General features: G+C 50.8%; 123 protein-coding genes, 2 tRNA genes and 4 rRNA genes (2 of these 129 running past the window's edge). 81 read left to right on the plus strand and 48 right to left on the minus strand.

The window, feature by feature from the left end; translation table 11 throughout:
- The 5 genes in view from ACK8NJ_RS01760 to ACK8NJ_RS01780 are tightly spaced (at most 11 nt apart) and all read left to right on the plus strand, a layout consistent with a single transcriptional unit that may run on beyond the window.
- Positions 1–1206: the 3' portion of a phosphopentomutase gene (locus ACK8NJ_RS01760; RefSeq protein WP_411962073.1), read on the plus strand. It extends 21 nt beyond the left edge of the window; 1206 of the gene's 1227 nt are visible here — the last part of the coding sequence; its start codon lies beyond the left edge, outside the window; it ends in the stop codon at positions 1204–1206.
- Positions 1203–2081 (plus strand): phosphotriesterase-related protein, encoded by an 879-nt coding sequence (locus tag ACK8NJ_RS01765; RefSeq protein WP_411962074.1) that lies wholly within the window; start codon positions 1203–1205, stop codon positions 2079–2081. The genes ACK8NJ_RS01760 and ACK8NJ_RS01765 overlap by 4 nt, the downstream gene beginning before the upstream one ends.
- Before the next feature lie 10 nt (positions 2082–2091).
- The gene (locus ACK8NJ_RS01770; RefSeq protein WP_000719728.1) at positions 2092–2445 is read left to right on the plus strand and encodes a DUF2620 domain-containing protein; all 354 of its coding nucleotides are present in this window, start codon (positions 2092–2094) and stop codon (positions 2443–2445) included.
- Positions 2446–2456: 11 nt separating this feature from the next.
- Complete coding sequence (locus ACK8NJ_RS01775) at positions 2457–3761, plus strand: YhfT family protein (protein ID WP_000366862.1); 1305 nt, start codon at positions 2457–2459, stop codon at positions 3759–3761.
- Positions 3762–3772: 11 nt separating this feature from the next.
- A complete protein-coding gene (locus tag ACK8NJ_RS01780; protein ID WP_000847122.1) occupies positions 3773–4858 on the plus strand; it encodes an aminotransferase class I/II-fold pyridoxal phosphate-dependent enzyme in 1086 nt (361 codons plus the stop codon).
- 106 nt (positions 4859–4964) lie between these two features.
- On the opposite strand, the gene ACK8NJ_RS01785 is transcribed toward ACK8NJ_RS01780, so the two are convergent.
- From ACK8NJ_RS01785 to tsgA, 6 genes are all read right to left on the minus strand, one after another.
- The gene (locus ACK8NJ_RS01785) at positions 4965–5132 is read right to left on the minus strand and encodes a YhfL family protein (RefSeq protein WP_001031834.1); all 168 of its coding nucleotides are present in this window, start codon (positions 5130–5132) and stop codon (positions 4965–4967) included.
- Between the two features lie 251 nt (positions 5133–5383).
- Positions 5384–6757, minus strand: coding sequence for a siroheme synthase CysG (gene cysG, locus ACK8NJ_RS01790; RefSeq protein ID WP_000349855.1), 1374 nt, complete (start codon positions 6755–6757; stop codon positions 5384–5386).
- Between the two features lie 18 nt (positions 6758–6775).
- Positions 6776–7582: a nitrite transporter NirC gene (gene nirC / locus ACK8NJ_RS01795; protein ID WP_097494150.1), complete on the minus strand. Its 807-nt coding sequence runs from the start codon at positions 7580–7582 to the stop codon at positions 6776–6778.
- 125 nt (positions 7583–7707) lie between these two features.
- A complete protein-coding gene (gene nirD / locus ACK8NJ_RS01800) occupies positions 7708–8034 on the minus strand; it encodes a nitrite reductase small subunit NirD (RefSeq protein WP_000084762.1) in 327 nt (108 codons plus the stop codon).
- Positions 8031–10574 carry an NADPH-nitrite reductase large subunit gene (nirB, locus tag ACK8NJ_RS01805; RefSeq protein WP_411962075.1) on the minus strand — a complete coding sequence of 848 codons (2544 nt, stop codon included), beginning with the start codon at positions 10572–10574 and terminating at the stop codon, positions 8031–8033. The genes nirD and nirB overlap by 4 nt, the downstream gene beginning before the upstream one ends.
- A gap of 261 nt (positions 10575–10835) precedes the next feature.
- Positions 10836–12017: an MFS transporter TsgA gene (gene tsgA / locus ACK8NJ_RS01810; RefSeq protein ID WP_097439521.1), complete on the minus strand. Its 1182-nt coding sequence runs from the start codon at positions 12015–12017 to the stop codon at positions 10836–10838.
- A gap of 270 nt (positions 12018–12287) precedes the next feature.
- On the opposite strand from tsgA, the gene ppiA reads away from it, so the two are divergent.
- The 5 genes from ppiA (at position 12288) to argD (ending at position 15625) form a co-directional block, all read left to right on the plus strand.
- On the plus strand, positions 12288–12860 hold the full coding sequence (gene ppiA / locus ACK8NJ_RS01815; RefSeq protein WP_000477225.1) for a peptidylprolyl isomerase A: 573 nt from the start codon (positions 12288–12290) through the stop codon (positions 12858–12860).
- Positions 12861–12964: 104 nt separating this feature from the next.
- Positions 12965–13132, plus strand: a complete 168-nt coding sequence (locus ACK8NJ_RS01820) for a YhfG family protein (RefSeq protein WP_000736860.1) — start codon at positions 12965–12967, stop codon at positions 13130–13132.
- On the plus strand, positions 13122–13724 hold the full coding sequence (locus ACK8NJ_RS01825; RefSeq protein ID WP_001280645.1) for a putative adenosine monophosphate-protein transferase Fic: 603 nt from the start codon (positions 13122–13124) through the stop codon (positions 13722–13724). The genes ACK8NJ_RS01820 and ACK8NJ_RS01825 overlap by 11 nt, the downstream gene beginning before the upstream one ends.
- Positions 13725–13755: 31 nt before the next feature.
- The gene (pabA, locus tag ACK8NJ_RS01830) at positions 13756–14319 is read left to right on the plus strand and encodes an aminodeoxychorismate synthase component 2 (RefSeq protein ID WP_001551743.1); all 564 of its coding nucleotides are present in this window, start codon (positions 13756–13758) and stop codon (positions 14317–14319) included.
- Positions 14320–14404: 85 nt separating this feature from the next.
- Positions 14405–15625 carry a bifunctional acetylornithine/succinyldiaminopimelate transaminase gene (gene argD / locus ACK8NJ_RS01835; RefSeq protein ID WP_033870494.1) on the plus strand — a complete coding sequence of 407 codons (1221 nt, stop codon included), beginning with the start codon at positions 14405–14407 and terminating at the stop codon, positions 15623–15625.
- A gap of 66 nt (positions 15626–15691) precedes the next feature.
- On the opposite strand, the gene ACK8NJ_RS01840 is transcribed toward argD, so the two are convergent.
- Both ACK8NJ_RS01840 and crp read right to left on the minus strand, forming a co-directional pair.
- Positions 15692–17782 (minus strand): YccS/YhfK family putative transporter, encoded by a 2091-nt coding sequence (locus tag ACK8NJ_RS01840; protein ID WP_001295162.1) that lies wholly within the window; start codon positions 17780–17782, stop codon positions 15692–15694.
- Between the two features lie 50 nt (positions 17783–17832).
- Entirely contained in the window at positions 17833–18465 is a 633-nt protein-coding gene (gene crp, locus ACK8NJ_RS01845; protein ID WP_000242755.1) for a cAMP-activated global transcriptional regulator CRP, read from the minus strand.
- A gap of 301 nt (positions 18466–18766) precedes the next feature.
- Between crp and ACK8NJ_RS01850 the strand changes: the two genes are divergently transcribed.
- A complete protein-coding gene (locus tag ACK8NJ_RS01850) occupies positions 18767–19171 on the plus strand; it encodes an OsmC family protein (RefSeq protein ID WP_001148908.1) in 405 nt (134 codons plus the stop codon).
- A 54-nt stretch (positions 19172–19225) separates the two neighbouring features.
- Here ACK8NJ_RS01850 and ACK8NJ_RS01855 read toward each other — a convergent pair whose 3' ends face one another.
- From ACK8NJ_RS01855 to ACK8NJ_RS01870, 4 genes are read right to left on the minus strand one after another with little or no spacing between them, the layout of a single operon-like run.
- Positions 19226–20095 carry a phosphoribulokinase gene (locus ACK8NJ_RS01855; RefSeq protein ID WP_001274680.1) on the minus strand — a complete coding sequence of 290 codons (870 nt, stop codon included), beginning with the start codon at positions 20093–20095 and terminating at the stop codon, positions 19226–19228.
- Positions 20096–20148: 53 nt separating this feature from the next.
- The gene (locus tag ACK8NJ_RS01860; protein ID WP_000907085.1) at positions 20149–20367 is read right to left on the minus strand and encodes a YheU family protein; all 219 of its coding nucleotides are present in this window, start codon (positions 20365–20367) and stop codon (positions 20149–20151) included.
- A complete protein-coding gene (locus ACK8NJ_RS01865; RefSeq protein WP_000057394.1) occupies positions 20361–21383 on the minus strand; it encodes a hydrolase in 1023 nt (340 codons plus the stop codon). The genes ACK8NJ_RS01860 and ACK8NJ_RS01865 overlap by 7 nt, the downstream gene beginning before the upstream one ends.
- Positions 21383–23296: an ABC transporter ATP-binding protein gene (locus ACK8NJ_RS01870; RefSeq protein ID WP_042002854.1), complete on the minus strand. Its 1914-nt coding sequence runs from the start codon at positions 23294–23296 to the stop codon at positions 21383–21385. The genes ACK8NJ_RS01865 and ACK8NJ_RS01870 overlap by 1 nt, the downstream gene beginning before the upstream one ends.
- A 130-nt stretch (positions 23297–23426) precedes the next feature.
- Here ACK8NJ_RS01870 and kefG point away from each other — a divergent pair, with 130 nt between their 5' ends.
- The 4 genes from kefG (at position 23427) to slyD (ending at position 26678) form a co-directional block, all read left to right on the plus strand.
- A complete protein-coding gene (kefG, locus tag ACK8NJ_RS01875; protein ID WP_001297514.1) occupies positions 23427–23978 on the plus strand; it encodes a glutathione-regulated potassium-efflux system ancillary protein KefG in 552 nt (183 codons plus the stop codon).
- Positions 23978–25783 (plus strand): glutathione-regulated potassium-efflux system protein KefB, encoded by a 1806-nt coding sequence (gene kefB / locus ACK8NJ_RS01880; protein WP_000399111.1) that lies wholly within the window; start codon positions 23978–23980, stop codon positions 25781–25783. Before kefG ends, kefB begins: the two co-directional genes overlap by 1 nt.
- A 9-nt stretch (positions 25784–25792) precedes the next feature.
- Positions 25793–25993, plus strand: coding sequence for a YheV family putative zinc ribbon protein (locus ACK8NJ_RS01885; RefSeq protein WP_001007730.1), 201 nt, complete (start codon positions 25793–25795; stop codon positions 25991–25993).
- Between the two features lie 94 nt (positions 25994–26087).
- Positions 26088–26678: a peptidylprolyl isomerase gene (gene slyD / locus ACK8NJ_RS01890; protein ID WP_000861334.1), complete on the plus strand. Its 591-nt coding sequence runs from the start codon at positions 26088–26090 to the stop codon at positions 26676–26678.
- Between the two features lie 48 nt (positions 26679–26726).
- Here slyD and ACK8NJ_RS01895 read toward each other — a convergent pair whose 3' ends face one another.
- On the minus strand, positions 26727–26945 hold the full coding sequence (locus tag ACK8NJ_RS01895) for a protein SlyX (protein WP_001153615.1): 219 nt from the start codon (positions 26943–26945) through the stop codon (positions 26727–26729).
- A 220-nt stretch (positions 26946–27165) separates the two neighbouring features.
- Here ACK8NJ_RS01895 and fkpA point away from each other — a divergent pair, with 220 nt between their 5' ends.
- The 12 genes from fkpA (at position 27166) to bfr (ending at position 38345) form a co-directional block, all read left to right on the plus strand.
- Entirely contained in the window at positions 27166–27978 is an 813-nt protein-coding gene (fkpA, locus tag ACK8NJ_RS01900) for an FKBP-type peptidyl-prolyl cis-trans isomerase (RefSeq protein WP_000838261.1), read from the plus strand.
- Positions 27979–28144: 166 nt separating this feature from the next.
- Positions 28145–28867 (plus strand): helix-turn-helix transcriptional regulator, encoded by a 723-nt coding sequence (locus ACK8NJ_RS01905; protein WP_000091466.1) that lies wholly within the window; start codon positions 28145–28147, stop codon positions 28865–28867.
- Positions 28867–29253, plus strand: a complete 387-nt coding sequence (gene tusD / locus ACK8NJ_RS01910; RefSeq protein ID WP_001209716.1) for a sulfurtransferase complex subunit TusD — start codon at positions 28867–28869, stop codon at positions 29251–29253. Before ACK8NJ_RS01905 ends, tusD begins: the two co-directional genes overlap by 1 nt.
- Positions 29253–29612: a sulfurtransferase complex subunit TusC gene (tusC, locus tag ACK8NJ_RS01915; protein WP_000820714.1), complete on the plus strand. Its 360-nt coding sequence runs from the start codon at positions 29253–29255 to the stop codon at positions 29610–29612. The genes tusD and tusC overlap by 1 nt, the downstream gene beginning before the upstream one ends.
- Before the next feature lie 7 nt (positions 29613–29619).
- Positions 29620–29907: a sulfurtransferase complex subunit TusB gene (gene tusB / locus ACK8NJ_RS01920; protein ID WP_000903375.1), complete on the plus strand. Its 288-nt coding sequence runs from the start codon at positions 29620–29622 to the stop codon at positions 29905–29907.
- A gap of 125 nt (positions 29908–30032) precedes the next feature.
- Positions 30033–30407: a 30S ribosomal protein S12 gene (gene rpsL / locus ACK8NJ_RS01925; RefSeq protein WP_000246815.1), complete on the plus strand. Its 375-nt coding sequence runs from the start codon at positions 30033–30035 to the stop codon at positions 30405–30407.
- 96 nt (positions 30408–30503) lie between these two features.
- Positions 30504–30974 (plus strand): 30S ribosomal protein S7, encoded by a 471-nt coding sequence (gene rpsG, locus ACK8NJ_RS01930; RefSeq protein WP_001138043.1) that lies wholly within the window; start codon positions 30504–30506, stop codon positions 30972–30974.
- Positions 30975–31070: 96 nt separating this feature from the next.
- Complete coding sequence (gene fusA, locus ACK8NJ_RS01935) at positions 31071–33185, plus strand: elongation factor G (RefSeq protein ID WP_000124703.1); 2115 nt, start codon at positions 31071–31073, stop codon at positions 33183–33185.
- Positions 33186–33255: 70 nt separating this feature from the next.
- Positions 33256–34440 (plus strand): elongation factor Tu, encoded by a 1185-nt coding sequence (gene tuf, locus ACK8NJ_RS01940; protein ID WP_000031783.1) that lies wholly within the window; start codon positions 33256–33258, stop codon positions 34438–34440.
- Positions 34441–34731: 291 nt separating this feature from the next.
- Positions 34732–37434 carry a carbohydrate-binding protein gene (gene chiA / locus ACK8NJ_RS01945; RefSeq protein WP_213707238.1) on the plus strand — a complete coding sequence of 901 codons (2703 nt, stop codon included), beginning with the start codon at positions 34732–34734 and terminating at the stop codon, positions 37432–37434.
- 168 nt (positions 37435–37602) lie between these two features.
- Complete coding sequence (bfd, locus tag ACK8NJ_RS01950; RefSeq protein WP_000289085.1) at positions 37603–37797, plus strand: bacterioferritin-associated ferredoxin; 195 nt, start codon at positions 37603–37605, stop codon at positions 37795–37797.
- A 71-nt stretch (positions 37798–37868) separates the two neighbouring features.
- Positions 37869–38345 carry a bacterioferritin gene (gene bfr, locus ACK8NJ_RS01955; RefSeq protein WP_000675504.1) on the plus strand — a complete coding sequence of 159 codons (477 nt, stop codon included), beginning with the start codon at positions 37869–37871 and terminating at the stop codon, positions 38343–38345.
- Positions 38346–38373: 28 nt separating this feature from the next.
- On the opposite strand, the gene gspO is transcribed toward bfr, so the two are convergent.
- From gspO to gspC, 12 genes are read right to left on the minus strand one after another with little or no spacing between them, the layout of a single operon-like run.
- Positions 38374–39051, minus strand: coding sequence for a prepilin peptidase GspO (gspO, locus tag ACK8NJ_RS01960; protein WP_001241109.1), 678 nt, complete (start codon positions 39049–39051; stop codon positions 38374–38376).
- Positions 39051–39512, minus strand: coding sequence for a type II secretion system protein GspM (gspM, locus tag ACK8NJ_RS01965; RefSeq protein ID WP_001389811.1), 462 nt, complete (start codon positions 39510–39512; stop codon positions 39051–39053). The genes gspO and gspM overlap by 1 nt, the downstream gene beginning before the upstream one ends.
- A complete protein-coding gene (gene gspL / locus ACK8NJ_RS01970; protein WP_001115243.1) occupies positions 39509–40672 on the minus strand; it encodes a type II secretion system protein GspL in 1164 nt (387 codons plus the stop codon). The genes gspM and gspL overlap by 4 nt, the downstream gene beginning before the upstream one ends.
- 14 nt (positions 40673–40686) lie before the next feature.
- Positions 40687–41670 (minus strand): type II secretion system minor pseudopilin GspK, encoded by a 984-nt coding sequence (gene gspK / locus ACK8NJ_RS01975; RefSeq protein ID WP_001058525.1) that lies wholly within the window; start codon positions 41668–41670, stop codon positions 40687–40689.
- Positions 41663–42250, minus strand: coding sequence for a type II secretion system minor pseudopilin GspJ (gene gspJ / locus ACK8NJ_RS01980; protein WP_000610626.1), 588 nt, complete (start codon positions 42248–42250; stop codon positions 41663–41665). Before gspJ ends, gspK begins: the two co-directional genes overlap by 8 nt.
- Positions 42243–42620: a type II secretion system minor pseudopilin GspI gene (gspI, locus tag ACK8NJ_RS01985; RefSeq protein WP_001041737.1), complete on the minus strand. Its 378-nt coding sequence runs from the start codon at positions 42618–42620 to the stop codon at positions 42243–42245. Before gspI ends, gspJ begins: the two co-directional genes overlap by 8 nt.
- Positions 42617–43126, minus strand: a complete 510-nt coding sequence (gspH, locus tag ACK8NJ_RS01990; RefSeq protein WP_034173972.1) for a type II secretion system minor pseudopilin GspH — start codon at positions 43124–43126, stop codon at positions 42617–42619. Before gspH ends, gspI begins: the two co-directional genes overlap by 4 nt.
- Before the next feature lie 7 nt (positions 43127–43133).
- Positions 43134–43571 carry a type II secretion system major pseudopilin GspG gene (gspG, locus tag ACK8NJ_RS01995; RefSeq protein WP_001202877.1) on the minus strand — a complete coding sequence of 146 codons (438 nt, stop codon included), beginning with the start codon at positions 43569–43571 and terminating at the stop codon, positions 43134–43136.
- A gap of 9 nt (positions 43572–43580) precedes the next feature.
- Positions 43581–44777: a type II secretion system inner membrane protein GspF gene (gene gspF / locus ACK8NJ_RS02000; RefSeq protein WP_001109560.1), complete on the minus strand. Its 1197-nt coding sequence runs from the start codon at positions 44775–44777 to the stop codon at positions 43581–43583.
- Positions 44774–46255: a type II secretion system ATPase GspE gene (gene gspE, locus ACK8NJ_RS02005; protein ID WP_001219893.1), complete on the minus strand. Its 1482-nt coding sequence runs from the start codon at positions 46253–46255 to the stop codon at positions 44774–44776. Before gspE ends, gspF begins: the two co-directional genes overlap by 4 nt.
- Positions 46256–46264: 9 nt before the next feature.
- Complete coding sequence (gene gspD / locus ACK8NJ_RS02010; protein ID WP_001560013.1) at positions 46265–48217, minus strand: type II secretion system secretin GspD; 1953 nt, start codon at positions 48215–48217, stop codon at positions 46265–46267.
- The gene (gene gspC / locus ACK8NJ_RS02015) at positions 48201–49016 is read right to left on the minus strand and encodes a type II secretion system protein GspC (RefSeq protein WP_001142700.1); all 816 of its coding nucleotides are present in this window, start codon (positions 49014–49016) and stop codon (positions 48201–48203) included. The genes gspD and gspC overlap by 17 nt, the downstream gene beginning before the upstream one ends.
- Before the next feature lie 179 nt (positions 49017–49195).
- On the opposite strand from gspC, the gene gspA reads away from it, so the two are divergent.
- The 33 genes from gspA to arfA all read left to right on the plus strand — a co-directional run bounded on the left by gspA (position 49196) and on the right by arfA (position 66163).
- The gene (gene gspA, locus ACK8NJ_RS02020) at positions 49196–50665 is read left to right on the plus strand and encodes a type II secretion system protein GspA (RefSeq protein WP_000107584.1); all 1470 of its coding nucleotides are present in this window, start codon (positions 49196–49198) and stop codon (positions 50663–50665) included.
- Position 50666: 1 nt separating this feature from the next.
- A complete protein-coding gene (gene gspB / locus ACK8NJ_RS02025) occupies positions 50667–51086 on the plus strand; it encodes a putative general secretion pathway protein GspB (RefSeq protein WP_000461437.1) in 420 nt (139 codons plus the stop codon).
- Between the two features lie 237 nt (positions 51087–51323).
- Positions 51324–51635, plus strand: a complete 312-nt coding sequence (gene rpsJ / locus ACK8NJ_RS02030; RefSeq protein WP_001181004.1) for a 30S ribosomal protein S10 — start codon at positions 51324–51326, stop codon at positions 51633–51635.
- A 32-nt stretch (positions 51636–51667) separates the two neighbouring features.
- Positions 51668–52297 (plus strand): 50S ribosomal protein L3, encoded by a 630-nt coding sequence (rplC, locus tag ACK8NJ_RS02035; protein WP_000579833.1) that lies wholly within the window; start codon positions 51668–51670, stop codon positions 52295–52297.
- Between the two features lie 10 nt (positions 52298–52307).
- On the plus strand, positions 52308–52913 hold the full coding sequence (gene rplD / locus ACK8NJ_RS02040) for a 50S ribosomal protein L4 (protein ID WP_000424395.1): 606 nt from the start codon (positions 52308–52310) through the stop codon (positions 52911–52913).
- A complete protein-coding gene (gene rplW / locus ACK8NJ_RS02045; protein ID WP_000617544.1) occupies positions 52910–53212 on the plus strand; it encodes a 50S ribosomal protein L23 in 303 nt (100 codons plus the stop codon). Before rplD ends, rplW begins: the two co-directional genes overlap by 4 nt.
- A gap of 17 nt (positions 53213–53229) precedes the next feature.
- Positions 53230–54051 (plus strand): 50S ribosomal protein L2, encoded by an 822-nt coding sequence (rplB, locus tag ACK8NJ_RS02050; protein ID WP_000301864.1) that lies wholly within the window; start codon positions 53230–53232, stop codon positions 54049–54051.
- 16 nt (positions 54052–54067) lie between these two features.
- A complete protein-coding gene (gene rpsS, locus ACK8NJ_RS02055; protein WP_001138117.1) occupies positions 54068–54346 on the plus strand; it encodes a 30S ribosomal protein S19 in 279 nt (92 codons plus the stop codon).
- Between the two features lie 14 nt (positions 54347–54360).
- Positions 54361–54693: a 50S ribosomal protein L22 gene (gene rplV / locus ACK8NJ_RS02060; RefSeq protein WP_000447529.1), complete on the plus strand. Its 333-nt coding sequence runs from the start codon at positions 54361–54363 to the stop codon at positions 54691–54693.
- Between the two features lie 17 nt (positions 54694–54710).
- A complete protein-coding gene (rpsC, locus tag ACK8NJ_RS02065; protein WP_000529945.1) occupies positions 54711–55412 on the plus strand; it encodes a 30S ribosomal protein S3 in 702 nt (233 codons plus the stop codon).
- A 12-nt stretch (positions 55413–55424) separates the two neighbouring features.
- Positions 55425–55835 (plus strand): 50S ribosomal protein L16, encoded by a 411-nt coding sequence (rplP, locus tag ACK8NJ_RS02070; RefSeq protein WP_000941212.1) that lies wholly within the window; start codon positions 55425–55427, stop codon positions 55833–55835.
- On the plus strand, positions 55835–56026 hold the full coding sequence (rpmC, locus tag ACK8NJ_RS02075) for a 50S ribosomal protein L29 (RefSeq protein WP_000644741.1): 192 nt from the start codon (positions 55835–55837) through the stop codon (positions 56024–56026). Before rplP ends, rpmC begins: the two co-directional genes overlap by 1 nt.
- Positions 56026–56280 carry a 30S ribosomal protein S17 gene (rpsQ, locus tag ACK8NJ_RS02080; RefSeq protein WP_000130100.1) on the plus strand — a complete coding sequence of 85 codons (255 nt, stop codon included), beginning with the start codon at positions 56026–56028 and terminating at the stop codon, positions 56278–56280. Before rpmC ends, rpsQ begins: the two co-directional genes overlap by 1 nt.
- 164 nt (positions 56281–56444) lie before the next feature.
- Positions 56445–56816 carry a 50S ribosomal protein L14 gene (gene rplN, locus ACK8NJ_RS02085; protein WP_000613955.1) on the plus strand — a complete coding sequence of 124 codons (372 nt, stop codon included), beginning with the start codon at positions 56445–56447 and terminating at the stop codon, positions 56814–56816.
- A 10-nt stretch (positions 56817–56826) separates the two neighbouring features.
- On the plus strand, positions 56827–57141 hold the full coding sequence (gene rplX, locus ACK8NJ_RS02090; RefSeq protein WP_000729185.1) for a 50S ribosomal protein L24: 315 nt from the start codon (positions 56827–56829) through the stop codon (positions 57139–57141).
- 14 nt (positions 57142–57155) lie between these two features.
- Positions 57156–57695 (plus strand): 50S ribosomal protein L5, encoded by a 540-nt coding sequence (gene rplE / locus ACK8NJ_RS02095; protein WP_001096200.1) that lies wholly within the window; start codon positions 57156–57158, stop codon positions 57693–57695.
- A 14-nt stretch (positions 57696–57709) separates the two neighbouring features.
- Complete coding sequence (gene rpsN / locus ACK8NJ_RS02100; RefSeq protein WP_001118930.1) at positions 57710–58015, plus strand: 30S ribosomal protein S14; 306 nt, start codon at positions 57710–57712, stop codon at positions 58013–58015.
- Between the two features lie 33 nt (positions 58016–58048).
- Complete coding sequence (gene rpsH / locus ACK8NJ_RS02105) at positions 58049–58441, plus strand: 30S ribosomal protein S8 (RefSeq protein ID WP_000062611.1); 393 nt, start codon at positions 58049–58051, stop codon at positions 58439–58441.
- Between the two features lie 12 nt (positions 58442–58453).
- Positions 58454–58987, plus strand: coding sequence for a 50S ribosomal protein L6 (gene rplF / locus ACK8NJ_RS02110; RefSeq protein WP_000091945.1), 534 nt, complete (start codon positions 58454–58456; stop codon positions 58985–58987).
- A 9-nt stretch (positions 58988–58996) separates the two neighbouring features.
- Complete coding sequence (gene rplR, locus ACK8NJ_RS02115) at positions 58997–59350, plus strand: 50S ribosomal protein L18 (protein WP_000358960.1); 354 nt, start codon at positions 58997–58999, stop codon at positions 59348–59350.
- Positions 59351–59364: 14 nt separating this feature from the next.
- Positions 59365–59868 carry a 30S ribosomal protein S5 gene (rpsE, locus tag ACK8NJ_RS02120; protein WP_000940121.1) on the plus strand — a complete coding sequence of 168 codons (504 nt, stop codon included), beginning with the start codon at positions 59365–59367 and terminating at the stop codon, positions 59866–59868.
- Positions 59869–59871: 3 nt separating this feature from the next.
- On the plus strand, positions 59872–60051 hold the full coding sequence (rpmD, locus tag ACK8NJ_RS02125; protein ID WP_001140433.1) for a 50S ribosomal protein L30: 180 nt from the start codon (positions 59872–59874) through the stop codon (positions 60049–60051).
- A 3-nt stretch (positions 60052–60054) separates the two neighbouring features.
- On the plus strand, positions 60055–60489 hold the full coding sequence (gene rplO / locus ACK8NJ_RS02130) for a 50S ribosomal protein L15 (RefSeq protein WP_001238917.1): 435 nt from the start codon (positions 60055–60057) through the stop codon (positions 60487–60489).
- Positions 60490–60496: 7 nt separating this feature from the next.
- Positions 60497–61828, plus strand: a complete 1332-nt coding sequence (gene secY / locus ACK8NJ_RS02135) for a preprotein translocase subunit SecY (protein ID WP_001118861.1) — start codon at positions 60497–60499, stop codon at positions 61826–61828.
- Between the two features lie 31 nt (positions 61829–61859).
- Positions 61860–61976, plus strand: a complete 117-nt coding sequence (gene rpmJ / locus ACK8NJ_RS02140; protein WP_000868187.1) for a 50S ribosomal protein L36 — start codon at positions 61860–61862, stop codon at positions 61974–61976.
- A 146-nt stretch (positions 61977–62122) separates the two neighbouring features.
- Complete coding sequence (rpsM, locus tag ACK8NJ_RS02145) at positions 62123–62479, plus strand: 30S ribosomal protein S13 (RefSeq protein WP_000090775.1); 357 nt, start codon at positions 62123–62125, stop codon at positions 62477–62479.
- 16 nt (positions 62480–62495) lie between these two features.
- Positions 62496–62885 carry a 30S ribosomal protein S11 gene (gene rpsK, locus ACK8NJ_RS02150; protein ID WP_001029684.1) on the plus strand — a complete coding sequence of 130 codons (390 nt, stop codon included), beginning with the start codon at positions 62496–62498 and terminating at the stop codon, positions 62883–62885.
- A 33-nt stretch (positions 62886–62918) separates the two neighbouring features.
- Positions 62919–63539, plus strand: a complete 621-nt coding sequence (rpsD, locus tag ACK8NJ_RS02155; RefSeq protein ID WP_000135224.1) for a 30S ribosomal protein S4 — start codon at positions 62919–62921, stop codon at positions 63537–63539.
- Positions 63540–63564: 25 nt separating this feature from the next.
- Positions 63565–64554 carry a DNA-directed RNA polymerase subunit alpha gene (locus ACK8NJ_RS02160; RefSeq protein ID WP_001162094.1) on the plus strand — a complete coding sequence of 330 codons (990 nt, stop codon included), beginning with the start codon at positions 63565–63567 and terminating at the stop codon, positions 64552–64554.
- Between the two features lie 40 nt (positions 64555–64594).
- Positions 64595–64978 (plus strand): 50S ribosomal protein L17, encoded by a 384-nt coding sequence (gene rplQ, locus ACK8NJ_RS02165; protein ID WP_001216368.1) that lies wholly within the window; start codon positions 64595–64597, stop codon positions 64976–64978.
- Positions 64979–65084: 106 nt separating this feature from the next.
- Positions 65085–65453: a DUF1992 domain-containing protein gene (locus tag ACK8NJ_RS02170; protein WP_000266531.1), complete on the plus strand. Its 369-nt coding sequence runs from the start codon at positions 65085–65087 to the stop codon at positions 65451–65453.
- 10 nt (positions 65454–65463) lie between these two features.
- The gene (gene zntR / locus ACK8NJ_RS02175) at positions 65464–65889 is read left to right on the plus strand and encodes a Zn(2+)-responsive transcriptional regulator (RefSeq protein ID WP_000285597.1); all 426 of its coding nucleotides are present in this window, start codon (positions 65464–65466) and stop codon (positions 65887–65889) included.
- A gap of 55 nt (positions 65890–65944) precedes the next feature.
- On the plus strand, positions 65945–66163 hold the full coding sequence (gene arfA, locus ACK8NJ_RS02180; RefSeq protein WP_000092696.1) for an alternative ribosome-rescue factor ArfA: 219 nt from the start codon (positions 65945–65947) through the stop codon (positions 66161–66163).
- Here arfA and mscL read toward each other — a convergent pair.
- The 5 genes from mscL to def form a co-directional block, all read right to left on the minus strand.
- Positions 66160–66570, minus strand: a complete 411-nt coding sequence (gene mscL, locus ACK8NJ_RS02185; RefSeq protein ID WP_000022442.1) for a large-conductance mechanosensitive channel protein MscL — start codon at positions 66568–66570, stop codon at positions 66160–66162. The two genes, arfA and mscL, sit on opposite strands and share 4 nt — an antisense overlap.
- A gap of 129 nt (positions 66571–66699) precedes the next feature.
- Positions 66700–68076 (minus strand): Trk system potassium transporter TrkA, encoded by a 1377-nt coding sequence (gene trkA / locus ACK8NJ_RS02190; protein ID WP_411962076.1) that lies wholly within the window; start codon positions 68074–68076, stop codon positions 66700–66702.
- A gap of 21 nt (positions 68077–68097) precedes the next feature.
- Positions 68098–69387, minus strand: coding sequence for a 16S rRNA (cytosine(967)-C(5))-methyltransferase RsmB (gene rsmB / locus ACK8NJ_RS02195; protein WP_411962077.1), 1290 nt, complete (start codon positions 69385–69387; stop codon positions 68098–68100).
- 45 nt (positions 69388–69432) lie between these two features.
- On the minus strand, positions 69433–70380 hold the full coding sequence (fmt, locus tag ACK8NJ_RS02200; RefSeq protein ID WP_000004439.1) for a methionyl-tRNA formyltransferase: 948 nt from the start codon (positions 70378–70380) through the stop codon (positions 69433–69435).
- Between the two features lie 14 nt (positions 70381–70394).
- Positions 70395–70904: a peptide deformylase gene (gene def / locus ACK8NJ_RS02205; RefSeq protein WP_000114986.1), complete on the minus strand. Its 510-nt coding sequence runs from the start codon at positions 70902–70904 to the stop codon at positions 70395–70397.
- A 129-nt stretch (positions 70905–71033) separates the two neighbouring features.
- Here def and dprA point away from each other — a divergent pair, with 129 nt between their 5' ends.
- Genes dprA through ACK8NJ_RS02235 form a run of 6 tightly spaced genes read left to right on the plus strand, consistent with a single transcriptional unit; the run spans position 71034 to position 74828 of the window.
- Complete coding sequence (gene dprA / locus ACK8NJ_RS02210) at positions 71034–72158, plus strand: DNA-protecting protein DprA (protein ID WP_000228570.1); 1125 nt, start codon at positions 71034–71036, stop codon at positions 72156–72158.
- Positions 72130–72603 (plus strand): DUF494 family protein Smg, encoded by a 474-nt coding sequence (smg, locus tag ACK8NJ_RS02215; RefSeq protein WP_000460672.1) that lies wholly within the window; start codon positions 72130–72132, stop codon positions 72601–72603. Before dprA ends, smg begins: the two co-directional genes overlap by 29 nt.
- A gap of 28 nt (positions 72604–72631) precedes the next feature.
- Positions 72632–73174, plus strand: a complete 543-nt coding sequence (locus tag ACK8NJ_RS02220) for a DNA topoisomerase family protein (RefSeq protein WP_001129723.1) — start codon at positions 72632–72634, stop codon at positions 73172–73174.
- A gap of 4 nt (positions 73175–73178) precedes the next feature.
- Positions 73179–73751 (plus strand): L-threonylcarbamoyladenylate synthase type 1 TsaC, encoded by a 573-nt coding sequence (tsaC, locus tag ACK8NJ_RS02225; RefSeq protein ID WP_001297709.1) that lies wholly within the window; start codon positions 73179–73181, stop codon positions 73749–73751.
- 4 nt (positions 73752–73755) lie between these two features.
- Positions 73756–74574 carry a shikimate dehydrogenase gene (aroE, locus tag ACK8NJ_RS02230; RefSeq protein ID WP_000451230.1) on the plus strand — a complete coding sequence of 273 codons (819 nt, stop codon included), beginning with the start codon at positions 73756–73758 and terminating at the stop codon, positions 74572–74574.
- A complete protein-coding gene (locus ACK8NJ_RS02235) occupies positions 74571–74828 on the plus strand; it encodes a DUF1488 domain-containing protein (protein WP_411962078.1) in 258 nt (85 codons plus the stop codon). Before aroE ends, ACK8NJ_RS02235 begins: the two co-directional genes overlap by 4 nt.
- On the opposite strand, the gene ACK8NJ_RS02240 is transcribed toward ACK8NJ_RS02235, so the two are convergent.
- Positions 74804–75358, minus strand: coding sequence for a gamma carbonic anhydrase family protein (locus ACK8NJ_RS02240; protein WP_001286216.1), 555 nt, complete (start codon positions 75356–75358; stop codon positions 74804–74806). The genes ACK8NJ_RS02235 and ACK8NJ_RS02240 overlap by 25 nt on opposite strands.
- A 472-nt stretch (positions 75359–75830) precedes the next feature.
- Between ACK8NJ_RS02240 and ACK8NJ_RS02245 the strand changes: the two genes are divergently transcribed.
- The 6 genes from ACK8NJ_RS02245 to rrf (ACK8NJ_RS02270) all read left to right on the plus strand — a co-directional run bounded on the left by ACK8NJ_RS02245 (position 75831) and on the right by rrf (ACK8NJ_RS02270) (position 81087).
- Positions 75831–77372: ribosomal RNA gene (locus ACK8NJ_RS02245) — 16S ribosomal RNA — on the plus strand.
- Between the two features lie 85 nt (positions 77373–77457).
- Positions 77458–77533: transfer RNA gene (locus ACK8NJ_RS02250), tRNA-Glu, on the plus strand.
- Positions 77534–77728: 195 nt separating this feature from the next.
- Positions 77729–80630 (plus strand): 23S ribosomal RNA (locus ACK8NJ_RS02255).
- Between the two features lie 96 nt (positions 80631–80726).
- Positions 80727–80842, plus strand: a 5S ribosomal RNA gene (rrf, locus tag ACK8NJ_RS02260).
- Between the two features lie 14 nt (positions 80843–80856).
- Positions 80857–80932: transfer RNA gene (locus ACK8NJ_RS02265), tRNA-Thr, on the plus strand.
- Between the two features lie 39 nt (positions 80933–80971).
- Positions 80972–81087 (plus strand): 5S ribosomal RNA (gene rrf / locus ACK8NJ_RS02270).
- The 16S, 23S and 5S rRNA genes sit together here with 2 tRNA genes alongside, the layout of an rRNA operon.
- A 230-nt stretch (positions 81088–81317) precedes the next feature.
- Here the strand turns inward: rrf (ACK8NJ_RS02270) and ACK8NJ_RS02275 are convergent.
- The 7 genes from ACK8NJ_RS02275 to acrE form a co-directional block, all read right to left on the minus strand.
- Positions 81318–82076, minus strand: a complete 759-nt coding sequence (locus ACK8NJ_RS02275) for an amino acid ABC transporter ATP-binding protein (protein ID WP_000078348.1) — start codon at positions 82074–82076, stop codon at positions 81318–81320.
- A gap of 7 nt (positions 82077–82083) precedes the next feature.
- Entirely contained in the window at positions 82084–83187 is a 1104-nt protein-coding gene (locus ACK8NJ_RS02280; RefSeq protein ID WP_001308990.1) for an amino acid ABC transporter permease, read from the minus strand.
- 9 nt (positions 83188–83196) lie between these two features.
- On the minus strand, positions 83197–84378 hold the full coding sequence (locus ACK8NJ_RS02285; RefSeq protein ID WP_001389430.1) for an amino acid ABC transporter permease: 1182 nt from the start codon (positions 84376–84378) through the stop codon (positions 83197–83199).
- A 67-nt stretch (positions 84379–84445) separates the two neighbouring features.
- Positions 84446–85471, minus strand: a complete 1026-nt coding sequence (locus ACK8NJ_RS02290; RefSeq protein ID WP_000738584.1) for an amino acid ABC transporter substrate-binding protein — start codon at positions 85469–85471, stop codon at positions 84446–84448.
- Between the two features lie 430 nt (positions 85472–85901).
- Positions 85902–86123 carry a membrane protein gene (locus tag ACK8NJ_RS02295; protein WP_000825639.1) on the minus strand — a complete coding sequence of 74 codons (222 nt, stop codon included), beginning with the start codon at positions 86121–86123 and terminating at the stop codon, positions 85902–85904.
- A 252-nt stretch (positions 86124–86375) separates the two neighbouring features.
- Complete coding sequence (acrF, locus tag ACK8NJ_RS02300; RefSeq protein WP_001273305.1) at positions 86376–89480, minus strand: multidrug efflux RND transporter permease subunit AcrF; 3105 nt, start codon at positions 89478–89480, stop codon at positions 86376–86378.
- A gap of 11 nt (positions 89481–89491) precedes the next feature.
- Positions 89492–90649, minus strand: coding sequence for a multidrug efflux RND transporter periplasmic adaptor subunit AcrE (acrE, locus tag ACK8NJ_RS02305; protein WP_220418463.1), 1158 nt, complete (start codon positions 90647–90649; stop codon positions 89492–89494).
- A 398-nt stretch (positions 90650–91047) separates the two neighbouring features.
- Here acrE and acrS point away from each other — a divergent pair, with 398 nt between their 5' ends.
- On the plus strand, positions 91048–91710 hold the full coding sequence (gene acrS / locus ACK8NJ_RS02310; RefSeq protein ID WP_411962079.1) for a multidrug efflux transporter transcriptional repressor AcrS: 663 nt from the start codon (positions 91048–91050) through the stop codon (positions 91708–91710).
- Positions 91711–91712: 2 nt separating this feature from the next.
- Here the strand turns inward: acrS and ACK8NJ_RS02315 are convergent, their stop codons facing one another.
- From ACK8NJ_RS02315 to ACK8NJ_RS02360, 10 genes are all read right to left on the minus strand, one after another.
- Entirely contained in the window at positions 91713–91892 is a 180-nt protein-coding gene (locus tag ACK8NJ_RS02315; RefSeq protein WP_001295275.1) for a DUF2556 family protein, read from the minus strand.
- A gap of 83 nt (positions 91893–91975) precedes the next feature.
- Entirely contained in the window at positions 91976–92860 is an 885-nt protein-coding gene (gene yhdJ / locus ACK8NJ_RS02320) for an adenine-specific DNA-methyltransferase (RefSeq protein WP_001258942.1), read from the minus strand.
- A gap of 85 nt (positions 92861–92945) precedes the next feature.
- A complete protein-coding gene (fis, locus tag ACK8NJ_RS02325; RefSeq protein WP_000462905.1) occupies positions 92946–93242 on the minus strand; it encodes a DNA-binding transcriptional regulator Fis in 297 nt (98 codons plus the stop codon).
- 25 nt (positions 93243–93267) lie between these two features.
- Complete coding sequence (dusB, locus tag ACK8NJ_RS02330; protein WP_001219652.1) at positions 93268–94233, minus strand: tRNA dihydrouridine synthase DusB; 966 nt, start codon at positions 94231–94233, stop codon at positions 93268–93270.
- Between the two features lie 328 nt (positions 94234–94561).
- Positions 94562–95443, minus strand: coding sequence for a 50S ribosomal protein L11 methyltransferase (gene prmA, locus ACK8NJ_RS02335; RefSeq protein WP_001145817.1), 882 nt, complete (start codon positions 95441–95443; stop codon positions 94562–94564).
- Positions 95444–95454: 11 nt separating this feature from the next.
- On the minus strand, positions 95455–96906 hold the full coding sequence (panF, locus tag ACK8NJ_RS02340) for a sodium/pantothenate symporter (protein ID WP_001175706.1): 1452 nt from the start codon (positions 96904–96906) through the stop codon (positions 95455–95457).
- Entirely contained in the window at positions 96896–97138 is a 243-nt protein-coding gene (locus ACK8NJ_RS02345) for a YhdT family protein (RefSeq protein WP_000381170.1), read from the minus strand. The genes panF and ACK8NJ_RS02345 overlap by 11 nt, the downstream gene beginning before the upstream one ends.
- Before the next feature lie 108 nt (positions 97139–97246).
- A complete protein-coding gene (accC, locus tag ACK8NJ_RS02350) occupies positions 97247–98596 on the minus strand; it encodes an acetyl-CoA carboxylase biotin carboxylase subunit (RefSeq protein WP_000884639.1) in 1350 nt (449 codons plus the stop codon).
- Between the two features lie 10 nt (positions 98597–98606).
- Positions 98607–99077: an acetyl-CoA carboxylase biotin carboxyl carrier protein gene (accB, locus tag ACK8NJ_RS02355; RefSeq protein ID WP_000354622.1), complete on the minus strand. Its 471-nt coding sequence runs from the start codon at positions 99075–99077 to the stop codon at positions 98607–98609.
- Positions 99078–100054: 977 nt separating this feature from the next.
- Positions 100055–101029 (minus strand): MDR family oxidoreductase, encoded by a 975-nt coding sequence (locus tag ACK8NJ_RS02360; protein WP_001148479.1) that lies wholly within the window; start codon positions 101027–101029, stop codon positions 100055–100057.
- A 151-nt stretch (positions 101030–101180) separates the two neighbouring features.
- Here ACK8NJ_RS02360 and csrD point away from each other — a divergent pair, with 151 nt between their 5' ends.
- From csrD to tldD, 8 genes are all read left to right on the plus strand, one after another.
- Positions 101181–103121, plus strand: coding sequence for an RNase E specificity factor CsrD (csrD, locus tag ACK8NJ_RS02365; protein WP_001241403.1), 1941 nt, complete (start codon positions 101181–101183; stop codon positions 103119–103121).
- Positions 103122–103425: 304 nt separating this feature from the next.
- The gene (gene mreB / locus ACK8NJ_RS02370; protein ID WP_000913396.1) at positions 103426–104469 is read left to right on the plus strand and encodes a rod shape-determining protein MreB; all 1044 of its coding nucleotides are present in this window, start codon (positions 103426–103428) and stop codon (positions 104467–104469) included.
- A gap of 65 nt (positions 104470–104534) precedes the next feature.
- Entirely contained in the window at positions 104535–105638 is a 1104-nt protein-coding gene (gene mreC, locus ACK8NJ_RS02375; protein WP_000802511.1) for a rod shape-determining protein MreC, read from the plus strand.
- The gene (gene mreD, locus ACK8NJ_RS02380; RefSeq protein WP_000179409.1) at positions 105638–106126 is read left to right on the plus strand and encodes a rod shape-determining protein MreD; all 489 of its coding nucleotides are present in this window, start codon (positions 105638–105640) and stop codon (positions 106124–106126) included. Before mreC ends, mreD begins: the two co-directional genes overlap by 1 nt.
- Positions 106127–106134: 8 nt before the next feature.
- A complete protein-coding gene (gene yhdE, locus ACK8NJ_RS02385) occupies positions 106135–106728 on the plus strand; it encodes a nucleoside triphosphate pyrophosphatase YhdE (RefSeq protein ID WP_000203096.1) in 594 nt (197 codons plus the stop codon).
- Complete coding sequence (rng, locus tag ACK8NJ_RS02390; protein ID WP_000123197.1) at positions 106718–108187, plus strand: ribonuclease G; 1470 nt, start codon at positions 106718–106720, stop codon at positions 108185–108187. The genes yhdE and rng overlap by 11 nt, the downstream gene beginning before the upstream one ends.
- Before the next feature lie 67 nt (positions 108188–108254).
- The gene (gene yhdP, locus ACK8NJ_RS02395; RefSeq protein ID WP_001253547.1) at positions 108255–112055 is read left to right on the plus strand and encodes an AsmA2 domain-containing protein YhdP; all 3801 of its coding nucleotides are present in this window, start codon (positions 108255–108257) and stop codon (positions 112053–112055) included.
- A gap of 155 nt (positions 112056–112210) precedes the next feature.
- Positions 112211–112768, plus strand: partial view of a metalloprotease TldD gene (tldD, locus tag ACK8NJ_RS02400; protein ID WP_000055898.1) — the start only. 888 nt of this gene lie beyond the right edge of the window; the window shows 558 of its 1446 coding nt (coding positions 1–558); its start codon is at positions 112211–112213; its stop codon lies beyond the right edge, outside the window.

Consider the following 112768-nt stretch of genomic DNA (forward strand, 5'->3'; position numbering starts at 1 on the left):
GTGATTGATAGCTTTGGCGTAGGGGCAATGAAAGATGTCACGTTGGTGCGTCCGCAGGATGCCGGGGCGAATACCTGTGGTCACATCCTGAGCCAGTTGCCGCATTTGCAGCTACCAGCGCTGGAGAAGCTGGGGCTAATCAACGCATTGGGTTATGCGCCAGGTGATATGCAGCCATCAGACTCCGCAACCTGGGGTGTGGCAGAGCTGCAACATGAAGGTGGCGATACCTTTATGGGGCATCAGGAAATTTTAGGCACGCGCCCGTTACCGCCGCTGCGGATGCCTTTTCGCGATGTGATTGACCGTGTTGAGCAGGCATTAGTTTCCGCTGGCTGGCAGGTTGAGCGTCGTGGCGATGATCTGCAATTTCTGTGGGTCAATCAGGCGGTTGCGATTGGCGATAATCTCGAGGCGGATTTAGGTCAGGTCTATAACATCACCGCCAATCTCTCTGTGATCTCTTTTGACGACGCAATCAAAATTGGTTGTATCGTGCGTGAGCAGGTACAGGTCGGTCGGGTCATTACATTTGGTGGCCTGTTAACCGACAGCCAGCGCATCCTCGATGCCGCAGAAAGCAAAGAAGGGCGCTTTATTGGCATCAATGCGCCGCGTTCTGGCGCTTATGACAACGGCTTCCAGGTCGTGCATATGGGCTACGGCGTCGATGAAAAAGTGCAGGTGCCACAAAAATTGTATGAAGCGGGCGTGCCAACCGTGCTGGTGGGTAAGGTGGCGGATATCGTCAGCAATCCTTATGGCGTGAGCTGGCAAAACCTGGTGGATAGCCAGCGGATTATGGATATCACCCTCAACGAATTTAACACCCATCCGACGGCGTTTATTTGTACCAATATCCAGGAAACCGACCTCGCTGGTCATGCAGAAGACGTCGCACGTTATGCGGAACGTTTGCAGGTCGTTGACCGTAACCTTGCCCGGCTTATTGAGGCGATGCAGCCAGATGATTGCCTGGTCGTGATGGCGGATCACGGTAACGATCCGACCATTGGTCACAGCCACCATACCCGCGAAGTGGTGCCAGTGCTGGTTTATCAGCAAGGGATGGTCGCTACGCAGCTTGGTGTGCGCACCACGCTTTCTGATGTGGGGGCTACCGTATGTGAATTTTTCCGTGCGCCACCGCCACAAAATGGTCGCTCTTTTCTTTCCTCCCTCCGGTTTGCAGGAGACACCCTATGAGTTTTGATCCGACGGGCTACACCCTCGCCCATGAGCATCTGCATATTGATCTCTCCGGCTTTAAAAACAACGTGGACTGCCGCCTTGATCAGTATGCGTTCATTTGCCAGGAAATGAACGACCTGATGGCCCAGGGCGTGCGTAATGTGATTGAGATGACCAACCGTTATATGGGGCGCAATGCGCAATTTATGCTCGATGTAATGCGCGAAACCGGCATCAACGTGGTGGCCTGTACCGGTTATTACCAGGATGCGTTTTTCCCGCAACATGTGGCGACCCGCAGCGCGCAGGAACTGGCGCAAGAGATGGTCGATGAAATTGAACAGGGTATCGATGGCACGGAGCTGAAAGCCGGGATCATCGCGGAGATCGGCTCCAGCGAAGGGAAGATTACGCCGCTGGAAGAGAAGGTATTTATTGCCGCCGCGCTGGCGCATAACCAGACCGGACGCCCGATCTCCACGCATACCTCTTTTAGCACCATGGGGCTGGAACAACTGGCGCTACTGCAAGCCCACGGAGTTGATCTTTCGCGCGTCACTGTTGGCCACTGCGATCTGAAAGACAACCTCGACAACATTTTGAAGATGATCGATCTCGGCGCGTATGTGCAGTTCGACACCATCGGCAAGAACAGTTACTACCCGGACGAAAAGCGCATTGCGATGCTTCACGCGCTACGTGACCGTGGTTTGCTGAACCGCGTCATGCTGTCGATGGATATTACGCGCCGCTCCCATTTAAAAGCCAACGGTGGTTATGGCTATGACTATTTATTGACCACCTTTATTCCGCAATTGCGCCAGTCAGGATTCAGTCAGGCCGATGTGGATGTGATGTTACGTGAAACTCCCTCTCAATTTTTCCAATAAGGACAGACTCATGAAAAAGATTGGCGTTGCAGGCTTACAGCGTGAGCAGATTAAAAAAACCATTGAAGCGACGGCTCCTGGCTGTTTTGAAGTTTTCATTCACAACGACATGGAAGCGGCAATGAAAGTGAAATCCGGGCAACTGGATTACTACATCGGCGCGTGTAATACCGGTGCGGGCGCGGCATTGTCGATTGCCATCGCGGTGATTGGCTATAACAAAAGTTGCACCATTGCCAAACCAGGCATTAAAGCGAAAGACGAACATATCGCCAAAATGATCGCCGAAGGGAAAGTGGCGTTTGGGCTTTCCGTTGAGCATGTCGAACACGCGATTCCGATGCTGATTAACCATCTGAAATAAAAGGCACGACTATGGATCTGTATATTCAGATTATCGTGGTGGCGTGCCTGACGGGTATGACATCGCTTCTGGCGCATCGCTCGGCAGCCGTTTTTCATGACGGTATCCGCCCGATCCTGCCGCAACTGATTGAAGGCTATATGAACCGTCGCGAGGCGGGGAGTATCGCTTTTGGTCTGAGCATTGGTTTTGTGGCCTCGGTGGGGATCTCTTTTACCCTGAAAACCGGGCTGCTCAACGCATGGTTACTCTTTCTTCCTACCGATATCCTCGGCGTACTGGCGATAAACAGCCTGATGGCGTTTGGTCTTGGCGCTATCTGGGGCGTGTTGATCCTTACTTGCCTGTTGCCGGTAAACCAGCTGCTGACCGCGCTACCGGTGGATGTATTAGGTAGCCTGGGGGAATTAAGCTCGCCGGTGGTTTCAGCTTTTGCACTATTCCCGTTGGTGGCGATTTTCTACCAGTTTGGCTGGAAGCAAAGTCTGATCGCCGCCGTGGTGGTACTGATGACCCGTGTGGTGGTAGTGCGCTATTTCCCGCATCTCAATCCGGAATCCATCGAAATCTTTATTGGCATGGTGATGCTGCTGGGGATCGCGATAACTCACGACCTGCGTCATCGTGATGAAAATGATATTGATGCCAGCGGGCTTTCGGTGTTTGAAGAACGCACGTCGCGGATTATCAAAAACTTACCGTATATCGCCATCGTGGGAGCATTGATTGCCGCCGTTGCCAGCATGAAGATTTTCGCCGGTAGTGAAGTGTCGATCTTCACTCTGGAGAAAGCGTACTCCGCAGGCGTAACGCCGGAACAATCGCAAACGCTGATCAACCAGGCGGCACTGGCAGAATTTATGCGCGGGCTGGGTTTTGTACCGTTGATTGCCACCACCGCCTTAGCAACGGGTGTGTATGCAGTTGCGGGCTTTACCTTTGTTTATGCGGTGGGCTATCTCTCGCCGAATCCGATGGTTGCAGCGGTATTAGGCGCAGTGGTTATTTCGGCGGAAGTCTTGCTGCTTCGTTCGATCGGCAAATGGCTGGGACGCTACCCGTCGGTACGTAATGCGTCGGATAACATCCGTAACGCCATGAATATGCTGATGGAAGTGGCTCTTCTGGTCGGTTCGATTTTCGCAGCAATTAAGATGGCGGGTTATACCGGATTCTCTATCGCGGTTGCCATTTACTTCCTCAACGAATCCCTGGGCCGTCCGGTACAGAAAATGGCGGCACCGGTCGTGGCCGTAATGATCACCGGTATTCTGCTGAATGTTCTTTACTGGCTTGGCCTGTTCGTTCCGGCTTAAGGAAGGCACCTATGAAGACGTTTCCTCTGCAAAGCCTGACGATTATTGAGGCGCAGCAAAAGCAGTTTGCGCTGGTGGATAGCATTTGTCGCCATTTTCCTGGTAGCGAATTTCTTACCTGCGGTGATTTGGGCTTAACGCCGGGACTGAATCAACCGCGCATTACCCAGCGTGTGGAACAGGTGCTGGCTGATGCATTTCACGCACAGGCTGCGGCGCTGGTGCAGGGCGCGGGTACTGGCGCGATTCGTGCGGCGTTGGCGGCTTTGCTCAAACCGGGGCAGCGTCTTCTGGTGCATGACGCGCCGGTTTACCCGACGACTCAGGTCATTATTGCGCAGATGGGGCTGACGCTTATTACTGCTGATTTCAATGACCTGTCGGCACTTAAGCAGGTCGTCGACGAGCAACAACCAGATGCCGCGCTGGTGCAGCATACGCGCCAGCAGCCGCAGGACAGCTATGTGCTGGCAGATGTGCTGGCAACGTTGCGCGCGGCAAGTGTTCCAGCCTTAACCGATGACAACTATGCGGTGATGAAGGTGGCACGCATTGGCTGTGAATGCGGGGCGAATGTCTCGACATTTTCCTGCTTCAAGCTATTTGGGCCAGAGGGTGTTGGTGCGGTGGTAGGCGATGCTGATGTTATTAACCGTATTCGCGCCACGCTCTACTCCGGCGGCAGCCAGATTCAGGGCGCTCAGGCGTTGGAAGTCTTGCGTGGGCTGGTGTTTGCGCCAGTGATGCACGCGGTGCAGGCGGGGGTATCTGAACGGTTGCTGGCTTTACTTAACGGTGGCGCAGTGGCGGAAGTGAAAAGCGCGGTGATTGCCAATGCGCAGTCGAAAGTGTTGATTGTGGAATTTCATCAGCCGATTGCCGCCAGGGTGCTGGAAGAGGCGCAAAAGCGCGGTGCCTTGCCTTACCCGGTTGGTGCAGAGTCGAAATATGAAATTCCGCCGCTTTTTTATCGACTTTCCGGAACGTTTCGCCAGGCGAATCCGCAACTCGAACATTACGCGATTCGCATTAACCCAAATCGCAGCGGTGAAGAGACGGTGCTGCGGATTTTGCGTGAGAGTATTGCCAGTATTTAATCTTGTGCATGATGTTTTCGAAAAGAATGCAGAAATAAATACGCCCTCGGGTAACCCCGAGGGCGTCAGGCAATTAAACCGGTGTTAGCCGATTTCTGTCAGAGACTTACTGTGCAGTAGGACCGCAACCGCCAATGATTTTAGAAATAGAAATTGCCGGGTGCAGCAGGTAGTCGTAAGAGCAGTTCTTATCACGGTTTTCAATATGACCAGTACATGCAGTTAACGTAGCCAGTACTGCGCCTACCAGTGCAACTTTAATAAATTTGTTCATTTACATTCCCTATGTATTATATATTAATTAATATTCATTGATTATATGAATATAAGCAGACTGCTCATTAAGAACGATACAGGAATATTCAATTAGCGTCAGTGAGCGATTGATTTAATTTTGTAAGTCGCTGTAACGGTGAATATAACCCATTAGCAGACAATATTTATTAAGGGGGTATGTTTTTATCTGCTGAATATATAAAGAGAGTTGTAAACGAAAAAGGCCAGACTTCTCTGGCCCTGGTTAAATTAATGGTTAGAGAACCAGTTCAATTTATCGCGCAGGCCAACAACCCGACCAATAATAATTAGCGATGGACTGTTCATTTGCTGCGCCAGTTCGCCCAGCTGCGTGAGCGTACCGTCAATCACGCGCTGCGTGACTGCCGTTCCGTTTTCGACAATTGCCACCGGCATTTCGCCAGGCATACCGTGTTCAATCAGCTTTTGCTGAATAGTCGCAGCCTGATTCAGCCCCATATAAAACACCAGCGTCTGTTTTTCTGCCGCCAGGTTTTCCCAGTCCAGTTCGCCACCGGTTTTTAAGTGTCCGGTAATTAAGCGTACGCTCTGGGCATAATCGCGATGCGTGAGCGGAATACCCGAATAGGCAGAGCAACCAGAAGCTGCGGTAATACCCGGAACCACCGAGAACGGAATACCCGCGTTACACAGTGTTTCCAGCTCTTCGCCACCACGGCCAAAAATAAACGGATCGCCGCCTTTCAGCCGCACCACGCGTTTGCCTTTTTGCGCTTCCCGCAGCAGGATCTGGTTTATCTCTTCCTGCGGTACGCAGTGGTATCCCGCGCGTTTGCCGACGAAAACGCGATCAGCATCGCGGCGTACCAGATTCATAATATCGTCAGAAACCAGACGGTCGTAGACCACCACATCTGCCTGCTGAATTTGTTGCAGACCCTTCAGTGTCAGCAGCCCGGCATCGCCCGGACCTGCGCCAACCAGCACCACTTCACCGCGATGGTCGAGCGGTTCGTTGATTAACTGTTCGGTCGTTTCAGTAATGGCTTTCTGATCGTTGTTTGCCAGCGACTGCGCCAGGCGGTCATTAACGAACAGTTTTTCCCAGAAACGGCGACGTTCACCCATTGTGGCGAACTGTTGTTTCACTCGCCCGCGTAATTGCCCGGCGTATTTCGCCACCTGGCCCAGATGCAACGGCAGCAGTGATTCAAGTTTTTCGCGTAACAGGCGCGCCAGAACCGGAGAGGTGCCGCCAGAGGAGACCGCGACCATTAGCGGTGAGCGGTCAATAATCGACGGCATAATAAAGCTGGCGGCTTTCGGCGCATCGACCACGTTACAGAAGATGCGACGAGCTTCAGCGGCTTCACTGACGCGCTGGTTAAGCGCGTCATCATCCGTCGCAGCAATCGCCAGCCAGCAGGTGTCGAGAAGGCTTTCATCAAATGGCCCTTCGACGAGGGTTAACATGCCTGCATCTGCCCATGCGGTGAACTGTGGAATAAACGCTAATGCATTCACCGTTAAGCGAGCGCCTGCGTCTAACAGCAACCTTGCTTTGCGTTCCGCGACATCACCACCGCCGACAATCAGACAGTCGCGATCGCGTAATTGGCAAAATATAGGCAAATGATCCACGTAAAAACCCCTTAGTAATTAACCGGCAGCTGTTTCAGTTTGATTAAATTTGTCCGCAACCGGACGATTCGCTTTCGGCGTAGCATACCAATAACCCAATCCCATGAATACGGCACCTGATAAAGTATTACCCAGCGTCACCCACAGCAGGTTATGACCAATACCCGCCAGCGTGTAGGCTTCGCTGTGGTTGCCAAACCAGGAGAGAGCGAACAGCGTCATGTTAGCGATGGAGTGCTCGTAGCCGGACGCGATAAATGCCAGCAGACACCACCAGATAGCGATAAATTTCGCCGCCCCTTCAGTGCGCAGCGCCATCCAGATTGCCAGGCAAACCAGCCAGTTACACAATGCACCTTTGAAGAACAGTACCATTGCCGGTGCAGTGGTTTTTGCCAGCGCGACGGAGTGAACGATGCTGGTATCTACCGGCAGCAGGCTACCGCCACCCCAGCTATAGAGCATGGCGACAAAGACGGAACCGACCAGGTTACCCAGCCAGGTTTGCGGCAGGATTGCCCACATTTGCCCGTGGCTGATAGTGCCCGCTTTCACTCCAAAGGTGAGGAACATGGTGTGTCCAGTGAACAGTTCAGAACCGGCGATAATCACCAGCGTTAAGGCGATACCAAAGGTCGCGCCCATCACCAGCGGACGTACGGACGGGGCGAGCAAATTACCGAGCGTGAAAATCAGGATGATCCCAAGACCCACATACGCCCCCGCCATTGCGGAGCTGACCCAGAAGCCGAGCGGGTTATTTGCCGACAGGCGTGCAATGCGCGCAGCGTTAGCTGCACACTTATTAATAGTGTCTGTAAACATTTGATTATCCTTTAAAAAATAAAAGCAAAAAATAAAACAAAAAGTTTAAAAAATGTCCTGCAATATATCGAAGGTTATTACAGGACCATGCAAAAAGGGGAGGCATTGCGCCTCCCGTTAAAACATTAACCGCGTAGCTGCACCACGCCGTCTTTCACTCGCGCGTCGTAATGCTTGACGGAAAACTGTTCGTCTTCCATGCACAAGCCGTCGCTTAAGCGAAAACGCTGTTTTTTCAGCGGGCTGGCGACCCACAGCTCGCCCTGGTGTTCCGCAATCAGCCCGCGTGACAGCACGCTGGACTCGAAGAACGGGTCGATGTTGCTGATCGCAAACACCTGGTCGCTGTGATACGGGCGGAAAATTGCTACCTGCTCGTCACCTAACAGCGCGCAGACGCCGGTTTCAGGCAGGATGTCATCGATTTTGCAGATGTCTTTCCACTGGCTCATGCGTTGTCCTCCACCAGAGTTACCGGGATACGTTCATACGGCGTTGCCGGACGGTGCTGTTCGCGCTCTGGCACCATCTGCACGTTCGGGTCACGCTTGTCGCTGTTGATGAAGTGTTTGAAGCGAGTCTGCGCGGACGGCGTATTGACCGTTTCAGTCCACTCACATACTACCGCTTCACGCAGGCGCGCCATCTCTTCTTCCAGATGTGCGTTCAGCCCCAGTTTGTCGTCAATGATCACCGCTTTCAGGTAATCGATGCCGCCTTCAAGGTTTTCTAACCACGGCGCGGTACGCGTCAGTTTGTCGGCGGTACGGATGTAGAACATCATGAAGCGGTCGAGATATTTGATCAGCGTTTCGCGATCGATATCCGCTACCAGCAGATCCGCATGACGCGGTTTCATGCCGCCGTTACCGCAAACATACAGGTTCCAGCCTTTTTCAGTGGCGATAATACCCACGTCCTTACCCTGAGCTTCTGAACATTCACGGGTACAGCCGGAGACACCGAACTTCATTTTGTGCGGAGTCCGGATGCCTTTGTAGCGGTTTTCCAGTTCCACGCCGAGGCCGACGCTGTCGCCCACGCCGTAGCGGCACCAGGTGCTACCCACGCAGGTTTTCGCCATACGCAGTGCTTTCGCATAGGCATGACCGGTTTCGAAGCCGGCTTCAATCAGCTGACGCCAGATCTCCGGCAGATCGTCTTTCTGTGCGCCAAACATCGCCAGGCGCTGGGAGCCGGTGATTTTGGTGTAGAGATTAAATTCACGCGCGATACGACCTACTGCCATCAGCCCTTCCGGGGTGATTTCACCGCCCGGAGAACGCGGGATCACCGAGTAGGTGCCGTCTTTCTGGATGTTAGCGAGGAAGTTGTCGTTAGAATCCTGCAGCGGAGTATGTTCCGGTTTCAGAATGTATTCGTTCCAGCAGGAGGCCAGCAGCGAACCGACGGTCGGTTTACAAACTTCACAACCGTAGCCTTTGCCGTGTTTCGCCAGCAGTTCTTCGAAGGTTTTAATGCCTTCAACGCGGATTAAATGGAACAGTTCCTGACGCGAATAAGCAAAGTGTTCGCACAGGTTGTTGTTAACTTCGATGCCCTGTTTCGCCAGTTCCGCGTTCAGTACCTGAGTGACCAGCGGGATACAGCCACCGCAGCCAGTACCCGCTTTGGTTTCAGCTTTCAGCGCCGCAACGGTGTGGCAGCCTTTGTTGATGGCAGCAATCAGATCACCTTTGGTGACGTCGAAGCAGGAGCAGATTTGCGCGCTGTCCGGCAGTTTATCAACACCGATAGACGGCTTACCGCTACCAGAGTGCGCCGGCAGAATCAGAGAATCCGGGTTTTCCGGCAGCTCGATAGCATTCAGCACCAGTTGCAGCAGGTTGCCGTAGTCGCTGGTATCGCCCACCAGTACCGCACCGAGCAGGGTTTTGTTGTCTTCGCTGACAATAAGGCGTTTGTAGATCTCTTTGCTTTCGTCGAGGTAAACGTAGCTACGTGCGCCAGGTGTGCGACCGTGCGCATCACCAATACCGCCTACGTCTACGCCCAGCAGTTTCAGCTTGGCGCTAAGGTCAGCACCTTCAAAGGCGTTTTCGCTACCGAGAATATGGTCAACGGCGACCTGCGCCATTTTGTAGCCTGGTGCTACCAGACCAAATACACGGTTGTTCCAGCTTGCGCATTCACCGATGGCGTAGATATCCGGATCGGAAGTCTGGCAGGAATCATTTATGACGATACCCCCACGCGGAGCAACGTCCAGACCACACTGGGTTGCCAGCTTATCGCGCGGACGGATACCAGTAGAGAAGACGATAAAGTCGACTTCCAGTTCGCTGCCGTCGGCAAAACGCATGGTTTTACGCGCTTCGACACCTTCCTGCACAATCTCAAGGGTGTTTTTGCTGGTGTGAACGCGCACGCCCATACTTTCGATTTTGCGACGCAGCTGCTCGCCACCCATCTGATCAAGCTGTTCCGCCATCAGCATAGGGGCAAATTCGATAACGTGGGTTTCAATACCTAAGTTTTTCAGCGCGCCAGCGGCTTCCAGACCTAACAGGCCGCCACCAACAACGGCACCGCGTTTGCTGCGACGGGCACAGGATTCAATGGCGTTGAGGTCTTCAATGGTGCGATAGACAAAGCAGTCCTGAGTATCAGAACCTTTGATTGGTGGGATCCACGGGTAGGAACCGGTCGCCATGATCAGCTTGTCATAAAAAACGGTGCGCCCGGCGCTGGAGTGAATCACCTTCTCCTGACGGTTGATGGTGATAGCGCGTTCGCCGACCAGAACTTTGATGCCGTGTTTCTCGTAGAAGCCTTCGCGCACCAGCGACAGCTCTTCGGCGGTGTGGTGAGAGAAGTAAGACGAGAGGTGTACGCGGTCATAAGCGATGCGCGGTTCTTCACAGAAAACGGTAATATCAAAGTTGGCCGCATCAGATTTATCAAGAAGATCTTCGATAAAGCGATGGCCGACCATACCGTTACCGATAATTGCGAGTCTGACTTTGCTCATTTTTGCCTCGATTTCTTTTCTATTACCGCCTACCTTAACGATTCAGCAACCCCGCTTATTGATGTAAATCAAATTCACCTTTATATACTCCTTAAGGGGTATATTGCTGATTTGTATAAATTTTCTTAAGTCACGGAATTGTCTGACATTTCATGTTTGTGCAAAAAACAGACAAAATGAACGGATTTATAGAAATAGATGTACGTAGCAGGGTAAGAGAGGAAAAGACCGGACGACGATAGCGCCGCCCGGCATGAGCAATTAATGAGAGGTCAGGGTGTTATGCTGACGGTGACGGCTGACGAAACCTAACAGGAAGCACATCACAAAGACGACAGCGTACAGACCGTTTGCTGTAAGCAGTGCCGCCTGTGGACCGCTATGTTCAACAATCGGCCCGGTAACCACAAAGGTCAACATAGTACCGATGGTCCCGCAGGTCAGGACAAAGTTAACCAGTTTTGGCGACGGTACTTTGGTCTGCTGTGAACCCAGGGTGATGATGGTGGTATAGATCGCGCTGGAGAAGAAGCCCAGGGCGAGAATTGACCACGCCATATGTGTCGGTGTTCCGGTGTTAAAGACGTACATCAGAATCGCAGCCAGACCAGCCAGTACGGTCAGGATACGTTGCAAATCAAAGAAGCGAAGAATAAAGCTGAACGCCCACATGCCGACCATATATGACATCCAGAAGTTACTCACCAGCGTGCCAGCGTCGTTCAGGCTCATGCCCAGGCCTTTGGCATACTCCGGCACCCAGGAGATAAAACCTAACTGACCGAGGATGTAGCACAGCGCCGCAACAGAGAGAAACAGCACGCCGATCCCCCACTTTTCTTTCTCTACCGGAGCATCCGTTTTTGGTGCATGTTTGCCCAGTGCCGGGAACTCACAACCGAAGGTCAGAATAAAAATAGCGACATACACCAGCCCGATGCAGGCATAAACCCAGTACCACTCAATGCTGCGCGCCAGTAGAAACGCGGCGATCATTGGGAAAATCATCCCGGCCATACTGAAGAAGGAGTCGGTAAATAACAGGCGGGAACCGCGCTGACGCCCTTCATACATTTGTGTTATCAGGAATGTACCAATCGACATGGTGATGCCGCTGACCACCCCGAGAATGAACATCGCCGCCGAGAACAGCGCCAGGCTGTGGCTGAACATCAAACCGGCAACCGCCAGCACCATCAGGAGAAAGCCAAAACGTAACTGCGTTTTCAACGGGACGATTTCCATCAGCCAGGCGTTGAGGAAGATAGAGATTAAAATGCCGGCGTTGAGGAAGGTGAAGGTGTTACTCATACTGGAAACAGGCAGATTGAAATAATCGGCGATATTTCCCATCACCATCCCGGTGACAATAACCAACGCACCAGTCAGTGCGTAGGAGAGAAAGCTAATCCATGTGAGCTTGATGCGATTGCTGTTAGTCATGATTGGCCTGCGTTCAAAAATAAAATGGCATAGCGGGCTATGCCGCGAGCGGGCGATTTTAGGTGATTTTGTGATCTGATTAAATGTTTTATTGCAATCGGTTGCTAAATTGCATCTTAAGAGGTGATTTTGATCACGGAATAAAAAGTAATCGTCAGGTTACATATATTTCAGATACGTAAAATTAGGTAAAGGGATGGCCTTGTTCTTGAAGGCTATTTAGAATCTCTTCACTTGCTTTTTTTCTGCTCTGTTTGTTAAGGAAATCTCATGTTCAAATCGACCCTGGCGGCGATGGCTGCTGTTTTCGCTCTTTCTGCTCTTTCTCCCGCAGCAATGGCAGCGAAAGGGGACCCGCACGTATTGTTGACAACCTCAGCTGGTAACATCGAACTGGAACTGGATAAACAAAAAGCGCCAGTGTCTGTGCAAAACTTTGTCGATTATGTGAACAGCGGTTTTTATAACAACACTACCTTTCACCGCGTCATTCCTGGCTTTATGATTCAGGGCGGCGGTTTCACCGAGCAGATGCAGCAGAAAAAACCAAACCCGCCAATCAAAAATGAAGCCGATAACGGCCTGCGCAACACGCGTGGCACCATCGCGATGGCGCGTACCGCTGACAAAGACAGCGCCACCAGCCAGTTCTTTATCAACGTTGCCGATAACGCCTTCCTTGACCACGGTCAGCGTGATTTCGGTTACGCGGTATTTGGTAAAGTGGTGAAAGGCATGGACGTTGCCGATAAGATTTCCCAGGTGCCGACTCATGACGTTGGTCCGTACCAGAATGTGCCGTCAAAACCGGTAGTTATCCTTTCCGCTAAAGTCCTGCCGTAATGATTTCTCGCGCGGGCAATCTTGCCCGCGCTTCTGCTCTCCCGGCGTAACCCGGATTTGCCGCTTATACTTGTGGCAAATGGACACGTTCAGGGAGGCATCAAGTGAAGAAACTCACCGATAAGCAAAAGTCCCGTCTCTGGGAGCTTCAGCGTAATCGTAATTTCCAGGCCAGTCGCCGTCTTGAAGGCGTCGAGATGCCTTTAGTCACTCTTACTGCCGCAGAGGCTTTAGCGCGCCTTGAAGAGCTGAGGAGGCACTATGAGCGATAAATTCGGCGAAGGGCGCGATCCGTATCTTTATCCTGGCCTTGATATCATGCGTAACCGGCTGAACATCCGCCAGCAGCAGCGGCTGGAACAGGCCGCTTACGAAATGACGGCGCTGCGTGCTGCGACCATTGAGCTTGGTCCGCTGGTGCGCGGTTTACCGCATTTGCGCACTATCCATCGCCAGCTGTATCAGGATATTTTCGACTGGGCGGGGCAATTGCGTGAAGTTGATATTTATCAGGGCGATACGCCGTTCTGCCACTTTGCCTATATCGAAAAAGAGGGCAATGCCCTGATGCAGGATCTGGAGGAAGAAGGTTATCTGGTTGGCCTGGAGAAAGAGAAGTTCGTCGAGCGGCTGGCACATTACTATTGTGAAATCAACGTGCTGCATCCCTTTCGTGTGGGAAGCGGACTGGCACAGCGGATCTTCTTCGAGCAACTGGCGATTCATGCGGGCTACCAACTGAGCTGGCAGGGTATCGAAAAAGAGGCCTGGAATCAGGCAAATCAGAGTGGGGCAATGGGGGATCTCACCGCACTGCAGATGATATTTAGCAAAGTGGTAAGCGAAGCCGGGGAATCTGAGTAAAATAGCGCGGTTCTTTCGTACCGGAGCCGCCATGATCCTGCTTATAGATAACTACGATTCTTTTACCTGGAACCTCTACCAGTACTTTTGTGAACTGGGGGCGGATGTGCTGGTTAAGCGCAACGATGCGTTGACGCTGGCGGATATCGACGCCCTTAAACCACAAAAAATTGTCATCTCACCCGGACCCTGTACGCCAGATGAAGCCGGGATCTCGCTTGACGTTATTCGCCACTATGCCGGGCGCTTGCCGATTCTTGGCGTCTGCCTCGGTCACCAGGCAATGGCGCAGGCATTTGGCGGCAAAGTTGTGCGCGCCGCAAAGGTCATGCACGGCAAAACCTCGCCGATTACACATAATGGTGTGGGCGTATTTAAGGGGCTGGCAAATCCACTTACCGTGACACGCTACCATTCGCTGGTGGTGGAACCTGACTCATTACCTGTGTGCTTTGAAGTGACGGCCTGGAGCGAAACCCGCGAGATTATGGGTATTCGCCATCGCCAGTGGGATCTGGAAGGTGTGCAATTCCATCCAGAAAGTATTCTTAGCGAACAAGGACATCAACTGCTGGCTAATTTCCTGCATCGCTGATTTCTGATTGCTATTAAGTGATTTTTTATGCATATTTTGTGATTATAATTTCACATTGGTTTATGCGTAACAGGGTGATCATGAGATGGCAATTGAACAAACAGCAATTACACGCGCGACTTTCGATGAAGTGATCCTGCCGATTTATGCTCCGGCAGAGTTTATTCCGGTAAAAGGTCAGGGCAGCCGAATCTGGGATCAGCAAGGCAAGGAGTATGTCGATTTCGCGGGTGGCATTGCAGTTACGGCGTTGGGCCATTGCCATCCTGCGCTGGTGAACGCGTTAAAAACCCAGGGCGAAACTCTGTGGCATATCAGTAACGTTTTCACCAATGAACCGGCGCTGCGTCTTGGGCGTAAACTGATTGAGGCAACGTTTGCCGAACGCGTGGTGTTTATGAACTCCGGCACGGAAGCTAACGAAACCGCCTTTAAACTGGCACGCCATTACGCCTGTGTGCGTCATAGCCCGTTCAAAACCAAAATTATTGCCTTCCATAACGCTTTTCATGGTCGCTCGCTGTTTACCGTCTCGGTGGGCGGGCAGCCAAAATATTCCGACGGCTTTGGGCCAAAACCGGCAGACATCATCCACGTTCCCTTTAACGATCTCCACGCAGTGAAAGCGGTGATGGATGATCACACCTGTGCGGTGGTGGTTGAACCGATCCAGGGCGAGGGCGGTGTGACGGCAGCGACGCCAGAGTTTTTGCAGGGCTTGCGCGAGCTGTGCGATCAACATCAGGCATTATTGGTGTTTGATGAAGTGCAGTGCGGGATGGGGCGGACCGGCGATTTGTTTGCTTACATGCACTACGGCGTGACGCCGGATATTCTGACCTCTGCGAAAGCGTTAGGTGGCGGATTCCCGATTAGCGCCATGCTGACCACGGCGGAAATTGCTTCTGCGTTTCATCCTGGTTCTCACGGTTCCACCTACGGCGGTAATCCTCTGGCCTGTGCAGTAGCGGGCGCGGCGTTTGATATCATCAATACCCCTGAAGTGCTGGAAGGTATTCAGGCGAAACGCCAGCGTTTTGTTGACCATTTGCAGAAGATCGATCAGCAGTACGATGTGTTTAGCGATATTCGCGGTATGGGTCTGTTAATTGGCGCGGAGCTGAAACCACAGTACAAAGGTCGGGCGCGTGATTTCCTGTATGCGGGCGCAGAGGCTGGCGTAATGGTGCTGAACGCCGGACCGGATGTGATGCGTTTTGCGCCGTCGCTGGTGGTGGAAGATGCGGATATCGATGAAGGGATGCAACGTTTCGCCTACGCGGTGGCGAAGGTGATTGGGGCGTAAATACGACGCATCAGGCAAAAGATGTCGGATGCGGCGCGAACGCTGTATCTGATGGTTTAGCCTGCATTACGCCTTCGAATCCCGCAACTTGCGACTCAGCCAAATCCCGTGATGCGGTCGCTGACGCCATGCCATCGACGAAATGGTGTGCATGGTGTTCAGATGACCAATAACCCGCTGTAGATGCTGCTCCAGCGTACCTGCCGCGCCTTCGTGCGGCTGCATCTCCGGCGCATCCATGATATTGGCATCGCCGGAACTACCCGGTTCGTCATACTCCAGCCGCTGCTGACAACGCTGAATGGCGATTTCACAAGACTGCAAATATTCTTGCGCCAGTTCAGGTGGCAATGCCCGGTGTTCCCGTGCCAGCGTGGTCATGGCATTGATATGCTCAACAATAAACTGACTGTGCGTTACCCACAGTTTCATATCTGCCAGATAATGGCTGTTGAATGCCGGTTCCTGCATCGCCTGATTCAATGAGTTATACAGAGTGTTATGCGCCTGATTCACCCGCATTCGCTGCCAGGCCAGTGGCGTAGGTTGCGGATCCTCGCTCAGAATCAAACGAATCGCTTCCTGATAGGCTTCTAAAGCGTCATGGGCGTTCTTACGCAATAACCCGCTCTGCCACTGCGGCCACAGCCAGACGGTACCACCGAAAGCAATTAAACAACCAATAATGGTATCGATAAGACGCGGAAGGATGTATTGCTCGCCGTTCAACCACAATAGTTGCAGGGTATACACTGCGGTAATGGTAAAGCCGACCGTCGCCCAGCCGTAGTTTTTGCGCAATATCAGGTAGCTGGCGAGGGTGGTAATCAGCATCAAGGTCAGGGTGTAACCTTCGGGAATTTTAAAGTGCAGCGCCACGCCCGCAATGATTAACCCGACAACGGTTCCCACGGAGCGATTCACAATCCTCAGACGGGTTGCGCCATAGCCATTTTGCGTCACCAGCAATACCGTCATCAGGATCCAGTACGACTTCGGCAGATGCAGCGCGGTGCCCATCAGGCTGGCAACGCTTAACATCACACTGAGTCGTCCGGCATTGCGTAGCGCCGGAGACTTTAGTGACAGATAACTTTTCAGCGCCGGAAGTAACGGCATTCGCCGCTGTTTATCGGCCAGTAAGTCACGGGCATAGAGCGGTTTTTGGGTGCGCAGCACGCGGGCGATGCGGCTGAAATGCCAATAGCAGAATTGCCCAACCGGATTATCCGGATGTTGGCGGGCGATTTTTTCCAGTGCGCCAATTTGCTTTTCCATCGTAAAACGCGTCGGCAGGCGATGGTAAAGAATGTCATCAGCCAGCACGCGCAGGCGAGCGGCGACGGTTTGCGCATTCCAGCGGATAACTTCTTCCGCATGGCTACGCTCGACCAGCTTTTGCACCTCTTCCGGCTGATGCAAACTGACCGAAATATGTTCCTGCAAATCCAGCGCCTCCTGGAAAATACGCAGCATCCGCTTGTAATCGGTATTATTTTGCGCGGAAAGCATATGCATTTGCTGATAGCACTGGGTAATTAGATCGACCGCTTTTTGCTGGCGCACCAGCAGCGGCGGCAGCGCTTTTTCAGGGTCGGTGTGCTGGGTAAGCAGGCTGTATTTGGCTTCACAATAATCTGCCAGTTCACGGTACAGCAGACTTAGTGACTCGCGCAGCGGTTGTTCGCGCCAGATCCAGAACCAAAACCAGTTAAACAATCCGTACCAGAGAGTGCCCAACGCATAGATGAGCAACGGTTCCCAGACCGGCATGTATCCCGCCAGACTGAGGGTAAAAATGGCTGCCAGCAGCGATGCAGGAAGCAATTTTGCGTGCAATGGCCCCAACTCAGCAGTGACGCCAAGTACCAGCGTTAATCCGGTCAGCAAAAAGGGCAGGGGAACATCTTTTGCCAGTAGCAGCTGTGTCAGTAAGCTACAGGTGGCAAACAGCGACGCACCAATGATTAAGCGTTTGAAAAAACGTTTATGAGGCGTATCAAGGCCCGCAATATTGCAACAGGCAGGAACGAGAGAGAAGAGCAGACCGAATCGTAATTCGCCAAGCATTAACCCAACGGCCACGGGCAAACATAGCACCAGCGTTTGTCGCAGTGCATAGTTAATATCGGGGTGATAAATCAGTCTGCGCCACATCGGGGGAAACAAAATGGCGCGCTACCAGGTAACGCGCCACTCCGACGGGATTAACGAGTGCCGTAAACGACGATGGTTTTACCGTGTGCGGAGATCAGGTTCTGATCTTCAAGCATCTTCAGAATGCGTCCCACGGTTTCACGAGAACAGCCGACAATCTGACCGATTTCCTGACGGGTAATTTTGATTTGCATACCGTCCGGGTGAGTCATAGCGTCTGGTTGTTTTGCCAGATTCAGCAGAGTCTGTGCAATGCGGCCCGTCACGTCGAGGAACGCCAGGTTGCCCACTTTCTCTGAAGTGACTTGCAGACGACGCGCCATCTGTGCAGACAGACGCATCAGAATGTCCGGGTTTACCTGAATCAATTGGCGAAATTTTTTGTACGAAATTTCAGCCACTTCACAGGCGGTTTTCGCACGTACCCATGCGCTACGTTCCTGGCCCTCTTCAAACAGGCCCAGTTCGCCAATAAAATCACCCTGATTCAGATAGGAGAGGATCATTTCTTTACCCTCTTCGTCTTTGATCAGCACTGCCACAGAGCCTTTAACGATGTAGTACAGCGTTTCCGCTTTTTCACCCTGGTGAATAAGCGTGCTCTTGGATGGGTACTTATGAATGTGGCAATGAGACAAGAACCATTCGAGAGTCGGGTCTGTTTGCGGTTTGCCAAGCACCATGCGCGGTTATCCTCTGTTATAAGCTTTCTCCAGAGCCAGATAACGCCGCTGTCTCTGGATTGCCGAAATATGCTTCCCGCTACCTGGGAAGGGGCTATCAACTGTACTGCACGGTAATGTGACGTCCTTTGCATACATGCAGTACATCAATGTATTACTGTAGCATCCTGACTGTTTTAGCATAGCTTTCGCTTTGTGTCTCCTGGTGTCTCGCTTCAGCATGACCCAGGTCGCCTTCCGTTGCGCGATTTGGTTAGTACGCGTACTCTGTCAGGAAAATTGACGCAGTGGAGTAGCAAAAATGCAAGCGCGAGTGAAGTGGGTCGAAGGGTTAACTTTTCTGGGCGAATCCGCCTCTGGTCATCAGATTTTAATGGACGGCAACTCAGGCGATAAAGCACCAAGTCCGATGGAAATGGTGTTGATGGCGGCGGGTGGTTGCAGTGCCATCGATGTGGTTTCGATCCTGCAAAAAGGGCGTCAGGATGTGGTCGATTGTGAAGTAAAATTGACCTCTGAACGCCGCGAAGAGGCACCACGCCTGTTTACGCACATTAATCTGCATTTTATCGTCACCGGTCGCGACCTGAAAGACGCAGCGGTTGCGCGTGCGGTTGATCTCTCTGCCGAGAAATATTGTTCAGTGGCGTTGATGCTGGAAAAAGCGGTGAATATTACTCACTCGTATGAAGTGGTTGCCGCGTGATTTAACTATCCCGTTGTGAAGCCGGATAGTATTTTATCCGGCATAATAGCAAAGTTACTCGATTTTCTTTCCTTCCATCAATCGTTGCACCAGCGGCAGCATAATTAATTCCATTGCCAGACCCATTTTGCCGCCGGGCACCACTAACGTATTGATGTGGGAAATGAATGAGCCTTGCAACATCGCCAGCAGCCAGGGGAAATCGATCCCTTCCAGATTACGAAAATGGATCACCACAAAGCTTTCATCCAGCGACGGGATACCTTTTGCCGCGAACGGGTTTGAAGTGTCGACGGTGGGAACGCGCTGGAAGTTAAGATGGGTGCGGGAAAACTGCGGTGTGATGTAGTTGATATAGTCTTCCATTGAACGCACTACTGAGTCCATCACTGCTTCTCGTGAGTGCCCGCGCTCGCTGGTGTCGCGGATCAGTTTTTGAATCCACTCAAGGTTAACGATAGGCACCACGCCGACCAGTAAATCTACATGCTGCGCAACGTTATGCTGTGGTGTGACGACACCGCCGTGTAAACCTTCATAAAACAGTACATCAGTGGGTTCCGGTAAAGGTTGCCATGGGGTGAATGTCCCCGGTACCTGATTCCACGGTACGGCTTCGTCGTAGGTATGCAGATATTTGCGAGATTTCCCTTTGCCGCTCTGACCATATTCAATGAAGGTTTGTTCCAGCAGGCCAAAGTCGTTCGCTTCGGGGCCGAAGTAGCTGATATGCCGCCCGGCGTCGCGCGCTTTGCGGATCGCCATGTCCATTTCCGGGCGGGTGTAACGGTGAAAACTGTCGCCTTCCACCTCGGCTGCATGCAGATTTAACTGCGCGAATATTTTACGAAACGCGAGGCTGGTGGTGGTGGTCCCCGCGCCGCTGGATCCTGTTACCGCAATGACCGGATGTTTGGCAGACATAGTAACTCCATGACTTAGCTATCATTATTATCTCGTCCGCCGACGGTTGCAGGTTATTCGCGAAACTGACTGCGCGGCATGATATTGACCGTTTCGTGCAGCTCTGACCATACCAGCACCGCTTCTCCGCACTGTAGCTGGCGTTTGACGTCGGCGACTTTCTGTTCAAGTGTACGCTCATGTTCACCATAATCGGTGCCTTCACGTAACACAAAGCTTTCAATTAAATTTTCCAGCGTTTCGGGGGAGAGGTCTTGCCACGGAATCAACATGATTTCGCCTCCAGATACGTTGTTAACCAGTCAGGAATGCGTGACTCCAGCCACATTTGCGGATGAAGTAATGTACCGCCAATAAAGCCAACATGACCGCCATGTTCAGTCAGTTGATACTCCACCTGCGGGGGGAGACTTTCCGGTTTCGGGATCACCTGATGATCCATAAACGGATCGTCTTTGGCGTGAATAATCAGCGTCGGTTTGGCGATCCGGTTCAGCATCGGCATGGCGCTACACTGACGATAATAGTCGATAGCGTCAGCGTAGCCGTGAATTCTGGCGGTGATGAGATCGTCAAATTCACGGATGCGACGTACCGATTTTAACTGCGCGAGATTAATCGGCAGCGTACCGGGGTAGGCCGCCAGCTTGCGCGCAGCATTGGCTTTTAACAGGTTCAGCAAGTAACGCTGATAAACGCGGGAAAAGCCCTTTTCCATATGGTAACTACAGGCCTCCAGCATAAACGGCGCAGAGACAATCACCGCGGCATCAACCGGGAGATCATTGCCTTCTTTTGCCAGCAAACAGGCCAGCATATTACCGCCGAGCGAATAGCCGACGGCAGCCGTTGGCGCATGACCAAATTCGCGTTGCAGCCAGCGTAAAAACCAACTTGCGTCTTCGGTTTCGCCCGAATGGTAAATGCGGTGCATACGGTTTGGTTCACCGCTGCATCCGCGAAAATGCATCACCACGCCCAGCCAGCCGCGCTTTTGCGCCGCCTCAACCAGACCGTGGGCGTAAGGGCTATTGAGACTGCCTTCCAGCCCGTGAAACACCACTAAACGCGGTTTATGTTTCGCCTGTGCGGGGTCTTCACTCCACGCGAGATCGACAAAATCGCCGTCGGGCAACTCCAGTCGCTGCCAGTGTGGGGTGAATTTCACCTGACGACGAAACAGACGCGGCAGCATGGTTTGTAGATGACAATTGCTAAAGCCGCGCATGGGGGTGAATTCAGCACTGCTGCTGAATTCATTGGCATCGGTCGTCGTTATCTGCGCCATCAGTTGCTTTGGCCTTCCAGCAGCATCTGCTCAAGCTGCTCCTGGGCTTCCAGCCACGCCATTTCGCACTCTTCCAGGCCGGATTTGGCGCTGGCTTGCTGTTGCAGGCAGGCGGTCAGTTCTGCTTTACGGCTTTGATCGTACAGTTCGCTGTCGCCGAGTTTCTCTTCCGCCTGCGCCAGCTGTGCGTTCAGCTTTTCCATCTCTTTTTCCAGACGGGCAATCTCTTTACGCAGTGGCTGGGTTTGCGCACGCAGCTCCGCTTCCCGACGCTTCTGATCTTTACGTGCCTGGGCGCTGTTCGCGTTCTCTTTTGGCGCGTCGTCGGCCTGGTTTTCCTGCTTTTGTACGTCGCTCAACCACTGTTGATAATCTTCCAGATCGCCGTCGAACGGTTCGACTTTACGATCGTGAACCAGGTAGAGATCGTCAGTGGTGGAACGCAGCAAATGACGGTCGTGCGAGACGACAACCAGCGCGCCTTCGAACTCGATTAATGCTTCGGTGAGTGCCTGACGCATGTCGAGGTCAAGGTGGTTGGTCGGTTCGTCGAGCAGCAGCAGATTCGGACGCTGCCAGACGATTAATGCCAGCACCAGGCGGGCTTTTTCCCCACCGGAAAAGCGGCGCGTTTCTTCCGTCACTTTATCGCCCTGGAAACCAAAGCCGCCGAGGTAGTCACGCAGTTTTTGTTCCAGCTCCTGCGGCGCTAAACGTGCCAGATGTTGAATAGGCGATTCGTCGGCGCGCAGGTATTCCAGTTGATGCTGGGCGAAGTAGCCGAGCTTGATCCCTTTCGCCAGACCAATTTCACCGCTGACTGGCGCAAGTTCGCCAGCTAACAGTTTGATTAATGTCGATTTACCCGCGCCGTTGCGGCCTAGCAAACCAATGCGCGAGCCGGGGACCAGATTCAGTTTAATCGAGTCGAGAATAATGCGATCACCATAGCCTGCGCTGACTTTTTCCATCTTTAATAACGGATTAGGCAGGCTTTCCGGCGCGCGGAAGCTAAAACGAAACGGGTTGTCAACGTGCGCCGGGGCAATCAGCTCCATACGCTCAAGCATCTTAATGCGGCTCTGGGCCTGCTTCGCTTTGGTGGCTTTGGCACGGAAACGGTCGATATAACTTTGCAGATGCGCCACGCGTTCCTGCTGGCTTTCGTACATCGCTTGTTGCTGCGCCAGACGGGTGGCGCGCTGTACTTCAAACGAACTGTAGTTGCCGGTGTACTCGAACATGCTTTGTTGTTCGATATGAATAATTTTATCAACGATCGGATCGAGGAAGTCGCGGTCGTGAGAGATCAGGATCAGCGTGCCCTGATAGCTCTTCAGCCATTTTTCCAGCCAGATAACGGCATCGAGATCGAGGTGGTTAGTCGGTTCGTCGAGCAGCAGCAAGTCTGAACGGCAAATCAGCGCCTGGGCAAGGTTAAGACGCATACGCCAGCCACCAGAGAAATCACTTACCGGGCGCTCCAGTTGTTCATTGCTGAAACCGAGGCCGTGCAGCAGGCTGGCGGCACGGGAGCGAATACTCCATGCGTCAATAGCATCCAGCTTGCCATGAATAGTGGCGATGGCGTGCCCGTCGTTACGTTCGTTGGCGTCGTGTAGCTGCGCTTCCAGTTGACGATATTCACGGTCGCCGTCAATGACATATTCCAGCGCCGCTTGCGGTAACGCCGGCGTTTCCTGATTCACCCACGCCAGTTGCCAGCTTCCCGGAAAGGTGTAGCTGCCGCCGTCGGCGCTGATTTCATTTTTCAGCAATGCCAGCAGGGTAGATTTACCACAGCCGTTTTTACCCACCAGGCCGACTTTCTGCCCGGGGTTGATGGTGGCGGTGGCATTATCCAGCAGGACGCGCACGCCGCGACGAATTTGTAACGAGGAGAAAACAATCATAAGGTGCCGTATGTTCAGACTATGTTAACTTATCATTATGATAATGTAATGTATGGGCGAGCTGCCGCACCGGGCGCAATGGTAGCCCAAAACAGCGACTATACACAAAAACCATACCGGGAGGGGGATGATGTCTCAGCCAGCGAAAGTTTTGCTGCTGTATGCCCATCCGGAATCTCAGGACTCGGTGGCAAACCGGGTACTGCTTAAACCGGCCACGCAGCTCAGCAATGTTACCGTGCACGACCTTTACGCGCACTATCCCGATTTTTTTATTGATATCCCCCGTGAGCAGGCATTACTGCGCGAGCACGAGGTGATTGTCTTTCAGCATCCTCTTTATACCTATAGCTGCCCGGCGCTACTGAAAGAGTGGCTGGACCGGGTATTAAGCCGTGGTTTTGCCAGCGGGCCGGGAGGAAACCAACTGGCGGGAAAGTACTGGCGTAGCGTGATTACCACCGGCGAGCCGGAAAGTGCTTACCGTTATGACGCCTTGAATCGCTACCCGATGAGCGATGTTCTGCGCCCCTTTGAACTAGCGGCGGGCATGTGCCGGATGCATTGGTTGAGTCCCATCATTATTTACTGGGCGAGACGGCAAAGCGCACAGGAGCTGGCGAGTCACGCCAGAGCCTACGGTGACTGGCTGGCAAATCCGCTGTCTCCAGGAGGCCGCTGATGGAAGGTTCCGATTTTTTACTCGCAGGAGTGTTGTTTCTCTTCGCGGCGGTGGCTGCGGTGCCGCTGGCATCGCGGCTGGGTATTGGCGCTGTGTTGGGATATTTGCTGGCAGGGATTGCAATTGGCCCGTGGGGGCTGGGTTTTATTAGCGACGTCGATGAGATCCTCCACTTTTCGGAGCTCGGCGTGGTGTTCCTGATGTTTATCATTGGCCTGGAGTTGAATCCCTCCAAGCTTTGGCAATTGCGGCGTTCGATTTTTGGCGTAGGTGCGGCACAGGTGCTGTTAAGCGCGGCGTTGCTGGCGGGATTATTGATGCTGACGGATTTCGCCTGGCAGGCGGCGGTGGTCGGTGGTATTGGCCTTGCGATGTCCTCAACCGCAATGGCGTTGCAACTGATGCGTGAGAAAGGGATGAATCGCAGCGAATCCGGGCAGCTAGGTTTTTCGGTTCTGCTGTTTCAGGATCTGGCGGTGATCCCGGCGCTGGCGTTAGTGCCGTTGTTGGCGGGGTCGGCAGACGAACATTTCGACTGGATGAAGATCGGCATGAAGGTGCTGGCGTTTGTCGGCATGCTGATTGGCGGGCGCTATTTACTGCGTCCGGTATTCCGTTTTATTGCAGCTTCTGGCGTGCGGGAAGTGTTCACCGCCGCGACGCTGCTGTTGGTGTTGGGTTCCGCATTGTTTATGGATGCGTTGGGGCTGTCGATGGCGCTCGGTACGTTTATTGCGGGCGTGCTGCTGGCGGAAAGTGAATATCGTCATGAACTGGAAACGGCTATCGATCCCTTCAAAGGCTTGCTGCTCGGTTTGTTCTTTATATCTGTCGGCATGTCGCTCAATCTCGGGGTGCTTTATACCCATCTGTTGTGGGTAGTGATAGCTGTGGTTGTGCTGGTGGCGGTGAAAATTCTCGTGCTGTATCTGCTGGCGCGATTGTATGGCGTGCGTAGCTCAGAGCGGATGCAGTTTGCCGGCGTGTTGAGTCAGGGCGGTGAGTTTGCCTTTGTGCTCTTTTCTACCGCTTCTTCACAACGCTTATTCCAGGGTGACCAGATGGCGCTGTTGCTGGTGACGGTGACGCTTTCCATGATGACCACGCCGCTGCTGATGAAGCTGGTAGATAAATGGCTATCCCGCCAGTTTAACGGACCGGAAGAAGAGGATGAAAAACCGTGGGTCAACGATGATAAACCGCAGGTCATTGTCGTGGGCTTCGGGCGTTTTGGTCAGGTGATTGGTCGTTTGCTGATGGCAAATAAAATGCGCATTACTGTGCTGGAGCGGGATATCAGCGCCGTTAACCTGATGCGCAAATATGGCTACAAAGTTTATTACGGTGATGCCACGCAGGTAGATCTTTTACGTTCTGCGGGTGCAGAGGCCGCTGAGTCTATCGTCATTACCTGTAACGAGCCGGAAGACACTATGAAGCTGGTGGAAATATGCCAGCAGCACTTTCCGCATTTGCATATTCTTGCGCGAGCGCGCGGACGTGTGGAGGCGCATGAGTTATTACAGGCAGGGGTGACGCAGTTTTCTCGTGAGACATTCTCAAGTGCGTTAGAGCTGGGGCGCAAGACGCTGGTCACGCTTGGCATGCATCCACATCAGGCACAGCGGGCGCAACTGCATTTTCGCCGCCTGGATATGCGGATGCTGCGAGAGCTTATCCCAATGCATACCGATACCGTACAAATTTCTCGCGCCAGGGAAGCCCGACGCGAACTGGAAGAGATTTTCCAGCGTGAAATGCAACAAGAACGACGCCAGCTGGACGGCTGGGATGAATTTGAGTAGAGGGTAAAGATGGCAATCCGAAAACGTTTTATTGCGGGCGCAAAATGCCCGGCCTGTCAGGCACAGGATTCAATGGCGATGTGGCGCGAAAATAATATTGATATTGTTGAATGTGTTAAGTGTGGACATCAGATGCGAGAAGCAGACAAAGAAGCCCGCGATCACGTTCGCAAAGATGAGCAAGTGATCGGGATTTTTCATCCGGACTAGCGATATGCGCCGAGTTTTTTTAAGCTAGTGAGTACACGGCTGCAGAATTCCGCTACAATCTGCGCCACTATTCTTCCCATGCTCAGGAGATATCATGAAAGTAGCAAAAGACCTGGTGGTCAGCCTGGCCTATCAGGTACGTACAGAAGACGGTGTGTTGGTTGATGAGTCTCCGGTGAGTGCGCCGCTGGACTACCTGCATGGTCACGGTTCCCTGATCTCTGGCCTGGAAACGGCGCTGGAAGGTCACGAAGTTGGCGACAAATTTGATGTCGCTGTTGGCGCGAACGACGCTTACGGTCAGTACGACGAAAACCTGGTGCAACGCGTTCCTAAAGACGTATTTATGGGCGTTGATGAACTGCAGGTAGGTATGCGTTTCCTGGCTGAAACCGACCAGGGTCCGGTACCGGTTGAAATCACTGCGGTTGAAGACGATCACGTCGTGGTTGATGGTAACCACATGCTGGCCGGTCAGAACCTGAAATTCAACGTTGAAGTTGTGGCGATTCGCGAAGCGACTGAAGAAGAACTGGCTCATGGCCACGTTCACGGTGCGCACGATCATCACCACGATCACGACCACGACGGTTGCTGCGGTGGTCATGGCCACGATCACGGTCATGAACACGGTGGCGAAGGCTGCTGCGGCGGTAAAGGTAACGGCGGTTGCGGTTGCCACTAATACCGAAAAAGTGACAAAAAAGCGGGGAATCCCCGCTTTTTTTACGCCTCAATAATGTGGCGGTGGCGTTTCTTCAGCCTGCGACGCGATGTTCGACGGCTGGCTGGCTTTTAGCTTCTCGGTCAGCAGACGCAGATGATCGCGCAGTTTCGCCATCTCCATTTCATGAGCGGTCACCGTGACGTTCAGTTCTTCAATGGTGATTTCCTGAAAAGCCAGTCGGCTCTCCAGCTCTGCCAGGCGTGCTTCCAATGATAAATCCTGCATGATTCACCTCTTTTGTCGAATGGTCGCCGCGGATTCTACTTAACTTTGCTGCCCGAGACAGCACTCATTTCGCGGTCATCGAAACTAATTTAAACAAAAAGAGTCTGAAAATAGATGATAATAGGGCGTGTCTGTATGTAGATTTGTTCGACAACGCTTTATAGTACCCTTCTGATAATAGTTAACCCTGGGGTGAGATGCCCCGATCCTGGAGATATGGATGAAATCACTGTTTAAAGTAACGCTGCTGGCGACCACAATGGCCGTTGCCCTGCATGCACCGATCACTTTTGCTGCTGAAGCTGCAAAACCTGCTACAACTGCTGACAGCAAAGCAGCGTTCAAAAATGACGATCAGAAATCAGCTTATGCACTGGGTGCTTCGCTGGGTCGTTACATGGAAAATTCTCTTAAAGAACAAGAAAAACTGGGCATCAAACTGGATAAAGATCAGCTGATCGCTGGTGTTCAGGATGCATTTGCTGATAAGAGCAAACTCTCCGACCAAGAGATCGAACAGACACTGCAAGCATTCGAAGCTCGCGTGAAGTCTTCTGCTCAGGCGAAGATGGAAAAAGACGCGGCAGATAACGAAGCGAAAGGTAAAGAGTACCGCGAGAAATTTGCCAAAGAGAAAGGTGTGAAAACCTCTTCAACTGGTCTGGTTTATCAGGTAGTCGAAGCCGGTAAAGGCGAAGCACCGAAAGACAGCGATACTGTTGTCGTGAACTACAAAGGTACGCTGATCGACGGTAAAGAGTTCGACAACTCTTACACCCGTGGTGAACCGCTCTCTTTCCGTCTGGACGGTGTTATTCCGGGTTGGACAGAAGGTCTGAAGAACATCAAGAAAGGCGGTAAGATCAAACTGGTTATTCCACCAGAACTGGCTTACGGCAAAGCGGGTGTTCCGGGGATCCCACCGAATTCTACCCTGGTGTTTGACGTAGAGCTGCTGGATGTGAAACCAGCGCCGAAGGCTGATGCAAAGCCGGAAGCTGATGCGAAAGCCGCAGATTCTGCTAAAAAATAAGCATTAAGAACCGCCGCCTGACCAGGCGGCGGTTTTTTTATTACAGGCCGGATATAATTAGTGCTGGAAAGCGGAACCTCCGCTGTATTAATTTAGTTACCCGCATCATTAATGAGCCTGCCCTGAAAAGTTAACGACAGGCTCCTGAAAAGGAGTGTTTTTTTTCATGTCCAGGTCGCTTTTAACCAACGAAACCAGTGAGTTGGATTTACTGGATCAACGTCCTTTCGACCAGACCGATTTTGATATTCTGAAATCCTACGAAGCGGTGGTGGACGGGTTAGCGATGCTTATTGGCTCCCACTGTGAAATCGTTTTGCACTCTTTGCAGGATCTAAAATGTTCAGCCATTCGCATTGCTAACGGTGAACATACAGGCCGGAAGATTGGTTCGCCAATTACCGACCTGGCGCTACGTATGCTGCACGATATGACGGGAGCGGATAGCAGCGTTTCTAAATGCTACTTTACTCGCGCCAAAAGCGGCGTATTAATGAAGTCCCTGACTATCGCGATTCGTAACCGCGAACAGCGTGTAATTGGTCTGCTGTGCATCAATATGAATCTTGATGTTCCCTTCTCGCAGATTATGAGCACTTTTGTGCCGCCAGAAACCCCGGATGTCGGTTCAAGCGTCAACTTTGCCTCTTCTGTTGAAGATCTGGTTACCCAAACGCTGGAGTTCACCATCGAAGAAGTGAATGCCGATCGCAATGTTTCTAATAACGCAAAAAATCGTCAGATCGTGCTAAATCTCTACGAGAAAGGGATCTTCGATATTAAAGATGCGATCAACCAGGTTGCTGACCGCCTGAACATCTCCAAACACACTGTCTATCTCTACATCCGCCAGTTCAAAAGCGGTGATTTCCAGGGGCAAGATAAGTAATGCGTTTTGCCATCGTGGTGACCGGGCCAGCATACGGTACGCAACAGGCGAGTAGTGCTTTTCAGTATGCGCAGGCGCTGATTGCAGAAGGCCATGAGTTAAGCAGCGTCTTTTTTTATCGGGAAGGGGTCTATAACGCTAACCAATTGACCTCACCGGCAAGTGACGAATTTGACCTTGTGCGCGGCTGGCAACAGTTGAATGCGCAACATGGTGTGGCGCTGAATATCTGCGTAGCGGCAGCGTTACGCCGCGGTATCGTCGATGAAACGGAGGCCGGAAGACTGGGGCTGGCTTCGTCAAACCTTCAGCCGGGATTTACCTTAAGCGGACTTGGCGCGCTGGCGGAAGCCTCGCTGACCTGTGACAGGGTGGTACAGTTCTGATGAAACGAATTGCGTTTGTTTTTTCTACTGCGCCTCATGGTACAGCTGCTGGTCGGGAAGGTTTAGATGCTTTACTGGCAACTTCCGCATTAACTGACGATCTGGCTGTCTTCTTTATTGCTGATGGCGTTTTTCAGCTGTTGCCAGGACAAAAGCCCGATGCAGTGCTGGCGCGTGATTACATTGCCACTTTTAAATTGTTGGGTCTGTACGACATTGAACAGTGCTGGGTTTGTGCGGCTTCACTGCGCGAACGCGGGTTAGATCCGCAGACACCCTTTGTTGTCGAAGCCACGCCGCTCGAAGCAGATGCCTTACGCCGCGAACTCGCCAACTACGATGTTATTTTGAGGTTTTGAGGCGTTTATGCTGCACACATTACATCGTTCACCCTGGCTGACGGATTTTGCTGCGCTGCTGCGTCTGCTCAGTGAAGGCGACGAACTGCTGTTATTGCAAGATGGTGTAACTGCCGCAGTTGACGGTAACCGCTACCTTGAAAGTCTGCGTAATGCCCCCATTAAGGTCTATGCCCTGAACGAAGACCTTATTGCCCGCGGTTTGACTGGTCAAATTTCGAACGATATCATTCTCATTGACTATACTGATTTCGTCAGACTTACGGTTAAGCACTCCAGCCAGATGGCCTGGTGATGGCGGGATCGTTGTATATTTCTTGACACCTTTTCGGCATCGCCCTAAAATTCGGCGTCCTCATATTGTGTGAGGACGTTTTATTACGTGTTTACGAAGCAAAAGCTAAAACCAGGAGCTATTTAATGGCAACAGTTAACCAGCTGGTACGCAAACCACGTGCTCGCAAAGTTGCGAAAAGCAACGTGCCTGCGCTGGAAGCATGCCCGCAAAAACGTGGCGTATGTACTCGTGTATATACTACCACTCCTAAAAAACCGAACTCCGCGCTGCGTAAAGTATGCCGTGTTCGTCTGACTAACGGTTTCGAAGTGACTTCCTACATCGGTGGTGAAGGTCACAACCTGCAGGAGCACTCCGTGATCCTGATCCGTGGCGGTCGTGTTAAAGACCTCCCGGGTGTTCGTTACCACACCGTACGTGGTGCGCTTGACTGCTCCGGCGTTAAAGACCGTAAGCAGGCTCGTTCCAAGTATGGCGTGAAGCGTCCTAAGGCTTAATGGTTCTCCGTTAAGTAAGGCCAAACGTTTTAACTTAAATGTCAAACTAAACTCGTAGAGTTTTGGACAATCCTGAATTAACAACGGAGTATTTCCATGCCACGTCGTCGCGTCATTGGTCAGCGTAAAATTCTGCCGGATCCGAAGTTCGGATCAGAACTGCTGGCTAAATTTGTAAATATCCTGATGGTAGATGGTAAAAAATCTACTGCTGAATCTATCGTATACAGCGCGCTGGAGACCCTGGCTCAGCGCTCTGGTAAATCTGAACTGGAAGCATTCGAAGTAGCTCTCGAAAACGTGCGCCCGACTGTAGAAGTTAAGTCTCGCCGCGTTGGTGGTTCTACTTATCAGGTACCAGTTGAAGTCCGTCCGGTTCGTCGTAATGCTCTGGCAATGCGTTGGATCGTTGAAGCTGCTCGTAAACGCGGTGATAAATCCATGGCTCTGCGCCTGGCGAACGAACTTTCTGATGCTGCAGAAAACAAAGGTACTGCAGTTAAGAAACGTGAAGACGTTCACCGTATGGCCGAAGCCAACAAGGCGTTCGCACACTACCGTTGGTAATCCCTTCGGAGTTTTAGTCACCAGGCGGGCGCTTCCAGTAAGCAGCCCGCTTTGGGCTACTTAAATTGAACGCCTAAAAGATAAACGAGGAAACAAATGGCTCGTACAACACCCATCGCACGCTACCGTAACATCGGTATCAGTGCGCACATCGACGCCGGTAAAACCACTACTACCGAACGTATTCTGTTCTACACCGGTGTAAACCATAAAATCGGTGAAGTTCATGACGGCGCTGCAACCATGGACTGGATGGAGCAGGAGCAGGAACGTGGTATTACCATCACTTCCGCTGCGACTACTGCATTCTGGTCTGGTATGGCTAAGCAGTATGAGCCGCATCGCATCAACATCATCGACACCCCGGGGCACGTTGACTTCACAATCGAAGTAGAACGTTCCATGCGTGTTCTCGATGGTGCGGTAATGGTTTACTGCGCAGTTGGTGGTGTTCAGCCGCAGTCTGAAACCGTATGGCGTCAGGCAAACAAATATAAAGTTCCGCGCATTGCGTTCGTTAACAAAATGGACCGCATGGGTGCGAACTTCCTGAAAGTTGTTAACCAGATCAAAACCCGTCTGGGCGCGAACCCGGTTCCGCTGCAGCTGGCGATTGGTGCTGAAGAACATTTCACCGGTGTTGTTGACCTGGTGAAAATGAAAGCTATCAACTGGAACGACGCTGACCAGGGCGTAACCTTCGAATACGAAGATATCCCGGCAGACATGGTTGAACTGGCTAACGAATGGCACCAGAACCTGATCGAATCCGCAGCTGAAGCTTCTGAAGAGCTGATGGAAAAATACCTGGGTGGTGAAGAACTGACTGAAGAAGAGATTAAAGGTGCTCTGCGTCAGCGCGTTCTGAACAACGAAATCATCCTGGTAACCTGTGGTTCTGCGTTCAAGAACAAAGGTGTTCAGGCGATGCTGGATGCGGTAATCGATTACCTGCCATCCCCGGTTGACGTACCTGCGATCAACGGTATCCTGGACGACGGTAAAGACACTCCGGCTGAACGTCACGCAAGTGATGACGAGCCGTTCTCTGCACTGGCGTTCAAAATCGCTACCGACCCGTTTGTTGGTAACCTGACCTTCTTCCGTGTTTACTCCGGTGTGGTTAACTCTGGTGATACCGTACTGAACTCCGTGAAAGCTGCACGTGAGCGTTTCGGTCGTATCGTTCAGATGCACGCTAACAAACGTGAAGAGATCAAAGAAGTTCGCGCGGGCGACATCGCTGCTGCTATCGGTCTGAAAGACGTAACCACTGGTGACACCCTGTGTGACCCGGATGCGCCGATCATTCTGGAACGTATGGAATTCCCTGAGCCGGTAATCTCCATCGCAGTTGAACCGAAAACCAAAGCTGACCAGGAAAAAATGGGTCTGGCTCTGGGCCGTCTGGCTAAAGAAGACCCGTCTTTCCGTGTATGGACTGACGAAGAATCTAACCAGACCATCATCGCGGGTATGGGCGAACTGCACCTCGACATCATCGTTGACCGTATGAAGCGTGAATTCAACGTTGAAGCGAACGTAGGTAAACCGCAGGTTGCTTACCGTGAAACTATCCGCCAGAAAGTTACCGATGTTGAAGGTAAACACGCGAAACAGTCTGGTGGTCGTGGTCAGTATGGTCATGTTGTTATCGACATGTACCCGCTGGAGCCGGGTTCAAACCCGAAAGGCTACGAGTTCATCAACGACATTAAAGGTGGTGTAATCCCTGGCGAATACATCCCGGCCGTTGATAAAGGTATCCAGGAACAGCTGAAAGCAGGTCCGCTGGCAGGCTACCCGGTAGTAGACATGGGTATTCGTCTGCACTTCGGTTCTTACCATGACGTTGACTCCTCTGAACTGGCGTTTAAACTGGCTGCTTCTATCGCCTTTAAAGAAGGCTTTAAGAAAGCGAAACCAGTTCTGCTTGAGCCGATCATGAAGGTTGAAGTAGAAACTCCGGAAGAGAACACCGGTGACGTTATCGGTGACTTGAGCCGTCGTCGTGGTATGCTCAAAGGTCAGGAATCTGAAGTTACTGGCGTTAAGATCCACGCTGAAGTACCGCTGTCTGAAATGTTCGGATATGCAACTCAGCTGCGTTCTCTGACCAAAGGTCGTGCATCATACACCATGGAATTCCTGAAGTATGATGAAGCGCCGAGTAACGTTGCTCAGGCCGTAATTGAAGCCCGTGGTAAATAAGCCTAAGGGTTAATACCAAAGTCCCGTGCTCTCTCCTGAAGGGGAGAGCACTATAGTAAGGAATATAGCCGTGTCTAAAGAAAAATTTGAACGTACAAAACCGCACGTTAACGTTGGTACTATCGGCCACGTTGACCACGGTAAAACTACTCTGACCGCTGCAATCACCACCGTACTGGCTAAAACCTACGGCGGTGCTGCTCGTGCATTCGACCAGATCGATAACGCGCCGGAAGAAAAAGCTCGTGGTATCACCATCAACACTTCTCACGTTGAATATGACACCCCGACCCGTCACTACGCACACGTAGACTGCCCGGGGCACGCCGACTATGTTAAAAACATGATCACCGGTGCTGCTCAGATGGACGGCGCGATCCTGGTAGTTGCTGCGACTGACGGCCCGATGCCGCAGACTCGTGAGCACATCCTGCTGGGTCGTCAGGTAGGCGTTCCGTACATCATCGTGTTCCTGAACAAATGCGACATGGTTGATGACGAAGAGCTGCTGGAACTGGTTGAAATGGAAGTTCGTGAACTTCTGTCTCAGTACGATTTCCCGGGCGACGACACTCCGATCGTTCGTGGTTCTGCTCTGAAAGCGCTGGAAGGCGACGCAGAGTGGGAAGCGAAAATCCTGGAACTGGCTGGCTTCCTGGATTCTTACATTCCGGAACCAGAGCGTGCGATTGACAAGCCGTTCCTGCTGCCGATCGAAGACGTATTCTCCATCTCCGGTCGTGGTACCGTTGTTACCGGTCGTGTAGAACGCGGTATCATCAAAGTTGGTGAAGAAGTTGAAATCGTTGGTATCAAAGAGACTCAGAAGTCTACCTGTACTGGCGTTGAAATGTTCCGCAAACTGCTGGACGAAGGCCGTGCTGGTGAGAACGTAGGTGTTCTGCTGCGTGGTATCAAACGTGAAGAAATCGAACGTGGTCAGGTACTGGCTAAGCCGGGCACCATCAAGCCGCACACCAAGTTCGAATCTGAAGTGTACATTCTGTCCAAAGATGAAGGCGGCCGTCATACTCCGTTCTTCAAAGGCTACCGTCCGCAGTTCTACTTCCGTACTACTGACGTGACTGGTACCATCGAACTGCCGGAAGGCGTAGAGATGGTAATGCCGGGCGACAACATCAAAATGGTTGTTACCCTGATCCACCCGATCGCGATGGACGACGGTCTGCGTTTCGCAATCCGTGAAGGCGGCCGTACCGTTGGCGCGGGCGTTGTTGCTAAAGTTCTGGGCTAATTACACGTTAATTAGTTTCGAATTAAAAAGGGCGCTTCGGCGCCCTTTTTGCATTTGTTGACTGCATATCTTATTCGTACTGTCAGAACGAATAAATTATTCATATTTAAAATATAAATTAAATTTAATATCTTAAATATGAATGTTTCTGTTTTTAAAATGCTTCTTTTGTCAGGCTTTTTTCTTATTTTTAATGCCGTAATTTAATTCATATTGAAGGGTTCTCGTAAAACGTAAATAATTCCTGCGTAGGACTTTTGTTTTGCAGTTTTTACGTCACAAGGGATTATAATGAAATTAAATATATTTACTAAATCTATGATTGGTATGGGGCTGGTGTGTTCCGCTCTGCCAGCATTGGCAATGGAAGCATGGAATAACCAACAAGGTGGTAATAAATATCAGGTTATTTTCGATGGCAAAATTTATGAAAATGCCTGGTGGGTTTCTTCTACAAATTGCCCGGGAAAAGCAAAAGCAAATGATGCAACTAACCCATGGCGTTTAAAGCGTACCGCGACAGCTGCTGAAATTAGTCAGTTTGGCAATACACTTTCCTGCGAAAAGAGCGGCAGCTCATCTTCTTCAAATTCAAATACGCCTGCATCCAATACGCCGGCTAATGGCGGTTCGGCTACACCAGCACAGGGCACTGTTCCGTCTAATTCTTCTGTAGTTGCCTGGAATAAACAGCAGGGCGGTCAGACCTGGTATGTCGTCTTTAATGGTGCGGTATATAAAAATGCCTGGTGGGTAGCCTCTTCTAACTGCCCGGGTGATGCGAAAGGCAATGATGCCAGCAACCCATGGCGTTATGTTCGTGCCGCTACGGCAACGGAAATCTCAGAAACCAGTAATCCACAGTCCTGTACTTCAGCACCACAGCCTGCACCGGATGTGAAACCGGCACCGGACGTTAAACCGGCTCCTGATGTTCAGCCAGCCCCAGCTGATAAGTCAAACGACAACTATGCTGTCGTAGCCTGGAAAGGTCAGGAAGGTTCTTCTACATGGTACGTTATCTACAACGGCGGCATTTATAAGAACGCCTGGTGGGTAGGCGCGGCAAATTGCCCAGGCGATGCGAAAGAAAACGATGCCAGCAACCCATGGCGTTATGTTCGCGCGGCAACGGCAACAGAAATCAGCCTGTATGGTAATCCGGGTTCCTGTTCCGTTAAGCCGGATAATAATAGCGGTGCTGTGACTCCGGTTGATCCAACTCCGGAAACACCGGTAACTCCAGTTACTCCAACTCCGGATAATAACGAGCCATCAACACCAGCGGATAGCAGTAACGATTACTCACTGCAGGCGTGGAGTGGCCAGGAAGGTAGCGAAATTTACCATGTTATCTTCAATGGTAATGTTTATCAGAATGCCTGGTGGGTTGGTTCTGAAGATTGCCCACGTGGCACTAGTGCAGAAAACTCCAATAACCCATGGCGTCTCGTGCGTACAGCTACCGCTGCGGAAATGAGTCAGTACGGTAACCCGACTACCTGTGAAATTGATAACGGCGGCGTCATTGTTGCGGATGGTTTCCAGGCCAGCAAAGCGTACAGCGCGGACAGCATCGTAGATTATAACGATGCACATTATAAAACCTCTGTCGATCAAGACGCATGGGGCTTTGTCCCGGGCGGCGATAACCCGTGGAAGAAATACGAACCGGCGAAAGCATGGTCCGCTTCCACCGTGTACGTGAAAGGTGATCGCGTTGTTGTTGATGGGCAGGCTTATGAAGCGCTGTTCTGGACGCAAAGCGACAACCCTGCTCTGGTTGCGAACCAAAACGCCACCGGTAGCAATAGCCGCCCGTGGAAGCCGTTAGGTAAGGCTCAGAGCTATAGCAACGAAGAGCTGAATAATGCGCCGCAGTTTAATCCAGAAACGCTTTATGCCAGCGATACGCTGATTCGCTTTAACGGTGCGAACTACATTTCTCAGAGTAAAGTGCAGAAAGTTTCTCCTTCTGACAGCAACCCGTGGCGTGTTTTTGTTGACTGGACCGGAACCAAAGAACGTGTAGGTACGCCGAAGAAAGCGTGGCCGAAACACGTTTATGCACCGTATGTTGACTTTACGCTGAATACGATCCCGGATCTGGCTGCGCTGGCTAAGAATCATAACGTCAACCACTTCACGCTGGCGTTTGTGGTGAGTAAAGATGCGAACACCTGTCTGCCGACATGGGGTACCGCTTACGGTATGCAGAATTACGCTCAGTACAGCAAAATCAAAGCTCTGCGTGAGGCTGGCGGCGATGTGATGCTGTCTATCGGTGGTGCTAACAACGCTCCGCTGGCTGCTTCCTGTAAGAACGTAGACGATCTGATGCAGCATTATTATGACATCGTTGATAACCTGAACCTCAGAGTCCTGGACTTCGATATCGAAGGCACCTGGGTTGCGGATCAGGCATCTATTGAACGCCGTAACCTTGCTGTGAAGAAAGTGCAGGATAAATGGAAGTCAGAAGGCAAAGATATTGCTATCTGGTACACCTTGCCAATTCTACCGACTGGCCTGACGCCGGAAGGGATGAATGTCCTGAGCGATGCCAAAGCGAAAGGTGTTGAGCTGGCGGGTGTGAACGTGATGACAATGGACTACGGTAACGCGATTTGTCAGTCTGCAAATACCGAAGGCCAGAACATTCACGGTAAGTGTGCAACGTCTGCGATTGCCAACCTGCATTCACAATTGAAAGGCCTCCATCCCAACAAGAGCGATGCAGAAATTGACGCTATGATGGGTACCACGCCGATGGTTGGCGTGAACGACGTTCAGGGCGAGGTGTTCTATCTCTCTGATGCTCGTCTGGTCATGCAGGATGCGCAGAAGCGTAATCTCGGTATGGTTGGTATCTGGTCAATCGCGCGCGACCTGCCGGGCGGCACTAACCTGTCTCCGGAATTCCACGGCCTGACTAAAGAACAGGCACCGAAGTACGCATTTAGCGAAATCTTCGCGCCGTTTACTAAGCAATAAATGTGTTGGCGATACCTTCCGGTATCGCCGCATTTTTTGTCAATGGGCTACTTTTGGTAGCCCATTATTTTTATTCATATTTCTATTTTTTGCTTAAAAAAGAGTCTTTCCGTAATTGAAATAAGAACTATTTTCATTTATTTTTGAAGAAAGTATACGGGAGTCTCTATGTACGTTTGTCTTTGTAATGGTATCAGCGATAAAAAAATTCGTCAGGCTGTGCGCCAGTTTTCCCCTCACTCGTTCCAGCAATTAAAAAAATTTATTCCGGTCGGCAATCAGTGCGGTAAATGTGTCCGGGCCGCGCGTGAAGTGATGGAGGACGAATTAATGCAGCTGCCGGAGTTTAAGGAGTCCGCATAAACGGAGTGTGTTTTTTGACTTACTCGTAAGCCGTTCTACGCTTCAAAGAGTGGAAGCGAAGGAGTCAAAAAATGAAAGGTGATACTAAAGTTATAAATTATCTCAACAAACTGTTGGGAAATGAGCTTGTCGCAATCAATCAGTACTTTCTTCATGCCCGGATGTTTAAAAACTGGGGTCTTAAACGTCTCAATGATGTGGAGTATCATGAATCCATTGATGAGATGAAACACGCCGATCGTTATATTGAGCGCATTCTTTTTCTGGAAGGTCTTCCAAACTTACAGGACCTGGGCAAACTGAACATTGGTGAAGATGTTGAGGAAATGCTGCGTTCTGATCTGGCACTTGAGCTGGATGGCGCGAAGAATTTGCGTGAGGCAATTGGTTATGCCGATAGCGTTCATGATTACGTCAGCCGCGATATGATGATAGAAATTTTGCGTGATGAAGAAGGCCATATCGACTGGCTGGAAACGGAACTTGATCTGATTCAGAAGATGGGCCTGCAAAATTATCTGCAAGCACAGATCCGCGAAGAAGGTTGAGCCGTGTCGGGAGGGAGAACCCTCCCGGTTAATACGAGATCCAGGCCAGATACCCCAGGTTTATCATGCTGCCGAGCGCAAGCCACGGGCCGAATGCGATAGTGGTTATAGTCCGGCGTTGCAGAAGTTGTGAAACGATGGCGTAACCAATGCCACCCAGCGAGGCAATCAGCAGTATCATTGGCAACGTTTGCCAGCCACACCATGCGCCTGCAGCGGCCAGTAGCTTGAAATCACCGTAGCCCAATCCCTCTTTGTGACAAACTAACCAGACGCCCCAGTAAACACACCACAGCACCCCATAGCCCGCTACCGCGCCGTAAACCGCATCATGTAAATCAATTAATCCATACTGCGCATTAAATACCAAGCCAAGCCAGAGCAGCGGTAAGGTGAGTTTGTCGGGCAGGAGCTGAGTGCGAAAATCAATAACACTGAGCGTGAGTACGAAACAGAAATAGAGAAAGAGTGCGCCAGTCACGATGGGCGTGAAAGGTGCCAGGGCGCAGGCGATAGCAGCAGCAACGCAAAGTATCAGGGGCACTGTATCATGCCAGGCATATTTTTTTTGCCTGAAATGAATCAATACCTGGCGAAACGTTAACGCCGTTTTATCCTCCAAAGGCGAGAGGTGATAGGCCATGGCATTAACAAAATAACCTGCCATAAAACCAACCAGAATGAAGAGCGGCAGTAGCATTGCCATTATTGTTGCTCCCTGAAGGACAAATGCTTGAGGGTGATCTCTTCGTTTCCGGCAAGAGTAAACTGAAGATCTTCAATAACAATACCGTGTGTTATCTGTGCCGTAGTGAGCCAACGGGAGACGTTTTCGAGGGGAGCTGTGACAGGATGAATTGTCAGAGTATTGTCCGGACCGTTTTCCAGCGTGATAGTCAAATTCTCACGTTTTGCTTCCTCGAGAAGGATATTTTTGATGGGCTGCGTAAGCGCAGGATGACCAAGTAAACCATGGGTGCTCGCTTGATCCTGCATCCATTTGATGTCCTTCTTAATTTTTTGCGCGTGGGACTGATGCTCTGCAATGTAGGTATCTATCGGTTTTATCACCCCAAGCCAACAAAAAACGCCGAGCGAGAGAACCGCCAGTGCCGCAACGATCTGTTTTTCCGATGTGGATTTTTCTGCCCACCATGATTTAATCATTTCCCTGAGTTCCTTACTGTCCATACACCACTGACCGGATCTTTTTCTGTTTTTTCCATCGGAAGCCAGGACTGTGTTAACTCACAGAAACGATCGATATTGGCTTCACTCTTAGCACTCATTTTTAAGGTCAGCGACTTTTGCTTCTGGCTATAGTTCGCCTCCATTAACTGCAGTTCAGGGTGTTCCAGCAGAAGTGTTTGTAAATGATAGAGCAACGGCACAGCTTCAGGATATTGCTGAGCGAGTTGCTGCTTAAAGTAAAAACGAAAGTTGTGGGTGCGTTTGATCTGCGGGAAATAACGTTGCCAGGTTTCTTGCTGTTGTTGCTGAAGTTGATCTTCAATCTTAAGCGTATGCCAGAGCGCGATGCCCCGGCTGCCAACAAAAGAAAGAATGGCGAGAACGAGACAGCTTACTGCCAGGCGGGCGAGCCATTTTCCCGATTTGCTTACAGTTTTCTGTTTACGAAAAACACCATGCAGCATGTCATAGCGCTGGAATGCAATATCGGCAGAATACAAACTCAGTGATGGTATTTCAGGATGCTGGATAAGTGGATTGGTCGCTGCAACGCCGTGAGGTGCTACACCATAACAAAGCATATTCTCAGGCGGAAACTGGGCAGCAAGATGCTGTAACCAGTGTTCATCCAGTTCGTTGAATGCATGTGCGGCACTGCGAATGAGCCAGCTTGTTTGCTGGTTAACCAGAGTCCAGCTATCTACTTCCCAGGGAAGATAGCAGCCATCTGGCAAAACCCGCGTCACGTTGAGTCCGGCAGTATGTAAACGCTCAAGATAGCGACTGAGTTTCTCCGACTGAATGCCTATCACCTCGACACTTTCGTTTTGTTTATCGACAACCGTCCAGTGCCAGTCCTGGGTGTTATCGGGTAACGTCTCCTCTGCCAGCCATTGCAATGTTTGTGCGGTGAGTTTGTATTTGACGTTGGGCAGCGTGAGGGAACGATATAAAAGGCCCTCTGGTGGGATCAAAAGATGAACATTTCCGGCACCGGGCTGATCGGCCAGCGACTCCAGCGGAAGATCGTCTGTGAGCGTATGTACCGAAGATACGCTATCTGCGGAGAACGTCATCCATTCCCAATGCTTACGCAGCGTCGAGGAAGAACGTATAACCATCAACGATTCAGGCATCACGATCCTTATGATTAGTAGAGTTGCAGCGTACGCCGATAGATTTGGGCGCTCTGCTGTTTACGGTTGAAAAAAATATGGCTTTGCCATCCCTGGGATTGTTCGTCGCTGATACTTTCCGTACTCAGCGTAAAATAGCGGCTATAGGGAAAGAGATGCCCTTTCACCTGAGCTACCAGAGGCTTCACGCCGGAGAAATCCTGCTGCGCCCAGTAAAGAAATGCATCCGTGGTTAGCCAGCCTTCCCTGGGCCTTTTTTGTAATAAGACCCGAGCGTCAGCATCCGTGATGTTATTGAGGAATAACGCTCTGAAGAGCGGAATATCGTTCTCCGTAAGCATATTAAGATTGATGCTAAGTTCCGTGGTTGGGAGAACGCAGACATACGGGATAAGCCGCTGATAGATGTTTTCGGTTATGCCTTTTATCTGACGCAATTCGCCGGTCAGAAAAAGCATCTGATTGGCGCTATGGCGAGGCGGCGTTTGGCTTTGGTAAAAGTTATCTTCTGCGCCGTGAAAGCGTGGCGAATCATCGGCATCAATATAGTCAGCGATTGATTGCACGATCTCATCGGTGTTTCCGCGATCGATACCGGCGTTAATCAGCAGCGCACTGAATACCTGGGCGGGGAAATCAGGGGAAGCCAGCGGGTCGTCAGAGATTTTTGCTAACGCATTGAGATTAAAACAGTGCTGGGCATCGCGTAACTGCCACTTCACTGTATTGCCATTTTCCAGCTGCAACTGTTGCGGTTGTGCCCAGTACTGCTGCAACGTGGTTTGTCTGTCGTTATCTTTAACGTCCTGGGTGAGACTGGCAAGCGCAAGTTTCTCCGCCAGTTCAATATCATATTGCCGTTGCAAATGATGGTTTACCTGGCGGGTTCGCTGAAGCTGGCTGTGAAAACTGAGCGTCATGTCTGCTGCCAGAGCAGCCATGAGCGCCAGTAACATGAGTACAATGAGCAGCGCGACGCCGCGTTGTTCATTATTCATGGTTATTATTCCCGGCCTGCGTCTGAGCTGGCGACTCTTCTCTCGCTAACTGCTCAGGTAATGCAAAACGGCGCTGTAACACCCCATATTGCTGAGTCTGCAGATGTAACGTGACTGAGAGAGGAAGTTCCTGGCTTTCCCCGCTGTTACTTTCCAGAAGAAAGCTCTCGACATGTTCCAGCATCGCCTGGGCGGGTTGATCCTTCCTGCCATCCACAGAAGTACGAACAGCACGGTAGAGCGTATGATTTCGCAGATACCAGTGAACTGTGAGTAAGGTTTGTGCTTCACTGAGAGGAGCCAGCGGATCGCGACTTTGCGTGGTAAAAATAGCTTCTTCACCCAACACCATGATCTTGTCCGTACTCCGATTCCTCCGGGCGACCAATTGCAGGAGATCGTTATCAAGAATGGTGATGGTGCGCTGTAGCTGATTGAACTGCTGGATTTCTTTCTGTGAACGTTGATGCAACTCGGAAGCTTGCGAAAAAATCATAAACGCCAGCACGCCAAGCATTGAGAAGATCGCCAGCGCCGCCATGACTTCCAGCAATGTGAAACCTTGTTGGCGATTAATCATCTTGCGCCTGCCCGGATCTATCATGGATGCTCTGATAACGAGTCAGAGCGGTTTTCTGACCGTTGGGTAACGTCACCGTTATGGTGCGTTCCAGAAGCGTGCCGTCTTTGCTTGAATGGACATCGCTGCGCCATTTCCACTCTTCGCCATTAATTATCTCTTTGCCTGAACTGGACGTGTTTTCATCGTTGAATGTATCTTGCGACTTAAGCTGGTTATCTGCGATCCACAGCGCCAGCGTCTCATTACGCATCCGCTCGATGGCATTTCGTTGCCCTTGCATGCTGCTCATTAAAGCCAGCGCAACAGTGGCGAAAATACTCATCGCCAGTAAGACTTCAAGCAGTGTCATCCCTGATTGTTTGTTCATGGGCGGGTATCTCTGGCGAGCATTTGATCCAGGGGCCATGAGCCTGAACTGACTAACGTCAGGAGCGGCTCACCGGTCCCTGCGTTAGCCATCATCAAAGAGAAGGGCGTGATTTGTCCGTCGGCCAGAATCACCACCTGCGGTTGGTTGCTGTCATCAGGTTTAAATGGCTGAAGATGAATTGAGAGTTCTTCATCCCAGTCATTTTTGCTCTCGTCTGCGGCATCTTCTTGTAATGGAACCCAGCGCCAGGCTGATGGTTTTTTGCCCGGTACCATAATGCGCCATGCTGAATCAGAGAAATGGATACCGACAGGCTGACCACTGAGCGTAGCGCGGTCGATGGCTAATTCAAGTGCAGCGGTAAACCGCGCCGCTGTTTCGCGCGCACGAGTGTTGGCGACATCCTCCCGACCATATGTGAAGAGCACCACACTTGCCGTGATAGCGACCAGCGCCAGCACCAGCATCATCTCCAGCAGGGTAAACCCGCGTTGCTGATTCATCGCTGACTTACTTTTTCTTCTTGCTCAAACCCCAGTTGGTGATGTCGTCCTCGGTTCCCATTTCACCATCGGGCCCTGCTGAAAGCAGATCGTATGCACCATGTTCACCAGGATTAACGAGGACATAATCATTGCCCCAGGGATCGGCAGGCAGACGCTTGATATAACCTTCCTTGTTATAGTTTGCGGCCAGCGGTGGCAGTGTCGGCGCTTCGACTAAGGATTCAAGCCCCTGATTTGTGGTTGGATAGCGATGATTGTCGAGTTTGTACATATCCAGGGCGTTTTCCAGTGCCACGATATCGCTGACGGCTTTTTGCTTATCCGCCTTTTCTTTATTGCCCATCAGGTTGGGAACCACCAGGCTGGCAAGTACGCCAATGATGACAATTACCACCATAATTTCCAGTAATGTAAAACCGCGTTGCTTATCCGTTGCGCGCATTGTTTTTCCTTAATTAATCATTGAGTTAAGTTGAAGAAGAGGTTGGAGTACCGAGACGACAATAAACAGGACGATCAGTGCCATCGTAATAATGAGTGCGGGCTCGAAGATGGAGAGCGTTAAGGCGATCCGATTTTGTTGGAGTGTCTCCTGGTTATCTGCTGCTCTGACCATTAACGTGCCGAGCTGCCCGCTTTTTTCGCCAGAGGCCACCATGTAGAGCATCATCGGCGGGAAGATTGCGGTTTGTTCCAGCGAAAGATGAATGCTGTTACCCTGCCGAACGTTTTCTGCCGCATTTGCCAGACGCTGGCGGATTTCGAGGTTGCTGAGACTTTCGGTGGACAAATTCATCCCATCCAGCAGAGGGACGCCGCTGGATTGCAAAATACTTAAAGTGCGGAGATAGCGTGCGCTGTTAATGGCGCAAATCAGCGGGCCGATGAGTGCAACGCGCAGCAACATGGCATGAAAACGGTGGCGGTTATTGCCGCGTTTTAACCAGAGCCAGAAACCTACAGCGACAATAAACACTGTCGCTAGTAATGTTGGGCCGGTATGTTGCAACGTGTCGCTCAGACCTAAAAGAATGCGTGTACTCAGCGGCAGTTGCTGCTTCATATGCACGAACTGTTCGGTAATTTTGGGCACGACAGCAGTGAGGAGAATAATCACGACCACAATCGCCACCGCAGTCAGCATGCAGGGGTAGATCAGCGACTGAATGAGTTTGCTGCGGATTTTCTGCCGATTTTCATTGTAATCAGCCAGTTTTTCCAACACCGGGGCCAGCAGGCCGCTCTTTTCGCCCGCTTTAACCAGGGTACGGTAGAGCGAATCGAAAAGCGTGGGAAAATGTTGTAACGCATCGGAAAGGGGATGCCCTTCAAGGATGGCGCTGCGTACCTGATTTAACACATCAGCCAGTCGTTTATTACTGCTTTGTTGACCGATTACGGCAAGGCTCTCTTCCAGAGGTAATGCCGCTGCGCTTAAGGTTGCCAACTGCCGGGTGAAAAGCGTCAGTTCACTATGGCTGATCCTCGGGCGACGTGTTTTTACTCCCGAACTTTTTTGGGGGCGAATATCCAGCAGGAAAAGCCCTTCTTCACGCAGCCGCAGTCGTGCCTGACGTTCATCGTTAGCATCAATGATCCCTTGCAATTTTTGACCATCCTGGGTCATGGCGCGATAGCGATAATTCATGCTTCGCTCTCCAGCGTGGCACTGGCGACGCGCATAACCTCATCCCAGGAGGTGTCACCGCTTATCACTTTTTGCAGGCCATTTTTGATTAAGGCGTTGTGTTGTTGCCGGACTAGTCGCTCCAGTGTTTGTTCATCCACATTTTCATGAATAGCGGCCCGCAATTCCGGCGTCACCACCATCATTTCGTGGATCGCCATGCGCCCCTGATAGCCGGATTGATGGCAATGAGGGCAGCCTACGGGAGTGCCAATTGCTGTCACCGCGAGCTGATGATATTTAAACATCTGCGCTTGTTGGGGTGATACGGGCGTGAATTGTCGGCATTGCGGACACAGGCGACGAACCAGACGTTGCGCGATAATCCCTGCCAGTGAAGACGAAAGCAGGAATGATTCGACGCCCATGTCGCGTAGCCGGGTGACTGCGCCTGATGCACTGTTAGTGTGGAGTGTTGAGAGTACCAGATGGCCGGTGAGCGAGGCCTGAACCGCAATTTGCGCGGTTTCTGTATCACGAATCTCCCCCACCATGACGACATCCGGGTCCTGGCGAAGTATGGCGCGCAGGCCGCGAGCGAAAGACATATCCACGCGGGTATTCACCTGCGTTTGTCCTATGCCTTCCAGTTCATATTCCACGGGATCTTCTACCGTCAGAATATTACGGCCAGGGGTATTAAGCGCCGAAAGAATGGCGTAGAGCGTGGTGCTTTTACCGGAGCCTGTCGGCCCTGTCACCAGGATAATACCGTGCGGAAGCTGAATGAGATTTTCTAAATCCTGCTTATCCGCTGCCGTCATCCCCAGGTTGTTCAATGAAAGCTGGAGGCTGTTTTTATCCAGCAGGCGGAGCACGGCACGTTCACCATAGATGGACGGCAGTGTGGATACGCGGACATCTATGTTACGTCGCCCGATACGCAAACTAATTCTTCCATCCTGTGGAATACGTTTTTCGGCGATATCAAGACGAGCCATGACCTTAATTCGGGAGATAAGCAGTGCCGCCAGTTTTTTGTTTGGCTGTAAAATTGTCCGCAAAACGCCGTCGATGCGAAAACGGATCGACATTGTTTTTTCATAGGTTTCAATGTGGATATCGGAGGCGGTTTCTTTGATGGCCTCACTCAAAATCGCATTGATCAAGCGGATAACGGGTGCCGCTGAATCTTCATTCAGGAGATCTTCATTTGCGGGCATCTCTTCCGAAAGCGAGAGAAGATCGACGGATTGATCGATATCCTGCGCAATCTGTTGCGACTCACCGGTATTCTGATGGAACACCGCTTCCAGCCGGGCTTCAAAATCAGCCTGTGACAAGCTGGTCATGGTCTGGCACTGGCCAACCTGACGTTGAATATCGAGTAACCGTTCGAATGGCGTATCGGCGAGATAAATAATCTCGCCCTCTGAATAGAGATAACCAATTCGTTGTGCCAGCGCCCAACTGGCGGGGTACGGTGAGTGAATTCTCATAAGAATGCCTTACCGTGCCGAGGGCGCAGGGGTATGGCTGTTGAACGTGTTCTCATCCAGCACCGGCAAATCTTCCGAGCCAACCAGCGCTTTTGATTTCCCGTCGATCCGCTGTTGTTGCTCCTGGCGGTAGCGGGTGTATTTCTCTTTTGACAACGAGCGATAAACATCATCGTCACGGATAATCGTCGGACGGATAAATACCATCAGGTTGCGTTTAGCGCGCTCGGTCGAGGTATAGCGGAAGAGTTGCCCCACTAAAGGAATATCGCCAAGCAGAGGAACCTTTGACACTTGCTCTTTAGAGAAATCGTCCAGCAATCCGCCCAGGACCACCGTTTCACCGGTTTTTACCAGCACGGCGTTTTGAATAGTACGGGTGTTAAATGTCGGGCCGAGCGTCGAATTAGACGAAGAGTCAACGCTGGAAACCTCCTGCTCTATTTCGAGCAGTACCGCGTCGCCTTCATTAACCTGCGGAGTGACTTTGAGTTTTGTGCCCACCGTTTTGCGTTCGACGGTATTAAAGACGTTATCCCCTGAAGTGGTCTGTGACCCGGATAGCACCGGCACATCCTGGCCAACGTTGAAGGACGCGAGTTTATTATCCAGCGTTACGATGCTCGGGGTGGCGAGGATGTCATTTTTATTGTTACTGGCCAGCGCAGTCAACAATACGCCCCAGTCGCCATTGAAGAAGCCTGCGGCCATGCCATTGTAGGCGCTAAACATATCCCAGGCAGGATTCGCGCTGGTGATCCCACCATTCTTTTTATAATCAGCCACACCTTGTGCAGCGTTAAAAATCGGTAATCCCGTATTGGTAAATTGCTGTGCGCCAACGTTTTTATTCGCCCATTGCACGCCGAGGTTGAGTCCATTTCCATCCTGAACTTCAACGATGATTGCCTCAACCAGCACCTGTGCACGGCGAATATCCAGACGTGCAATTACCGTGGCGAGTTTCTCCTGGACGGGCTGGTCAGCGGTAATGACCAACGAGTTGGTCTGTTCATCGGCGGTAATGGCCACATTATCCATCGCAGAAGTAGAAGAAGGCTTACGCGAATTCCCTTTTTCATCTTTCAGCTTTTCGGAAACACCGGTTAGCACTTCCACCAGATTCGTGGCTTTAGCATATTTCAGGTAATAGACCCGGGTATTTCCTTCCTCGCTCTCTTCTACATCAAGGCTCTTCAGTAATGAAGTGATGCGCTGGCGTGCTTTTTCCGGCCCGCTGATGATAAGAGAGTTGGTTCGCTTATCCGCCACAATCTTCGCGGAAAGGAGGGCAGGCATCTGGCTTTTACCATGGCTTTCGCTGATTAATTGATTAAGAATCTCTGCGAGATCTTCCGCTGACGCATATTCCAGATGAATAATTTGCTGCTTCTCTGTGCCGATGACATCAACGCGCTTTATGACTTCAATCAGTTTATTAATGGTGGAGGCACGACCGGTCAGAATAAGAACGTTGGAGGGTTCATAATGCACGACATTGCCGACGCTGCCGCCATCCATCATTTGGCGAAGCAGAGGGGCAAGATCACGAGCAGGAACGTTCTCAAGCGGTACGATACGAGTGACCAACTCATCACCAGCGCCAGGACGAGAACTGTCAGCAATCATCCCTGGTGATGTTTTTACATTAGCTGAGCGCACCACTTTCAGAAAACCATTATCCAGCGTGATCACGGAATAACCGTAAAGATCAAGAATACTTAAAAAGAACTGGTAGTACTCCTGTTGGCTAAACGTATCATTACTGCGTACGGAAATGGTTCCCTGTACCGAAGGGTCGATCAGGATCGTTTTGCCAAGATGCTGACCCACTATTTCCACGAACTGGCGGATATCGGCGTTATTGAAGTTCGCGCCGTATTGTTCGTTCTCAGCGTGCCCTGCACAAGGCATGAGTAGTGCTGCCAGCAAGCAGCAGGTGATTTTATTGAGTCCTTTCATGACGCTGTCCATTCATTCCTGTAAGTTCCGCGACGGAAACATTTATCAAGCGGGGTACGCCGTTGCGACGAATTGTAAACTGAGCACTTTGTTGAGTTAGCAGTAAACTTAATGCCTGTGAAACCTCATCAGGGTGGGTCAGCGAAAGATTATTGATCCTGAGGGCGATATCCCCTGGTTGTAGCAAGCTGGTGGTAAATGCATTGAGGCCCTTACGAGGGTTCAATCGAAGCCCGTATATCTGTTCTCCATCACGTATAGGCGTGGCGATAATATAATCAGCGAGTACATTTTGACTTTCCGAATCAGGCTGCTTGATGATGTCAGGTAGCCCTGGATGGAGAGTTACTTTTTCGTAATGCCCGTGAGTTTCAAACACAACGCTGGTTTTATTTATTTTTCTAATAAACGTTCCCGGCGCTGACTCAAGGGCTTCGTTGAGGGAGTATCGCTTTTGTTCGCTCCCCTCATTAATTAAGACAAAAGAAGTCTCATCATTCGATGTGAGTACAATACCATTAAGCGCTATAGAGAGCTTCGGTGTTTCCTGATTAACTGCCACGGGATTTGCATCTTTTACCCCAGCATGATTATCGTTGCGCCATAAAGCGGCAAGGCTGAACTCAGACTGAAATGCATTTGTTGGTTGATTAATGATCTGTCCATTTTTAACTATAGTTGTATGGAAATAATTCACATTAAAAATAATCAGCCCTATACTTATAAATATAATCAATATATTGATGGCAGCATCTTTATTATGATTCGCCAGGTGGAAGGGGAAGCGTAGTGTGGGCACGATGTATGTTCTAATAAAATAGATTGGGTGGGTTGTATATTGACGTTAGTATAAATAGTATTAATGCCGCTTGCATGAATCAAGCAAAATTTATTTATATTAGTAATATGTATTTAATTAATAAATACATACATTATTTTTATGATTAAGGATAATCAATAATTAAAACAGGAAGTTCTATGTCTACGAGAAGAGAAGTTATTCTTTCCTGGTTGCGTGAGAAACGTCAGACCTGGCGTCTGTGCTATTTGTTGGGTGAGGCTGGAAGTGGAAAAACCTGGCTGGCGCAGCAACTACAAAAAGATAAACATCGCCGTGTGATTACTTTAAGCCTCGTTGTTTCCTGGCAAGGTAAGGCCGCATGGATCGTTACCGACGATAATGCGGCTGAACAGGGCTGCCGTGACAGCGCCTGGACGCGAGATGAGATGGCGGGTCAATTACTGCATGCGCTTCATCGAACTGATAGTCGCTGCCCTCTTATTATTATTGAAAATGCTCACCTGAATCACCGCCGCATACTTGATGATCTCCAACGCGCGATATCTCTTATTCCTGACGGTCAATTTTTGCTGATCGGCAGACCCGATCGAAAAGTCGAACGTGATTTTAAAAAACAGGGCATTGAACTTGTCTCGACAGGACGTCTGACGGAGCACGAGCTTAAGGCAAGCATCCTTGAAGGTCAGAATATTGACCAGCCCGATCTCCTTTTAACCGCCAGAGTTCTGAAACGGATAGCTTTATTATGTCGGGGGGATCGCAGAAAGCTGGCGCTTGCCGGCGAAACAATTCGCTTATTACAGCAAGCCGAGCAGACCAGCGTTTTCACAGCAAAACAATGGCGAATGATTTACCGCATATTGGGTGATAACCGCCCCCGGAAAATGCAGCTTGCCGTGGTGATGAGTGGAACCATTATCGCACTTACCTGTGGTTGGTTACTGCTGTCCTCTTTTACAGCTCCGTTACCCGTTCCTGCGTGGCTGATACCCGTAACGCCAGTAGTTAAACAAGATATGACTAAGGATATTGCTCATGTGGTGATGCGCGATAGTGAGGCGCTAAGCGTGTTATACGGCGTATGGGGGTACGAGGTCCCAGCCGATTCGGCCTGGTGCGATCAGGCAGTAAGAGCGGGGCTGGCATGTAAAAGTGGGAATGCTTCTTTACAAACATTGGTAGATCAGAATTTGCCTTGGATCGCATCGCTTAAAGTCGGGGACAAAAAATTGCCTGTTGTGGTCGTTCGCGTCGGTGAGGCTACCGTTGATGTCCTCGTAGATCAGCAAACCTGGACTCTGACACATCAATGGTTTGAGTCGGTATGGACGGGTGATTATCTTCTGTTGTGGAAAATGTCGCCGGAAGGGGAGAGTACCATTACGCGTGATAGCAGCGAGGAAGAGATTCTCTGGCTGGAAACGATGTTAAACCGTGCATTGCATATTTCGACAGAACCTTCGGCGGAGTGGCGTCCCTTCTTGGTAGAAAAAATAAAGCAATTTCAAAAAAGCCACCACTTGAAAACTGACGGTGTTGTTGGCTTTTCAACGTTAGTACATCTCTGGCAGGTGGCAGGGGAGAGTGCCTACTTATATCGGGATGAAGCAAATATTTCCCCGGAAACAACAGTGAAGGGGAAATGACATGTTTGAATTCTATATCGCCGCGCGTGAGCAGAAAGAAACAGGTCACCCTGGTATCTTCTCCCGACAAAAACACAGCACCATAATATATATCATTTGTTTATTGCTGATGTGCCTGTGGTTTGCAGGAATGGTGTTGGTTGGTGGGTATGCCAGGCAGCTATGGGCGCTTTGGATAGTAAAAGCAGAAGTCACAGTAGATGCTGAAACGCCCACTTTTAAACAATCAACACAACACTATTTCTTCAAAAAACAGCCACTCCCCGTCGTCGAATCCGTCGAGGAGGAAGATGACCCAGGCGTCGCGGTTGAGAATGCCACCACTTCTTCTGAAGACGAAGAAAATACTGTAGAAGAAAGCGACGAGAAAGCCGGTTTAAGAGAGCGTGTCAAAAATGCGCTGAACGAACTTGAGAGATAACCCGAAAGCTGTTTACTTTACTAGCAATACGCTTGCGTTCGGTGGTTAAGTATGTATAATGCGCGGGCTTGTCGTAGTTGACAGCAGGTTCAATCTGAACCTCAGTTAGCCGAATTTGGCTACCTAACAATGCTCCCAATCGGGGAGCTACGTAAGAACGGTTACACTCTCCCATCAATCGTAATGGGTCTGAGGAGTAATCATTTTCGTTTATAAAATAATTGGAGCTCTGGTCTCATGCAGAACCAAAGAATCCGTATCCGCCTGAAAGCGTTTGATCATCGTCTGATCGATCAAGCAACCGCGGAAATCGTCGAGACTGCCAAGCGCACTGGTGCGCAGGTCCGTGGTCCGATCCCGCTGCCGACACGCAAAGAGCGCTTCACTGTTCTGATCTCCCCGCACGTCAACAAAGACGCGCGCGATCAGTACGAAATCCGTACTCACTTGCGTCTGGTTGACATCGTTGAGCCAACCGAGAAAACCGTTGATGCTCTGATGCGTCTGGATCTGGCTGCCGGTGTAGACGTGCAGATCAGCCTGGGTTAATCAGGTCATTGAGCGATTGAGAGGTTGAAACAATGATTGGTTTAGTCGGTAAAAAAGTGGGTATGACCCGTATCTTCACAGAAGACGGCGTTTCTATCCCAGTAACCGTAATCGAAGTTGAAGCAAACCGCGTTACTCAGGTTAAAGACCTGGCTAACGATGGCTACCGTGCTATTCAGGTAACCACCGGTGCTAAAAAAGCTAACCGTGTGACCAAGCCTGAAGCTGGCCACTTCGCTAAAGCTGGCGTAGAAGCTGGCCGTGGTCTGTGGGAATTCCGCCTGGCTGAAGGCGAAGAGTTCACTGTAGGTCAGAGCATTAGCGTTGAACTGTTTGCTGACGTTAAAAAAGTTGACGTAACTGGCACCTCTAAAGGTAAAGGTTTCGCAGGTACCGTTAAGCGCTGGAACTTCCGTACCCAGGACGCTACTCACGGTAACTCCTTGTCTCACCGCGTTCCGGGTTCTATCGGTCAGAACCAGACTCCGGGCAAAGTGTTCAAAGGCAAGAAAATGGCAGGTCAGATGGGTAACGAACGTGTAACCGTTCAGAGCCTTGACGTAGTACGCGTTGACGCTGAGCGCAACCTGCTGCTGGTTAAAGGTGCTGTCCCGGGTGCAACCGGTAGCGACCTGATCGTTAAACCAGCTGTGAAGGCGTAAGGAGATAGCAATGGAATTAGTATTGAAAGACGCGCAGAGCGCGCTGACTGTTTCCGAAACTACCTTCGGTCGTGATTTCAACGAAGCGCTGGTTCACCAGGTTGTTGTTGCTTATGCAGCTGGTGCTCGTCAGGGTACTCGTGCTCAGAAGACTCGTGCTGAAGTAACTGGTTCCGGTAAAAAACCGTGGCGCCAGAAAGGCACCGGCCGTGCGCGTTCTGGTTCTATCAAGAGCCCGATCTGGCGTTCTGGTGGCGTGACCTTTGCTGCTCGTCCGCAGGACCACAGTCAAAAAGTTAACAAGAAGATGTACCGCGGCGCGCTGAAAAGCATCCTGTCCGAACTGGTACGTCAGGATCGTCTGATCGTTGTCGAGAAGTTCTCTGTAGAAGCGCCGAAAACTAAGCTGCTGGCACAGAAACTGAAAGACATGGCTCTGGAAGATGTGCTGATCATCACCGGTGAGCTGGACGAAAACCTGTTCCTGGCTGCGCGCAACCTGCACAAGGTTGACGTACGCGATGCAACTGGTATCGACCCGGTTAGCCTGATCGCCTTCGACAAAGTCGTAATGACTGCTGATGCTGTTAAGCAAGTTGAGGAGATGCTGGCATGATTCGTGAAGAACGTCTGCTGAAGGTGCTGCGTGCACCGCACGTTTCTGAAAAAGCGTCTACTGCGATGGAAAAATCCAACACCATCGTACTCAAAGTTGCTAAAGACGCGACCAAAGCAGAAATCAAAGCTGCTGTGCAGAAACTGTTTGAAGTCGAAGTCGAAGTCGTTAACACCCTGGTAGTTAAAGGGAAAGTTAAACGTCACGGACAGCGTATCGGTCGTCGTAGCGACTGGAAAAAAGCTTACGTCACCCTGAAAGAAGGCCAGAATCTGGACTTCGTTGGCGGCGCTGAGTAAGTCGGAGGAGTAATACAATGGCAGTTGTTAAATGTAAACCGACATCTCCGGGTCGTCGCCACGTTGTTAAAGTGGTTAACCCTGAGCTGCACAAGGGCAAACCTTTTGCTCCGTTGCTGGAAAAAAACAGCAAATCCGGTGGTCGTAACAACAATGGCCGTATCACCACTCGTCATATCGGTGGTGGCCACAAGCAGGCTTACCGTATTGTTGACTTCAAACGCAACAAAGACGGTATCCCGGCAGTTGTTGAACGTCTTGAGTACGATCCGAACCGTTCCGCGAACATCGCGCTGGTTCTGTACAAAGACGGTGAACGCCGTTACATCCTGGCCCCTAAAGGCCTGAAAGCTGGCGACCAGATTCAGTCTGGCGTTGATGCTGCAATCAAACCAGGTAACACCCTGCCGATGCGCAACATCCCGGTTGGTTCTACTGTTCATAACGTAGAAATGAAACCAGGTAAAGGCGGTCAGCTGGCACGTTCCGCTGGTACTTACGTTCAGATCGTTGCTCGTGATGGTGCTTATGTCACCCTGCGTCTGCGTTCTGGTGAAATGCGTAAAGTAGAAGCAGACTGCCGTGCAACTCTGGGCGAAGTTGGCAATGCTGAGCATATGCTGCGCGTTCTGGGTAAAGCAGGTGCTGCACGCTGGCGTGGTGTTCGTCCGACCGTTCGCGGTACCGCGATGAACCCGGTAGACCACCCACATGGTGGTGGTGAAGGTCGTAACTTTGGTAAGCACCCGGTAACTCCGTGGGGCGTTCAGACCAAAGGTAAGAAGACCCGCAGCAACAAGCGTACTGATAAATTCATCGTACGTCGCCGTAGCAAATAATTTTAGAGGATAAGCCATGCCACGTTCTCTCAAGAAAGGTCCTTTTATTGACCTGCACTTGCTGAAGAAGGTAGAGAAAGCGGTGGAAAGCGGAGACAAGAAGCCCCTGCGCACTTGGTCCCGTCGTTCAACGATCTTTCCTAACATGATCGGTTTGACCATCGCTGTCCATAATGGTCGTCAGCACGTTCCGGTATTTGTAACCGACGAAATGGTCGGTCACAAACTGGGTGAATTCGCACCGACTCGTACTTATCGCGGCCACGCTGCTGATAAAAAAGCGAAGAAGAAATAAGGTAGGAGGAAGAGATGGAAACTATCGCTAAACATCGCCATGCTCGTTCTTCTGCTCAGAAGGTTCGCCTTGTTGCTGACCTGATTCGCGGTAAGAAAGTGTCGCAGGCTCTGGATATTTTGACCTACACCAACAAGAAAGCGGCTGTACTGGTCAAGAAAGTTCTGGAATCTGCCATTGCTAACGCTGAACACAACGATGGCGCTGACATTGACGATCTGAAAGTTACGAAAATTTTCGTAGACGAAGGCCCGAGCATGAAGCGCATTATGCCGCGTGCAAAAGGTCGTGCAGATCGCATCCTGAAGCGCACCAGCCACATCACTGTGGTTGTGTCCGATCGCTGAGACTCTGGAGACTAGCAATGGGTCAGAAAGTACATCCTAATGGTATTCGCCTGGGTATTGTAAAACCATGGAACTCTACCTGGTTTGCGAACACCAAAGAATTCGCTGACAACCTGGACAGCGATTTTAAAGTACGTCAGTACCTGACTAAGGAACTGGCTAAAGCGTCCGTATCTCGTATCGTTATCGAGCGTCCGGCTAAGAGCATCCGTGTAACCATTCACACTGCTCGCCCGGGTATCGTTATCGGTAAAAAAGGTGAAGACGTAGAAAAACTGCGTAAGGTCGTAGCGGACATCGCTGGCGTTCCTGCACAGATCAACATCGCCGAAGTTCGTAAGCCTGAACTGGACGCAAAACTGGTTGCTGACAGCATCACTTCTCAGCTGGAACGTCGCGTTATGTTCCGTCGTGCTATGAAGCGTGCTGTACAGAACGCAATGCGTCTGGGCGCTAAAGGTATCAAAGTTGAAGTTAGCGGCCGTCTGGGCGGCGCGGAAATCGCACGTACCGAATGGTACCGCGAAGGTCGCGTACCGCTGCACACTCTGCGTGCTGACATCGACTACAACACCTCTGAAGCGCACACCACTTACGGTGTAATCGGCGTTAAAGTGTGGATCTTCAAAGGCGAGATCCTGGGTGGTATGGCTGCTGTTGAACAACCGGAAAAACCGGCTGCTCAGCCTAAAAAGCAGCAGCGTAAAGGCCGTAAATAAGGAGCGTCGCTGATGTTACAACCAAAGCGTACAAAATTCCGTAAAATGCACAAAGGCCGTAACCGCGGTCTGGCGCAGGGTACGGATGTTAGCTTCGGCAGCTTCGGTCTGAAAGCTGTTGGCCGTGGTCGTCTGACTGCACGTCAGATCGAAGCAGCACGTCGTGCTATGACCCGTGCAGTTAAGCGTCAAGGTAAGATCTGGATCCGTGTGTTCCCGGACAAACCGATCACTGAAAAGCCGCTGGCAGTGCGTATGGGTAAAGGTAAAGGTAACGTGGAGTATTGGGTTGCCTTGATTCAGCCGGGTAAAGTCCTGTATGAAATGGACGGTGTTCCGGAAGAGCTGGCCCGTGAAGCATTCAAGCTGGCAGCAGCGAAACTGCCGATTAAAACCACCTTTGTAACTAAGACGGTGATGTAATGAAAGCAAAAGAGCTGCGTGAGAAGAGCGTTGAAGAGCTGAACACCGAGCTGCTGAACCTGCTGCGTGAGCAGTTCAACCTGCGTATGCAGGCTGCAAGTGGCCAGCTGCAACAGTCTCACCTGTTGAAGCAAGTGCGTCGCGATGTCGCACGCGTTAAGACTTTACTGAACGAGAAGGCGGGTGCGTAATGACCGATAAAATCCGTACTCTGCAAGGTCGCGTTGTTAGCGACAAAATGGAGAAATCCATTGTTGTTGCTATCGAACGTTTTGTGAAACACCCGATCTACGGTAAATTCATCAAGCGTACGACCAAACTGCACGTACATGACGAGAACAACGAATGCGGTATCGGTGACGTGGTTGAAATCCGCGAATGCCGTCCGCTGTCCAAGACTAAATCCTGGACGCTGGTTCGCGTTGTAGAGAAAGCGGTTCTGTAATACAGTACACTCTCTCGATACGAATAAACGGCTCAGAAATGAGCCGTTTATTTTTTCTACCCATATCCTTGAAGCGGTGTTATAATGCCGCGCCCTCGATATGGGGATTTTTAACGACCTGATTTTCGGGTCTCAGTAGTAGTTGACATTAGCGGAGCACTAAAATGATCCAAGAACAGACTATGCTGAACGTCGCCGACAACTCCGGTGCACGTCGCGTAATGTGTATCAAGGTTCTGGGTGGCTCGCACCGTCGCTACGCAGGCGTAGGCGACATCATCAAGATCACCATCAAAGAAGCAATTCCGCGTGGTAAGGTCAAAAAAGGTGATGTGCTGAAGGCGGTAGTGGTGCGCACCAAGAAGGGTGTTCGTCGCCCGGACGGTTCTGTCATTCGCTTCGATGGTAATGCTTGTGTTCTTCTGAACAACAACAGCGAGCAGCCTATCGGTACGCGTATTTTTGGGCCGGTAACTCGTGAGCTTCGTAGTGAGAAGTTCATGAAAATTATCTCTCTGGCACCAGAAGTACTCTAAGGAGCGAATCATGGCAGCGAAAATCCGTCGTGATGACGAAGTTATCGTGTTAACCGGTAAAGATAAAGGTAAACGCGGTAAAGTTAAGAATGTCCTGTCTTCCGGCAAGGTCATTGTTGAAGGTATCAACCTGGTTAAGAAACATCAGAAGCCGGTTCCGGCCCTGAACCAACCGGGTGGCATCGTTGAAAAAGAAGCCGCTATTCAGGTTTCCAACGTAGCAATCTTCAATGCGGCAACCGGCAAGGCTGACCGTGTAGGCTTTAGATTCGAAGACGGTAAAAAAGTCCGTTTCTTCAAGTCTAACAGCGAAACTATCAAGTAATTTGGAGTAGTACGATGGCGAAACTGCATGATTACTACAAAGACGAAGTAGTTAAAAAACTCATGACTGAGTTTAACTACAATTCTGTCATGCAAGTCCCTCGGGTCGAGAAGATCACCCTGAACATGGGTGTTGGTGAAGCGATCGCTGACAAAAAACTGCTGGATAACGCAGCAGCAGACCTGGCAGCAATCTCCGGTCAAAAACCGCTGATCACCAAAGCACGCAAATCTGTTGCAGGCTTCAAAATCCGTCAGGGCTATCCGATCGGCTGTAAAGTAACTCTGCGTGGCGAACGCATGTGGGAGTTCTTTGAGCGCCTGATCACTATTGCTGTACCTCGTATCCGTGACTTCCGTGGCCTGTCCGCTAAGTCTTTCGACGGTCGTGGTAACTACAGCATGGGTGTCCGTGAGCAGATCATCTTCCCAGAAATCGACTACGATAAAGTCGACCGCGTTCGTGGTTTGGATATTACCATTACCACTACTGCGAAATCTGACGAAGAAGGCCGCGCTCTGCTGGCTGCCTTTGACTTCCCGTTCCGCAAGTAAGGTAGGGTTACTAAATGGCTAAGCAATCAATGAAAGCACGCGAAGTAAAACGCGTAGCTTTAGCTGATAAATACTTCGCGAAACGCGCTGAACTGAAAGCGATCATCTCTGATGTGAACGCTTCCGACGAAGATCGTTGGAACGCTGTTCTCAAGCTGCAGACTCTGCCGCGTGATTCCAGCCCGTCTCGTCAGCGTAACCGCTGCCGTCAAACAGGTCGTCCGCATGGTTTCCTGCGGAAGTTCGGGTTGAGCCGTATTAAGGTCCGTGAAGCCGCTATGCGCGGTGAAATCCCGGGTCTGAAAAAGGCTAGCTGGTAATTGTCACCAATTGAATCACGGGAGTAAAGACAGATGAGCATGCAAGATCCGATCGCGGATATGCTGACCCGTATCCGTAACGGTCAGGCCGCGAACAAAGCTGCGGTCACCATGCCTTCCTCCAAGCTGAAAGTGGCAATCGCCAACGTGCTGAAGGAAGAAGGTTTTATTGAAGATTTTAAAGTTGAAGGCGACACCAAGCCTGAACTGGAACTTACTCTGAAGTATTTCCAGGGCAAAGCTGTTGTAGAAAGCATTCAGCGTGTCAGCCGCCCAGGTCTGCGCATCTATAAACGTAAAGATGAGCTGCCGAAAGTTATGGCGGGTCTGGGTATCGCAGTTGTTTCTACCTCTAAAGGTGTTATGACTGATCGTGCAGCGCGCCAGGCTGGTCTTGGTGGCGAAATTATCTGCTACGTAGCCTAATCGGAGGAAAAAATGTCTCGTGTTGCTAAAGCACCGGTCGTTGTTCCTGCCGGCGTTGACGTAAAAATCAACGGTCAGGTTATTACGATCAAAGGTAAAAACGGCGAGCTGACTCGTACTCTCAACGATGCTGTTGAAGTTAAACATGCAGATAATACCCTGACCTTCGGTCCGCGTGATGGTTACGCAGACGGTTGGGCACAGGCTGGTACCGCGCGTGCCCTGCTGAACTCAATGGTTATCGGTGTTACCGAAGGCTTCACTAAGAAGCTGCAGCTGGTTGGTGTAGGTTACCGTGCAGCGGTTAAAGGCAATGTGATTAACCTGTCTCTGGGTTTCTCTCATCCTGTTGACCATCAGCTGCCTGCGGGTATCACTGCTGAATGTCCGACTCAGACTGAAATCGTGCTGAAAGGCGCTGATAAGCAGGTGATCGGCCAGGTTGCAGCGGATCTGCGCGCCTACCGTCGTCCTGAGCCTTACAAAGGCAAGGGTGTTCGTTACGCCGACGAAGTCGTGCGTACCAAAGAGGCTAAGAAGAAGTAAGGTAACACTATGGATAAGAAATCTGCTCGTATCCGTCGTGCGACCCGCGCACGCCGCAAGCTCCAGGAGCTGGGCGCAACTCGCCTGGTGGTACATCGTACCCCGCGTCACATTTACGCACAGGTAATTGCACCGAACGGTTCTGAAGTTCTGGTAGCTGCTTCTACTGTAGAAAAAGCTATCGCTGAACAACTGAAGTACACCGGTAACAAAGACGCGGCTGCAGCTGTGGGTAAAGCTGTCGCTGAACGCGCTCTGGAAAAAGGCATCAAAGATGTATCCTTTGACCGTTCCGGGTTCCAATATCATGGTCGTGTCCAGGCACTGGCAGATGCTGCCCGTGAAGCTGGCCTTCAGTTCTAAGGTAGAGGTGTAAGATGGCTCACATCGAAAAACAAGCTGGCGAACTGCAGGAAAAGCTGATCGCGGTAAACCGCGTATCTAAAACCGTTAAAGGTGGTCGTATTTTCTCCTTCACAGCTCTGACTGTAGTTGGCGATGGTAACGGTCGCGTTGGTTTTGGTTACGGTAAAGCGCGTGAAGTTCCAGCAGCGATCCAGAAAGCGATGGAAAAAGCCCGTCGCAATATGATTAACGTCGCGCTGAATAACGGCACTCTGCAACACCCTGTTAAAGGTGTTCACACGGGTTCTCGCGTATTCATGCAGCCGGCTTCCGAAGGTACCGGTATCATCGCCGGTGGTGCAATGCGCGCCGTTCTGGAAGTCGCTGGGGTTCATAACGTTCTGGCTAAAGCATATGGTTCCACCAACCCGATCAACGTGGTTCGTGCAACTATTGATGGCCTGGAAAATATGAATTCTCCAGAAATGGTCGCTGCCAAGCGTGGTAAATCCGTTGAAGAAATTCTGGGGAAATAAACCATGGCAAAGACTATTAAAATTACTCAAACCCGCAGTGCAATCGGTCGTCTGCCGAAACACAAGGCAACGCTGCTTGGCCTGGGTCTGCGTCGTATTGGTCACACCGTAGAGCGCGAGGATACTCCTGCTATTCGCGGTATGATCAACGCGGTTTCCTTCATGGTTAAAGTTGAGGAGTAAGAGATGCGTTTAAATACTCTGTCTCCGGCCGAAGGCTCCAAAAAGGCGGGTAAACGCCTGGGTCGTGGTATCGGTTCTGGCCTCGGTAAAACCGGTGGTCGTGGTCACAAAGGTCAGAAGTCTCGTTCTGGCGGTGGCGTACGTCGCGGTTTCGAGGGTGGTCAGATGCCTCTGTACCGTCGTCTGCCGAAATTCGGCTTCACTTCTCGTAAAGCAGCGATTACAGCCGAAGTTCGTCTGTCTGACCTGGCTAAAGTAGAAGGCGGTGTTGTAGACCTGAACACGCTGAAAGCGGCTAACATTATCGGTATCCAGATCGAGTTCGCGAAAGTGATCCTGGCTGGCGAAGTAACTACTCCGGTAACTGTTCGTGGCCTGCGTGTTACTAAAGGCGCTCGTGCTGCTATCGAAGCTGCTGGCGGTAAAATCGAGGAATAAGTAGCAGATGGCTAAACAACCGGGATTAGATTTTCAAAGTGCCAAAGGTGGCTTAGGCGAGCTGAAACGCAGACTGCTGTTTGTTATCGGTGCGCTGATTGTGTTCCGTATTGGCTCTTTTATTCCGATCCCTGGTATTGATGCCGCTGTACTTGCCAAACTGCTTGAGCAACAGCGAGGCACCATCATTGAAATGTTTAACATGTTCTCTGGTGGTGCTCTCAGCCGTGCTTCTATCTTTGCTCTGGGGATCATGCCGTATATTTCGGCATCGATCATTATCCAGCTGCTGACGGTGGTTCACCCAACGTTGGCAGAAATTAAGAAAGAAGGGGAGTCTGGTCGTCGTAAGATCAGCCAGTACACCCGCTACGGTACTCTGGTGCTGGCAATATTCCAGTCGATCGGTATTGCTACCGGTCTGCCGAATATGCCTGGTATGCAAGGCCTGGTCATTAACCCGGGCTTTGCATTCTACTTCACCGCTGTTGTAAGTCTGGTCACAGGAACCATGTTCCTGATGTGGTTGGGCGAACAGATTACTGAACGAGGTATCGGCAACGGTATTTCAATCATTATCTTCGCCGGTATTGTCGCGGGACTCCCGCCAGCCATTGCCCATACTATCGAGCAAGCGCGTCAAGGCGACCTGCACTTCCTCGTGTTGCTGTTGGTTGCAGTATTAGTATTTGCAGTGACGTTCTTTGTTGTATTTGTTGAGCGTGGTCAACGCCGCATTGTGGTAAACTACGCGAAACGTCAGCAAGGTCGTCGTGTCTATGCTGCACAGAGCACACATTTACCGCTGAAAGTGAATATGGCGGGGGTAATCCCGGCAATCTTCGCTTCCAGTATTATTCTGTTCCCGGCGACCATCGCGTCATGGTTCGGGGGCGGTACTGGTTGGAACTGGCTGACAACAATTTCGCTGTATTTGCAGCCTGGGCAACCGCTTTATGTGTTACTCTATGCGTCTGCAATCATCTTCTTCTGTTTCTTCTACACGGCGTTGGTTTTCAACCCGCGTGAAACAGCAGATAACCTGAAGAAGTCCGGTGCATTTGTACCAGGAATTCGTCCGGGAGAGCAAACGGCGAAGTATATCGATAAAGTAATGACCCGCCTGACCTTGGTTGGTGCGCTGTACATTACCTTTATCTGCCTGATCCCGGAGTTCATGCGTGATGCAATGAAAGTACCGTTCTACTTCGGTGGGACCTCACTGCTTATCGTTGTTGTCGTGATTATGGACTTTATGGCTCAAGTGCAAACTCTGATGATGTCCAGTCAGTATGAGTCTGCATTGAAGAAGGCGAACCTGAAAGGCTACGGCCGATAATTGGTCGCCCGAGAAGTTACGGAGAGTAAAAATGAAAGTTCGTGCTTCCGTCAAGAAATTATGCCGTAACTGCAAAATCGTTAAGCGTGATGGTGTCATCCGTGTGATTTGCAGTGCCGAGCCGAAGCATAAACAGCGCCAAGGCTGATTTTTTCGCATATTTTTCTTGCAAAGTTGGGTTGAGCTGGCTAGATTAGCCAGCCAATCTTTTGTATGTCTGTGCGTTTCCATTTGAGTATCCTGAAAACGGGCTTTTCAGCATGGAACGTACATATTAAATAGTAGGAGTGCATAGTGGCCCGTATAGCAGGCATTAACATTCCTGATCATAAGCATGCCGTAATCGCATTAACTTCGATTTATGGCGTCGGCAAGACCCGTTCTAAAGCCATCCTGGCTGCAGCGGGTATCGCTGAAGATGTTAAGATCAGTGAGCTGTCTGAAGGACAAATCGACACGCTGCGTGACGAAGTTGCCAAATTTGTCGTTGAAGGTGATCTGCGCCGTGAAATCAGCATGAGCATCAAGCGCCTGATGGATCTTGGTTGCTATCGCGGTTTGCGTCATCGTCGTGGTCTCCCGGTTCGCGGTCAGCGTACCAAGACCAACGCACGTACCCGTAAGGGTCCGCGCAAACCGATCAAGAAATAATCGGGGTGATTGAATAATGGCAAAGGCACCAATTCGTGCACGTAAACGTGTAAGAAAACAAGTCTCTGACGGCGTGGCTCATATCCATGCTTCTTTCAACAACACCATCGTGACTATCACTGATCGTCAGGGTAACGCGTTGGGTTGGGCAACAGCCGGTGGTTCCGGTTTCCGTGGTTCTCGCAAATCCACTCCGTTTGCAGCTCAGGTTGCAGCAGAGCGTTGCGCTGACGCCGTGAAAGAATACGGCATCAAGAATCTGGAAGTTATGGTTAAAGGTCCGGGTCCAGGCCGCGAATCTACTATTCGTGCTCTGAACGCCGCAGGTTTCCGCATCACTAACATTACTGATGTGACTCCGATCCCTCATAACGGTTGTCGTCCGCCGAAAAAACGTCGCGTATAACGCTTCGTTTTCCAGGTTTGTTGGAGAAAGAAAATGGCAAGATATTTGGGTCCTAAGCTCAAGCTGAGCCGTCGTGAGGGCACCGACTTATTCCTTAAGTCTGGCGTTCGCGCGATCGATACCAAGTGTAAAATTGAACAAGCTCCTGGCCAGCACGGTGCGCGTAAACCGCGTCTGTCTGACTATGGTGTGCAGTTGCGTGAAAAGCAAAAAGTTCGCCGTATCTATGGTGTGCTGGAGCGTCAGTTCCGTAACTACTACAAAGAAGCAGCACGTCTGAAAGGCAACACCGGTGAAAACCTGTTGGCTCTGCTGGAAGGTCGTCTGGACAACGTTGTATACCGTATGGGCTTCGGTGCCACTCGTGCAGAAGCACGTCAGCTGGTTAGCCATAAAGCAATTATGGTAAACGGTCGTGTTGTTAACATCGCTTCTTATCAGGTTAGTCCGAATGACGTTGTAAGCATTCGTGAGAAAGCGAAGAAGCAGTCTCGCGTGAAAGCCGCTCTGGAGCTGGCTGAGCAGCGTGAAAAGCCAACCTGGCTGGAAGTTGATGCTGGCAAGATGGAAGGTACGTTTAAGCGTAAGCCGGAGCGTTCTGATCTGTCTGCGGACATTAACGAACACCTGATCGTCGAGCTTTACTCCAAGTAAAGCTTAGTACCAAAGAGAGGACACAATGCAGGGTTCTGTGACAGAGTTTCTAAAACCGCGCCTGGTTGATATCGAGCAAGTGAGTTCGACGCACGCCAAGGTGACCCTTGAGCCTTTAGAGCGTGGCTTTGGCCATACTCTGGGTAACGCACTGCGCCGTATTCTGCTCTCATCGATGCCGGGTTGCGCGGTGACCGAGGTTGAGATTGATGGTGTACTACATGAGTACAGCACCAAAGAAGGCGTTCAGGAAGATATCCTGGAAATCCTGCTCAACCTGAAAGGGCTGGCGGTGAGAGTTCAGGGCAAAGATGAAGTTATTCTTACCTTGAATAAATCTGGCATTGGCCCTGTGACTGCAGCCGATATCACCCACGACGGTGATGTCGAAATCGTCAAGCCGCAGCACGTGATCTGCCACCTGACCGATGAGAACGCGTCTATTAGCATGCGTATCAAAGTTCAGCGCGGTCGTGGTTATGTGCCGGCTTCTACCCGAATTCATTCGGAAGAAGATGAGCGCCCAATCGGCCGTCTGCTGGTCGACGCATGCTACAGCCCTGTGGAGCGTATTGCCTACAATGTTGAAGCAGCGCGTGTAGAACAGCGTACCGACCTGGACAAGCTGGTCATCGAAATGGAAACCAACGGCACAATCGATCCTGAAGAGGCGATTCGTCGTGCGGCAACCATTCTGGCTGAACAACTGGAAGCTTTCGTTGACTTACGTGATGTACGTCAGCCTGAAGTGAAAGAAGAGAAACCAGAGTTCGATCCGATCCTGCTGCGCCCTGTTGACGATCTGGAATTGACTGTCCGCTCTGCTAACTGCCTTAAAGCAGAAGCTATCCACTATATCGGTGATCTGGTACAGCGTACCGAGGTTGAGCTCCTTAAAACGCCTAACCTTGGTAAAAAATCTCTTACTGAGATTAAAGACGTGCTGGCTTCCCGTGGACTGTCTCTGGGCATGCGCCTGGAAAACTGGCCACCGGCAAGCATCGCTGACGAGTAACCGGATCACAGGTTAAGGTTTTACTGAGAAGGATAAGGTCATGCGCCATCGTAAGAGTGGTCGTCAACTGAACCGCAACAGCAGCCATCGCCAGGCTATGTTCCGCAATATGGCAGGTTCACTGGTTCGTCATGAAATCATCAAGACGACTCTGCCTAAAGCGAAAGAGCTGCGCCGCGTAGTTGAGCCGCTGATTACTCTTGCCAAGACTGATAGCGTTGCTAATCGTCGTCTGGCATTCGCCCGTACTCGTGATAACGAGATCGTGGCAAAACTGTTTAACGAACTGGGCCCGCGTTTCGCGAGCCGTGCCGGTGGTTACACTCGTATTCTGAAGTGTGGCTTCCGTGCAGGCGACAACGCGCCGATGGCTTACATCGAGCTGGTTGATCGTTCAGAGAAAGCAGAAGCTGCTGCAGAGTAATCTGAAGCAACGTAAAAAAACCCGCCCCGGCGGGTTTTTTTATACCCGTAGTATCCCCACTTATCTACAATAGCTGTACTCTTTTTGTTCATCCCCTGGAGTATTTATGTGGTTACTTGACCAGTGGGCAGAGCGTCATATTACTGAGGCACAATCCAAAGGTGAGTTTGATAATCTTCCGGGAAGTGGCGAGCCATTGATTCTGGATGATGATTCACACGTGCCACCGGAATTACGTGCGGGGTATCGCTTGCTGAAGAATGCCGGTTGCTTACCGCCAGAACTTGAGCAGCGGAGGGAAGCAATACAGCTTCTGGATATCCTCAAAGGTATCCGTCATGATGATCCGCAATATAAAGAGGTTAGTCGTCGATTGTCATTACTGGAATTGAAGCTGCGACAAGCTGGATTGAGTACCGATTTTTTACGCGGCGATTATGCTGACAAGTTGTTGAACAAAATCAACGATAACTAGTGGAGTATGTATGTATCGCATTGGTGAGCTGGCAAAAATGGCGGATGTAACACCCGACACGATTCGTTATTACGAAAAGCAGCAGATGATGGAGCATGAAGTGCGTACGGAAGGTGGGTTTCGCCTGTATACCGAAAGCGATCTCCAGCGATTGAAATTTATCCGCCATGCCAGACAATTAGGTTTCAGTCTGGAGTCGATCCGCGAGTTGCTGTCGATCCGTATCGATCCTGAACACCATACCTGTCAGGAGTCAAAAGGAATTGTGCAGGAAAGATTGCAGGAAGTCGAAGCACGGATAGCCGAGTTGCAGAGTATGCAGCGTTCCTTGCAACGCCTTAACGATGCCTGTTGTGGGACCGCCCATAGCAGTGTTTATTGCTCGATTCTTGAAGCTCTTGAACAAGGAGCGAGTGGCGTTAAGAGTGGCTGTTGATTTTTTGCACTGGCAGGATTACACTCGCGCCGTTAAATAACCAACTGGAGTTTTTATGAGCCGATATCAGCATACTAAAGGGCAGATAAAGGATAATGCGATAGAAGCATTACTACATGATCCCTTATTCCGACAGCGAGTAGAGAAAAATAAGAAAGGGAAAGGCAGTTACATGCGAAAAGGAAAACATGGCAATCGGGGGAACTGGGAGGCCAGTGGCAAGAAAGTAAATCACTTTTTTACCACTGGCCTTCTGCTTTCAGGCGCTTGTTAAGAGCGGTTATTCTGCTCTTTCAGCAAATCACGAATTTCTGTCAGTAATACTTCTTCTTTAGTTGGTGCAGGCGCGGCTGCTGGTTCTTCTTTTTTCCGATTCAGTTTGTTGATTAGCTTAATCGCCATAAAGATGGCAAAGGCTACAATCAGAAAATCAAAGACGTTTTGGATGAAGACACCGTAATGCATCACAACAGCAGGGATATCCCCCTGCGCATCGCGTAGCGTGACAGCAAACTGTTTGAAATCGATCCCGCCAATTAATAAGCCCAGAGGTGGCATAATGATATCGGCAACCAGTGAAGATACAATCTTCCCGAATGCCGCACCGATAATGACACCCACCGCCAAATCCACCACGTTCCCGCGCATCGCAAATTCGCGAAATTCTTTAATAATGCTCATGTTATTCTCCCTATGAAGCCGACAATCATAAGTCTAACAAATGTTAAGCTATTTTCCTGCCAGGAATGGATTTAATTAATCCTTGATAATCAAAGGGAAATAATAAGGCGTCATTAGACGCCTTATTAATTACAAGAAGAAAGGACTTGGCTGGAAGAGTCTTTCGACGTCGGTAATAAACTTTTTATCTGTGAGGAACATAATTACGTGATCGCCTTGCTCAATGCGCAGATTGTCATTGGCAATCATCACATCGTTTCCACGTACCACCGCTCCAATAATCGTTCCTGGCGGTAGCTTGATTTCATCAATGACTCTGCCGACAACGCGTGAGGTGCTTTCATCACCGTGAGCAACGGCTTCAATAGCTTCTGCTACGCCGCGGCGCAATGAGGAAACACCAACAATATCTGCTTTTCGCACATGGCTAAGCAACGCAGAAATAGTTGCTTGTTGCGGTGAAATCGCAATATCGATCACGCTCCCCTGAACCAGATCCACATAAGCGCGACGCTGGATCAATACCATCACCTTTTTCGCACCCATACGTTTGGCAAGCATGGCGGACATGATATTGGCTTCGTCATCGTTGGTGACGGCAATAAACAGATCAACTTGATCGATATGTTCTTCGGCCAGCAGTTCTTGATCCGACGCATCACCAAAAAAGACGATCGTATTCTGCAACTTTTCCGCCAGTTCGGCAGCGCGTTGCTGATTACGTTCGATGAGTTTAACGCTGTAATCTTTTTCCAGACGACGCGCCAGCCCTGCACCGATATTACCGCCACCAACCAGCATGAGCCGCTTATACGGTTTTTCCAGTCGCTGTAATTCACTCATCACCGCGCGGATATGCTGTGAAGCGGCAATAAAGAACACTTCATCACCAGCTTCAACAATGGTCGAACCTTGCGGACGGATGGGGCGATCATGGCGGAAAATTGCTGCCACACGAGTATCGATATGTGGCATATGTTCGCGCATGGTCGAAAGTGCATTACCAATCAGCGGGCCGCCATAATAGGCTTTAACCACAGCCAGGCTGACTTTACCCTCAGCGAAGTTCACCACCTGCAATGCGCCGGGATACTCAATCAGTCGGTAAATATTATCGATAACCAACTGCTCTGGTGCGATCAGATGATCAATCGGTACAGCATCTGAATGAAATAGTTTATCGGCATCGCGCACGTAGTCTGGTGAGCGGATACGAGCGATGCGATTAGGGGTGTTGAAAAGTGAGTAGGCTACCTGGCAGGCAACCATATTGGTTTCATCTGAACTAGTTACAGCAACCAGCATATCGGCGTCGTCGGCACCTGCCTCCCGCAATACGCGTGGATGAGAGCCATGCCCCTGCACGACTCGCAGGTCAAATTTATCCTGCAAGGTCCGCAGACGCTCACCGTTGGTATCGACAACAGTAATATCGTTGTTCTCGCCAACCAGGTTTTCCGCCAGTGTGCCGCCAACCTGGCCGGCACCCAGAATGATAATTTTCATCAGTCGCGACCCGTTATCTCATCACTTTTTGATTAGCTTAGCGTAAAAGAAGCCGTCGCCCTCTTCGGCACCAGGCAGATTTTGCTTACCCGATTGTTCTGGTGTTCCTGTTTCGCAAAGTTCGGCATCAGCGGTACGTTGCAAAAAGGCTTTAATCTGCAGGCTATTCTCTTCCGGTAACACCGAACAGGTGGCATAGACCAGGGTTCCACCGGATTTTAAATGCGGCCAAATGGCGTCGAGAATTTCAGACTGCAATTGCGCGAGTTCCGGGATATCGCGATCGCGACGTAACCATTTAATATCCGGATGGCGACGAATCACACCGGTTGCTGAACAAGGCGCATCTAATAAAATGCGATCAAACTGTTGCTCGCCACACCATTGGGAAGGGTAGCGGCCATCACCTTGTTTCACGGTCGCCTTCATACCAAGGCGTTTTAAATTGTCGTACACGCGAGAGAGGCGCTGTTCGTCAATATCAACCGCAACAACCTGCGCTTCTGGTGCCACCTCAAGGATATGCGTTGTTTTACCGCCGGGGGCGGCACAAAGATCCAAAATGTGTTCACCGTTTTGTGGCGCAAGCCAGCTCATGCAACCTTGTGCTGATGCATCCTGAACGGTAACCCATCCGTCTTCAAAACCAGGTAGCGCATGAACAGGTGCAGGTGTTTCCAGCCGTACAGCATCAGGGTAATCCGCATGCGGGAAACCTTTCATTCCTGCTTCATCCAGCAATGCAAGCCAGCTGTCGCGGGAATGATGCGTACGATTAACGCGCAGCCACATTGGCGGACGCTGGTTATTGGCTTCAACGATGGATTGCCATTGCTCTGGATACGCTTTTTGCAGACGCTTCAGCAACCAGGAAGGATGCAGATAACGTGCATCACTGGCATTAAACTCGGCTAATAACTCTTCTTGCTGACGTTGGAACTGGCGTAATACGCCGTTAATCAACCCTTTAAGTTGCGGACGCTTAATTGCGACAGCACCTTCAACCGTTTCAGCCAGCGCAGCATGAGGTGGAATGCGGGTATAAAGCAGTTGATACAAACCAACCATAATCAGGTAATGCACAGTGCGCTGTTTGCCGGTCATCGGACGGGCCATTAACTTATTAATCAGCCAGTCTAACTGTGAAAGCGTACGCAGTACGCCAAAGCACAACTCTTGAAGAAGTGCTTTGTCTTTATCGGAAACTTTTTGCTGGAGCGGTGGCAGAATGTTGCTTAATGATTGCCCTTGCTCGACGACTTGTTCAACGGCTTGTGCCGCCATGCTACGTAAATTACGTTGTTTTTTCATAAGTATAAAAATGCCCGGCAAGACCGGGCTTAGAAGAGTGGACTATCAGACCAGACGGTTGCCCGGAACAAACCATTCCCGACGAGAATTCAGGAGGTCTTGCGCGCTCATCGCTTTCTTACCCGCAGGTTGTAACGAGAGCAGGTTCAGGATGCCATCACCAGTCGCAACCTGAATGCCTTGTTTATTGGCTTCAAGGATCGTTCCTGGTGCAGCGTTGGTTGCCGTATCAATGACCGACGCTTTCCAGACTTTAACCGGCTGTCCTTCAATTTCCAGCCAGCTCATTGGCCATGGATTGAAAGCGCGAATGCAGCGTTCAAGCTGCGCTGCCGAAAGCGACCAGTCAATACGCGCTTCTTCTTTACTCAACTTTTCGGCGTAAGTGACAAGAGTTTCGTCCTGAACTTCTGGTTTCGCCGTGCCGTCTGCCAGTTGTTTCAATGTGGTGATAAGCCCTTGTGGGCCAAGCTCTGCCAGCTTGTCGTACAGCGTACCACTGGTATCTTCTGCAGTAATCGGGCAGGAGAGCTTATAGAGCATGTCACCGGTGTCTAAACCAACATCCATTTGCATAATGGTCACACCAGTTTCTGCATCACCCGCCCATAGTGAGCGTTGGATTGGTGCAGCACCGCGCCAGCGTGGCAGCAGTGAACCATGAACGTTGATACAGCCAAGACGCGGCATCTCCAGCACTGCTTTAGGCAGAATTAAGCCATAGGCGACGACAACCATAACATCAGCCTGTAGATCGGCGACCAGTTGCTGGTTTTCTTGTGGACGCAGGGAAACCGGTTGAAAAACGGGCAGACCTTTTTCCTCAGCCAGAATTTTAACCGGGCTGGGCATCAGTTTTTTACCGCGTCCTGCCGGTCGGTCTGGCTGGGTGAACACGCCAACGACGTTATGACCAGAAGACAACAGCGCGTCGAGATGACGCGCTGCAAAGTCAGGTGTACCCGCAAAAATAATACGTAGTGATTCTGACACGTTAGTTCTTATCCTTAAGCCCGGGCTTTCAGACGATCCAGTTTTTCAACTTTCTGACGAATACGTTGTTGTTTCAGCGGTGACAGATAATCCATAAACAGTTTGCCGACCAGGTGATCCATCTCATGCTGAATACAGATGGCTAACAGACCCTCTGCTTCCAGTTCAAATGGTTTACCGTCGCGGTCCAGGGCGCGAATTTTAACTTTCTCTGCGCGTGGCACTAAAGCACGTTGTTCAGGGATCGACAGGCATCCTTCTTCAATGCCTGTTTCGCCGCTTTTTTCTAAAAGCTCCGGATTGATTAACACCAGCCGTTCGTCACGGTTTTCCGAAACATCAATAACAATGATACGTTGATGGATATCGACCTGGGTTGCCGCCAGGCCAATGCCTTCTTCTGCGTACATCGTCTCGAACATATCATCGACGATACGCTGAATTTCTGCATTCACTTCTTCTACCGGTTTAGCAACTTTGCGAAGCCGCTCGTCCGGAATATGTAACACTTGCAAAACTGACATAAATCTCCAGAGATGTGTTCAGGAGTTAGAAAGATTATTTCTTCTATTCTAGACAAATCCCCCTCTGATTGACAGCATCACTGACCAATCGCAAAGATTGCTAAGGCTGCTTATGGCAGGGAGATAAGGATGGTCGATACAGAAATTTGGCTGCGTTTAATGAGCGTCAGCAGCTTGTACGGCGATGATATGGTCCGTATAGCTCACTGGCTGGCAAAACAGTCGCATATTGATGCGGTTGTATTGCAGCAAACTGGGCTTACATTGCGGCAGGCACAACGCTTTCTTTCATTTCCGCGAAAGAGTATCGAAAGCTCACTTTCTTGGTTGGAGCAACCCAACCATCATTTAATTCCTGCGGACAGCGAATTTTATCCTCCTCAACTTCTTGCGACGACAGATTACCCCGGCGCACTGTTTGTTGCAGGAGAACTGCACGCGCTGCATTCATTTCAGCTTGCCGTAGTGGGGAGTCGGGCGCATTCATGGTATGGCGAGCGATGGGGACGATTATTTTGCGAAACTCTGGCGACGCGTGGAGTGACAATTACGAGTGGACTGGCGCGTGGAATCGATGGTGTGGCGCATAAAGCGGCCTTACAGGTAAATGGCGTCAGCATTGCTGTATTAGGGAATGGACTTAATACCATTCATCCGCGTCGCCATGCCCGACTGGCTACCAGTTTGCTTGAACATGGTGGGGCTCTTGTCTCGGAATTTACCCTCGATGTTCCTCCCCTTGCTTACAATTTCCCACGAAGAAATCGCATTATCAGTGGTCTAAGTAAAGGTGTACTGGTGGTGGAAGCGGCTTTGCGCAGTGGTTCGCTGGTGACTGCACGTTGTGCGCTTGAGCAGGGGCGTGAAGTTTTTGCCTTGCCGGGTCCATTAGGGAATCCGGGAAGCGAAGGGCCTCACTGGTTAATAAAACAAGGTGCGATTCTTGTGACGGAACCGGAAGAAATTCTGGAAAACTTGCAATTTGGATTTCACTGGTTGCCAGACGCCCCTGAAAATTCATTTTATTCACCAGATCAGGAAGACGTGGCATTGCCATTTCCTGAGCTCCTGGCTAACGTAGGAGATGAGGTAACACCTGTTGACGTCGTCGCTGAACGTGCCGGCCAACCTGTGCCAGAGGTAGTAACTCAACTACTCGAACTGGAGTTAGCAGGATGGATCGCAGCTGTACCCGGCGGCTATGTCCGATTGAGGAGGGCATGCCATGTTCGACGTACTAATGTATTTGTTTGAAACCTATATTCACACAGAAGCTGAGTTGCGTGTGGATCAAGACAAACTTGAACAGGATCTTACCGACGCAGGATTTGATCGAGAAGATATCTACAATGCCCTGCTTTGGCTGGAAAAGCTTGCGGATTATCAGGAAGGACTGGCAGAACCGATGCAACTGGCCTCTGATCCACTCTCCATGCGTATTTATACCCCTGAAGAGTGTGAAAGACTGGATGCCAGCTGTCGTGGTTTTTTGCTTTTCCTTGAGCAAATTCAGGTGCTTAACCTTGAAACCCGTGAAATGGTGATAGAGCGAGTGCTCGCGCTGGATACCGCAGAGTTCGACCTGGAAGACCTGAAATGGGTAATCCTGATGGTGTTGTTCAATATTCCGGGCTGCGAAAATGCGTACCAGCAAATGGAAGAATTACTCTTTGAAGTGAATGAAGGTATGCTGCATTAATCATTTCTTTAATTCAGCATAAGTTGTTATGGCGAAATCAGCACTGTTCACGGTGCGTAATAATGAGTCTTGCCCAAAGTGCGGGGCTGAACTGGTTATTCGATCCGGGAAACACGGTCCGTTTCTTGGATGCTCACAGTATCCGGCGTGTGACTACGTCCGTCCTCTGAAATCTTCAGCGGATGGACATATCGTCAAAGTTCTGGAGGGGCAGGTTTGCCCTGCATGTGGCGCAAATCTGGTATTACGCCAGGGACGCTTTGGTATGTTTATTGGTTGCAGTAACTACCCTGAATGCGAACATACCGAACTTATCGATAAACCGGACGAAACAGCAATTACATGCCCCCAATGCCGGACGGGCCATCTGGTCCAGCGCCGCTCCCGTTATGGCAAAACGTTTCACTCCTGTGATCGCTACCCGGAGTGTCAATTTGCCATTAACTTCAAACCCATAGCTGGAGAATGCCCTGAGTGTCATTATCCGCTACTCATCGAAAAGAAAACCGCGCAGGGTGTAAAACACTTTTGTGCCAGTAAACAATGTGGAAAGCCGGTTTCGGCGGAATAATAACGTGAATAATAACCTGCAAGGAGACGCTATCGCAGCTGCGATAGATGTCCTCAATGAAGAACGTGTCATCGCCTATCCAACGGAAGCCGTTTTCGGTGTCGGGTGCGATCCTGATAGCGAAACAGCAGTGATGCGACTGTTGGAGTTAAAACAGCGTCCGGTTGATAAAGGGCTGATTCTAATCGCCGCAAATTACGAGCAGCTTAAACCCTATATTGATGACACCATGCTGACTGACGCGCAGCGTGAAACTATATTTTCTCGCTGGCCAGGTCCTGTCACCTTTGTTTTTCCCGCGCCTGCGACAACACCGCGCTGGTTGACGGGCCGCTTTGATTCGCTTGCTGTACGAGTCACCGACCATCCGTTGGTGGTTGCTTTGTGCCAGGCTTATGGTAAACCGCTGGTTTCTACCAGTGCCAACTTGAGTGGATTGCCACCTTGTCGAACAGTAGACGAAGTTCGCGCACAATTTGGCGCGGCGTTCCCGGTTGTGCCTGGTGAAACGGGAGGGCGTTTAAATCCTTCAGAAATCCGCGATGCCCTGACGGGTGAACTGTTTCGACAGGGGTAACATAATGGAAACCTATGCTGTTTTTGGTAATCCGATAGCCCACAGCAAATCGCCATTCATTCATCAGCAATTTGCTCAGCAACTGAATATTGAACATCCCTATGGGCGCGTGTTGGCACCCATCAATGATTTCATCAACACACTGAACGCTTTCTTTAGTGCTGGTGGTAAAGGTGCGAATGTGACGGTACCTTTTAAAGAAGAGGCTTTTGCCAGAGCGGATGAGCTTACTGAACGGGCAGCGTTGGCTGGTGCTGTTAATACCCTCAAGCGGTTAGAAGATGGACGCCTGCTGGGTGACAATACCGATGGTATAGGTTTGTTAAGCGATCTGGAACGTCTGTCTTTTATCCGTCCTGGTTTACGTATTCTGCTCATCGGCGCTGGTGGAGCATCTCGCGGCGTACTACTGCCACTCCTTTCCCTGGACTGTGCGGTGACAATCACTAATCGGACGGTATCTCGCGCAGAAGAGTTGACTAAATTGTTTGCGCACACTGGCAGTATTCAGGCGTTGGGTATGGACGAACTGGAAGGTCATGAGTTTGATCTCATTATTAATGCAACATCCAGTGGCATCAGTGGTGATATTCCGGCGATCCCGTCATCGCTCATTCATCCAGGCATTTATTGCTATGACATGTTCTATCAGAAAGGAAAAACTCCTTTTCTGGCATGGTGTGAGCAGCGAGGCTCAAAGCGTAATGCTGATGGTTTAGGAATGCTGGTGGCACAGGCGGCTCATGCCTTCCTTCTTTGGCATGGCGTTCTGCCTGATGTAGAACCGGTCATCAAACTATTGCAACAGGAGTTGTCAGCGTGAATCAGGCCATCCAGTTTCCGGATAGGGAAGGGTGGGACGAGAATAAAAAATGTGTATGTTTTCCCGCTCTCGTGAATGGTATGAAACTGACATGTGCGATCTCTGGCGAGAGTCTGGCGTATCGCTTTACTGGAGATACGCCAGAACAGTGGTTAGCGAGTTTTCGTCAGCATCGCTGGGACCTGGAAGAAGAAGCGGAAAACTTAATTCAGGAACAAAGTGAAGATGATCAAGGTTGGGTCTGGTTACCTTGATCCAGATATTCGTCCTTCCATTTCACGTAGTTATTTGCGGAATAGCGTAACCCAGCCTTCTCTTCATCACTTAACGGGCGGATCTGTTTGACGGGGCTACCGAGATACAGATATCCGCTCTCCAGCCGTTTATTTTGTGGGACCAGGCTACCCGCACCAATCATCACATCATCTTCTACTATTGCGCCATCAAGTAAAATTGAGCCCATCCCAACCAAAACTCGATTGCCAATGGTGCAGCCGTGGAGCATCACCTTGTGACCAACAGTGACATCTTCGCCAATGGTTAATGGGTTGCCATCTGGGTTGTACGAGGATTTATGAGTGACATGCAACATACTGCCATCCTGGATATTGGTGCGTGCTCCGATCTGTACATAATGTACATCTCCACGAATCACAACGAGCGGCCAGATCCCCACATCATCAGCCAGACGAACGTCACCAATCACGACGCTGCTATCGTCGATCATTACGCGCTGACCGATTTGTGGAAAAAGATCGCGGTATGGGCGTAAAACATCAGACATAATTACCTCAACAATAAATGATTTACTAATGACTTTGGGTGCATTATTGGCCTTGTGCAAGTCTTTTAGCATGCAAAAAAGCACCGTTTTGTGTGCGAATGCAGCAAAAAGGATGAAAAAGCAACAAACAGAAAAAAAGATCAAAAAAGTACTTGTGCAAAAAATTGGGATCCCTATAATGCGCCTCCGTTGAGACGACAACGTGAAACACTTCACAAGATGGTCGTAACAACAAAGAGAAAAAATCCTGAAATTCAGGGTTGACTCTGAAAGAGGAAAGCGTAATATACGCCACCTCGCGACAGTGAGCTGAAAGCCGCGTCGCAACTGCTCTTTAACAATTTATCAGACAATCTGTGTGGGCACTCGAAGATACGGATTCTTAACGTCGCAAGACGAAAAATGAATACCAAGTCTCAAGAGTGAACACGTAATTCATTACGAAGTTTAATTCTTTGAGCATCAAACTTTTAAATTGAAGAGTTTGATCATGGCTCAGATTGAACGCTGGCGGCAGGCCTAACACATGCAAGTCGAACGGTAACAGGAATCAGCTTGCTGATTTGCTGACGAGTGGCGGACGGGTGAGTAATGTCTGGGAAACTGCCTGATGGAGGGGGATAACTACTGGAAACGGTAGCTAATACCGCATAACGTCGCAAGACCAAAGAGGGGGACCTTCGGGCCTCTTGCCATCGGATGTGCCCAGATGGGATTAGCTAGTAGGTGGGGTAACGGCTCACCTAGGCGACGATCCCTAGCTGGTCTGAGAGGATGACCAGCCACACTGGAACTGAGACACGGTCCAGACTCCTACGGGAGGCAGCAGTGGGGAATATTGCACAATGGGCGCAAGCCTGATGCAGCCATGCCGCGTGTATGAAGAAGGCCTTCGGGTTGTAAAGTACTTTCAGCGGGGAGGAAGGGAGTAAAGTTAATACCTTTGCTCATTGACGTTACCCGCAGAAGAAGCACCGGCTAACTCCGTGCCAGCAGCCGCGGTAATACGGAGGGTGCAAGCGTTAATCGGAATTACTGGGCGTAAAGCGCACGCAGGCGGTTTGTTAAGTCAGATGTGAAATCCCCGGGCTCAACCTGGGAACTGCATCTGATACTGGCAAGCTTGAGTCTCGTAGAGGGGGGTAGAATTCCAGGTGTAGCGGTGAAATGCGTAGAGATCTGGAGGAATACCGGTGGCGAAGGCGGCCCCCTGGACGAAGACTGACGCTCAGGTGCGAAAGCGTGGGGAGCAAACAGGATTAGATACCCTGGTAGTCCACGCCGTAAACGATGTCGACTTGGAGGTTGTGCCCTTGAGGCGTGGCTTCCGGAGCTAACGCGTTAAGTCGACCGCCTGGGGAGTACGGCCGCAAGGTTAAAACTCAAATGAATTGACGGGGGCCCGCACAAGCGGTGGAGCATGTGGTTTAATTCGATGCAACGCGAAGAACCTTACCTGGTCTTGACATCCACGGAAGTTTTCAGAGATGAGAATGTGCCTTCGGGAACCGTGAGACAGGTGCTGCATGGCTGTCGTCAGCTCGTGTTGTGAAATGTTGGGTTAAGTCCCGCAACGAGCGCAACCCTTATCCTTTGTTGCCAGCGGTCCGGCCGGGAACTCAAAGGAGACTGCCAGTGATAAACTGGAGGAAGGTGGGGATGACGTCAAGTCATCATGGCCCTTACGACCAGGGCTACACACGTGCTACAATGGCGCATACAAAGAGAAGCGACCTCGCGAGAGCAAGCGGACCTCATAAAGTGCGTCGTAGTCCGGATTGGAGTCTGCAACTCGACTCCATGAAGTCGGAATCGCTAGTAATCGTGGATCAGAATGCCACGGTGAATACGTTCCCGGGCCTTGTACACACCGCCCGTCACACCATGGGAGTGGGTTGCAAAAGAAGTAGGTAGCTTAACCTTCGGGAGGGCGCTTACCACTTTGTGATTCATGACTGGGGTGAAGTCGTAACAAGGTAACCGTAGGGGAACCTGCGGTTGGATCACCTCCTTACCTTAAAGAAGCGTACTTTGCAGTGCTCACACAGATTGTCTGATAGAAAGTGAAAAGCAAGGCGTCTTGCGAAGCAGACTGATACGTCCCCTTCGTCTAGAGGCCCAGGACACCGCCCTTTCACGGCGGTAACAGGGGTTCGAATCCCCTAGGGGACGCCACTTGCTGGTTTGTGAGTGAAAGTCACCTGCCTTAATATCTCAAAACTCATCTTCGGGTGATGTTTGAGATATTTGCTCTTTAAAAATCTGGATCAAGCTGAAAATTGAAACACTGAATAGTCGAAAGATTATTCGTGAGTCTCTCAAATTTTCGCAACACGATGATGAATCGAAAGAAACATCTTCGGGTTGTGAGGTTAAGCGACTAAGCGTACACGGTGGATGCCCTGGCAGTCAGAGGCGATGAAGGACGTGCTAATCTGCGATAAGCGTCGGTAAGGTGATATGAACCGTTATAACCGGCGATTTCCGAATGGGGAAACCCAGTGTGATTCGTCACACTATCATTAACTGAATCCATAAGTTAATGAGGCGAACCGGGGGAACTGAAACATCTAAGTACCCCGAGGAAAAGAAATCAACCGAGATTCCCCCAGTAGCGGCGAGCGAACGGGGAGCAGCCCAGAGCCTGAATCAGTGTGTGTGTTAGTGGAAGCGTCTGGAAAGGCGCGCGATACAGGGTGACAGCCCCGTACACAAAAATGCACATGCTGTGAGCTCGATGAGTAGGGCGGGACACGTGGTATCCTGTCTGAATATGGGGGGACCATCCTCCAAGGCTAAATACTCCTGACTGACCGATAGTGAACCAGTACCGTGAGGGAAAGGCGAAAAGAACCCCGGCGAGGGGAGTGAAAAAGAACCTGAAACCGTGTACGTACAAGCAGTGGGAGCCTCTTTATGGGGTGACTGCGTACCTTTTGTATAATGGGTCAGCGACTTATATTCTGTAGCAAGGTTAACCGAATAGGGGAGCCGAAGGGAAACCGAGTCTTAACTGGGCGTTAAGTTGCAGGGTATAGACCCGAAACCCGGTGATCTAGCCATGGGCAGGTTGAAGGTTGGGTAACACTAACTGGAGGACCGAACCGACTAATGTTGAAAAATTAGCGGATGACTTGTGGCTGGGGGTGAAAGGCCAATCAAACCGGGAGATAGCTGGTTCTCCCCGAAAGCTATTTAGGTAGCGCCTCGTGAATTCATCTCCGGGGGTAGAGCACTGTTTCGGCAAGGGGGTCATCCCGACTTACCAACCCGATGCAAACTGCGAATACCGGAGAATGTTATCACGGGAGACACACGGCGGGTGCTAACGTCCGTCGTGAAGAGGGAAACAACCCAGACCGCCAGCTAAGGTCCCAAAGTCATGGTTAAGTGGGAAACGATGTGGGAAGGCCCAGACAGCCAGGATGTTGGCTTAGAAGCAGCCATCATTTAAAGAAAGCGTAATAGCTCACTGGTCGAGTCGGCCTGCGCGGAAGATGTAACGGGGCTAAACCATGCACCGAAGCTGCGGCAGCGACACTATGTGTTGTTGGGTAGGGGAGCGTTCTGTAAGCCTGTGAAGGTGGCCTGTGAGGGTTGCTGGAGGTATCAGAAGTGCGAATGCTGACATAAGTAACGATAAAGCGGGTGAAAAGCCCGCTCGCCGGAAGACCAAGGGTTCCTGTCCAACGTTAATCGGGGCAGGGTGAGTCGACCCCTAAGGCGAGGCCGAAAGGCGTAGTCGATGGGAAACAGGTTAATATTCCTGTACTTGGTGTTACTGCGAAGGGGGGACGGAGAAGGCTATGTTGGCCGGGCGACGGTTGTCCCGGTTTAAGCGTGTAGGCTGGTTTTCCAGGCAAATCCGGAAAATCAAGGCTGAGGCGTGATGACGAGGCACTACGGTGCTGAAGCAACAAATGCCCTGCTTCCAGGAAAAGCCTCTAAGCATCAGGTAACATCAAATCGTACCCCAAACCGACACAGGTGGTCAGGTAGAGAATACCAAGGCGCTTGAGAGAACTCGGGTGAAGGAACTAGGCAAAATGGTGCCGTAACTTCGGGAGAAGGCACGCTGATATGTAGGTGAAGCGACTTGCTCGTGGAGCTGAAATCAGTCGAAGATACCAGCTGGCTGCAACTGTTTATTAAAAACACAGCACTGTGCAAACACGAAAGTGGACGTATACGGTGTGACGCCTGCCCGGTGCCGGAAGGTTAATTGATGGGGTTAGCGCAAGCGAAGCTCTTGATCGAAGCCCCGGTAAACGGCGGCCGTAACTATAACGGTCCTAAGGTAGCGAAATTCCTTGTCGGGTAAGTTCCGACCTGCACGAATGGCGTAATGATGGCCAGGCTGTCTCCACCCGAGACTCAGTGAAATTGAACTCGCTGTGAAGATGCAGTGTACCCGCGGCAAGACGGAAAGACCCCGTGAACCTTTACTATAGCTTGACACTGAACATTGAGCCTTGATGTGTAGGATAGGTGGGAGGCTTTGAAGTGTGGACGCCAGTCTGCATGGAGCCGACCTTGAAATACCACCCTTTAATGTTTGATGTTCTAACGTTGGCCCCTGATCGGGGTTGCGGACAGTGTCTGGTGGGTAGTTTGACTGGGGCGGTCTCCTCCTAAAGAGTAACGGAGGAGCACGAAGGTTGGCTAATCCTGGTCGGACATCAGGAGGTTAGTGCAATGGCATAAGCCAGCTTGACTGCGAGCGTGACGGCGCGAGCAGGTGCGAAAGCAGGTCATAGTGATCCGGTGGTTCTGAATGGAAGGGCCATCGCTCAACGGATAAAAGGTACTCCGGGGATAACAGGCTGATACCGCCCAAGAGTTCATATCGACGGCGGTGTTTGGCACCTCGATGTCGGCTCATCACATCCTGGGGCTGAAGTAGGTCCCAAGGGTATGGCTGTTCGCCATTTAAAGTGGTACGCGAGCTGGGTTTAGAACGTCGTGAGACAGTTCGGTCCCTATCTGCCGTGGGCGCTGGAGAACTGAGGGGGGCTGCTCCTAGTACGAGAGGACCGGAGTGGACGCATCACTGGTGTTCGGGTTGTCATGCCAATGGCACTGCCCGGTAGCTAAATGCGGAAGAGATAAGTGCTGAAAGCATCTAAGCACGAAACTTGCCCCGAGATGAGTTCTCCCTGAGACTTTAAGTCTCCTGAAGGAACGTTGAAGACGACGACGTTGATAGGCCGGGTGTGTAAGCGCAGCGATGCGTTGAGCTAACCGGTACTAATGAACCGTGAGGCTTAACCTTACAACGCCGAAGGTGTTTTGGCGGATTGAGAGAAGATTTTCAGCCTGATACAGATTAAATTAACCGGCGACAAGCGGGTTAATAAAACAGAATTTGCCTGGCGGCCTTAGCGCGGTGGTCCCACCTGACCCCATGCCGAACTCAGAAGTGAAACGCCGTAGCGCCGATGGTAGTGTGGGGTCTCCCCATGCGAGAGTAGGGAACTGCCAGGCATCAAATTTAGCGTGCTGATATGGCTCAGTTGGTAGAGCGCACCCTTGGTAAGGGTGAGGTCCCCAGTTCGACTCTGGGTATCAGCACCACTTTTTAGGTTAAAGTTCGGCAGATTAGAAAAGAATTTGTCTGGCGGCAGTAGCGCGGTGGTCCCACCTGACCCCATGCCGAACTCAGAAGTGAAACGCCGTAGCGCCGATGGTAGTGTGGGGTCTCCCCATGCGAGAGTAGGGAACTGCCAGACATCAAATAAAACAAAAGGCTCAGTCGGAAGACTGGGCCTTTTGTTTTATCTGCTGTTTGTCGGTGAACACCCTCCCGAGTAGGACAAATCCGCCGGGAGCGGATTTGAACGTTGCGAAGCAACGGCCCGGAGGGTGGCGGGCAGGACGCCCGCCATAAACTGCCAGACATCAAATCAAGCGAAAGGCCATCCGAAAGGATGGCCTTTTTGCTTTTCGAACTAACATTCAATTAATGGATTACCTGCGATAAAAATGCCCTCGTACGCTCTGATTTAGGATGCGCAAAAAATTCATCAGGTGCAGCTTGCTCCACTATTTCCCCACGATCCATAAAAATCACCCTGTCAGCGACGGTTCGTGCAAACCCCATCTCATGTGTTACACACAACATTGTCATACCCGACTGCGCCAGCCCAATCATCGTATCCAGCACTTCTTTCACCATCTCCGGATCGAGCGCTGACGTAGGTTCATCAAATAGCATGATCTTTGGTTTCATACAAAGTGAACGTGCTATGGCAACGCGTTGCTGCTGACCACCAGAAATCTGTCCGGGAAACTTCTGGGCATGTTCGGCAATTCTCACCCGCTCAAGGTAATGCAACGCCAGATCTTCAGCCTCTTTCTTAGGCATCTTGCGTACCCAAATCGGTGCCAGGGTACAGTTCTGTAGAACGGTCAGATGAGGGAAGAGATTGAAATGCTGAAAAACCATTCCCACTTCCTGCCTGACACGCTCAATATTGCGGATATCTTCATTAAGTTCGATGCCATCCACCACGATCCGTCCCTGTTGATGTTCTTCCAGATGATTAATACAACGAATGGTTGTCGATTTACCGGAACCAGAAGGGCCACACAGAACGATCCGTTCTCCCGGTTGCACGGTTAAATTTATATTTTTCAAAACATGGAATTGCCCATACCATTTATTGACGTTTTCCAGCGTAATCATCGCGTTAGCAGGTTGCAGTAAAATTTGGCTCATAGTGTCCTCAATGCGGTGTACGCCCGGTGTTAAAACGTTTTTCCAGATGTTGGCTATAACGTGACATGCTGAAACAGAAGATCCAGTAGATCAGTGCGGCGAAAACATACCCTTCCGTCGACATACCCAACCAGGCGGGATCAACGGTTGCCTGCTGAACGCTACTGAAAAGATCGAACAACCCGATGATGATCACCAGGCTGGTATCTTTGAAGAGTGCGATGATGGTATTTACCAGCCCAGGAATTACCAGCTTCAACGCCTGTGGCAGAATAACCAGCCCCTGAGTTTTCCAGTAACCCAACGCCAGCGACTCTGCCGCTTCATATTGCCCTTTAGGCAGCGCCTGTAATCCGCCTCGCACGACTTCCGCAACATATGCTGACTGAAACAGGATCACGCCAACCAGCGCGCGGATCAGTTTGTCGATACTGGTGCCTTCTGCCATAAACAACGGCAGCATGACCGAAGACATAAACAGAACGGTAATCAGCGGTACACCGCGCCAGAACTCGATAAAAATGACCGATAAGATACGCACAATCGGCATATGGGAGCGGCGACCTAACGCCAGTAAGATCCCCCACGGCAGCGCCCCCGCAATCCCAACTGATGCAATAATTAAAGTTAGCGTCAGCCCGCCCCATTGCCGAGTTTCAACCCGCTCAAGACCAAGAAACCCGCCATACATCAGCCACCAGACAATCAGTGGGTAAATCACCGCCCATACCGCAATATAGCGACCGCGATGCGGGAGTATTTTCCAGAACATTGGTGCGATCGACACAAGCCCAATCAGTAATGCGAGGTTAATTCGCCAGCGTTGGTCGTGTGGGTAAAGCCCATACATAAACTGACCAAATCGTTCGTGGATGAAGACCCAACAGGCACCGGCTTTTGTGCAGTCGGTACGCGTTGAGCCAACCCAGTTAGCCTGCAAAAATGCCCAGTTCAGCAACGGTGGAATCAGTTCCCACATCAACCATATGCAGCCAATAGTCAGCAGGCTATTGCTCCAGCTGGAGAACAGATTTTTTCGCACCCACACCATCGCGCGGCTTGAGTTATGGCTCGCCGGGCGCGGGGGATGAGACAGCAATACTTTTGTCATCATGACTCCTTAGCGTTCAACGATCGCGATGCGGCGGTTATAGATATTCATCAGCAGCGAGATAGTCAGGCTGATAATCAGATAGACCGACATGGTCATGGCTATCGTCTCGATGGCTTGCCCCGTCTGGTTCAGCACGGTGCCAGCAAACAGCGAAACCATATCCGGATAGCCAATAGCGGCGGCAAGAGAGGAGTTTTTGACGATGTTGAGATACTGGCTGGTTAACGGCGGAATAATCACTCGCAGTGCCTGGGGAATAATGACCTGGCGTAGCGTAACCGGATTGGGTAATCCCAGTGACCGAGCCGCTTCATGTTGACCATAAGGCACTGCCTGGATCCCAGCGCGGATAATCTCGGCGATAAATGCAGAGGTATAAACCGAAAGCGCCAGCGTTAAGGCTGCCAGTTCAGGAATTAAAACCATCCCGCCACGGAAGTTAAAGCCTCGTAGGGCTGGAACATCCCAGTGTAGTGCTGCGCCAAAAAGCCATTGCGCCAGTAAAGGCAAACCTATGATCAACATAACGGCGACCGGCCAGGTTCGGCGCAATTGTCCGGTCTTTATCTGGTACGTTTTATTAAAACGGAATAGTCCAACAGAAATGGCTATAGCAATAACAACAGTCACGATAAACGCAATAAATCCGTCTCCCAGCTGCGGCGATGGAATATAAAGCCCACGATTGCTCAAAAAGGCCAGATCAAACGCACTCACTGCCTGGCGTGGTCCGGGCAAATTGCGCAACACGGCAAAGTACCAGAAGAAGATTTGCAGCAGCGGCGGAATATTACGGAAGATCTCAATATAAATTGTGGAAAGCTTTCGTAGCAGCCAGTTATCCGAAAGTCGCGCCAGACCGATAAAGAAGCCCAGAACAGAAGCGAATACAATACACAATGCAGAAACCAGTAGCGTATTGAGTAAGCCAACAATGAAAACGCGTCCGTAGGTATCACCCTGCTGGTAATCGATCAAATGCTGGACAATACCGAAGCCAGCGCCGCGATCCAGAAAGGCAAAACCTGAAGTAATGCCACGATTACTGAGATTCGTCACAGTGTTGTGAAATAGCCAACCAACAATTCCGACAACAGCAACAACGGCAAAGATCTGGAATAACCAGGCGCGAACCGTAGGGTTGGCAAAGGAGAGTGAGCCTTTAACGGTTGAGCGGCGATGAGACATAGAAACCTCGGAAAGCATAACGCTGAAGAGAGCGCCGCCGTAGCGACGCTCGTTACCTCACACCGACTTAACGCACGGGCGGCGCGTACTGAATACCGCCGTTATTCCAGAGATTATTTTGCCCACGTTTAATTTTCAGCGGGCTTTCTGAACCTACGTTACGCTCAAAAATTTCCGAGTAGTTACCCACCTGTTTGATGATGTTGTAAGCCCATTTATTATCCAGCTTCAGATCCTTGCCGTAATCGCCCTCTTTACCCAGCAGATGTGCCATATCGGGCGTTGCTGGATTAGCCGCTTTTTCATCGACGTTTTGCGAGTTAACGCCCATCTCTTCAGCATTCAGCATGGCGAAAAGCGTCCAGCGTACAATTGAGAACCATTCATCATCGCCACGACGAACTACCGGCCCAAGCGGTTCTTTAGAGATAACTTCCGGTAAGACAATCCATTCAGCTGGGTTGCTTAATTTGATGCGCAGGGCATACAGTTGTGATTGATCCGAGGCCAACGTATCGCAGCGACCAGATTCCAGTGCCTTCGCTGATTCGTCAGAGCGATCGAAAGTCACTGGTGTGTACTTCATATTGTTTGCCTTGAAGTAATCAGCAACATTGAGTTCGGTATCAGTACCCGCCTGAATGCAGACTGTTGCACCATCCAGTTCTTTCGCGCTTTTTAGCCCCGCTTTATCGTGCGTCAGGAAGCCAATGCCGTCGTAATAAGTGACGCCAGTAAATGCCATTCCCATTCCTGCGTCGCGGGATGAAGTCCACGTCGTATTACGGGAGAGCAAATCCACCTCTCCTGACTGTAAAGCGGTGAAACGTTCTTTTGCTGTGAGCGGGGTATATTTCACTTTCGTATCGTCACCGAATACAGCCGCGGCAACACCACGACAAACATCTACATCAATACCTGAAAACTTACCGTCAGCATCGGCATAAGAGAACCCTGGTAATCCATCACTGATCCCGCATTGCACAAAACCTTTTTTCTGAACGGCATCAAGCGTCGCGCCAGCATGCGCCTGATTTGCAACGGCAAGCAGCACGCTGGCGGCAGCCAGTGTGGCTATCATCATCTTTTTCATAATGCTTCCTGTGAGGCGAAAATTATCGTTATAGGACGTTTGGGAAACGTCTTTTACCTGTCTGTGGCCATCCTCTTATAAGCAAAAGTAGTGCCAGTTTTTGCGCACGATTTCGCGTCGCAATAAGCTGAGTGTAGACAGGAAATAATAAAAACAGCGCCCCGCAATGGTGCGAAAATGAAACATGCGCCACATTTTGGCGCAAAATATTTACGCGTTTTTTACTAAGCAGAATAATGATTGTTAGCGTGAGTATAATTCTGGTGTGAAGTGTGAAAATTAAATTGATGCGTTATTTCGAAAGCAGCGAAATAACGCGATATAACATGCTAAATCAGGAGGGAATTACCCAGAAGAATATAGCAATATTTTATCTTATGGAGAGATACTGTATCGTTAAACAGAGCGCGGTACTCCGCGCCCTGTGCAGTTATTTCGACAGCGCGATGATCCCCATCGTCAGGCCAGCAACAGCTGCTGCCCCGCCAGCAATAGCCCCAGCCGTTTCCCAGTTATCCTGAGTCGTGCCTTTCATACAGGTATTAGTGTGAACCAGTCGACCCTGATCGTCATAAACCGGAACGCAGGGCGAATCGTGAGCACAGCCCGCCAGCAATGCGGTGAGCAATGCCACAGGAATTAATCTTTTCATGGTGTTACCTCAGTAATAAACGCTAACGCTTAATAAGTTAACTCTCTTATTAACGAGCTGAATGCCATTTTATCACTGGAGGTTATAAATCTTGCGGAATGAATAATGACAAATTATGTGAATTGTAAAAATAGTGAAGGGAGCGGGAACTATAGAAAGTTTTTAAAAAGTGAGTAGAGGAATATCTTATTAATTTTTATGGGTTTCACTGGAAATAATAAAGGCACCCGAAAGTGCCTTTATGTTTCTGATTTATCCTTTAAAGCAACGGCGGATCACCACAAAGAACACCGGCACGAAGAAGATTGCCAGCAACGTTGCAGAAACCATCCCGCCCATTACCCCGATACCCACTGCGTTCTGCGCGCCACTGCCGGCACCGTTACTGATAGCTAGCGGTAATACGCCGAGAATAAAGGCGAGAGAGGTCATCAGGATAGGACGCAGACGCATACGTACTGCCATCAGTGTCGCTTCAACAACACCTTTACCCTCTTTCTCCATGAGATCTTTAGCGAACTCAACAATCAAAATAGCGTTTTTGGCCGACAAGCCAATTGTCGTTAGCAAGCCCACCATAAAGTAGACGTCATTTTTTTGATTAAAGAGTGTCGCCGCCAGTAGCACGCCGACAATCCCTAACGGCACGACCAACATAACCGAGACAGGAATTGACCAGCTTTCATAGAGTGCAGCAAGGCACAGGAAAACAACCACAAAGGAAATTGCTACCAGAGCGGGAGCCTGGTTTCCCGATAAGCGTTCCTGATATGACATACCCGTCCAGTCATAACCAATGCCAGCTGGTAATTGTGATGCAAGGTTTTCCATCAACGCCATGGCATCGCCGGAACTGGTTCCTGGCGCGGCTTCCCCCTGAATCTCCATTGACGGCAGACCGTTGTAGCGCTCCAGTCGCGGAGAGCCATACACCCAATGTGCGGTGGTAAAGGCCGAGAATGGCACCATTTCGCCGTTGGCGCTGCGGACATAAAGTTTATCGACATCTTCTGGCAGCATACGGAATTTGGCATCCGCCTGAACATACACCTTTTTCACGCGACCACGGTCAATGAAGTCGTTAACGTAAGTCCCACCCAACGCCGTTGAAATGGTCTGATTGATGTCAGAAAGTGAAACACCTAATGCCTGCGCCTTTTCCTGGTCAACTTCCAGTTTAAACTGCGCGGTGTCTTCCAGACCATTAGGACGCACGCTGACTAAGCTGGCAGGATGTTGCGCCGCCATGCCAAGCAACTGGTTACGGGCCTGGGTCAGGGCATCGTGACCCAGCCCAGCCTGATCAATTAACTCAAAGTCGAAACCCGTTGCCGTGCCCAGTTCAACAATGGCTGGCATATTGAATGGAATGACAAAACCGTCGCGGATCTTGCCCAATTCCATTTTGGCACGATGGATTACCGCTTCCGCACTGTTTTCGTCACCACTACGCTCTTCCCACGGTTTCAGACTGACGAAGGCCATACCGGCGTTTTGTGCCTGGCCGCTGAAGCTAAAGCCGTTAACCGTAAAGACACTTTCAACGTTCGCTTTCTCGTTCTTCAGATAGTAATCCGTCACTTGATCCAACACTTTTTGCGTCCGCTCTTGCGTCGCGCCAGCGGGTAACTGAATCATAGTCAGAAAGACACCCTGATCCTCTTCAGGTAAGAAGGAAGACGGAAGACGTAAAAACAACACCACCATTCCAGCAACAATTAGTGCATAGATCAGTAAATATCGTCCTGTGGAACCGAGGATTTTGCCGACGCTGTTGGTGTAGTGGTTAACGCTATGATCGAAGGTGGTATTAAACCAGCCGAAGAAACCGCCCTTATTTTCGTGATGCTCAGCAGAGACGGGTTTGAGCAGTGTTGCACATAACGCTGGGGTAAGAATCAATGCCACCAGAACAGAAAGCGCCATTGCCGAAACGATGGTGATAGAGAACTGGCGGTAAATTGCCCCAGTAGAACCGCCGAAGAATGCCATCGGAATAAATACCGCTGACAGCACCATCGCGATACCCACCAGTGCGCCCTGAATTTGCGACATCGATTTTTCCGTCGCTTCTTTTGGCGGGAGCTTATCCTCCATCATCACGCGCTCGACGTTCTCCACCACCACTATCGCATCATCGACGAGCAGCCCGATGGCAAGCACCATCCCGAACATCGTTAGTGTATTGATGGAGTAACCAAAAGCGGCGAGGATGGCAAACGTCCCTAACAACACCACGGGTACCGCAATGGTGGGGATCAGCGTTGCTCGCATATTCTGCAAGAACAGATACATCACCAGGAACACCAGCATAATAGCTTCGAACAGCGTTTTTACCACTTCGTGAATAGAAAGCTGGACGAATGGTGTGGTGTCATAAGGGTAGAGAACCTTCATTCCCTGCGGGAAGAATGGCTGTAATTCCGCCAGTTTTGCCTTAATGGCTTTCGCGGTATCAAGAGCATTCGCGCCGGTTGCCAGCTTAATACCCAGGCCCGCCGCCGGTTTACCGTTGATGCGAGCGATAACGTTATAGTTTTCACCGCCAAGTTCAACCCGTGCGACATCTTTCAGGCGTACCACCGAGCCGTCACTGTTTACGCGCAAGGTCACTTTGCCGAATTCTTCCGGATTTTTTAACCGCGTCTGAGCAATAATCGAGGCGTTCAACTGTTGCCCTGGTAACGCTGGCGTTCCGCCCAACTGCCCGGCAGCGATCTGATCGTTCTGTACCTTCAACTGGTTAATCACATCAACCGGCGTCAGTTTGTATTTGTTTAGCAGATCAGCGTCCAACCAGATACGCATCGCATACTGTGCGCCGAAAAGTTGTACGTCACCGACGCCATTCAGACGGCTAAGCGTATCTTTAACGTTAGAGGCCACATAGTCCGAGATATCGTCCTGTGTGGTGCCTGGGTTATCAGAGACAAAGCCCGCCACCATCAAATAGCTGCTACTGGACTTTTCAACACTGATCCCCTGCTGCTGTACCTCCTGAGGCAGCAACGGCGTGGCGAGCTGGAGTTTGTTCTGCACCTGCACTTGCGCGATATCTGGATCGGTCCCGGACTGGAAGGTAAGGGTAATTGTCACGCTACCGGCGGAATCGCTGGTGGAGGACATATACATCAGGTTATCGATACCATTCATATTCTGTTCGATAACCTGCGTCACCGTATCCTGCACGGTCTGCGCATCAGCGCCCGGATAGTTTGCCGAAACAGAAACTGCAGGCGGCGCAATGGTTGGGTATTGGGCGACGGGCAATTGTAGGATCGCCAGTACACCCGCCATCATCAGAATAATGGCCAGCACCCATGCAAATATCGGTCGTCGAATAAAAAAGTTTGCCATGTCAGATTGCCTTACTTCGATGCAGAATCTGCGGGGGTATCGGTAGTGGCTTTAACCTGCTCTCCCGGACGAGCTTTTTGCAGGCCGCTGACAATGACTTGATCGCCAGATTTCAGCCCTTCGCTAATCAACCATTTATCGCCAATCGCCTGGCTGGCAACGACAGGGCGCGCTTCAACCTGACTTTTATCGTTAACAATCAGCACGGTTGCATCACCACGCGGTGTGCGGCTAACGCCTTGTTGCGGGATAAGAATGGCATCAGATTGGACGCCTTCATCAATCCGTGCGCGCACAAACATACCAGGTAAAAGCGTATGTTGCGGGTTAGGGAAGACGGCACGTAGAGTTATGGAGCCGGTGCTTTCATCAACGGTAACATCGGAGAATTGCAGCGTACCTTTCAGGGGATAGGTTTGACCGTTCTCCATGACCAACTCTACGTTGCTGGTGGCGTTCTCCTTATGCAAATTTCCTTGCTCTACGGATTGCTTCAGCCTCATAAAATCGTTGCTGGATTGGGTCACATCAACGTAGATAGGATCGAGCTGCTGGACAGTCGCCAGTTCGGTCGTTTGCCCATTAGTGACAAGAGCGCCTTCGGTCACAGTCGATTTGCCGATACGTCCACTAATTGGCGCAGTCACTTTGGTATAAGCGAGATTGATGCGAGCACTTTCGACCGTGGCTTTTGCGGCAATCACGGCGGCATCGGCCTGGCGAGCATCAGCAATGGCCTGGTCGTACTCCTGCTGACTGATGTATTTCGTACCCACGAGCGGAACGTAACGTTTTACCGTCAAATGCGCGATGGCGGCGGCGGCTTCACTTTTCGCCAGTTCGCCTTTCGCGCTGTTATAACTTGCCTGATAGGTCGCGGGATCGATCTGGTACAGAGACTGGCCTGCTTGCACATCGCTGCCTTCAGTGAAATTGCGACTCAGTACGATCCCGCTAACCTGTGGGCGAACTTCGGCTATACGGTAAGCATTGGTGCGGCCTGGTAATTCAGTCTTAACTTCTAACGGGGCCGTTTTTACAATATGAACGGTAACCTGCGGTTCACCGACGTGAGCTTTCTCTTCTCCCTTATCGTTACAGCCGGCGATTAAAGCCGCGGAGATCAGAATAAAGGAGGGCAGGAGGAAAAACCTGGCATGTTTCGTCATTACTATTCCTCAAAAAACCAAAAGCGCGTTATTTACCCAAAAAGGGAACGCGTTAACTCGCAGAAAGAAAAATACAGTTCGCTATCCTACAAATTATCATTCGTCGATGTAAGGAATAGTTATGAATACAGGCGTCTCAAGGCACATAAACACAAAAAAAGATTAATATTCTACTGTTTTATTTTGACGCGGGTTGAAAGAGGCAGAATTAAAACCTCGTAAATTGAAATATATATTGATAGAGTGAATGTATTTTAGGTGAATAATAAGTGTTATTTATTTGACGATTTATAGCAACTCAATATTATCCTCTCGTATAAATATACATTAGGTGATAGATTAACCTTCGCTATTTTCTCATCCTGTATCGAATATATTTATTTCCTGAATAATTAATCATGGCAAAAAGAACCAAAGCTGAAGCCCTGAAGACCCGGCAAGAACTGATTGAAACTGCCATCGCCCAGTTTGCGCAGCATGGCGTAAGCAAGACGACGCTCAACGACATTGCCGACGCCGCTAACGTTACGCGTGGCGCTATCTACTGGCACTTCGAGAACAAGACCCAACTGTTTAATGAGATGTGGTTGCAACAGCCTTCATTGCGGGAGTTAATCCAGGATCACTTGACTGCTGGGTTAGAGCATGACCCGTTTCAGCAATTGCGTGAAAAATTGATTGTTGGCTTGCAATATATTGCCAAAATTCCCCGCCAGCAGGCGTTGCTGAAAATCTTATATCACAAATGTGAATTTAATGATGAGATGCTGGCAGAGGGAGTGATACGCGAAAAGATGGGCTTTAATCCGCAGACTCTCCGCGAAGTATTGCAGGCATGTCAGCAACAAGGTTGTATAGCAAATAATCTCGATTTAGATGTTGTGATGATTATTATTGATGGTGCCTTCAGCGGAATTGTTCAAAACTGGTTAATGAATATGGCGGGTTATGATCTTTATAAACAAGCACCCGCACTGGTCGATAACGTATTAAGAATATTCATGCCAGATGAAAACATAACGAAATTAATTCATCAAACGAATGAATTAAGTGTCATATAAATTCACATTCTGTCCTGAAAATTCAGTTCGTCACAGTTAACCAGTTTTAGTGGATTAACTGAGTTCATATTGCGGCATTTGTCTGTTTCTGTTGCCAGCAGTTCAATCCACTGCATCAGTAAAGTATCAAACAGAAAAACGAAGACAGCGAAAACGACGAGCCACCAATACTTGCGAATCATTACCTGAGCCTGTGCATGTTTAACCAAGTCTGGCAGGAAATATACACGAAATGAATAATCTGAAAACCAGGCTTACACTTCCTTTACTTTGCAATGAGATCGGGGTCAACTTCGCTTAACCTGCTTCGTTTTGACAGGTTGCCGGTCTTTCTTTTTTTCACTTTCGCCAGTTCTTCCGCAGAGTAATGCGACGCGACATCCAGCCGTCGAAGCCCCATTTTGATGTACTCGCTGTTGATCTCAATACCAATGAATTTTCGCCCACTGGCGACGGCTACGGCACCGGTAGTAAAGCTACCAGCAAACGGGTCGAGAACGATATCGCCTGGGTTGGAAGAGGCGAGAATAATGCGTTTCAGTAAGGCTTCCGGTTTTTGCGTCGGGTGGTTTTCATATTCATCCATCAAATAACGCACGCGCGGAAAATCCCAGACGTTACCCGGTACTTTTTGATGATTGTAAGGCTGTGGAGGGTTTTTGCGATAATCGATCAACGCGCGCTGCGATCCGGTTTTGGCTTCTACCAGAATAGCATCACCGTTGAATGTGTAGTTCTTTGCGTCTTTCACCATCATCAGGATGGGTTCGTACATGGAGCCGTAGTGTTTTTTCGCCTGCACTCCAGAACTGTCATATGACCAGACGATGCGACTTTTGATGGTAAAAAGCTTGCGGCACTGGAGATCGATAAAGGGCATGTTTTCCGTGCTATTCATGATGTACATGCTGCCCTGCTTTTTCAGAACGCGATGGCACTCTGCAATCACTTCAAACAGCCAGTCGATAAACAGATCTTCTTTCCAGGCTTCGATCAGACCATCAAAATTTTTACCGATGTTATACGGTGGGTCGGCAAAGATCAGATCTACACTTTCGGCGGGGATCTTTTTAAGTTCGGTTAATGCATCACCCTGGATGATGGTCTTTGCTTCATTACCAAATCGGGTCGGTTCACATCCTGTTCTCATGGTCACTCCCTTTGTGACACCTATAAAAAAGGCGCTTCCCCATGCCGAGTAGCGCCTTTTTAATCAAGCATTTAGCTAACCTGAATTAGTTCATGCCGTATTTTTTCAATTTTTTACGCAGCGTACCACGGTTGATGCCCATCATCAGCGCAGCACGGGTCTGGTTACCACGGGTGTATTGCATCACCATGTCCAACAGGGGCTGTTCTACTTCAGCCAGTACCAGCTCATAGAGGTCATTCACATCCTGACCATTCAGTTGAGCAAAATAGTTCTTCAGTGCCTGTTTAACCGAGTCACGCAGGGGTTTTTGGGTTACCTGATCCTGAGAGTTAACGGTAGAAACGGTCAGTACGTCAGAATTTACGCGTTGTTCGAACATAGTTCTGTCAGCTCTTTATTTCTGTTTACGCAAAATTTTCGAAGTATGCCTCCAACGCCTCCAGCTGTTCGCTGGCATCCTCAATGGCGTTGAATGTGCGCCGAAACTGGTCATTTGGAGCGTGTTCCTGGAGATACCAGGAAACGTGTTTACGTGCAATTCGGTACCCTTTTGCCGGACCATAAAAGTCATGCAGTTCCCGAACGTGCGCGCAAAGCAAGCGCTTAACCTCTGCCAAAGGCAGCGGGGGCAGCAACTCCCCAGTGTCCAGATAATGCTGGATTTCCCGAAAGATCCAGGGTCTTCCCTGAGCTGCGCGGCCTATCATCAGGGCATCCGCCCCTGTATAGTCGAGCACAGCTCTGGCTTTAAGCGGGTCAGTAATGTCGCCATTCGCGATAACCGGAATGGAAACTTTCTGCTTAACTGCCCGAATACTGTCGTACTCAGCTTCTCCATTGAACAAACAGGCGCGTGTACGGCCATGAATGGTCAGAGCCTGAATGCCACAGTCTTCAGCCAGTTGGGCAATCTCTTCGCAGTTACGGTGTTCCGGTGCCCAGCCAGTGCGAATTTTCAGGGTAACAGGAACGTCCACTGCATTGACGACCTCGGTAAGGATCGATTTAACGACATCCGGGTACTGCAAGAGGGCTGAACCTGCGAGCTTGCGATTCACTTTTTTAGCCGGGCAACCCATATTGATATCAATAATCTGGGCACCGCTTTCCACGTTAATACGTGCTGCATCTGCCATTTCTTTCGGATCGCTACCAGCAATTTGCACGGTGCGAATACCGGGTTCATCAATGTGCACCATCCGTAAACGAGATTTGTCGCTTTCCCAAACCTGAGGGTTAGAAGACATCATCTCGGATACTGTCAATCCGGCTCCCATCTCGTAGCACAACGTCCGAAAAGGTCTGTCTGTAATGCCAGCCATGGGCGCTGCGATCAGGCGATTTCTGAGCTGATATTGTCCGATGCGCATGAGTTAAGAAATGACCATACTGTGACTGCAAGGCGGCGTATATTACGCATTTTTTGCACGAGATGAAAGGCCAAACTTTGACCAATCCTCTGAGATGGATCAAAGAATTGCATTTAAAATGAGCGTAGCGCGATAATTACTCATAAAAATCATCATATTAGAAAATAGTGACTAAAATTTACACTCAAAGAAATTTGAGTAAGTTCTCAATTTTTCTTTATGAATGAAAATTTTGGCACGCAAATTTGCGTAAATAATCGGCAAATTAACGTGCCTTTTGTGACATCGCTCGCACTTCGCTCTGCGTCACCCTACGGCGATGCGAAGGTTAATTCTTACGACCGGTAATGCGGCACCACTCTTCTTTTTCCACGACCGGGTCCAGAGCGAAGCTGTCGGCATAAGCTTCGCAAACGCTCTCTGCCTGGCTTGCCAGAATACCGGAAAGGCCCAGCAAACCGCCTGAAACTGGCAGGACGCTGATTAACGGTGCCAGTTCACGTAATGGGCCTGCAAGGATGTTAGCGACCACCACGTCGGCTTTCATTTCTTCTGGCTGATCTTTCGGTAAGTAGAGTTCCAGACGATCAGAAACGCCATTACGTTCGGCGTTATCGCGGCTGGCCTGGATCGCCTGCGGATCGATATCAATACCAATGGCTTTTGCTGCACCCAGTTTCAGCGCCGCGATAGCCAGAATGCCGGAACCACAGCCAAAGTCGATGACTGTTTTATCGGTTAAATCGAGGCTGTCGAGCCATTGCAGGCACAGAGAGGTAGTTGGATGGGTACCCGTACCAAACGCCAGCCCAGGGTCTAACATCACGTTGACGGCGTTTTCGTCCGGCACATCACGCCAGCTTGGGCAGATCCACAGTCGTTCACCAAAGCGCATCGGGTGGAAATTATCCATCCATTCGCGCTCCCAGTCTTTATCTTCCAGTTGTTCGATTTTATGCGCGAAGCCTGCGCCGAGCAGCGGATGGTTTTCCAGAATCGCCACCACGTCGTTCATATCGGTTTCAGCATCGAACAGACCAATCACATCGGTGTCGCCCCACAGGCGCGTTTCGCCCGGCAGCGGCTCAAATACAGGCGTATCGTGGGTATCCTGAAAAGTGATAGAAACGGCACCCGCTTCCATCAGCGCATCGCTAAGATCTTCCGCGTTCGCGCCGGTAGTGTTCAGTTTCAGTTGGATCCAAGGCATGGCAAAACTCTTTATTTATCAGTAGTCAAAACGGTAGCTTGCGGGACGGGTGTACCGAAACGGTTTCCGACCAGGAAAGCCAGCAAACTTAGTAGTAACGAGGGCACGATAGGGTGGAAGCCCAGGTACTGAATATTCAGCGTCGCGAGTACGGCATACAGTACGCCGCCAACGATCATCGCACTTAGCGCGCCTTTGGCGTTGGCGCGTTCCCAGTAAAGACCCAGCACCAGCGGCCACAGGAAAACGGCTTCCAGCCCACCGAAGGCCAGCAAATTCAGCCAGATGATCATTTCTGGCGGCTTCCAGGCGGCAAGCAGCAGCAACGCACCGAGAACTAACGTAATTACCGCCGACATCCGCTTCAGACGCGTCTCATTTTGCATTTGATCCGGACGGATATTCAGATAGAGATCTTTAATGATCGTAGCGGAACTTTGCAGCAACTGGGCATTGATCGTCGACATGATCGCAGCCATAGGTGCAGCCAGGAAGATCCCGGCAGCAAACGGTGGCAACACTTTTACCATTAACGTCGGGATCACCAGGTCCGGTACGGTGAGATCGGGGATCACCGCCCGACCTAACGCTCCGGCCAGGTGCATACCGAACATCAGGATTGCGACCACAATCGTACCGATGATGATCCCCCGATGTACGGCTTTGCTGTCTTTATAAGAGATACAGCGCACCGCAGTATGCGGCAGGCCAATCACGCCAAAGCACACCAGTACCCAGAACGACGTCATAAAGGCAGGCGACAGAATATCGTCAGCGCCTTGTGGCGTAACCAGTTGCGGATCGATGGTTTGCAACGTCTCTACTGCGTTGCTTAAGCCACCTGCGGCATGTACCACGCCAATAAGCAGCACAATGGTGCCAATCAGCATCACCAGCCCTTGCATAGTGTCGTTCAGCACGCTGGCGCGAAAGCCACCAAAGGCGGTATACAACGCAATGCTGATACCGAAAATCAGCAGCCCGGTTTCATAAGGAATACCCGCCGCGGTTTCCAGCAGGCGCGCGCCGCCGATAAACTGCACGGTCATCGCGCCAATAAACGCGACCAGCAAACTCAAACTCGCCAGCCACACCAAAAGACGACTCTGGTAGCGGGCAAACAGCATGTCGTTCAGTGTCACCGCATTGTAGCGGCGCGCAAGAATCGCGAACTTCTTGCCGAGAATACCAAGCGAAAGCCAGACTGCAGGAAGCTGAATCATCGCCAGTAATACCCAACCCAGGCCGTATTTATAAGCAGCTCCAGGCCCGCCGATAAACGAACTGGCACTGATATAGGTCGCGGTGAGCGTCATCGCCAGCACAATACCGCCCATAGAGCGGCTGCCGAGGAAATACTCATTAAGGAAGGTGCCGGTGCTCCGTTTACGCATCGCATAAACAGAGATACCGAACACCACCACCAGATAGGCGACCAGCGGTAGAATCACTTCAAGCTGCATCGTCATCCTCCAGTGGGATATCGCGATAGATAAATTTCACCATCGCCCAGCACAGTCCAATAAATAGCAGCGGCGTCAGGATGCAGGCCATCTCAAACCAGCGCGGAAAGCCGGTAAAACCGGGGGCAACGCCAGGTAAGTAAGCGGCTACTAACCATACCGCCAGATACAAAAGGGTCAGCCCCAGCGCCCAGCGCGCCTCTTTATGGGCCTGAACAAAACGAGTGTCCATTTTTTGTCCCTGATGGGTGAAGAAAGCGGGGATTGTACCTTATGGGGGTTGTCGATCCCCAGTAATAAAAAAGGCCGGAAAATCCGGCCTTTTGACGCTTTTGCAGTCTTATTTTTCCTGAAGACCGAGTTTTTTCTCCAGATAGTGGATGTTAGTGCCACCATGCTGGAAGTTCTCGTCATTCATGATGCGGATCTGCAGATCAACGTTGGTTTTGATACCGTCGATGATCAGCTCCTGCAGCGCATTCTTCATGCGGGCAATCGCCACGTCACGGTTTTCACCGTAGCAAATCAGCTTACCGATCATTGAGTCATAGTACGGCGGTACGGTGTAGCCCGCGTAGATATGAGACTCCCAACGCACGCCAAAACCGCCTGGTGCGTGGAAACGGGTGATTTTGCCCGGGCTTGGCAGGAAGGTGTTCGGATCTTCGGCGTTGATACGGCATTCCACCGCATGGCCGCGAACGTGAACTTCTTCTTGCTTGATCGACAGCGGTTGACCGGCAGCGATACGCAGCTGTTCTTTGATCAGGTCAACGCCGGTGATCATTTCTGTAACCGGGTGTTCTACCTGAATACGGGTGTTCATTTCGATGAAATAGAACTCGCCGTTTTCGAACAGGAACTCGAAAGTACCTGCACCGCGATAGCCGATATCAACACACGCTTTAGCGCAACGTTCGCCGATGTAGCGACGCAGTTCCGGGGTAATGCCCGGTGCTGGTGCTTCTTCGACCACTTTCTGGTGGCGGCGCTGCATGGAGCAGTCACGTTCCGCCAGATAGATAGCGTTGCCCTGACCGTCAGCCAGTACCTGAATCTCGACGTGGCGAGGATTTTCCAGGTATTTCTCCATGTAAACCATATCGTTGCTGAAAGCAGCTTTCGCTTCCGCACGGGTCATAGAGATGGATTGTGCCAGTTCAGCGTCGCCGCGCACTACGCGCATACCGCGACCGCCGCCGCCGCCGGAGGCTTTGATAATTACCGGATAACCAATGCGTTTAGCAATGGCGCGGTTTTTATCCATATCGTCGCCCAGCGGGCCGTCAGAACCCGGTACGCAAGGAACGCCCGCTTTTTTCATCGCCGCGATTGCGGATACTTTGTCGCCCATCAGGCGAATGGTTTCTGCTTTCGGGCCGATGAAGATAAAGCCGGAGCGTTCAACCTGCTCGGCAAAGTTGGCGTTCTCGGAGAGGAAGCCGTAGCCCGGATGGATTGCTACTGCGCCGGTGATTTCAGCGGCGCTGATGATTGCCGGGATGTTCAGATAACTTTTTACTGACGGAGCAGGGCCGATACAGACCGTTTCATCTGCCAGTAATACGTGTTTTAGATCGCGATCCGCGCTGGAGTGCACAGCGACAGTCTTGATGCCCAGTTCTTTACAGGCACGAAGAATACGCAATGCAATCTCGCCGCGGTTGGCAATAACAATTTTATCCAGCATGTTCGCCTCGTTACTCGATGACGACCAGCGGCTCGTCAAATTCTACCGGTTGTCCACTTTCGACCAGAATTGCTTTCACGGTACCGGATTTGTCCGCTTCGATCTGGTTCATCATTTTCATGGCTTCAACGATGCACAGGGTATCGCCCACGTTGACTTTCTGACCCACTTCGATGAACGCTTTCGCGTCCGGGCTTGGGGTGCGGTAGAAAGTACCAACCATCGGGGAACGTACGATGTGACCACTGATTTCCGCTGCTGCTGGCGCTTCCATTGAAGGAACGGTCGCCGGAGCGGCTGCGTTAGATTGAGCTGGCTGCTGCATCATTGGTGCAGCGTAAGCTTGTTGCATCACAGGGAAACTTGCGGCAGGAGCTGCACGGCTAATGCGTACTGACTCTTCGCCTTCAGAAATTTCCAGTTCGGAGATGCCTGATTCTTCAACCAGCTCGATCAGTTTTTTAATCTTACGAATATCCATGAGTGGGTTCCGTACTCTTTGTTTAGTGTGATTGTGACAGGCGTTTCACCGCCGTCTGTAAAGCGTATGCCCCGACAGCTGTATGCATAGCGATAAATTCCAGCAGGCCGGGACGCCGGTCTATTTTGCCCCAGAGTGTCAATGTTAGACTTGACGGACATTGTGCAGCGATCTGCTGCTATCCTCCGGCAAAAAACAAAATATACCTTCGTTGCGCCAATGTCACCTTTTCCGCAGCGCAAAAACTGCGTCAGGGAGGACGAGGTCGCACATTATAACGATTTCGTAGCAATTGGCAGCTAAATACTGGTCTTATCAGGGAAGATAATCAACAGCTAACATGTAAATAACCTTCAACACCGTGTAATTTGCAACAAGCCGCACAATTCACGAAATTAGCGCCATCATCGACGGAACTTCTTATAACGTAAGGCTAAAAGCTGTAAAGCCAGCCCTGCGAAGATGAGGGGCTGCAATGAGATAATCTTCACAGACCACAAATAATGTAGGGATGCCAGGATCGCGACAAGATAGACGACATTACGCAGCGGTTGCTGGGGATTACGCAATTTTCACTTCATCGTCTGGATAGATGTGAATGCTAAAGCACGCAAAATCAACCGTCTGACAATGCTCAGCATCAAATACGTTCGAGTGGTTAATTTGTAGGCAAATAAAATCAGATTATTCACCCCATGGTACCAGAAATCAGTAACAGGTTAAGCGTAGCGACGTCCAGGCAAAGCACCATAAACCTAACAGGCGACGGAGGCGTATCAATAATGGCTGTTTAGTGGAGTAACAGTGCGCATCAATTTATGGTCAGTCGAAATCATGACTTTCCAGTTTGGATGATGTTGTACAACTTCATGACCAAGATGTTCGACGAAAGCTGTCCGGCTAACCGCTTTTCCTGTTAACCGATTGAATAATGATTTCAAAATGAGTTCCCTCTCTTATTATTCCCTGCTAAATGGTTAGTTAACCTTCACCAGCGTGCGACCCTGGATCTGGTTATTAATGATGGCCTCGGCAAATTTCGGTGCCTCTGCCAGAGATATTTCTTTTGCCGCCTGGGTATAGAATGATTCCGGTAAATCGGCGACCAGTCGCTGCCAGGCTTGTGCGCGGCGTGCTGGTGGGGTCATCACTGAATCCACCCCCTGTAAACGGACATTACGCAGAATAAATGGCATGACCGTGGTTGGCAGAGTAAAACCACCCGCCAGACCACAGGCCGCCACGCAGCCGCCGTAATTCATTTGCGCCAGCACTTTCGCCAGCACTTTGTCGCCAACGGTGTCAATTGCCCCAGCCCAGAGTTGTTTTTCCAGAGGACGGGATTCGGCAAACTCATCGCGAGAGAGAATACGGCTGGCTCCTAAACTTTTCAGATATTCATGGGTACTTTCGCGACCAGAAACGGCAACGACCTGATAACCCAACTTATGCAGCAGCGCCACGGCGGTACTGCCGACGCCACCACTGGCACCCGTCACGACAATCTCCCCATCCTGCGGGCGAACACCGGCATCTTCCAGCGCCATCACACACAGCATGGCGGTAAAACCGGCAGTACCGATAATCATTGCTTTACGCGCGTCCAGCCCTTGCGGCATGGCAACCAGCCAGTCACCTTTCACTCGCGCCTGTTCCGCCAGCCCCCCCCAGTGGTTTTCACCAACGCCCCAGCCAGTGAGTAACACCTCCTGACCGGCATGAAAACGCGGATCTTCGCTGGTGCGTACAGTTCCGGCAAAATCGATCCCAGGAATCATCGGAAAATTACGGATGATTTTTCCCTTACCGGTAATTGCCAGCGCATCTTTGTAGTTCAGGCTCGACCAGTGAACATCAACCGTGACATCGCCCTCCGGCAGGCGACTTTCGTCCAGAGTCTGTACCGATGCGAGAGTTTTGCCGTCCTGCTGTTCTAAAAGTAACGCCTGCATAAGTGGTCCTCATGTGCATGATGGATTGGAAAATAATTTCTGAAGACTATACTCGCTAATGGAAAAGCAAAGCCGATGAAGCGCAATAAATTGCGAGATAAATCTGATTTGCTAGTATGCCCGCTTCCTCACTATCGGAGTTAACACAAGGATGAGATTAACGACGAAATTTTCGGCCTTTGTTACGCTGCTCACCGGGTTAACAATTTTTGTGACTTTGCTGGGCTGTTCGCTAAGTTTCTACAACGCCATTCAGTATAAGTTTAGTCATCGCGTTCAGGCGGTGGCGACGGCGATTGATACCCATCTTGTGTCGAATGACTTCAGCGCATTAAGGCCACAAATTACCGAATTAATGATGTCAGCAGATATCGTTCGTGTAGACCTGCTGCATGGTGATAAACAGGTTTATACCCTCGCCAGAAATGGTAGTTATCGTCCGGTTGGCACCAGCGATCTGTTTCGCGAACTGAGCGTTCCGTTGATAAAGCATCCGGGGATGTCGCTGCGTCTGGTTTATCAGGATCCGATGGGCAACTATTTCCATTCGTTGATGACCACCGCGCCGCTCACGGGGGCGATTGGCTTTATCATTCTTATGCTCTTTCTGGCGGTACGCTGGTTACAACGGCAACTTGCCGGGCAAGAATTGCTGGAAACCCGGGCTACTCGTATCTTAAACGGTGAGCGTGGCTCTAATGTGTTGGGAACCATCTATGAATGGCCGCCCAGAACCAGCAGTGCGCTGGATACGCTGCTTCGTGAAATTCAGAACGCACGCGAACAACACAGCCGTCTTGATACGCTGATCCGCTCTTATGCCGCCCAGGACATGAAAACCGGCCTCAATAACCGACTCTTTTTCGATAATCAGTTAGCAACGTTACTGGAAGATCAAGAGAAAGTAGGTACCCACGGGATCGTGATGATGATTCGTCTGCCGGATTTCAATATGTTGAGTGATACCTGGGGGCACAGCCAGGTTGAAGAACAGTTCTTCTCTCTGACGAATCTGCTGTCGACATTTATGATGCGCTACCCTGGCGCACTGCTGGCGCGTTACCACCGCAGTGATTTTGCTGCGCTGTTGCCCCACCGGACGTTAAAAGAGGCTGAGAGCATAGCCAGTCAGTTAATCAAAGCCGTCGATACCTTGCCGAACAATAAAATGCTCGATCGCGACGATATGATCCACATTGGTATCTGTGCCTGGCGTAGTGGTCAGGATACCGAGCAGGTAATGGAACATGCAGAGTCTGCCACGCGTAATGCGGGATTGCAGGGCGGCAATAGCTGGGCTATTTACGATGACTCGTTGCCTGAAAAAGGACGCGGTAATGTTCGCTGGCGTACGCTTATCGAGCAAATGCTGAGTCGCGGCGGCCCGCGCCTTTATCAAAAACCGGCGGTTACTCGCGAAGGTCAGGTTCATCATCGCGAACTCATGTGCCGCATCTTCGATGGTAACGAAGAGGTTAGCTCGGCGGAGTATATGCCGATGGTCTTGCAGTTTGGCTTATCGGAAGAGTATGACCGCCTGCAAATCAGCCGTCTGATTCCACTATTGCATTACTGGCCGGAGGAAAATCTGGCGATTCAGGTTACCGTTGAGTCGCTGATTCGCCCGCGTTTTCAGCGTTGGCTGCGCGATACGTTAATGCAATGTGAAAGATCGCAACGAAAACGCATAATTATTGAACTTGCAGAGGCCGATGTAGGTCAACATATCAGTCGCTTACAACCTGTTATTCGTTTAGTGAATGCTTTAGGGGTACGGGTAGCTGTCAACCAGGCTGGTTTGACGCTGGTAAGCACCAGTTGGATCAAAGAACTTAATGTTGAGTTACTCAAGCTCCATCCGGGGCTGGTCAGAAACATTGAGAAGCGAACGGAGAACCAGCTGCTGGTTCAAAGCCTGGTGGAAGCCTGCTCCGGGACCAGCACCCAGGTTTACGCCACCGGCGTGCGTTCGCGAAGCGAGTGGCAGACCCTGATTCAGCGCGGTGTTACAGGTGGGCAAGGGGATTTTTTCGCGTCCTCACAGCCACTTGATACTAACGTGAAAAAATATTCACAAAGATACTCGGTTTAACCTGCCGTTTAATCCGTTTTCACGTAGAATAACGCGCGCTGCGTCTCATGGGAGTGTGCTTGTCTGCTCGCCAGATTGTTGCAGCACATATGCAGATGAATGACCTTACGCGGTTGCAAACAGGCGAGGAATGCTGCTGATGCATTAAGCCTTTCTGGACTCAGGCAGAGATTTGTAACAAAGGAAACGAACTGCACTAATTTTCACCGTAGCAGATGATTTTTGCGCCTTGTCGCTGCTGCGTGTGGTTGGTAAAGTAAGCGGATTTTCTTTTCCGCCCCAGCTTTCAGGATTATCCCTTAGTATGTTGAAAAAATTTCGTGGCATGTTTTCCAATGACTTGTCCATTGACCTGGGTACTGCGAATACCCTCATTTATGTAAAAGGACAAGGCATCGTATTGAATGAGCCTTCCGTGGTGGCCATTCGTCAGGATCGTGCCGGTTCACCGAAAAGCGTAGCTGCAGTAGGTCATGACGCGAAGCAGATGCTGGGCCGTACGCCGGGCAATATTGCTGCCATTCGCCCAATGAAAGACGGCGTTATCGCCGACTTCTTCGTGACTGAAAAAATGCTCCAGCACTTCATCAAACAAGTGCACAGCAACAGCTTTATGCGTCCAAGCCCGCGCGTTCTGGTTTGTGTGCCGGTTGGCGCGACCCAGGTTGAACGCCGCGCAATTCGTGAATCCGCGCAGGGCGCTGGTGCCCGTGAAGTCTTCCTGATTGAAGAACCTATGGCTGCCGCAATTGGTGCTGGTCTCCCGGTTTCTGAAGCGACCGGTTCTATGGTGGTTGATATCGGTGGTGGTACCACTGAAGTTGCTGTTATCTCCTTGAACGGCGTGGTTTACTCCTCTTCCGTGCGCATTGGTGGTGACCGTTTTGATGAAGCTATCATCAACTATGTGCGTCGTAATTACGGTTCTCTGATCGGTGAAGCCACCGCAGAACGTATCAAGCATGAAATCGGTTCGGCTTACCCGGGCGATGAAGTCCGTGAAATCGAAGTTCGTGGCCGTAACCTGGCAGAAGGTGTTCCACGCGGTTTTACCCTGAACTCCAACGAAATCCTCGAAGCACTGCAGGAACCGCTGACAGGTATTGTGAGCGCAGTAATGGTTGCACTGGAACAGTGTCCGCCGGAACTGGCTTCCGACATCTCCGAGCGCGGCATGGTGCTCACCGGTGGTGGCGCGCTGCTGCGTAACCTTGACCGTTTGTTAATGGAAGAAACCGGCATTCCAGTCGTTGTTGCTGAAGACCCGCTGACCTGTGTGGCGCGCGGTGGCGGCAAAGCGCTGGAAATGATCGACATGCACGGCGGCGACCTGTTCAGCGAAGAGTAATCGGATGCAGGCAGGGGAAGCGTCTGTTTACCCTGCCTGGTCTGATACGAGAATACGCATAACTTATGAAGCCAATTTTTAGCCGTGGCCCGTCGCTACAGATTCGCCTTATTCTGGCGGTGCTGGTGGCGCTCGGCATTATTATTGCCGACAGCCGCCTGGGGACGTTCAGTCAAATCCGTACTTATATGGATACCGCCGTCAGTCCTTTCTACTTTGTTTCCAATGCTCCTCGTGAATTGCTGGATGGCGTATCGCAGACGCTGGCCTCGCGTGACCAACTAGAACTTGAAAACCGGGCGTTACGTCAGGAACTGTTGCTGAAAAACAGTGAACTGCTGATGCTTGGACAATACAAACAGGAGAACGCGCGTCTGCGCGAACTGCTGGGTTCCCCGCTGCGTCAGGATGAGCAGAAAATGGTGACTCAGGTTATCTCCACGGTTAACGATCCTTATAGCGATCAAGTTGTTATCGATAAAGGTAGCGTTAATGGCGTTTATGAAGGCCAGCCGGTCATCAGCGACAAAGGTGTTGTTGGTCAGGTGGTGGCCGTCGCTAAACTGACCAGTCGCGTGCTGCTGATTTGTGATGCGACCCACGCGCTGCCAATCCAGGTGCTGCGCAACGATATCCGCGTAATTGCAGCCGGTAACGGTTGTACGGATGATTTGCAGCTTGAGCATCTGCCAGCGAATACGGATATTCGTGTTGGTGATGTGCTGGTGACTTCCGGTCTGGGCGGTCGTTTCCCGGAAGGCTATCCGGTCGCGGTTGTCTCTTCCGTAAAACTTGATACTCAGCGCGCTTATACTGTGATTCAGGCGCGTCCGACTGCGGGACTGCAACGTTTGCGTTATCTGCTGCTGCTGTGGGGCGCGGATCGTAACGGCGCTAACCCGATGACGCCGGAAGAGGTGCATCGTGTTGCTAATGAACGTCTGATGCAGATGATGCCGCAGGTATTGCCTTCGCCAGACGCGATGGGGCCAAAGTTACCCGAACCGGCAACGGGGATCGCTCAGCCGACTCCGCAGCAACCGGCGACAGGAAATGCAGCTACTGCGCCTGCTGCGCCGACACAGCCTGCTGCTAATCGCTCTCCACAAAGGGCTACGCCGCCGCAAAGTGGTGCTCAACCGCCTGCGCGTGCGCCGGGAGGGCAATAGTGGCGAGCTATCGTAGCCAGGGACGCTGGGTAATCTGGCTCTCTTTCCTCATTGCGCTGTTGCTGCAAATCATGCCCTGGCCGGATAACCTGATTGTTTTCCGGCCAAACTGGGTGTTACTCATCTTGTTGTATTGGATCCTGGCTTTGCCTCATCGCGTAAATGTGGGCACAGGTTTTGTGATGGGTGCCATACTGGATCTGATCAGCGGCTCGACACTTGGCGTACGCGTATTGGCGATGAGCATCATTGCTTACCTGGTGGCGCTGAAATATCAGCTTTTCCGCAACCTCGCATTATGGCAGCAGGCGCTGGTCGTCATGTTGCTTTCGCTGGTGGTGGATATTATTGTTTTCTGGGCAGAGTTTTTAGTGATTAACGTCTCTTTCAGACCGGAAGTGTTCTGGAGTAGTGTAGTCAATGGAGTGCTCTGGCCGTGGATTTTCTTGCTGATGCGTAAAGTCCGTCAGCAGTTTGCAGTGCAATAAAGGTTTCTATGACTTCTCTGTATTTAGCTTCCGGTTCTCCGCGTCGTCAGGAGTTACTTGCGCAACTTGGCGTGACCTTTGAACGTATTGTTACGGGCATTGAGGAGCAGCGTCAGCCGCAGGAGAGCGCGCAGCAATATGTTGTGCGTCTGGCGCGCGAGAAAGCACAGGCGGGTGTCGCGCAAACGGCGCAGGATCTCCCGGTGCTGGGTGCGGATACTATCGTTATCCTGAATGGAGAAGTGCTGGAGAAACCGCGCGACGCAGAGCATGCGGCGCAGATGTTGCGCAAATTATCGGGGCAGACCCATCAGGTGATGACGGCAGTGGCGTTGGCCGACAGTCAGCACATTCTCGATTGCCTGGTGGTCACCGATGTGACTTTCAGAACGTTAACAGACGAAGACATCGCGGGCTATGTCGCCAGCGGTGAACCGTTAGATAAAGCAGGTGCATACGGTATTCAGGGGCTGGGTGGCTGTTTTGTCAGGAAGATAAATGGCAGCTATCACGCCGTAGTCGGCTTACCGCTGGTTGAAACGTATGAATTATTAAGTAATTTTAACGCACTGCGTGAGAAAAGGGATAAACATGACGGCTGAATTGTTGGTAAACGTAACGCCTTCGGAAACGCGAGTGGCGTATATTGATGGCGGTATTCTGCAGGAAATTCATATTGAACGTGAGGCGCGACGCGGAATAGTAGGCAATATCTACAAGGGTCGTGTAAGTCGTGTACTTCCGGGTATGCAGGCGGCTTTTGTAGATATTGGGCTGGATAAAGCCGCGTTTCTTCATGCATCTGACATCATGCCGCACACCGAATGTGTGGCGGGTGAAGAACAAAAGCAATTCACGGTGCGCGACATCTCGGAACTGGTTCGTCAGGGGCAAGATCTGATGGTGCAGGTGGTGAAAGATCCGCTTGGCACTAAGGGGGCGCGCCTGACCACGGATATCACGCTGCCTTCTCGCTATCTGGTATTTATGCCAGGGGCTTCTCACGTTGGGGTTTCCCAACGAATTGAAAGCGAATCAGAACGTGAACGCCTGAAAAAAGTGGTCGCAGAGTATTGCGACGAGCAGGGCGGGTTTATCATCCGTACCGCAGCGGAAGGGGTTGGCGAGGCTGAACTGGCCTCCGATGCCGCTTATCTGAAACGCGTCTGGACCAAAGTTATGGAGCGTAAAAAGCGCCCACAGACCCGTTATCAGCTGTACGGCGAACTGGCGCTGGCGCAGCGTGTTCTGCGTGATTTCGCCGACGCCGAACTGGATCGCATTCGCGTTGACTCACGCCTGACTTACGAAGCATTACTTGAGTTCACCTCGGAGTACATTCCCGAGATGACCAGCAAGCTGGAGCATTACACCGGACGCCAGCCGATTTTCGATCTCTTTGATGTCGAAAACGAAATCCAGCGAGCGCTGGAACGCAAAGTAGAACTGAAATCCGGTGGTTATCTGATTATCGACCAGACCGAAGCGATGACCACCGTGGACATCAATACCGGAGCGTTTGTCGGTCATCGCAATCTGGACGACACCATTTTCAATACCAATATTGAAGCGACGCAGGCTATCGCTCGCCAGTTACGGTTGCGCAATCTGGGCGGGATTATCATTATTGATTTCATCGACATGAATAATGAAGATCACCGTCGCCGCGTGTTGCATTCGCTGGAGCAGGCGTTGAGCAAAGACCGGGTGAAAACCAGCGTTAATGGTTTTTCGGCGCTGGGGCTGGTGGAGATGACGCGTAAACGCACCCGCGAAAGCATTGAGCACGTACTATGTAACGAATGCCCAACCTGCCACGGTCGCGGAACGGTGAAAACCGTGGAAACGGTATGCTATGAAATCATGCGCGAGATTGTTCGTGTACACCATGCTTATGATTCCGACCGTTTCTTGGTCTATGCTTCTCCGGCAGTAGCTGAAGCCTTGAAAGGCGAAGAGTCACACTCGCTGGCGGAAGTGGAAATTTTCGTTGGTAAACAGGTTAAAGTACAAATTGAACCGCTCTATAACCAGGAGCAGTTTGATGTCGTAATGATGTAAACAGATGCTGGGCCGCCATCCGGCAAAGGGTTTTTGAGTCACATTTTTAGCAGACAAGGAGTGACGGGTGAGGCGATTGCCGGGGATTTTACTGCTTACTGGAGCCGCGCTCGTTGTGATCGCTGCCCTGCTGGTTAGCGGCCTGCGTATTGCTTTACCGCATCTTGACGCCTGGCGTCCGGAAATCCTCAACAAAATAGAATCCGCGACTGGCATGCCGGTAGAAGCCAGTCAGCTCTCAGCCAGCTGGCAGAATTTTGGCCCGACGCTTGAAGCGCACGACATCCGTGCAGAACTAAAAGATGGCGGCGAATTTTCGGTTAAACGCGTTACTCTGGCGCTGGATGTCTGGCAAAGCCTGTTACATATGCGCTGGCAGTTTCGTGATCTCACTTTCTGGCAGCTGCGCTTTCGCACCAACACTCCTATCACCAGCGGTGGTGGTAATGATAGCCTGGAAGCCAGTCACATCAGCGATCTGTTTCTTCGTCAGTTCGACCATTTCGATCTCCGCGACAGTGAAGTCAGTTTCCTGACGCCATCCGGTCAGCGCGCCGAGCTGGCGATCCCACAACTCACCTGGCTGAACGATCCACGTCGACACCGTGCAGAAGGCCTGGTAAGCCTCTCCAGCCTTACCGGACAGCACGGCGTGATGCAGGTGCGCATGGATTTGCGCGATGATGAGGGGTTGTTAAGCAATGGTCGCGTCTGGCTCCAGGCGGATGACATCGACCTGAAGCCGTGGCTCGGTAAATGGATGCAGGACAATATTGCGCTGGAAACGGCACAGTTCTCCCTTGAAGGCTGGATGACGATCGACAAAGGCGATGTAACCGGCGGTGACGTCTGGCTGAAACAGGGCGGTGCCAGCTGGTTGGGCGAGAAGCAAACGCATACGCTGTCGGTGGATAATCTGACCGCGCATATTACGCGTGAAAATCCAGGCTGGCAGTTCTCTATTCCCGATACACGGATCACGATGGACGGCAAACCCTGGCCGAGCGGAGCATTGACGCTGGCCTGGATACCGGAACAGGACGTTGGCGGCAAAGACAATAAACGCAGTGACGAACTCCGGATTCGCGCCAGTAATCTGGAGCTGGCAGGCCTGGAGGGCATACGCCCGCTGGCCGCGAAACTTTCACCTGCACTGGGTGATGTTTGGCGCTCCACACAACCGAGCGGCAAGATTAACACGCTGGCTCTGGATATCCCGCTTCAGGCGGCAGACAAGACCCGTTTTCAGGCATCGTGGAGCGATCTGGCCTGGAAGCAATGGAAATTATTACCGGGTGCGGAACACTTCTCCGGGGCGCTTTCCGGCAGCGTAGAAAATGGTTTGCTTACAGCGTCGATGAAGCAGGCAAAGATGCCTTACGAAACGGTATTCCGTGCGCCACTGGAAATCGCCGACGGCCAGGCTACGATAAGCTGGCTGAACAATGACAAAGGTTTCCAGCTGGATGGACGTAATATTGACGTTAAAGCCAAAGCCGTCCATGCGCGCGGCGGTTTTCGTTACCTGCAACCAGCTAACGATGAACCCTGGCTGGGTATTCTGGCTGGCATCAGTACCGATGATGGTTCACAAGCCTGGCGCTATTTCCCGGAAAACTTGATGGGTAAAGACCTGGTTGATTACTTAAGTGGCGCGATTCAGGGCGGTGTAGCGGATAACGCGACGCTGGTTTATGGTGGCAATCCGCAACTCTTCCCCTATAAACACAACGAAGGTCAGTTTGAAGTGCTGGTGCCGCTGCGCAACGCGAAGTTTGCCTTCCAGCCGGACTGGCCTGCATTAACTAACCTTGATATTGAACTGGACTTTATCAACGACGGTTTATGGATGAAAACCGATGGCGTTAATCTGGGCGGCGTGCGCGCGAGTAATCTCACCGCAGTGATCCCTGACTACTCGAAAGAAAAACTGCTGATTGACGCTGACATTAAAGGTCCGGGTAAAGCCGTCGGCCCTTACTTTGATGAGACACCGCTGAAAGATTCTCTGGGTGCAACCCTGCAAGAACTCCAGCTCGACGGCGATGTGAATGCTCGCTTACATCTTGATATCCCGCTGAACGGCGAACTGGTAACCGCGAAAGGTGAAGTGACGCTGCGTAATAACAGTCTGTTTATCAAACCACTCGACAGCACCCTGAAAAATTTGAGCGGTAAATTCAGCTTTATCAATGGCGATTTGCAAAGTGAACCACTGACAGCAAGCTGGTTTAATCAGCCGTTGAACGTGGATTTTTCCACCAAAGAAGGGGCAAAAGCCTACCAGGTCGCGGTGAATCTCAACGGTAACTGGCAACCAGCGAAAACCGGCGTTCTGCCTGAAGCGGTGAACGAAGCATTAAGTGGCAGCGTGGCGTGGGATGGTAAAGTGGGCATTGATCTGCCTTATCATGCTGGCGCGACCTATAACGTAGAGCTAAACGGCGATTTGAAGAATGTGAGCAGTCACTTACCTTCACCGTTAGCCAAACCTGCGGGTGAACCACTAGCGGTAAACGTTAAGGTTGATGGCAATCTCAACAGCTTTGAGTTAACCGGACAGGCTGGTGCAGATAACCATTTCAATAGCCGCTGGTTGCTTGGTCAAAAGCTGACGCTCGACCGTGCTATTTGGGCGGCAGACAGTAAAACGCTCCCGCCGTTGCCGGAACAAAGTGGCGTTGAACTCAATATGCCGCCGATGAATGGTGCCGAGTGGCTGGCCCTGTTCCAGAAAGGCGCGGCGGAGAGTGTCGGTGGTGCAGCGAGTTTCCCACAACACATAACGTTACGTACGCCTATGTTGTCGCTGGGAAATCAGCAATGGAATAACCTGAGTATTGTTTCGCAACCGACGGCAAATGGCACCCTGGTTGAGGCGCAAGGGCGTGAAATCAACGCCACGCTGGCGATGCGTAATAACGCGCCGTGGCTGGCGAATATCAAATATCTTTATTACAACCCTAGCGTGGCGAAAACTCGTGGTGATTCAACACAGTCATCACCTTTCCCGACAACGGAGCGCATTAACTTCCGTGGCTGGCCGGACGCCCAAATACGATGCGCAGAGTGCTGGTTCTGGGGGCAAAAATTCGGGCGCATTGACAGTGATATCACCATTTCTGGCAATACATTAACGCTGACCAATGGACTGATTGATACTGGTTTCTCGCGGCTTACTGCCGATGGTGAATGGGTTAACAATCCGGGAAATGAACGCACCTCGCTGAAAGGAAAACTGCGTGGGCAGAAAATTGATGCCGCCGCAGAATTTTTTGGTGTCACGACGCCCATACGCCAGTCGTCATTTAATGTGGATTACGATTTACACTGGCGCAAAGCACCCTGGCAACCAGATGAGGCGACGTTGAATGGCATCATTCATACTCAACTGGGCAAAGGCGAAATTACCGAAATCAATACCGGACATGCCGGGCAATTGCTGCGCTTATTGAGCGTTGATGCCCTGATGCGTAAGCTGCGTTTTGATTTCAGAGACACCTTTGGTGAAGGGTTCTATTTTGACTCCATTCGCAGCACCGCGTGGATTAAAGACGGCGTTATGCACACCGACGACACGCTGGTGGATGGCCTGGAAGCGGACATTGCCATGAAAGGGTCGGTAAATCTGGTGCGTCGCGACCTGAATATGGAAGCGGTTGTCGCACCAGAGATTTCTGCGACGGTGGGCGTGGCTGCGGCTTTTGCGGTTAACCCCATTGTTGGCGCGGCAGTGTTTGCCGCCAGTAAAGTGCTGGGGCCGCTGTGGAGCAAAGTCTCCATTTTGCGCTATCACATTTCGGGTCCGCTGGACGATCCGCAAATCAACGAAGTGTTGCGCCAACCGCGTAAAGAAAAAGCGCAATGATTTGACGAGGGCGCGTAATTGCCCCAATCTCATATGATAATCGTTGCCAAAGGCCAACGAGCCGGAACATAACCGTAGGCCGGATAGGGCGTTCACGCCGCATCCGGCAGCCGTAAAAAATCCTCTACTGCAGTAACTAACGAGTAGCAAAAACGATGAGTCTGAACCTGGTAAGTGAACAATTGCTAGCGGCGAACGGCCTGAAACATCAGGACTTGTTCGCGATCCTCGGTCAACTGGCCGAACGTCGCCTTGATTATGGCGATCTCTATTTTCAGTCGAGCTATCACGAATCCTGGGTTTTAGAAGACCGTATTATTAAAGATGGTTCTTACAACATCGATCAGGGTGTTGGTGTGCGCGCGATTAGCGGTGAAAAAACCGGTTTCGCCTACGCCGACCAAATCAGCCTGCTGGCGCTGGAACAGAGTGCGCAAGCGGCGCGTACTATTGTGCGTGACAACGGCGATGGCAAAGTACAGACGCTGGGCGCGGTAGAGCATAGCCCGTTGTATACCTCGGTAGATCCGCTGCAAAGCATGAGCCGTGAAGAGAAGCTGGATATCCTGCGTCGCGTCGATAAGGTTGCCCGCGAAGCGGACAAGCGCGTACAGGAAGTGACTGCCAGCCTCAGTGGTGTCTATGAATTAATTCTGGTTGCGGCCACCGACGGCACGCTAGCGGCGGATGTCCGTCCGCTGGTGCGTCTTTCC

This window comes from Escherichia sp. F1 (genome assembly GCF_046764225.1).
Classification (GTDB): domain Bacteria; phylum Pseudomonadota; class Gammaproteobacteria; order Enterobacterales; family Enterobacteriaceae; genus Escherichia; species Escherichia coli.

Coding starts and splice junctions, on each gene's coding strand:
- ACK8NJ_RS01765 (WP_411962074.1), top strand. CDS start 1,203: ATGAGTTTTGATCCGACGGGCTACACCCTCGCCCATGAGCATCTGCAT.
- ACK8NJ_RS01770 (WP_000719728.1), top strand. CDS start 2,092: ATGAAAAAGATTGGCGTTGCAGGCTTACAGCGTGAGCAGATTAAAAAA.
- ACK8NJ_RS01775 (WP_000366862.1), top strand. CDS start 2,457: ATGGATCTGTATATTCAGATTATCGTGGTGGCGTGCCTGACGGGTATG.
- ACK8NJ_RS01780 (WP_000847122.1), top strand. CDS start 3,773: ATGAAGACGTTTCCTCTGCAAAGCCTGACGATTATTGAGGCGCAGCAA.
- ACK8NJ_RS01785 (WP_001031834.1), bottom strand. CDS start 5,132: ATGAACAAATTTATTAAAGTTGCACTGGTAGGCGCAGTACTGGCTACG.
- nirC (WP_097494150.1), bottom strand. CDS start 7,582: ATGTTTACAGACACTATTAATAAGTGTGCAGCTAACGCTGCGCGCATT.
- nirD (WP_000084762.1), bottom strand. CDS start 8,034: ATGAGCCAGTGGAAAGACATCTGCAAAATCGATGACATCCTGCCTGAA.
- nirB (WP_411962075.1), bottom strand. CDS start 10,574: ATGAGCAAAGTCAGACTCGCAATTATCGGTAACGGTATGGTCGGCCAT.
- tsgA (WP_097439521.1), bottom strand. CDS start 12,017: ATGACTAACAGCAATCGCATCAAGCTCACATGGATTAGCTTTCTCTCC.
- ppiA (WP_000477225.1), top strand. CDS start 12,288: ATGTTCAAATCGACCCTGGCGGCGATGGCTGCTGTTTTCGCTCTTTCT.
- ACK8NJ_RS01825 (WP_001280645.1), top strand. CDS start 13,122: ATGAGCGATAAATTCGGCGAAGGGCGCGATCCGTATCTTTATCCTGGC.
- pabA (WP_001551743.1), top strand. CDS start 13,756: ATGATCCTGCTTATAGATAACTACGATTCTTTTACCTGGAACCTCTAC.
- argD (WP_033870494.1), top strand. CDS start 14,405: ATGGCAATTGAACAAACAGCAATTACACGCGCGACTTTCGATGAAGTG.
- ACK8NJ_RS01840 (WP_001295162.1), bottom strand. CDS start 17,782: ATGTGGCGCAGACTGATTTATCACCCCGATATTAACTATGCACTGCGA.
- crp (WP_000242755.1), bottom strand. CDS start 18,465: ATGGTGCTTGGCAAACCGCAAACAGACCCGACTCTCGAATGGTTCTTG.
- ACK8NJ_RS01850 (WP_001148908.1), top strand. CDS start 18,767: ATGCAAGCGCGAGTGAAGTGGGTCGAAGGGTTAACTTTTCTGGGCGAA.
- ACK8NJ_RS01855 (WP_001274680.1), bottom strand. CDS start 20,095: ATGTCTGCCAAACATCCGGTCATTGCGGTAACAGGATCCAGCGGCGCG.
- ACK8NJ_RS01860 (WP_000907085.1), bottom strand. CDS start 20,367: ATGTTGATTCCGTGGCAAGACCTCTCCCCCGAAACGCTGGAAAATTTA.
- ACK8NJ_RS01865 (WP_000057394.1), bottom strand. CDS start 21,383: ATGGCGCAGATAACGACGACCGATGCCAATGAATTCAGCAGCAGTGCT.
- ACK8NJ_RS01870 (WP_042002854.1), bottom strand. CDS start 23,296: ATGATTGTTTTCTCCTCGTTACAAATTCGTCGCGGCGTGCGCGTCCTG.
- kefG (WP_001297514.1), top strand. CDS start 23,427: ATGTCTCAGCCAGCGAAAGTTTTGCTGCTGTATGCCCATCCGGAATCT.
- kefB (WP_000399111.1), top strand. CDS start 23,978: ATGGAAGGTTCCGATTTTTTACTCGCAGGAGTGTTGTTTCTCTTCGCG.
- ACK8NJ_RS01885 (WP_001007730.1), top strand. CDS start 25,793: ATGGCAATCCGAAAACGTTTTATTGCGGGCGCAAAATGCCCGGCCTGT.
- slyD (WP_000861334.1), top strand. CDS start 26,088: ATGAAAGTAGCAAAAGACCTGGTGGTCAGCCTGGCCTATCAGGTACGT.
- ACK8NJ_RS01895 (WP_001153615.1), bottom strand. CDS start 26,945: ATGCAGGATTTATCATTGGAAGCACGCCTGGCAGAGCTGGAGAGCCGA.
- fkpA (WP_000838261.1), top strand. CDS start 27,166: ATGAAATCACTGTTTAAAGTAACGCTGCTGGCGACCACAATGGCCGTT.
- ACK8NJ_RS01905 (WP_000091466.1), top strand. CDS start 28,145: ATGTCCAGGTCGCTTTTAACCAACGAAACCAGTGAGTTGGATTTACTG.
- tusD (WP_001209716.1), top strand. CDS start 28,867: ATGCGTTTTGCCATCGTGGTGACCGGGCCAGCATACGGTACGCAACAG.
- tusC (WP_000820714.1), top strand. CDS start 29,253: ATGAAACGAATTGCGTTTGTTTTTTCTACTGCGCCTCATGGTACAGCT.
- tusB (WP_000903375.1), top strand. CDS start 29,620: ATGCTGCACACATTACATCGTTCACCCTGGCTGACGGATTTTGCTGCG.
- rpsL (WP_000246815.1), top strand. CDS start 30,033: ATGGCAACAGTTAACCAGCTGGTACGCAAACCACGTGCTCGCAAAGTT.
- rpsG (WP_001138043.1), top strand. CDS start 30,504: ATGCCACGTCGTCGCGTCATTGGTCAGCGTAAAATTCTGCCGGATCCG.
- fusA (WP_000124703.1), top strand. CDS start 31,071: ATGGCTCGTACAACACCCATCGCACGCTACCGTAACATCGGTATCAGT.
- chiA (WP_213707238.1), top strand. CDS start 34,732: ATGAAATTAAATATATTTACTAAATCTATGATTGGTATGGGGCTGGTG.
- bfd (WP_000289085.1), top strand. CDS start 37,603: ATGTACGTTTGTCTTTGTAATGGTATCAGCGATAAAAAAATTCGTCAG.
- bfr (WP_000675504.1), top strand. CDS start 37,869: ATGAAAGGTGATACTAAAGTTATAAATTATCTCAACAAACTGTTGGGA.
- gspO (WP_001241109.1), bottom strand. CDS start 39,051: ATGGCAATGCTACTGCCGCTCTTCATTCTGGTTGGTTTTATGGCAGGT.
- gspM (WP_001389811.1), bottom strand. CDS start 39,512: ATGATTAAATCATGGTGGGCAGAAAAATCCACATCGGAAAAACAGATC.
- gspL (WP_001115243.1), bottom strand. CDS start 40,672: ATGCCTGAATCGTTGATGGTTATACGTTCTTCCTCGACGCTGCGTAAG.
- gspK (WP_001058525.1), bottom strand. CDS start 41,670: ATGAATAATGAACAACGCGGCGTCGCGCTGCTCATTGTACTCATGTTA.
- gspJ (WP_000610626.1), bottom strand. CDS start 42,250: ATGATTAATCGCCAACAAGGTTTCACATTGCTGGAAGTCATGGCGGCG.
- gspI (WP_001041737.1), bottom strand. CDS start 42,620: ATGAACAAACAATCAGGGATGACACTGCTTGAAGTCTTACTGGCGATG.
- gspH (WP_034173972.1), bottom strand. CDS start 43,126: ATGAATCAGCAACGCGGGTTTACCCTGCTGGAGATGATGCTGGTGCTG.
- gspG (WP_001202877.1), bottom strand. CDS start 43,571: ATGCGCGCAACGGATAAGCAACGCGGTTTTACATTACTGGAAATTATG.
- gspF (WP_001109560.1), bottom strand. CDS start 44,777: ATGAATTATCGCTATCGCGCCATGACCCAGGATGGTCAAAAATTGCAA.
- gspE (WP_001219893.1), bottom strand. CDS start 46,255: ATGAGAATTCACTCACCGTACCCCGCCAGTTGGGCGCTGGCACAACGA.
- gspD (WP_001560013.1), bottom strand. CDS start 48,217: ATGAAAGGACTCAATAAAATCACCTGCTGCTTGCTGGCAGCACTACTC.
- gspA (WP_000107584.1), top strand. CDS start 49,196: ATGTCTACGAGAAGAGAAGTTATTCTTTCCTGGTTGCGTGAGAAACGT.
- gspB (WP_000461437.1), top strand. CDS start 50,667: ATGTTTGAATTCTATATCGCCGCGCGTGAGCAGAAAGAAACAGGTCAC.
- rpsJ (WP_001181004.1), top strand. CDS start 51,324: ATGCAGAACCAAAGAATCCGTATCCGCCTGAAAGCGTTTGATCATCGT.
- rplC (WP_000579833.1), top strand. CDS start 51,668: ATGATTGGTTTAGTCGGTAAAAAAGTGGGTATGACCCGTATCTTCACA.
- rplD (WP_000424395.1), top strand. CDS start 52,308: ATGGAATTAGTATTGAAAGACGCGCAGAGCGCGCTGACTGTTTCCGAA.
- rplW (WP_000617544.1), top strand. CDS start 52,910: ATGATTCGTGAAGAACGTCTGCTGAAGGTGCTGCGTGCACCGCACGTT.
- rplB (WP_000301864.1), top strand. CDS start 53,230: ATGGCAGTTGTTAAATGTAAACCGACATCTCCGGGTCGTCGCCACGTT.
- rpsS (WP_001138117.1), top strand. CDS start 54,068: ATGCCACGTTCTCTCAAGAAAGGTCCTTTTATTGACCTGCACTTGCTG.
- rplV (WP_000447529.1), top strand. CDS start 54,361: ATGGAAACTATCGCTAAACATCGCCATGCTCGTTCTTCTGCTCAGAAG.
- rpsC (WP_000529945.1), top strand. CDS start 54,711: ATGGGTCAGAAAGTACATCCTAATGGTATTCGCCTGGGTATTGTAAAA.
- rplP (WP_000941212.1), top strand. CDS start 55,425: ATGTTACAACCAAAGCGTACAAAATTCCGTAAAATGCACAAAGGCCGT.
- rpmC (WP_000644741.1), top strand. CDS start 55,835: ATGAAAGCAAAAGAGCTGCGTGAGAAGAGCGTTGAAGAGCTGAACACC.
- rpsQ (WP_000130100.1), top strand. CDS start 56,026: ATGACCGATAAAATCCGTACTCTGCAAGGTCGCGTTGTTAGCGACAAA.
- rplN (WP_000613955.1), top strand. CDS start 56,445: ATGATCCAAGAACAGACTATGCTGAACGTCGCCGACAACTCCGGTGCA.
- rplX (WP_000729185.1), top strand. CDS start 56,827: ATGGCAGCGAAAATCCGTCGTGATGACGAAGTTATCGTGTTAACCGGT.
- rplE (WP_001096200.1), top strand. CDS start 57,156: ATGGCGAAACTGCATGATTACTACAAAGACGAAGTAGTTAAAAAACTC.
- rpsN (WP_001118930.1), top strand. CDS start 57,710: ATGGCTAAGCAATCAATGAAAGCACGCGAAGTAAAACGCGTAGCTTTA.
- rpsH (WP_000062611.1), top strand. CDS start 58,049: ATGAGCATGCAAGATCCGATCGCGGATATGCTGACCCGTATCCGTAAC.
- rplF (WP_000091945.1), top strand. CDS start 58,454: ATGTCTCGTGTTGCTAAAGCACCGGTCGTTGTTCCTGCCGGCGTTGAC.
- rplR (WP_000358960.1), top strand. CDS start 58,997: ATGGATAAGAAATCTGCTCGTATCCGTCGTGCGACCCGCGCACGCCGC.
- rpsE (WP_000940121.1), top strand. CDS start 59,365: ATGGCTCACATCGAAAAACAAGCTGGCGAACTGCAGGAAAAGCTGATC.
- rpmD (WP_001140433.1), top strand. CDS start 59,872: ATGGCAAAGACTATTAAAATTACTCAAACCCGCAGTGCAATCGGTCGT.
- rplO (WP_001238917.1), top strand. CDS start 60,055: ATGCGTTTAAATACTCTGTCTCCGGCCGAAGGCTCCAAAAAGGCGGGT.
- secY (WP_001118861.1), top strand. CDS start 60,497: ATGGCTAAACAACCGGGATTAGATTTTCAAAGTGCCAAAGGTGGCTTA.
- rpmJ (WP_000868187.1), top strand. CDS start 61,860: ATGAAAGTTCGTGCTTCCGTCAAGAAATTATGCCGTAACTGCAAAATC.
- rpsK (WP_001029684.1), top strand. CDS start 62,496: ATGGCAAAGGCACCAATTCGTGCACGTAAACGTGTAAGAAAACAAGTC.
- rpsD (WP_000135224.1), top strand. CDS start 62,919: ATGGCAAGATATTTGGGTCCTAAGCTCAAGCTGAGCCGTCGTGAGGGC.
- ACK8NJ_RS02160 (WP_001162094.1), top strand. CDS start 63,565: ATGCAGGGTTCTGTGACAGAGTTTCTAAAACCGCGCCTGGTTGATATC.
- rplQ (WP_001216368.1), top strand. CDS start 64,595: ATGCGCCATCGTAAGAGTGGTCGTCAACTGAACCGCAACAGCAGCCAT.
- ACK8NJ_RS02170 (WP_000266531.1), top strand. CDS start 65,085: ATGTGGTTACTTGACCAGTGGGCAGAGCGTCATATTACTGAGGCACAA.
- zntR (WP_000285597.1), top strand. CDS start 65,464: ATGTATCGCATTGGTGAGCTGGCAAAAATGGCGGATGTAACACCCGAC.
- arfA (WP_000092696.1), top strand. CDS start 65,945: ATGAGCCGATATCAGCATACTAAAGGGCAGATAAAGGATAATGCGATA.
- mscL (WP_000022442.1), bottom strand. CDS start 66,570: ATGAGCATTATTAAAGAATTTCGCGAATTTGCGATGCGCGGGAACGTG.
- trkA (WP_411962076.1), bottom strand. CDS start 68,076: ATGAAAATTATCATTCTGGGTGCCGGCCAGGTTGGCGGCACACTGGCG.
- rsmB (WP_411962077.1), bottom strand. CDS start 69,387: ATGAAAAAACAACGTAATTTACGTAGCATGGCGGCACAAGCCGTTGAA.
- def (WP_000114986.1), bottom strand. CDS start 70,904: ATGTCAGTTTTGCAAGTGTTACATATTCCGGACGAGCGGCTTCGCAAA.
- dprA (WP_000228570.1), top strand. CDS start 71,034: ATGGTCGATACAGAAATTTGGCTGCGTTTAATGAGCGTCAGCAGCTTG.
- smg (WP_000460672.1), top strand. CDS start 72,130: ATGTTCGACGTACTAATGTATTTGTTTGAAACCTATATTCACACAGAA.
- ACK8NJ_RS02220 (WP_001129723.1), top strand. CDS start 72,632: ATGGCGAAATCAGCACTGTTCACGGTGCGTAATAATGAGTCTTGCCCA.
- aroE (WP_000451230.1), top strand. CDS start 73,756: ATGGAAACCTATGCTGTTTTTGGTAATCCGATAGCCCACAGCAAATCG.
- ACK8NJ_RS02240 (WP_001286216.1), bottom strand. CDS start 75,358: ATGTCTGATGTTTTACGCCCATACCGCGATCTTTTTCCACAAATCGGT.
- ACK8NJ_RS02275 (WP_000078348.1), bottom strand. CDS start 82,076: ATGAGCCAAATTTTACTGCAACCTGCTAACGCGATGATTACGCTGGAA.
- ACK8NJ_RS02280 (WP_001308990.1), bottom strand. CDS start 83,187: ATGACAAAAGTATTGCTGTCTCATCCCCCGCGCCCGGCGAGCCATAAC.
- ACK8NJ_RS02285 (WP_001389430.1), bottom strand. CDS start 84,378: ATGTCTCATCGCCGCTCAACCGTTAAAGGCTCACTCTCCTTTGCCAAC.
- ACK8NJ_RS02290 (WP_000738584.1), bottom strand. CDS start 85,471: ATGAAAAAGATGATGATAGCCACACTGGCTGCCGCCAGCGTGCTGCTT.
- ACK8NJ_RS02295 (WP_000825639.1), bottom strand. CDS start 86,123: ATGAAAAGATTAATTCCTGTGGCATTGCTCACCGCATTGCTGGCGGGC.
- acrF (WP_001273305.1), bottom strand. CDS start 89,480: ATGGCAAACTTTTTTATTCGACGACCGATATTTGCATGGGTGCTGGCC.
- acrE (WP_220418463.1), bottom strand. CDS start 90,649: ATGACGAAACATGCCAGGTTTTTCCTCCTGCCCTCCTTTATTCTGATC.
- acrS (WP_411962079.1), top strand. CDS start 91,048: ATGGCAAAAAGAACCAAAGCTGAAGCCCTGAAGACCCGGCAAGAACTG.
- ACK8NJ_RS02315 (WP_001295275.1), bottom strand. CDS start 91,892: ATGATTCGCAAGTATTGGTGGCTCGTCGTTTTCGCTGTCTTCGTTTTT.
- yhdJ (WP_001258942.1), bottom strand. CDS start 92,860: ATGAGAACAGGATGTGAACCGACCCGATTTGGTAATGAAGCAAAGACC.
- fis (WP_000462905.1), bottom strand. CDS start 93,242: ATGTTCGAACAACGCGTAAATTCTGACGTACTGACCGTTTCTACCGTT.
- dusB (WP_001219652.1), bottom strand. CDS start 94,233: ATGCGCATCGGACAATATCAGCTCAGAAATCGCCTGATCGCAGCGCCC.
- prmA (WP_001145817.1), bottom strand. CDS start 95,443: ATGCCTTGGATCCAACTGAAACTGAACACTACCGGCGCGAACGCGGAA.
- panF (WP_001175706.1), bottom strand. CDS start 96,906: ATGCAGCTTGAAGTGATTCTACCGCTGGTCGCCTATCTGGTGGTGGTG.
- ACK8NJ_RS02345 (WP_000381170.1), bottom strand. CDS start 97,138: ATGGACACTCGTTTTGTTCAGGCCCATAAAGAGGCGCGCTGGGCGCTG.
- accC (WP_000884639.1), bottom strand. CDS start 98,596: ATGCTGGATAAAATTGTTATTGCCAACCGCGGCGAGATTGCATTGCGT.
- accB (WP_000354622.1), bottom strand. CDS start 99,077: ATGGATATTCGTAAGATTAAAAAACTGATCGAGCTGGTTGAAGAATCA.
- ACK8NJ_RS02360 (WP_001148479.1), bottom strand. CDS start 101,029: ATGCAGGCGTTACTTTTAGAACAGCAGGACGGCAAAACTCTCGCATCG.
- csrD (WP_001241403.1), top strand. CDS start 101,181: ATGAGATTAACGACGAAATTTTCGGCCTTTGTTACGCTGCTCACCGGG.
- mreB (WP_000913396.1), top strand. CDS start 103,426: ATGTTGAAAAAATTTCGTGGCATGTTTTCCAATGACTTGTCCATTGAC.
- mreC (WP_000802511.1), top strand. CDS start 104,535: ATGAAGCCAATTTTTAGCCGTGGCCCGTCGCTACAGATTCGCCTTATT.
- yhdE (WP_000203096.1), top strand. CDS start 106,135: ATGACTTCTCTGTATTTAGCTTCCGGTTCTCCGCGTCGTCAGGAGTTA.
- rng (WP_000123197.1), top strand. CDS start 106,718: ATGACGGCTGAATTGTTGGTAAACGTAACGCCTTCGGAAACGCGAGTG.